Origin of the sequence: Xanthomonas sp. D-36-1 (assembly GCF_017746155.1) — a bacterium.
GTDB classification, from domain to species: domain Bacteria; phylum Pseudomonadota; class Gammaproteobacteria; order Xanthomonadales; family Xanthomonadaceae; genus Xanthomonas; species Xanthomonas cissicola.
On the sequence record NZ_JAGHWR010000042.1, the window covers coordinates 1 to 98327 of the forward strand.

The window sequence follows — 98327 nt, forward strand, 5'->3', positions numbered from 1 at the left end:
GGCGAAATTCCGAAGTTCCAAAAGCCACTCTTCGGAACGACGCCACCTTCCGCCCTGTCAGGTCTCGTTGTTCAGACCTTCCTTAGTCAACTCCGCAACTTGAAAATCGGCCGTCTTGCTTCCCCCGCCATTGCAGGGAGCGCCGTGGTCATATTGCCTGCTGGTCGCCGCGTCTACACAGGTTATTGATGCGCACGCAACATTCGCCCGCCTAGGCTGGCATCCAAGCCCACAGCGGAGAGACGCGATGCGAGCCTTGTTCGTAGGAGGAGTTGTCGACAACAGCGAGATGGATCTGGACGACACCCCGCCACCGATGCACTACCCCGAAAACACTGGCGCCGGCAGACCCCGCTACCGCCTGCACCAGATTGGCGAACGTGGCGATGGCACGGTGGCCTACGCGGTGTATGGCGCCCCGGAAATGGCCGACGAGGACATCACTCGCATTACCGAAGAGCGTGGCTACGCGCGGCGCTTCAGTGCCTCGCCGGAGGCACCCCGTTAAGGGCGAGGTACTCGATGCGGGCGCCTGGAACCTGCTCTGCCGCACGCGATGGAGCATGCGTCAGGCGCCCTCGATCAAAGCGCGCATAGGTCACTGCCGACAGGCTGCACGTGAATTGACCAGACGCTTGCTCGGTTTTGCGTCTATCGGATGGGGTCAGCCCGACCACTGATATGGGTTCGCTTGCGGGCAACCGTACTTTCCGGCAATACCCCGGTGCTGCGCTTCCGACGCTGCGTGTTTCGAGTTGCAGCCTGCAGCGCAGGGCAGCGGCGCGGTTGAGTGGTTTTCAGCACGGTGAACGCAGGCTGCGCACGGCACCCTCAGCTACTTTCGGGGTCCCCTCTACAAGACACCCAGGATAATTCGTGGGAGAGGTGTGTCTCCCATCGCAGCTGGGATTGCCTGCTCTCCTGCGCAAGCGGTCGCATGCGGGCTCAGCGCGCCTTCGGCGTCACCCGCCAGATCACATTGCCTACATCGTCGGCCACCAACAATGCGCCGCGACTGTCCGGCGCCACGCCCACCGGGCGGCCCTGTGCATTGCCTTCGGCATCCAGGAATCCGTCCAGCACCGTGATCGGCGGGCCGTTGGGCTTGCCGTCGGCGAACGGGACAAACAGCACCTTGTAGCCGCTGGGCGGGTCGCGATTCCACGAGCCGTGCTGGCCGATGAAGGCGCCCTGGCGGAAACGCTCGGGCAGCAGGCTGCCGCTGGCGAAGCTCAGGCCAAGTGATGCTGTGTGCGGGCCGAGCGCGTAATCGGGCTTGATCGCCTTGGCCACCAGTTCGGCATTCTGCGGTTTGACCCGCTCGTCCACGTGCTGGCCGTAGTAGCTGTATGGCCAGCCGTAAAAACCGCCGTCGCGCACCGAGGTCAGGTAGTCCGGCACCAGGTCGCTGCCGATTTCGTCGCGCTCGTTAACCACCCCCCACAGCGATTTGCTCTGCGGCTCCCACGCGGTGCCCACCGGGTTACGCAAGCCGCCAGCGAAGACGCGGCTGGTGCCGGTGGCCGGGTCGATCTCCAGGATCGCCGCACGATTGAGCTCGGCTTCCATGCCATTTTCGGCTACGTTGCTGTTTGAGCCGACGCCGACATAGAGCTTGCTACCGTCCGGGCTGGCCAGCAGCGACTTGGTCCAATGGTGGTTGATTCCGCCGGGCAGATTGGCAACGAAGGTCGGCTTGGCGGTGAGATGCGTGTCGCCGGCCTTGTACGGAAAACTCACCAGCGCATCGGCATTGGCGACATAAAAGCGGTCGCCGATCAGCGCCATGCCGAACGGCGAAAACAGGCCGCTGACGAACTGCGTACGCACCTCTGCCACGCCGTCGCCATCGGCATCGCGCAGCAACGTAATGCGATTGGCGCTCGCCACCGCCGCGCCGGCCTTTTTCATCATCGCGCCCTGCACTTTCTTGCGCAGCCCGCCGCCGGCTTCGGCATCTTCGGGCTTGGGCGGCTCGGCCGTTTCGGCCACCAACACATCGCCGTTGGGCAGCACGTAGATCCAGCGCGGGTGATCCAGATCGCGCGCAAACGCTGCAACCTGCAGATCGTCGGCCGCCATGGGCCTGGCATTGGCTGCCCAGCGTTTGACCGGCGCCACTTTGACGGTGGGAATCAGACGCTTCACCGGCTCGGGCAATTGCGGGTCCGGCCCGGTCCCCTGTTCGATCGCCAACGTTGCCGTATCGCCGCACGCGGCGAGCACGGCAAGCGCCATCAACGACAGCGGCCAGCGAGCGAACTTCAATCGGGATGCATTCATTGCGGGCAAATCCTGGACGGTTGCGTCAGCCAGTGATCATGCCGCCAATGCGACGGTGAGAAGTAAACACACCGTCAACACACCGCCGTCACGGCATGACTTGCGGATCGGCGCCCAGCAACAACGGATGCACCGCCACGATCCGGTCCATCCAGATCCATTGCGGCTCCTGCGATGCATCCAGCTGGTCAAGTCGCAGCTGACCGTTCACTCCTTCGTTGTCGTGGTCGTCCAGATAGGTCTGCAGGCTGGGGCGCACGGCGACCGTGCCGCTGATCATGCTGCCGTCGTCGAGCTCGATCCGTACACGCTCCTGACCATCGAGCAGGGACACCCAATGTTCGAGCGTGGCGATCTGGACCTGTTCGGAATACACGTGCGGGGCGTACTTGGGCATTGCGCGATCTCCATGGGCTGAGCGCGTCAAGCTAGGCCAGCATGCGTGAAAGAGGCAGAAAACGTACTGGGCGCCCTTGGTCGGCATTGGCGCGGCGTTGTCGCCACGCATGCGCACGCATCCGTCTTCTAGCGCGGCCATGCTGCAACGGTGGTGAAAGGCTCATCCATGAAACGACCTGTGCGTCGCATGACGATCGGTTGTTCGGGGTAGATCGGCGCCTCATGGAAAGACGCCGGGTACGCAAGCAACACGCACGCTACTGCGCATCCAACGCGTCGCCTCACCACCTTGCGGTGACCCGCTGCGCGGCTGTGCGCTACGCGCCGTCACTCCACCGCCTGGCGCGCGGCACGCACGGCCGTGACCAGTTGCGCCACGCTGTAGGGTTTGGCCAGATGTTCCTGAAACCCGGACTCCAGCGCGCGCTTGCGGTCGTCTTCGCGGGCCAGGGCGGTGACTGCCACGGCCGGCAACGCGGTGGCATCCAGCCCGAGGTTTTCGCGCACCGTGCGGATCAAGCCGTAACCGTCCATGCCCGGCATGCCGATATCGGTCAGCATCAGATCGAAGCGCGCGTGGCCACGGTGATCGATCAATGCCAGCGCATCGGTGGCGCTGCCGGCGGTGACCACTTCGGCGCCCTGCTCTTCGAGCAGACGCCGCAGATAATCGAGCATGTCCGGTTGGTCTTCGACCGCCAGCAGGCGCAGACCGTTGAGCGCGCGCGCTTCGACGATCTGTTCGGACATCAGACGCCGCCGCAATTCGCGGCGTGGGCGCTTGGCCTGATCGGGAATATGTTCCGGCAGCCGCACGGTGAAGGTCGCGCCCTTGCCACGCCCACCACTGGTGGCACCGACCTGGCCGCCGTGCATTTCCACCAGCTGCTGCACGATGGCCAGGCCCAGACCAAGGCCGCCATGCTGGCGCGTGGTGGTGCCGTCGGCCTGGCGGAAACGGCCGAACAGATGCGGCAGAAATTCCGCTGCAATGCCATCGCCGGAGTCGCAGACCGACACCCCCAGATGCCCGTCGTCGCGCTCGATTTTGACGTCGATACGGCCATGTGCCGGGGTGAACTTGATGGCGTTGGACAGCAGATTCCACAACACCTGCTGCAGGCGCGTGGCATCGCCAAGCACCAGGCATGGCGTGGGCGGCACGTGCAGCTCCAGCACCTGGTCCTTGCCTTCGGCAGCCAGCTCCTGGGTATTCAAGGCTTCGCGCACCTGCTCGACCAGATCCAGCGATTCGACTTCCAGCTGCACCTTGCCCAGCAACATGCTGCTGAGATCGAGCATGTCGGAAATCAGCCGCTTCTGCGCACGTGCGCTGCTGGCGATCACCGACAGCCCCTTGTAATACGGCTGGCCTTCTTCCACCCGCTGCAGCAGCAACTCGCTCCAGCCCAGGATGGTGGTCAGCGGGGTGCGCAGTTCGTGCGACAGCGTGGCCAGGAACTCGTCCTTCAGCCGCGCCATGCTTTCGGCCTCGTTGCGCGCGCTGCGCTCGGATTCCAGCAATTGCTCGCGCGCCAGTTCGATCTCGCGCTGCTCGGTCACGTCCGGGCTGCTGCCGGCCAGGCCGATGAAACGGCCGTCGGCCGAATAGCGCGGCGTGGCGGTCATTTCGATCCAGCGCCACTGCCCATCATGGCGGCGCGCGCGCACCAGCGCGCGCAGGCCGCGCTGTTCCTGCAGCGATGCCGCCAGCTCGAACTGGAAGGTCGGCAAGTCGTCCGGATGCAGCAGTTCGCTCCACGCCGACACCGTACCGCTGGAAATATCCAGGCCGAAAAATTCGCCATACGCGCTGTTGACGAAGCGCGCCACGCCCTGCGCGTCCAGTACCCACACCGGCATCGGCAAGCCGTCGGCCAGCGCACTGAAACGCGCCTCGCTTTCGGCCAGCTCGCGCTCGACGCGTTTGCGCTCGGTGATGTCCATGAACAGGATCGCCACCCGCGCCTGCTCCGGCTGCCCGACCCGGAACGCATCCACCGAATACCAGCGCTTGAGCGCCTTGGCCTGCATTTCGAAGTGGATGCGGTTGCCGGTGCGCGCAACGTGACCATAGCGGTCGAACCATTCCTGCTCGTGCTCGGGGAGCAGGTTGCGGATGGAGACGTTCAGTGCGTGGGGCGACAGACCTGTATAGCGCTCGAAGGCGCCATTGGTGGTGCGGATCACATAGTCCACCGCCTGCTCGCCGTCGAACACCATGTCGATGACGCAGAATCCGGCGTCGATGTTGTGGAAAATCTCGTGATACATCGCCGGGTCCAGAAACGGCTCGGCGATGGCGGCCGGCAGTGCGGCAGCCAGCGTAGGGCTGGAAGAAGGAGTGCTCAAATCGGAAACCACGGATGCTGCCGGAGCGGATGACGGGCAGATGAAACCATGCCCGATGTCGTCAGCGGGTGCACGCCAGGCTGGCAAAGTTCACGTTTTCGTTGCCAAGTCCCGGGTTTACCACAAGGTGGTGGCAGCGAAGCCGATGCAGGTTGCCAGCACCACGATGCCGGCGATCACGCCGCGAAAGACCCATTCCCCCTCGCGGCGCAGCTGTTCGTCCATCCAGCGCTGCGCTTCCTCGCGCCAGGCGGTGGACCGCGTGTAATCGGAGTCCAGCAGCAACAGGCGCACCCGCGCCACCCCCATCTGTGCGCATTCGACGCGGCAGCGCTGGCTGAAGCCGTCTTCCCCACTGGCAATCTCCGCGCCCACCGGCAGTTGCAGTTCGAGTTCATGCCTGGACATAACGGGGACGCTCCTGATCAAGCTCGTGTTCCAGCGCCATGCGCGCCAGCTGGGTGTAGTTAGCACGCGGACCCTGTCCACGGCCGGTGAGCATCCCCTGGTAGTCCAGGTGGTGCCAGACCCGGCCGGTCCACTCCACGCAATCTTCGGCAATGACCAGCATCAGCGAGTAGCGATAGTCCAGGCCATCGGCCGCGGTGTAGGTGTAGACCGGCGGGAACTGCACGGCCACATCCACCTGGCGCGCCAACGCTGCCAGATGCTCGCGGAGCGCATCACGCGGATCGGCACCCGGCTCCAACTGCAATGCGCGCGTTGCCAGGTCCAGGTCGACCTCGCTCTGCAGTGCCACGAAGGCGGCCGCACCGGAAGCGGGGTTGTGACCGTGCTGCTTGGCCCAGTCGATGAACTGCAGACGCACGTCCGACGGCATGTGTGCCGGCGCCGAAGACGCTGATTTTGTGCGGAAAGAGTGGGTGTCCATGCTGGCGATCTTCCGGGCTGTGCCGTGAAGCGCGGGCGCAGGCGCAGTGAACCCGCCGTCATGGCTTTACAGTGCAGATTAACCGCGCGGCAACGTGGTCGCGGACCCAGGTGTGCTGCGCGTTGCGGGCCCTCGGAGCCACCCCCACACTGCGGGAACAGCCGGTACACACCGTACCTTCCGCTTGGAGGCTTTCGATGAAACGTTCCACTCTTTCCGGCGCCAGCCTGCTGCTGGCTGGCTTGCTTGCGGCGACCGGCGTGCAGGCCGGGGTGCGCAACGTCACCGACCCCGATGCGCCGCGCGCGCTCAGCAGCGATGGCAAGGTGGATGTGCGCTGGACCGACCCTGCGCAGTTCTCCGAGGTGCGCTTCAGCGGCAACCGTTGGGAGGCGCAACGCGGCGATTGGGTGACCCAGCTGGCCACCCACTTCCAGCAGAGCGCAGCGCGCCAGTTGCCCGACGGCCAGCACCTGAGCGTGACCATCACCGACATCCGCCGCGCCGGCCAGTACGAGCCCTGGCACGGGCCGCGCATGCAGGACGTGCGCGTGGTCAAGGACATCTACCCGCCGCGCCTGAGCTTCACCTACACGCTCACCGGCGCCGATGGCCGCGTGATCGACCAGGGCGAACGCAAGCTGGTGGATTCGGCCTTCCTGATGAGCGGACCGCGCCTGACCGACAGCGACCCGCTGCGCTTTGAGAAGGCGATGATCGACGACTGGGTGCGCAAGCAGTTCCGCACTGATCGCAGTACGGCTGGGTTGTGATTGGTCGGTGCCGACGGCGCCGGGAAAGCAACTCGGCCTTGAAAGACAACGGCGCGTGGCAACGCGCCGTTTTTGTCTGTGGGCGCGCTAGAGCCCCCTCCCGTCGGGCGGAAAGGCACTGCTTGCGCGCCACTGGCGCGCGTGCCTTGGAGCGCCCGCGCTGCTAGCGCGGGCCGGGGCGCGGAGCGGGGGTTGGGCTGAAGGTACGAGCGAAGCCCACTTGTTGTTCGAAGTGCATGTGGCTTCGCACGTCCCCCTCATGCGCCTCTTCGGGGCACCTTCTCCCCACGAAGGAGGACAATGCCCCGGTGGGAGAAGGGACACCTCACCGCGTGACTCCCTCGCTCGCTGCAGCCTCGCCCATATACACCCGCGGCACCCGCTTGAGCCCGCACAGCAGCTGGTACGCGCTGACGTTGCATTGGGCGGCCAGCGCGCCGACCTGCGGCGCATCACCCCACAGCTGCACCGGCGTGCCGATGTCGGCCTGCGGGTGGTCGGTGAGGTCCACGGTGAGCATGTCCATCGAGACGCGACCGATCAACGGGCAGACCTGGCCGTCCACCAGCACCGGGGTGCCGTTGGGTGCGAACTGCGGGTAGCCGTCGGCATAGCCCATCGCCACCACGCCGACGCGCGTGGGTCGTTCGGCAACGAAGCGGGCGCCATAGCCCACCGGCTCGCCGGCCGGCAGATCGCGGACCGAAATGATGCGCGAGCGCAGCGTCATCACCGGACGCAGTTGCGCGGTGTGCGCGGTGTGCTCCGGGAACGGGTTGGCGCCGTACAACATCAGCCCAGGGCGCGACCAGTCGTTGCGCAGTGCCGGCCAGCCAAGCAGGCCGGGCGAATTGCGCAGGCTGGTTTCCGCGCGCATGCCGCCGGCGGTCAGCGCAAAGGCCACCGCCTGTTCGTCGGTGCGGCTGCAGTCCAGTTCGTCGGCGCGCGCCAGATGGGTCATCAGCACCAGCGAGGCGATCTGCGGCAGCCCGCGCAGGCGCAGCCAGGCGGCGCGGAAGTCTTCCGGCGACAGGCCCAGCCGATGCATGCCGCTGTCCATCTTCAACCACACCCGCAACGGCCGCGGGCTCTGGAACTCGGCCAGCGCGCGCACCTGCTGCGGCGTGGCCGCCACCGTCCACAGATCGTGCTCGGCGATCAGGCGCAGCTCGTCGTGTTCGAAGAATCCTTCCAGCAACAGGATCGGCGCACCGATACCGGCCTGGCGCAGTTCCAGCGCCTCTTCGATGCAGGCCACTGCGAAGCCATCGGCTTCCGGCTCCAGCGCCTGCGCGCAGCGCACTGCGCCATGCCCGTACGCGTCGGCCTTGACCACCGCCAGCGCCTTGCTGCCGCCCAGGCGCTTGGCCAGGCGGTAGTTGTGCCGCAACGCCTCCAGATCGATCGACGCTTGCGCAGGACGCACTACGCAGCCTCCCGCTGCGGACGCGCGCTGCGTGGCGACAGGTAGCGGAACACATCCAGGCCTTCGGTATCGATGTCGGGCGTGCGGCCCTGCATGAGGTCGGCCAGGTAGCGCCCGGAGCCGCAGGCCATGGTCCAGCCCAGCGTGCCGTGCCCGGTGTTGAGGAACAGGTTGGCATACGGGGTAGCGCCGACCACCGGGGTGCCATCCGGGGTGGCCGGGCGCAGGCCGGTCCAGAACTCGGCCTGGGCCAGATCGCCGCCACCGGGGAACAGGTCGTTGACCACCATTTCCAGGGTGGCGCGACGACGCGGATTCAAGGACATGTCGAAGCCGGCCACCTCGGCCATGCCGCCGACGCGGATACGGTCGTCGAAACGGGTGAGCGCGATCTTGTAGCTCTCGTCCAGCACCGTAGAGGTCGGCGCGCGCTGCGCATCGACGATCGGGATGGTCAACGAATAGCCCTTGAGCGGGTACACCGGCAGATGCAGGCCGAGCGAGAGCAGCAAATCGGCCGAATAGCTGCCCAGCGCCAGCACGTAGCGGTCGGCGGTCTCGATGCGGCCATCGATCTGCACGCCAGTGATTTGGCCGCCGGCATGCTCCAGCCGCTCGATCTGCTGCCCGTAGCGGAACGTGACACCTGCCTGCGCGGCCAGTTCGGCCAGGCGTTGGGTAAACAGGCGGCAGTCGCCGGTCTGGTCTTCGGGCAGGCGCAACGCGCCAGCCATCTGCGCGCCGCCGCCGGCCAGTCCAGGTTCGAACTGCGCAATCTGCTCAGGGCCCAGCAGCTCGTACGGCACGCCGTACTGGGCCAGTACTTCGATGTCCTGCGCGGCCGCATCCAGCTGCTGCTGGGTGCGGAACAACTGCGTGGTGCCCAGCTGGCGGCCTTCGAATTCGATGCCGGTCTCGGCGCGCAAGGCGTTGAGGCAATCACGGCTGTAGTCGGACATGCGCACCATGCGCGCCTTGTTCACCGCATAGCGCTCGGCGGTGCAGTTGCGCAGCATCTGGCTCAGCCAGGCCAGCTGGCGCAGGTCGCGGGTGGGGCGGATCGACAGCGGCGCGTGCTGCTCGAACAGCCACTTCACCGCCTTGCCAGGCACGCCGGGTGCGGCCCAGGGGGAGGTGTAGCCAAACGACAGCTGGCCGGCGTTGGCGTAGCTGGTCTCCAGCGCCGCCGCCGGCTGGCGGTCGACCACGGTCACTTCGCAACCGGCCTGTGCCAGGTACCACGCACTGGTCACGCCGATGACGCCGCTACCGAGAATGAGCACACGCATGTCGTTCTCCTGGAAAGGGCATTCCCCCACAACTACGCACAGAGGGGGACAGTTAGACGCAGTATATTGCGAGCCAGGCAGTGCCATTTCTGGAATCGGCACGGCTTTGCAGTGAAACTTCCTGCCAAACCTTGCCGAGACAAACCCCATGAGCACCCGCGCCCGCGAGCTGGACAAGATCGACCGCAAGATCCTGCGCATCCTGCAGCAGGAGGGGCGGATTTCGTTTACCGAACTGGGCGAGCGGGTCGGCCTGTCGACCACGCCATGCACCGAGCGCGTGCGACGGCTGGAGCGCGACGGCGCAATCACCGGCTATTACGCGCGGCTGGACCCGCACTACCTCAAGGCCAGCCTGCTGGTGTTCGTGGAGATCAGCCTGGCCTACAAATCCGGCGACATCTTCGAAGAATTCCGCCGCGCCGCGCTAAAGCTGCCCAACGTGCTGGAATGCCATCTGGTCTCCGGCGACTTCGACTACCTGCTCAAGGCGCGCATCAGCGAGATGGCGTCCTATCGCAAGTTGCTCGGCAGCACCTTGCTGACCATGCCGCATGTGCGTGAATCCAAGAGCTATATTGTGATGGAAGAGGTCAAGGAGACGCTGGCGTTGCCGATCGCCGATTGAGCCGGGATTCGGGATTGGCGGTTGGCGGTTCGCGGTTGACGGTTGGCATCGGCAGATCGCGCCGCTGCTGTCAGCGCACCACGCGCATGCCATCGCCCGCCGGTACCGCGTCATAGTAGCGGCCGGTCTTGGTATCCAGCACCCGGTTGGCGCCGGCCGGCTGCATGCCCTGCAGCAAGCGGCCATTGCGGTCGTAGACCATCGGCTTGGTCGGCGCCACCTGGCTGCCCGCAGGCGCGATCGGCGTTTGTGCCGGCCCGTGCGTGGGGATGCTCGGCGCGACCGGGCGTTGCCCCAGCTGCGAGGGCACCGGTGCGGCGGAAGGCGCCGGCTGCAGCGTGCGCGGCGGCGTCACCGTGGGCTGGACGGGCGTCGGCGTGGTAATGGGCTGCAAGGTCGTGGACGAGCGCGTGGTGGTGGCCGACTGCGCCGCCACCGCGCTGGTCATCGTCAGTAGAACGCACAGCAGAACGCGGCGGCTTGATGAGTGGATCGCCATGACAGGCACCTTGCGTGTTTGAGGGTAATGCAGTGATTGGGGCGCAAGGACGCTGCGGCAATGCATGCGACCGGCCGGGGGATGAACGCTTTCGCAAGGTGGTTGCGGTGCGAAGACTTCCACCGTAGTGGCCGGCCGTTGGCTGCGTCTCAACGGTTGAACCACCCCGACAATGCCCACATCACGGAAGCAGGCGCCGGCACCCCGCTGGCGAGCGCATGCGAGAGCCTCATGAGCCAGTTCGATCTGACCCCTCCCTCCCCCGCCCAACGCGATGCCCTGATCGCCGGGCTCAGCGACGAGGAACAGCGCGTGCTGCTGCACCATGGCACCGAGGCGCCATTCTGCGGGGTGTTCCTGGACAACAAGCTGGACGGTGTCTATACCTGCCGGCTGTGCGGCCTGCCGTTGTTCCGTTCCAGCGCCAAATTCGACTCCGGCACCGGCTGGCCGAGCTTCTTTGCGCCCTACGACCCTGCCCATGTGCGCGAGATCCGCGACACCAGCTACGGCATGATCCGCACAGAAATCGTGTGCGCGCGCTGCGACAGCCACCTGGGACATGTGTTCCCGGACGGCCCGCCCCCCACGGGCGAGCGCCACTGCCTGAACTCGGTCTCGCTGGGCTTCACCGAAAACGGCCAGGCCCTGCCGAACCCCCTGGATCGCCAAGGCGCCGAAGCGCAGACGGACTGACGGCCCGCCTACCTGCGAGGCCACGGCCATTGCAGTGTCTGGAGGCGCTCGACAAGGCCTCCCTGCGCTTTTGTGCGCCGAGGCCAGCACCGCTCGCGGGTGATTCGAGCCGGCACTAGCGCTGTGAAAATCGGTTGCGGCGCGAGAACTCCAGACACGGCTTGATTTCCGTCCGGGCGGCCACACGCAGGCTACGTCCCAGCCGTGAAGCGGCCGCGTGTTCAGTCGTGGGCAGGCCTTCCCGGCTCCGGCGCGCAAGATGCACCCGCTTGGGCGGCGCCGGAACCCAGCACTCCACGTCCAGCCGCCGCAACCCGGCGGCGATCCCAACCAGGCAGGAGTCCGCAGATGCATATGTCCTCATCCCTGCTGCTTACCGGCCTGCTGGCCGCCGCCCTCGCCGGCTGCAACGCAGGTCGCCCGCCCTCTGCAGCGCAGGACGCCAAGCCTGCACAAGCGCAGCCAGCCGGCATCCAGGCCGATGCCCGCCCGCTTGCCACAGGCACCGACGCCAGCGTGACCGGCCCGCTGCCGCGTCCGGCCAAGACGCCCGCCCCGGCCGCGGCGGCTGCCGACCCCGCGCGTCCCGCGCAGACGGTGGCCTGGCGCTGTGGCCCACGCACGATCGCGACACGCTTCGACGCGGCCACCGATACCCTGCGGCTGACCCTCGAAGGCCGCACGCTGATCCTGCTCAGTGCCCAGGCGGCATCCGGGGCGCGCTTTGCCGATGCGCAGGGCAACCAATGGTGGGAACACGCCGGCGAAGCGACGCTGTCGCTGGCAGGCGGCGAGGCGCTCAAATGCGTGCATGAGACCGCCACCACAATCGGCTAGACATTCAGCTACAGCGCACGTCTTCACGCGGTGCGCTTCAAGAATCGGCCGCGCAAGCCGAAACCACTAGCAACCCCAGTTTGCTTCCGGCTGCGCCATGCTCATCATCGTTGGCTTCATCGTCGTCATCGTCAGCGTCCTCGGCGGCTACGTGCTGTCGCACGGAAAGCTGGGCGCGCTGTGGCAGCCGTACGAGTTGATGATCATCGGTGGCGCGGCATTGGGCGCCTTCCTGGTCAGCACGCCGGGCAAGATCGTCAAGGAAACCCTCAGCGGCATCATGGGCGTGTTCAAGGGCCCGCAGTACAAGTCCGACGACTACAAGGACACCCTGAGCCTGATCTACGAGCTGTTGAACAAGGCGCGCCGCGACGGCTTCATGGCGCTGGAAGACCATGTCGAAAAGCCGCAGGACAGCACCATCTTCGGTAACTACCCCAAGGTAGTGGCCGACCATCACCTGCTGGATTTCATCACCGACTGCCTGCGCCTGATGATCGGCAGCAACATCGAGCCGCACGAGCTGGAACCGCTGCTCGAACTGGAACTGGAAAAACACCATCACGAAGCCCTGGCGCCGTCGCATGCGCTGAGCAAGGTGTCCGACGGCCTGCCCGGCTTCGGCATCGTGGCGGCGGTGCTCGGCATCGTGATCACCATGGGCTCGATCGGCGGGCCGATCGAAGAGATCGGCCACCATGTCGGCGCCGCGCTGGTGGGCACCTTCCTCGGCATCCTGCTGGCCTATGGCTTCGTCTCGCCGTTGTCGGCGGCGATGGAAGCGCGTGCCGAGCAGGACGGGCGCATCTACGAAGCGGTCAAGACCGCGCTGCTGGCCTGCCTGCGTGGCTACAACCCGAAGATTGCGCTGGAATTCGCGCGCAAGACCCTGCCCTCCAATGTGCGTCCGAGCTTCGGCGATTTCGAAACGCACCTGAAGACGATCAAGTAGGGCCACGGTCATGGCCGAGGCCAAATCCACCGTCATCATCCGACGGGTCAAGAAGGTACAGGGCGGCGGCCATCATGGCGGCGCCTGGAAGGTGGCGTTTGCCGACTTCGTGACCGCGATGATGGCCTTCTTCCTGGTGCTGTGGCTGATGGCGGCCACCACCAAGGAACAGCGCGCGGCGATCTCCGAATACTTCCGCAACCCCAGCCCGCTGTCCGGCAAATCGCCGGCGCCTTCGCCCGGCATGAACGGACCCGGCGGCGCCAGCACCTCGATGATCAAGCTCGGCGGTACCGCCGACATGGCCAAGGGGCAGAAAGACGAAATGGGCCGCAAGCGCGACAACGCGGCCGATACCGACGTGGACAGCCGCGCCAAGGACAAGAAGCGCCTGGAAGCGCTGATGCAGGATCTGAAGGAGGCCATCGACAAGAGCCAGGCGCTGGAGCCGTTCAAGGACCAGTTGCTGCTGGACCTCACGCCCGATGGCCTGCGCATCCAGATCGTGGACAAGCAGAACCGCCCCATGTTCGACATCGGCCGCGACCAACTCAAGCCGTATACGATGGCGATCCTGCGCGAGCTGTCCAGCTTCATCAATCAGGTACCCAACCACATCAGCATCACCGGTCATACCGACACCACCGCCTACAGCAGCGATGCCGGCTACACCAATTGGGAACTCAGCGCCGACCGCGCCAATGCCGCGCGCCGCGCCCTGGTGGCCGGGGGCATGTCCGATGCCAAGGTGACGCGCGTGGTGGGGCTGTCCTCGTCGGTGCTGTTCGACAAGACCGATCCGCAGAACCCGATCAACCGCCGCATCAGTATCGTGGTGATGACCCAGGACGCCGAAAACGCGGCCCTGGCCGGCGCCGGACAAGGCGTGGCCCTGGGCAAATCGCTGCACGATGCCGACACCCAGGTGCCGGATCTGAGCGGCGCCGCGGCCACCGGCACCGCCACCGTGGGGACGCCTGCCGAAGGCGCAAAACCAGCCACGGCCCCGCCCGTTGCCGCTGCCGCAGCTGCGACCCCGGCTCCGGCCCTGGCATCGGCAGGAACTGCTGCTGCGCGTCCGGCAGGACCACGCATGTCTTCCAGCGCGCAGGTGGCCTCTGCCACGGCGCTCGCCAAAGCGGCAGAAGCGGCGGTGGAGAAGCAGTAACGCGGGGCGGGGGGCCTGGAGGCGCAGGCGGCGATTGGGATTCGCCAGGAAATCGCCCCCGGGAACATGGCCTGCGGTTGTTCGGGCTTGGCGTACTGGTGGTGGCTCCTCGGTCGGTGCCTGCGAAGACGGTGCGTCCCGGCCGCCCGGCCGCATCCACGGGCCAACTCCGCTACGCATCGCATCGTGCGGCGCACGCTCTAGAATGGCCGGCCATTCCCAGCGTCGAGAACACCGTGTCCCGCAATTCCAAAGCCAAGCGCGACAAGCGTAAGAAGCAGCAGCCCAAGCGCCCTTTCGTCCGTCTGGGCCAGGCGCCCCAGGTCACCAACCATGCCGTGCTGCAGGACGCCGATGGCCGCGTGGTCGCCGCGATCGGCCTGCAGGGTGGCAGCGAGTGGATGTTGTCGATCGGCGGCCAGACCATGGGCAGCGCCGACAACCCGGTCCCGATGCTGGCCATGCTCAAGCACCTGGCCAACCTGCAGGAAGCCGAAGGCAAGACCATTTCGCTGGAATATTCGACCCAGCTGCAGCAGATGATCGACGACCTGGCCGCCGACGAAGGCCAGACCGCCGAGGAATACCTGACCAAGCTGGTGTCCGAGTTCCAGAACGCCGATGCGGATGAAGACGGCGACGCGGAAGACGCAGCAGAGGACGCCGGCACCGAGGCCGGTGCTGACGACGTGGCTGAAGACGACACTGCCAGCGCCACCGACACTGCGGCAGACGCCAGCGACGAGGCTTCCGACACTGCGGCGGACGAGCCCGACGGCGCCAGCGACGGCAAGAAGCCGAAGAAGTCCAAGAAGGCCTGACCCGGCCGGTGGCCGTCTATGTCGACGATGCGGTGCACCTGTGGCGCGATCAGCGCTGGGCGCACCTGCTCGGCGATACGCTGGACGAGCTGCATACGATGGCGGCGCGGCTGGGCATTCCCCGCCGCGCCTTCCAGAACAAACTCAGCGGTGCGCACTACGACGTGCCCGCACCGCTCCGCCTTGAGGCCATTGCCCACGGCGCCATTCCCATCTCCCGCCACACCGACCGCGCACTGCTCAAGGCCTTGATCGCCAATGCGCGTGCGCAGGCGCGGGGCGAGATGCCGTGAGGCGGGGATTGGAGAGTGGGGATGAGGGAGTCGCAACGGCGGTGGCCGCAGCCTGATTGGCGGCTCGCCGTTGTAGGAGCGCGCCCGAGCGCGAGCAGCCATCCCGTTAACGCCCGTCGCGCGCAGGCACGCTGCTACGTGGCAATCGCCGGGCCGTGGACCATGCCTGCGCGGCCGATCCTACCGGCAGCACGCGCTGGGCGTGCTGCCGAGGAGCGCGCACCACCACGGCTCGACACGCCCTACACACCCACAGACCGCTCCTGCGAATCCCGAATCCCCAATCCCAGCCTTCAAAACGCCTCATTCCCCAGCCGCACTTCCACCCCCAGCAACGAGGTCAGCGCCAGCATGGCGTCGTCGTCGCGGCTGAGCGCAATCCAGCCGGCGTAGGCATCGCCACCGGTGTTCCAGTTCCACAGCGAGTAGCCGTGCTCGCGCAGGCGATCGAATGCCACCGCCATCAGATCGGGGACCTCCAGGTTGCCAGCGAAATCTTCGTCGTCTAGGTCGCCGCCCCAGTCGATGCGCAGGTTCCAGCGCGCACTGAGCTCGTCGATGGCGGCGATGAACGCATCGGCGTCCTTCCAGTCCACATAAAAGCCAGAGCGCCAGTCGATCGCGTCCTTCAGCGCCCACAACCAGGCGTCGTCGCCTGCGTCGTGATCGGCCTCGGCCTGCGTTTCGCGCCAGGCGTCGAACTGGGCCAACGCGGTGTCCTCGTCGCCGGGGTTGATCAGCATCAGCAGGTTCCACACCCGCGCCGGATGGTCATCCACATCGTCTTCGTCGCCCTCGGGCTGCAGGCCTTCGTCGTCTTCGTAGTCGGCACTGTTGTCAGGCATTGCGGTCTCGTTTGCTGGAGTGCAGGGGCGGAAGTGTGAGGCCTGACGGCGCGCAAGCAAACCGATTGGCGCACGTCACCGCGTCGCCGGGGCTGGTCTTCCCGGCGCAGGCCCGTATCCTGTGCGGCCGAAGACGGCTATCCCGGCCGCCATGACGCCTTTCCCATGAGCGATACCCCTCCCGATCACCTGGCCATCGACGCACGCAGCCCGTTCCATAATGCCGATGCCCTCAACCGCGGCGTCGGCGTGCGCTTCAACGGTGTCGAACGCGACAACGTGGAGGAATACTCGGTCAGCGAAGGCTGGATCAAGGTGCAGGTCGGCAAGGCGCGCGACCGTCGCGGCAACCCGATGACGATGAAGATCAAGGGCGAAGTGGTGGCCTATTACCTGGACACCAAGGACGGCGCCAAGGCTGCCGAGTAAAAACAGCGGACAACACGACTTCGCACAACGCTGCTGCAGGTCGGCTGATCTGTGCCCTGGCCGCAGGGCCCTCGCAGCCCACCGTCGCCGGACACGCTGAAAGTAGGTCCTTGTAAGCTCCGTAGCGGCATCCATGCCGCCAAGTGTCCCGCGACGGTGGGCGGGCAAGGACCAGTCAAGTTGGTCGGTGCGCGATGCTTTCCATAAAGCCGCCAGGAACTGTCTGGTGCGATGTCCTTGCCGATTGCGGGACCGTTGGCGGCATGATGGATACCGCCATCGAGCCCCTACGGAACGGGGTTACGGCGTGTCCCGCGAGCGGTGAGGGCACCGCGCATTCGACCCACTCAGCGCCTTACCTGGACACCTGCCGGCGTCCACCAGGATGCGGCCAACCAAACCATTGCATCCCTCACTCACGCCTTGAGCCGGTAACCGCTGCGGAAGATCGCCGCCACGATGCCCAGGCACACCAGCAGGAACAGGAACGTCATGCCGGTGCTCACTGCGATATGCACATCGGCCTTGCCGTAAAAACTCCAGCGGAAGCCGCTGATCAGATACACCACCGGGTTGAACAGCGTGACCTTCTGCCACAACGGCGGCAGCATGTTGATCGAATAGAAACTGCCGCCCAGGAAGGTCAACGGCGTCACCACCATCAGCGGAATCACCTGCAGTTTTTCGAAACCATCGGCCCAGATGCCGATGATGAAACCGAACAGGCTGAAGGTCAGCGCGGTGAGCACCAGAAAGCCCAGCATCCACACCGGGTGCGCGATCTCATACGGCACGAACAGCCGTGCGGTCAGCAGGATCAACAACCCCAGCATCACCGACTTGGTCGCCGCCGCGCCCACGTAGCCGATCACGATCTCCCACCACGCCACCGGCGCGGACAGTACCTCGTAGATGGTGCCGGCCCAGCGCGGCATGTAGATGCCGAACGAGGCGTTGGAAATGCTCTCGTTGAGCAGCGACAGCATCACCAGGCCGGGAATGATGAAGGCGCCGTAGCTGATGCCGTCGATATCGCCCATGCGCGAACCGATCGCGGCCCCGAACACCACGAAGTACAGCGAGGTCGACAATACCGGCGAGGCGATCGACTGGGTGAGCGTGCGGAAAGCGCGCGCCATTTCGAAGCGGTAGATCGCTGCAATCGCATGCAGGTTCATGCGCGCACCTCCTGCTGACGTGCGCCATGCACCAGGTTGACGAAGATCTCTTCCAACGAACTTTCGCTGGAATGCAGGTCTTTGAAATCGATGCCCTGCTCGTTGAGCCGGCGCAGCAAGGCACCGATGCCGGTCTGCTCGGCCTGGGTGTCGAAGGTGTAGATCAGGTTATTGCCGTCGGCCGACAGCTCCAGCGGCAGATCGGCCAGCGCGGCGGGCAACGCCTGCAACGGCGCCTGCAGGCTCAGCGTGAGCTGCTTCTTGCCCAGCTTGCGCATCAGCGTGTGCTTGTCTTCCACCAGCACCAGCTCGCCGCGATTGATGACACCGACGCGGTCGGCCATGTCTTCGGCCTCTTCGATGTAGTGGGTGGTCAGGATGATGGTGGTGCCCTGCTCGCGCAGCCGCCGCACCATCTGCCACATGTCGTGACGCAGCTCCACGTCCACACCGGCCGTGGGCTCGTCCAGGAACAGAATGCGCGGCTCGTGGGCAAGCGCCTTGGCGATCAGCACACGCCGCTTCATGCCGCCGGAGAGCGTGGAAATCTTGTTGTTGCGTTTCTCCCACAGCGACAGCTCGCGCAGGATGGTTTCCAGATATCGCGGATTGGCCGGCTTGCCGAACAGCCCGCGACTGAAACGTACCGTGGCCCACACCGTCTCGAACGCATCGGTGGCCAGTTCCTGCGGTACCAGGCCGATGCTGGCACGCGCGGCGCGGTAGTCGCGCACGATGTCGTGCCCGTCGGCCAGCACACTGCCGGTGCTGGGGTTGATCAAGCCGCAGATGATGCTGATCAAGGTGGTCTTGCCAGCGCCGTTGGGGCCGAGCAGCGCGAAGATCTCGCCACGCCGGATCTCAAGATCCACCTGTTTGAGCGCCTGGAAACCGCCGGCGTAGGTCTTGCTCAAGCCCTGGATGGAAACGATCGAAGTCATGGGTCCGACGCGAATGACGATAAGCGCCACAGGGTAGGCGGTGCGCCATGAAAATGGCAGCAGTGCGGGTGGGATGGTGTCTCCCGACACGCGCGCAGGAGCGTGAACGAACCGTGCTGCGCACGCACGCTGCATCTCGGTGTTGGCGTATCTCTATGTAGGAGCGCGCCTGAGCGCGATGGGGCTTTCCCACCAACGCCCCATCGCGCCCAGGTGCGCTCCTACCCAAACACGGCAACCGCCGTGGCTCTTGCGATTCCCCAATCCCGACTCCCGATTCACGCGCACATCAGCGCGCTCAAGCGCGCTTGCGCGACTCGATCAGATCCAAGTTGCGCACCAGCCGTCGCGACAGGTCGTCGGAAATCTCGCGTCGTCGCGCAAGCTTGAACAACTCATTGCGCTCGGCCACCAATGCCGCATGGCGAAACTGGCGCAGCGCCTTTTCGTAGGCAACCGCCTCTTCCGGATCGGTCTCGGCCATGTCCACCGCGCCGAGCTTGCGCTGATAGCGCTGGCTCACCTGGTTGGCCGCCGCGTTGTAGCGCTCGGCATGCTTGCTGTCTTCCACCAGCCGCTGGCGCAGCTTTTCCACGGCATCCAGCGCTGCCTGCGAAGCGGCTTTCACGGCCAGATCTTCCTTGAGCTGCTCGTCTTCTTCTTCGGGCAGCTCCAGCCCACGCAACAGCCGCGGCAACGCGACGCTGGCCACCAGCAACGACACCAGAATGACCGCGGCCGCCAGAAAGATCGCCAACTGGCGGGCCGGGAAGGGTGAGCCATCTTCCAGCATCAACGGCAGCGTGAGCACGCCAGCCAGGGTGATCGCACCGCGCACGCCGGCCAGCGACACCGCCACCACGATGCGCCACGGCGGGCTGACATGCGCTTCGCCACGCCGCTGCGCCTTGAAGATGTTCCAGCGCAACGACAGGAACACCCACACAAAACGCAACGCCATCAAGCTGAGACTGATGGTGGCCACGTACACCGCCAGCCACCATGGATTGAGGTGGCCGGCTTCCTGCACGCTGCGCACCGCACCGTCCAGGATGCCCGGCAACTGCTCGCCCAGCAGCACGAAGATGATGCCGTTGAAGGTGAACTGCACCGTGTCCCACACCGCCGAACGCTGCAGGCGCATATTGCCCGGTGCATTGCCGGCCATTTCCACGTAGCTCATGGTGATGCCGGCGGCCACTGCGGCCAGGATGCCGGAGGCGTGGAAGGCTTCGGCCAGCAGATACGCTGCAAATGGGGTGAGCAGGTTGACCAGGATCGCCGAACCGGGCTCCTCGCCGAAATGCCGCCAGATCCAGGCCTGGATGCGGCTCAACCCAAAGGTCGTCGCCACGCCCAGGGCCAGGCCGGCCAGCGCCACCCACAGAAAGGTCAGCGAAGCGGCCGCCACCGAGAAGGTCCCGGTCAGCACCGCCGCCACCGCGAACTGGAAACACACCAGGCCCGAGGCGTCGTTGAGCAGCGACTCGCCTTCCAGGATGTGCATCAGGCGCTTGGGAATCGGCACCTTGGAGGCGATCGAGGACACCGCCACCGGATCGGTCGGCGAAATGATCGCCGCCAGCGCGAATGCCACGGCCAGCGGCATTGCCGGTATCAGCCAATGAATGAAGAAGCCGGCGCCAATCACGGTGAAGATGACCAGCCCCAACGCCAGTTCCAGAATGGCCGCCTTGTCGCGGAACAAGCCTTGCTTGGGAATGCGCCAGCCATCCAGGAACAACAGGGGCGGCAGGAACAACAGGAAGAACAGCTCCGGTTCCAGCTCGTGCCCTGCATCGAAAACGCCGGAGACTACCGCGCCCAGCGCGATCTGGACCAACGGCAACGGCAGCGAAAACGGCAGGATGCGGATGAGGTAACCGCTGGCCGCGACCGCCAGCAACATGGCGAGGACGACATCGATCGAATGCATGAAGAACCCGGAATGAAAAAAAAAGCGGCCGCACATGCGGCATCGCATATTGCGACGCACAACAACGCACCTACCGGACCATACCGTGTTGCACCCGGTGATGAAAACCGCAGCATTGCCCCGCACCTTGGCATGTGGGGCGATGCGGCAGGGTTGTTGCGGTTCGGTTCAATTGGCCGGTGCCCGATACGCTGGCAAATGGAGGCAGGCGCAATGACGATGTCCAAGCGCGTATGCTGCGGCAGACCGGTCGCGCATCGACGCGATGGAGAGCGGCTGCGGCGGAAGCAGGGAAGGACGATGCAACAACGTATGCACGGGTGTTTCGCAATCGCCGCCGACACCCTTGACACAGGTCCGTCTACGCCGGCCGGAGCGTGCGTGAACAGTCGATCCGGTCGACCCGAGAGCATGCATGGGACGTTGCGGTGTGCCGCTGTTTCCTTGGAGCGGTCCTCGCCATCGCGCTATGGCCACAGGTGATGCGCGAGCGGGACGCAGCGATCGGCGTCGTATCGCGCCGGTCCTGGCCTCACTCGTGCACCGGCGCTTGCACTCCCCTGTGACGCCACCGTCACCACGCCGAACGCGGTGATGAATGTCAAAACAGCGTGATGCATCCGGCGGTTTCGCAGGCGCGTATTGACGCTACGGTTGCCATCCAGGCGATCGCCAACCCAAAAGGATCGATGCCTCATGAAGACTTCATTCCAGTCGCTTGCCGTTGCCACCGCCATTGCCCTGACCAGCGCCCTGGCCCCCGCCTATGCTGCGTCCAATCCGACCGTTGGCGGCGCGCCGATGCTGGTGACCAAGGACATCGTCGACAACGCGGTCAACTCTAAGGACCACACGACGTTGGTGGCTGCCGTCAAAGCGGCCGGCCTGGTCGAGACGCTGAAGGGTCCGGGCCCGTTCACCGTATTCGCACCGACCAATGCGGCGTTTTCGGCACTGCCGGCCGGCACCGTCGACACCTTGCTGAAGCCCGAATCCAAGCCGACCCTGACCAAGGTGCTCACCTATCACGTGGTGCCGGGCAAGGTGGATGCGGCCTCGCTGATCGCCAAGATCAAGGCCGGTGGCGGTAGCGCCACGCTGACCACCGTGCAGGGCGAGCCGCTGACCGCCAAGCTCAATGGCAAGAAGGTCACCATCACCGACGTCAAGGGCAACACCGCCAACGTCACCATCGCCGATGTGATCCAGAGCAATGGCGTGATCCACGTGGTGGACAAGGTGCTGATGCCGTAATGGCCTGCAGTCGCACCGCGACGCGTCGTTGCTGACGCACGCACACTGCCATCGGCGGAATGCGATTTTTCCGCCGATGGCGCAGCGCTTTCATGCAGCGCGTCAAGGCATGGGAGGCGCTATTTTTGAAGACATTGGCCGTCGACGCGGCGAGCGCTTGTCAAACGCAGACATTGCTCGGCATCGACACACACGTTGCCTACCAGGAGGCAGCGCCTGACGACTGTCCGGTCGGTTCTGTTTGTCGCTAGTTGATCAGCAATGCCATGTCACGGATCTGCAGTGGATGGCCGTTGATCTGCGAGCGCACCAGCACAGGCAAGGCGTGGTTCGATCATGCTGTACGTCGCGCGAGCCAGCCTCCAGCGGTCGCAATCAAACCGCCAAACGGCGGTGAGGGAGTGACCGGCCTGCCGGTGGCTCCGCTTGGTGTCCCGATTCTCCGACACCGTGCGCGTGCCCTTGCACGCGTATTTTTTTGCCCGTGTGGCGCGCTATTTCCCTATCTCGACTGATCGCTGGACGGCGGCGGTGGATCCAGCAACCGACGGAGATCTTCGACAAATCCACGATACCCTTCTTCGCGCGCATCCGTCGATGGCTGGCGCAATACCCAGGACGGGTGCACCGTGGTCAATACCGGCGTGCCGTCGTCCAGACGCTGCCATTGCCCGCGTTGCTGCATCAATCGGAAGCGGCTTCCCAACACGGCTTGCGCCGCAGTCGCGCCCAGGCAGACGATCTGCGCCGGACGCAATTGCGCCCGCTCGGCCTGCAACCACCCGCTGCAGGCCTGCACATGGGTGCGCTCCGGATTGCGATGCAGCCGCCGTTTGCCGCGCTGCTCGAAACGAAAATGCTTGACCGCATTGGTGACATAGAACTTCTCGCGGTCCACACCCAGCTCGCCCAACGCCATGTTGAACAGGCGCCCGGCGGGTCCGACGAACGGACGACCGCTCAAGTCCTCTTCATCGCCCGGCTGCTCGCCGATCACCATCACCGACGCATCGTCGGGTCCTTCGCCGAACACCGTTTGCGTTGCCGGCTGCCACAGTTCGCAACGCCGGCAATCGCGTGCGGCAGTGCGCAACTGCGCCAGGCTTTGGGTTGCCACTTCAGGCAATGGCGCAGGTGCCGCCGGCACCCGTCGCCGTACCGGCTCGGGCGCGCGTTCGGCCATCTCGCGCACACGCACGCCGGCATCGCGGATCAGCTCCGGCAACAGCGTGGCTTCGGGCAGGTTCTTCCAGTATTTCTGCGGCATTTCCTGCCGCATCATGGTCGGGTTGAGCCGCGCCGGGTTGAAGATATGCACGTAGTACGTGCGCCAGAGCGTCTCCTGCGCATCGTCGGCGGGTACCTGGGTGCGCACCGCGCCTTCGCCGAAGGTCAACGCCTGCCCATCCCATCGCACGCTGCGGTACGGGGTCAGGATCGCCCAGCGCATGCCGGCAAACCGGCGCGCAAAAAACGGCGCCACGCGATCCACGATCCAGTGCTCGGGCTCGAACCAGGACACGAAGTCTTCTTCTTCCCCGGGCAGGCGACGAAAGCGCACGAAGGCCTTCATCTTGTGGGCATCGCGCTGCACCGCTTTTTGCCATTGCCGTAGCCGGTGCACATCCACATCGGTGGCGCGCTCCAGCAAGGCTTTTTCCCCAGAGGCAACGCGCCACAGCAAGCGATACAACACGGCGTGCCGTTGCGGGTCGCGGTGACACAGCACCGAGGCCGCCAACTGCATGAAATCTGCAGAGACCCGCGGTGGTGGCACCACGGCCGGCAATGCCAACAGTCCCTGCCCCATCAACAAGCCGCCCTGCGCCCCGCCATTCCAGGCCACATCGTCCGGCTCCACCTGCGCACACCAGCCTGCCCGCGCCAATGCACGCCATGCTTCAAAACTCCACGCGGGTTCCACCTCGGCGCTGAACATCGTCTGCCTTGCTCCTGTAGGGGTGCCGACATGCGCTTCGGAACCGTATGGCCGCGCAATGCCGTTACCAGCATGCACGGTACCTGCGCTGGCGGGGTCAGATGCGATTGAGCGGAGATTGGGATTGGGATTGGGGATTTGCGAACGCTGGCATTGGCTCGCGTCAACAGCGACGTTTATCGGTACCACCGCGCGGCGCCCGCGCGCCGTCATCCGCGCTTCTGGCCCTTCTGCTGCATGAAGAAGGACACCGTGCCAGTGGAAGAAGGACGCGGCATCGTTGCGGGCGGGAAATGCTCAGTCGAACAGACTCGCCTGCCGTGGCGCAGGCGCCAACTGCGCACGCAGCCTGACCGGATCGTCCAGGCGCTGACGCGGATGGTGATCGAGCACGCTCACGAACGGCAACAGCTTTTTCATCGGTACGCGCAGCCGCGCCAGGTCGCCAACGCGCAAGCGCGCATGCCGGCGCGACAACAACAAGCGCTCCACGTTGCGCGTGCCCAGGCCCGGTACGCGCAGCAGCATTTCGCGCGGTGCCGCATTCAAGTCCACCGGGAAGCGCTCGAGGTTGCGCAATGCCCAGGCCAGCTTGGGGTCCACGTCCAGGTCGAGCATGCCGCTGGACTGCGCCGGCGCAATTTCTTCCACGCTGAACTCGTAGAAACGCAGCAACCAGTCGGCCTGGTACAGCCGGTGCTCGCGCTGCAGGGGCGGTGCCTGCAGCGGCAGCTTGGACGAGGCATCCGGGATGGGGCTGAAGGCCGAGTAGTACACCCGACGCATGCGGTAATTGCCGTAGAGGTTGTGGCTGGTGTCCAGGATGCTGCGGTCGTTGGCATTGTCGGCGCCGACAATCATCTGCGTGCTCTGCCCGGCCGGCGCGAAGCGTGGCGGCTTGGCACGGCGCACCGTTTCAGCCTTGCGTTCGAGCTGGTTTTCTTCGATGCGCCAGCGCAGCTCGCCCATCGCCGAGCGAATGCCGCCCACGCTTTTTTCCGGCGCCAGCAACGTCAGGCCCTGTTCGGTGGGCAACTCCACATTGATGCTCAAGCGATCGGCATAGCGTCCGGCCGCCGCCAGCAACTCCGGGGCCGCATCCGGGATGGTCTTGAGATGGATGTAGCCGGCGAAATGGTGCACCTCGCGCAACTGCCGCGCCACTTCCACCAGTTGCTCCATGGTGTAGTCGGAGTTGCGGATGATGCCGCTGGACAGGAACAGGCCTTCGATGTAGTTGCGCTTGTAGAAGTCCAGCGTGAGCGTGACCACTTCTTCCGGCGTGAAGCGCGCACGGCGTACATTGCTGGACACGCGATTGACGCAGTACGCGCAGTCGAAGATGCAAAAATTGGTCAGCAGGATCTTCAACAGCGACACGCATCTGCCGTCGGGCGTGTACGAGTGGCAGATGCCCATGCCCTCGGTGCTGCCGATGCCGCCGGTGCCCAGCGAGTTGCGCTTGTTGGCGCCACTGGAAGCACAGGAGGCATCGTATTTGGCGGCGTCGGCGAGGACGGCAAGCTTGTCGAGGATTTTCACGCGGGCAGCATGCAGCGGGGGCGTCTCAGCCTATGAGACTCGCCTGCACCTGATCGTGAATGCTTCAGAGCGCTGCGGGTTGGCACGATCCGGCAGCGCGCGACTGCATGCGAACCCGCTGCTACCGAACCTGCGCCTACAACCTTCCCAATCGGCACTGCAGCTCTTGGCTGAAACATGCCGATGCGCCCACGTCCGCACCCGGCGCTATGCCGCGACCGGGTCCGCCGCCGCTGCAGGGCCGTCGAAGCGATACAGATCCATGGCCAGAAAGCCGGCATCGATACCGGCGTCGATGCGCTGCGCACCGAGCCGGTCGTCGCCGGCCGCGCCCATCGCCACGTACAGCGGCAGCCAGTGCTCGTCGCTGGGATGCGCGCGTGCGGCATGCGGCGCCTGGCGGCGGTAGTCCAGCAGCGCGGGGATGTCGTCGTGCAGCAGCTTGCGTTCGGTCCACTCGATGAAGGGCCGCACGTATGGCGCTTCGCGCTCGCTGCTGTAGCCGTGGCGGAAGTCGTGGAGGTTGTGGGTGATGCTGCCCGAGCCGATCACCAGCACGCCGTCATCGCGCAACGGCGCCAGCGCACGGCCCACCGCGAACTGGTGCGCCGGTCCCAGCTCGGGCTGGATCGACAGCGACACCACCGGGATGTCGGCATCCGGATACAGCAGGCGCAGCGGCACCCAGACACCGTGATCGAAGCCGCGCTGCGGGTCCAGCTGCGGATGCAGGCCGGCCTGCTCCAGCCGGCGCACGATCTGCTGCGCCAATGCCGGCGCGCCGGGCGCCGGATACTCCAGCGCATACAACGGCGCCGGGAAGCCGCCGAAGTCGTGAATGGTGGGCGGCCGTAGCGCACCGCTGACCAGCGGGCGACGGCCCAGCCAGTGCGCGCTCGCCACCACAATGGCGCGCGGCCGCGGCAACGCGTGCCGCAGGTCGGCCAGGCGCTCGCCGACCTGCCCCGGCTGCAGCGCAGTCATCGGCGAACCGTGCGAGATATACAGGGAGGGCAAGCGGGTCATCGACGCTCCTTGATGGATGAAGACAGGCTCAGCGCGATGGCTTCAACGCGAACGCGCCGTCGCCGAGCAGCGCCTGCACGATCAGCAGCACCGCCCATAACGCCGGGTATTCCCAGCCGCCGCCCGGATTGGAAAAACCGAACCCGTTGGCACCATGCACGCTGACAATCGTGCCCAGCAACAGCGGCACGCCCAGCAGGGCTACCCAGCGCGCATAGAGGCCCAACAGCAGCGAAACGCCAAGGCCGAGCTCCAGCGCCATGCTGACGTAGGCCAATGCGCCGGGCAGGCCGAGCGACTGGAAGTACGCCACGGTGCCGGCTGGAGTGAACACCAGCAGTTTGGTCAGGCCATGCACCAGGAACAGCACGCCCAGGCTGATGCGCAGCAAGGCGGTGCCATAGGCGGCGGTGCGTGGAGATGCGGGGGCAGTTGCCATGCGACGGGCTCCGTTGAGGACCGCTACAGCCTATTCCTTACACAAATCTGATAAATACGCGTGCTTCAGATAATTTATTTCGGCAAAAGAAACAATCGGAGCCGCCATGGATACCCTCGATGCGATGCGCGTGTTCACTGCCGTGGCCGAGCGCAGCGGCTTCAGCGCCGCCGCCGATGCATTGGACCGCTCCACTGCCAGCGTTACCCGCCAGGTTGCCGCGCTTGAACAGCGGCTCGGCACCCGCCTGCTCAACCGCACCACCCGCCGGGTCAGCCTGACCAGTGCCGGTAGCGCCTACTACCAGCGCTGCCTGCAGCTGCTGGCCGATCTGGACGACCTGGAAGCCACCATTGGCGCGCAAGCGCTGGAGCCGGCCGGCATGCTGCGGGTGAACGCCCCGGTGAGCTACGGCATCGAGCGTCTGGGCGCATTGCTGCCGGGCTTTCGCGCACGCTACCCGCAGGTGGAACTGGACCTGTCGCTGTCCGACCGTCTGGTCGACATGGTCGAAGAAGGCTTCGACGTCGCCATCCGCATCACCCGCCAGCCGGCGCCGATGTTGATCGCCCGGCAGCTGGGCAAGGTCCGCATCCTGGCATGTGCATCGCCGGCCTATCTGGCGCGTGCCGGGACACCCCAGCACCCATCCGATCTGGCTGGCCACGAATGCCTGCTCTATCACTACTCGCCCAACGGCGATGACGCGCGTTTCCAGGGGCCGGACGGCGATATCGACGTGCGCCTGCACGGCGGCCTGCGCGCCAACAACGGGCATGTGTTGAACGCTGCCGCGCTGGCCGGGCAAGGCATCGTGATGCAGCCGGATTTTCTGGCCGAACCGCACATCGCCGCAGGGCGTCTGGTACGCATTCTTCCCGAATACGCACTCGGCGAGATCGGCATCTTTGCGGTCTATACCAGCCGCAGCCATCTGGCGCCGAAGGTGCGCAGCTTTATCGATTACCTGGTCGAAAACATGCCCGCGCCGGGGGCTGGTTGAAGGTTGAGGGCGAGGCGAGGAAATACCTCGCTCCAGCTGCGCGTGCACACATTCGGGATTCGGGATTCGGGTTCAGTCTGCGCAGGCCGACACCTGTCTCCAGACACCGACATCACAACTGGATCTGGGCTACATGAGGCAGCCACGCGCGCTGACCCCCACTCAACACGTCGACAGGGGCATAAGCTCCAGCAGGCCTCAGCAACGACCGCGGCAACAGTTCGTCCCGTGCGTGGTCATTCTGCTGTCGCGACCGGTGTGCGCACAATCCGGCTCCCCGTTCAACAGGAGTGCCCATGAGCAAGATCGCCATTGTGTATTTCAGCGGCTACGGCCACACCGTCAAGCAGGCCGAAGCCGTGCATGCAGGCGCAGCCAGCGTTGGCCAAGCCACGCTGTACCGCATCGACCAGGACGGCAACCTGCCCGACGATGCCTGGGACGCCATCGGTGCCGCCGACGCCATTATCTATGGCAGCCCCACCTACATGGGCGGCCCGGCGTGGCAGTTCAAGAAATTTGCCGATGCCAGCTCAAAGCCGTGGTTTGCGCAGGCCTGGAAGGACAAGGTCGCCGCCGGTTTCACCAATTCGGCATCGGCAAACGGCGACAAGGCCGCCACCATCCAGTATCTGTGGACCCTGTCGCAACAGCATGGCCAGATCTGGGTGGGCACCGGGCTGCCGCCAGCCAACACCAAGGCGCATGGTCCGCAGGACGTGAACTGGACTGGCGGTTGGGGTGGTGCGCTGGCCATCTCGCCATCGGATGCCTCGCCGGACGAAGCGCCGCGTAGCGGCGACCTGGAAACGGCCAAGCTGTTCGGCAAGCGCGTGGCCGAAGTGGCCGCCAAGCTCAAGGGCTGATTGCACCGCACACCAGCCCGAGCAGATCGCAGCATGGCCTGCCGATCTGCGCGGGCTGTGCGTTAGCGCGTGGGCCACATCGCGCTAACGCCTTTCACGCCATTGTTCCCCGACCTTTTGCTGCACGGAGTCCCCCACCATGCAAACCCGCACGCTTGGCCGTTCCGGCCCCACCGTTTCGGCCCTGGGCCTTGGCTGCATGGGAATGAGCGCGTTCTATGGCGACCGCAGCGACGAGGCCGCCTCGATCGCGGTGATCCACCGCGCGCTCGATCGTGGCATCAGCTTGCTCGACACCGCCGACATGTACGGCCCGCACACCAATGAAGTGCTGGTCGGCAAGGCGATTGCCTCGCGCCGGCATGAAGTGTTTCTGGCCACCAAATTCGGCATCAAGCTCGACCCCAACGACCCGTCGGTGCGCGGCATCGACGGCAGTCCGGCGTATGTGCAGTCCGCATGCGAAGCCAGCCTGCGCCGGCTGGGCGTGGAGCATATCGACCTGTATTACCAACACCGCGTCGACCCCAATGTGCCCATCGAAGACACCGTGGGGGCGATGGCGCGCCTGGTCGAACAAGGCAAGGTGCGCTTCCTCGGTTTGTCGGAAGCGGCCGCAGCCACCATTCGCCGCGCGCATGCCGTGCATCCCATCACCGCGGTGCAGACCGAATATTCGCTGTGGTCGCGCGAGCCGGAAGACAACGGCGTGTTCGCCGCGGTGCGCGAACTCGGCATCGGGTTCGTGCCGTACTCGCCGCTGGGGCGCGGTTTTCTGACCGGCGCGTTTTCGTCGCCGGACGATTTCGACGCCGACGATTACCGCCGCCATTCGCCGCGTTTTCAGGGCGATAACTTCACCCGCAACCTGCAGCTGGTGGAACAGGTCAAGGCCATTGCTGCCGACAAGGGCATCACGCCCGGGCAACTGGCGCTGGCCTGGGTGCTGGCGCAGGGCCAGGACCTGGTTCCGATCCCCGGCACCAAGCGGTTGGCCTATCTGGAAGAAAACATCGCTGCGCTGGATGTGGCCCTGATGCCCGACGAGCTGGCCCGCATCGATGCCATCTTCCCGCCGCAGGCTGCGGCTGGCACGCGCTACCCGGAAGCGATGATGGGCGCGGTCAACCGCTGAGCCGTGCTGCCCGGCCTTCGGCAGCGGGCGCTGCCAGGTGAGCGCGGACGGCGCGCTCGGAACCGGAGTGTACGCACGTGGCACATGCCGATTCCGGGCACGGCCTCGTCCGCATGGCGGTGAGCGCAATCGCCTTGCGGTCTGCCGTTGGCCTTCCCAGTGCCGCAGCCAGCGTTGCGGCAATGCGTCGCCACCCGTGGAGCTTGCTACGCGCCACTGCGGCCATCCAGGTGTCATACCTGCGGTGGATCACTGCGTGTCTGTCCCGCAGTGCTCGTTCGATCGCGCAGACTGGATGCCGAGCGCCCCTGCTCACACTCCCGCTTCGCTGCCCCTTGCACACTGGCTGCAGCTCACACGCATCGTGCCCCATGCTGTCCTTCGTAATTCCCGCCCATGACGAGGCTGCCGTGATCGGCGACACGCTGCAGTGCCTGCATGCCTGCGCGCAGGCCATGCAGCTGGACTATGAAGTGATCGTGGTGGCCGATGCCTGCGAAGACGCCACGGCGGCCATCGCACGCGGCCATGGCGCGCAGGTGCTGGAGGTGCAGTTGCGCCACATCGCCGCAACGCGTAATGCCGGCGCACAGGCCGCGCAAGGCGAGCGCCTGCTGTTTCTGGATGCCGATACCTCGATCAACCCGCACGTCGTTGGCGCAGCATTGGCTGCGCTCGATGCCGGTGCGGTAGGCGGCGGTGCGCGGGTGCATCTGCAAGGCAAGCGGGTGTGGTCCGAGCGCGTGGCGCAGGCGTTTTTTGGCTGGTTTTTCCGCGTTTCCGGCATTGCGCCCGGGTGTTTCCTGTTCTGCACGCGGGCGGCCTTCGTCAGTGCAGGGGGCTTCGACACGCGTTACTACGCTGGCGAAGATGTGGCACTGAGTCGCGCACTGGCGCGCTGCGGACGCTTTGTGATCCTGCGCCAGACCGTGCACACCTCCGACCGCAAGCTGCGCAGCTTTTCCAAGCGCGAGCACCTCGGCCTGCTGTTGCGGTTTCTGTGGCGCGGGCGGCGCATGCTGCAGACCCGCGACGCGCTCGGCTTCTGGTATCAGCGCCGGCGCTGAACCGAGCGTGTCCGCACCGCCGCGATCGGTGGTGGAACCCGTCCTCGAAGCGGCACCTGACACCGCAGGCCACTACACTGTGCTGTCTGTTTAGGTATACGAGTTGCGCCGCATGGCTTCTTTGCATCGCCCCGTCCTGATCGCCGCCATGTCTGCCGCGCTGCTGACCGCCGCCGCATGCCACCGCGATGGCGCGACACCGGCCGAGAGCAGGCACCCAGCGCTGCCCCCCAGCAAGCCCAAGCTCGGCGATTTCGGCTTCGATGTGACCGGTATGGATCGCAGCGTGGCGCCGGGCGACGACTTCTTCGATTACGCCAGCGGCAACTGGGTCAAGCGCACGCAGATTCCGGAAGATCGCTCCAGCTTCAACAGTTTCGTTTCCATCGCCATCGAGACCGAGCGGCATAGCCGCGACATCATCGAAGGCGCTGCCGCCAACGACCGCGTCACCGGCGAAGACAAGCAGATCGGCGACTACTACGCCGCCTACATGGACGAAGCCAGCATCGAGGCCAAGGGCGTGCGCCCGGTGCAACCGGAACTGGAGGCGATCGCCCAGCTCGACGACAAGCAGGCCCTGGCGCGCACCTTGGGCGGCCAGTTGCGTGCCGATGTCGATCTGCTCAACGCCACCAATTTCCATACCGACCGGCTGTTCGGCCTGTGGGTATCGCAGGACCTGCATCATCCAGGCCGCTACGTGCCCTATCTGGTGCAAGGCGGTCTGGGCATGCCCGAGCGCAGTTTCTACCTGGACGGCGGGCGCATGGCGCAGCTGCGCGGGGCCTACCGCGCGCACATCGTCGCGTTGCTGGAGCTGGCCGGCATCGATGATGCGCCCGCCAGGGCCGAGCGCATCTTGGCACTGGAGGTCGCCATGGCGCGCGTGCACGCGACCCCTGAGCAAACCAACAATGTGCAGGCTGGCGCCAATGCCTGGAAGCAGTCCGATTTTGCGCGCAACGCGCCAGGCCTGGACTGGGCGGTGTTCTTCGAGGCAGCCGGGCTCAACGCACAGCAGGATTTCATCGTATGGCAGCCGCGCGCGGTGAGCGGGTTGTCGGCGTTGGTGCAGTCCGAGCCACTGCAGACCTGGAAGGATTATCTGAGCTTCCGCGCGCTGGACCGCGCCTCGCCGTATCTGTCCAAAGCCTTCGCCGACGAGCGCTTCGCGTTTTACGGCACCACGCTGGAAGGCACCCCGCAGCAGCGCCAGCGCTGGAAACGCGGCATCGACGCGACCAACGCCGCATTGGGCGAGGCGGTCGGCAAGCGCTACGTGCAGAAGTACGTCAGCGCGCAGACCAGGACGCGTGCCGAAGAGATGGTCAAGAACATCCTCACCGCGTTCGGCAAACGCATCGACGCACTGGAGTGGATGAGTGCCCAAACCAAGCAGCATGCCAAGGCGAAAATCGCCGGCTTGACGGTGGCGGTCGGCTACCCGGACACCTGGCGCGACTACAGCGGGCTGGACGTGCGCCGCGATGATGCGCTTGGCAATGTGCAGCGCGCCGAGGTATTCGAATACCGCCGCAACCTGGCCAAGCTGGGCAAGGCGGTCGATCATCGCGAGTGGTACATGCTGCCGCAGGAGGTCAACGCACTGAACGTGCCACTGGAAAACCGCCTGATCTTCCCGGCGGCGATCCTGCAACCGCCCTTCTTCGACCCCGCCGCCGACGATGCGGTGAACTATGGCGCGATCGGCGCGGTGATCGGGCACGAGATCAGCCACAGCTTCGACAACATGGGCGCGCTGTTCGACGAACACGGCGAGCTGCATAACTGGTGGACGCCGCAAGACCTGAAAAAATTCGAGAACGCCGGCAATGCCTTGGCTGCGCAGTTCAGCGCCTACCAACCGTTCGACGATTTGTCGGTCAACGGCAAGCTGACGCTGGGCGAAAACATCGCCGACGTTGCCGGCCTGGCCACTGCCTACGATGCCTACCAGTTGTCGCTGCAGGGCAAGCAGCCCCAGACCCTGGATGGTTTTAGCCCGGATCAGCGCTTTTTCCTGGGCTTTGCGCAGGCCTGGCGCGGCAAGTACCGCGACGCGGCACTGCGCAATGCTCTGCTCACCGACGTGCATGCGCCTGGCCGCTTCCGCGCGCAAACCGTGCGTAACCTGGATGCGTGGTACCCGGCCTTCGATGTGACACAGGATCAGCAGCTGTATCTGGCGCCGGAGCAGCGGGTCAAGATCTGGTAGGTGCGGGTCGTGGTCGATGCAGCGCCAGTGGAGCTGGTGTCTGCGGCGCTGTTTGTCGCGGCACGCGGTAGTGCATGCCGGGTTGTGGCGAAGTGCACCCATCTCGTGGGCGACGTTGAAGAAACGGCGCGATGAGCGATTGCCTATCGCGCGCTACCAGCGCGCACGTCAGAACACCCGCTCAACCCGGCCCACCACCATTACACGCTGTCAGGCCACTCCAGCAGCATTGCCGGCGGTAATTGCATGCGCCTGCATGCCCGCGCAGACAGTCCGTCGCGCAAGGCGGTGCGGAACAGCGGCGACAGGCTGCGCAGCAACCGTGCCGATGCGCGCGCCTGCGCGCGTTGGGCGGCGGTGCGGCCGAGCATGTCGCTGGCCCAGCCGGGCAACAAGGCCGTGCCAGCGCCGAGAAATACCCCGCGCGACAGGCCCGCGGCGGGCACTGGCAGCTGGATGCTGGTGAGGATGTCGAGCACCTCGCGCGAGCGCGCGTCCATGCGTAACTCTCCCAGGACCGATGCGAAATATGCATCCACCTGCGCCTCGCTGGCCGGCACATCGGCAGCGCCCAGCGCTTCAGCCACGCGTCGCGCTTCGTCGTAATAGCGATCGGCGATGGCAGCAGGTACCTGGCGGCAATAACGCCGGCATCCCTGCAAAAACCCGTAGGCCTCGGTGACATGCACCCAGGTGAGCAACTGCGGGTCGTTGGCCTCATAAGGCACGCCGTCGGCGGTGTGGCCGCGGATATGCGAGTGGATCTTGCGCACGCGCGCAATCAGTTGTTCGGCTTCCGCACGTGGTGCGTAGGTGGTGCCGGCGACGAAGTTGGTGGTGCGCCGCAGCCGCCCGATCAAATCGGTGCGGAAGTTGGAATGGTCGTAGACCCCGGCCAGCGCGCGCGGATGCAACAACTGCAACATCAATGCGCACAGGCCGCCGGACAACATGCCCGGAAATTCGGAATGGATGCGCCAGGTGATGCTGTCGGGCCCGAAGATGCCCGGGTCGCCCAGCGGCTGGTCGTATTCGATGGTGCTCTGGCCACGCGGAAACGCATCGAGCACCCAGCGATGGATCTGTTTGGCGGCGGGGGCGGTGAGAGTGCGCAGGACGGCTGACATGCGGCCATGATACGCAGCGCATCTGCAACGCCAGATCAGCGTCGCGCAAACCAGCATCCACTCATGAGTCGCGACGGCGACCAGATGCGGACGGGCATCGTGACCGCGGCGCCGGAAGAGGGCGACCTGGCATCTGGGTGGGTACTGACCACTCGGGCAGTCCCCCCTGATCTTTCTACAAGCGGGCCCGGCGTCGCCCCAACGCCTACCTTCCGAACGTGTCCGGCAAGCCAGCCTGCCATCCCCCGTGAACCCGGCAATTACCGCAGCGCCGAGTGTGCAGTGCAGCAAGATCGAAGGCCCAGCGCAGGCACGCGGTGGCGGCATTGCAGCAAATCCGCCTGAATTCAGCAATTTGTGCGCGTCTGCGCAGAATTGCGCGGCCGGCGCTTGGCTTGGGGCATTGCCATGCACAGCGAAAGTGCTAGAACTAAGACCGTCCGTCGACGCACTGCTTGGCCAGCACGTTGCGGACGCTCCAGGGCACCGGCCACGGCCAGTGCAGCAAGTCGTTCGTACCAGCCATCCGTCAGGAGCTTGTCATGATCGCTTTGTTCCAGGGTTTAGGCCTGCTATTGCAGGACAACGCACTCCATCGGCTCCCCTTCGACGAGCAGGTGGCTCACTGGCGCGACAAGACCGACGCGCAGCTCGACGAAGAGCTTTCGTTGCTCAAGGTGGCCAAAAAGCAGTGGGTGATCGCCTCGATCATCGGCTGGCAGGCGATTTCGCTGATATTGCTGGGCGTGATCACGCACCAGCTGTGGCAGAACGACTACCACCTGACCTTCAGCCGGGTGGTGATCATCTTCACCTCCTGGGCGTCGATCCTGTTCGTGATGTGGTACATCGCCGATCTGTTCGACCACAGCGCCGGTTTCGAGCGCTGGCTACGCGCCTTCAACAGCCGCGCACGGGTGACGCCGGATGCAGACTCGGTCGAGTGCGTTGCCGACGCGCTGGACATGACGCGCCGCTATCCGGAGGTGCTGCGCTACAAGCAGGAGGTCACCTCCAAGCGCGAGTTGCGCCACGAGGACATCGTCAACATGCGCGAAATGGGCCGCCTGCGCCGCTATACCGAACTGCTGCGCGACCTCGACCGCTTCGATGGCGCGCCACGGCTGGTGGTCAATTCCTGACCAGGGCCGCCGTGGCGATGCAGCGACGCCGTTGACGGAAACGCGTTGCCTGCAGCACTGATTCCGCTGCAAACAACAACGGCCGGTGCGCACTGCACCGGCCGTTGTTGTTGATTCCCAGCGAGCACTGCCAGCCGGTTGACGGGCGCCGGCGCCTGGCAGCGCGCCCGACACGGTGACCATTCACGCCTGCGCAACCGCCTTCTCCACCGAGGGAGTCCGCCAGCCGCTGCGCACGCCCCAGACGTAGAACACCGCGCCCACTACGGCGACCACGACCAGATCGGTGCCGTAGCTGAGGTAGCCGTGGCCACCGAAATCGGTGCTGCCGGCCCACGAGACAAGGGCGATGGTGGGCAGGTAGCAGATCATCCAGGCCGCGCCCTTGAGGTTGCGGCGCAGGTCCGGCCAGCCCTGCTTGGCCTGGTAATAGCAGTACACCGGCAGCGCCACGACCATCAGCAGGATGATCTCGCCGGTCAGCGGCCAGCGCGCCCAGTACAGCAGTTCGGTGGCCATCACGAAGGCCACGCCAGCCAGTACTGGCAGCGCAGCGATGCGCAGCGGGCGATGCAGCTCCGGTGCATGGCGACGCAGCGCCATCGCGCTGATCGGACCGGTGAGGTAGGAAATGATGGTGGCCACCGAGATCACCGCCGCCAGCGTGCCCCAGCCGCGGAAGAAGAACAGGAACACGAACGACACGGCCAGGTTGAAGAACATCGCCATGCGCGGCACGCCCCAGACCGGGTGCAGCTTGCCCAGCACGGCCGGCATGGTTCCGTTCTTTTCCATGCCGTAGACCATGCGTGCAGTGGTCGCGGTATAGGTGATACCGGTGCCGCTGGGGCTGACGAATGCATCGATGTACAGCAGCATCGCCAACCAATGCAGGTTGACGATGATGGCCAGTTCGGCGAACGGCGAGCGGAAATCGATGCCGTGCCAGCCGGCCTTGGCCAGCAGATCCGGCGGCACGGCGCCGATGTAGGCCACCTGCAGGATCACGTACACCACCGTGGCCAGCGCGATCGAACCCAAGACGGCGAACGGAATGCTGCGCCCGGGGTTACGCGCTTCGCCAGCCAGATTCACCGGGCTCTGGAAGCCGTTGAAGCTGAAGACGATGCCGGCGGTGGCCACTGCGGTGAGCACCGCGGCCAGGTCGAGCACGTGCGCATCGCCGTGGATGCCGACGCCGAAGTTCTCGCTGTGGAAGCCGCTGGCGATCAGCGCCACGCCGGTCGCCGCGGGCACCACGAGCTTGAACACCGTGATCAGCGTATTGGAGCGCGCGAACAGCTTGACGCTCCAGAAATTCAGGAAGAAATACACCAGCACCAGCACCGCCGAAATCAGCAGGCCGGGCACCGAGAGCTCACCTGCCCCTCCGGGCGCCTGCACATACAAGCCCTGCGCCCAGGCCCATGGCCAGGACGCCATGTACTGCACCGAGGCCTCGGCCTCGACCGGGATCACCGAGACGATGGCGATCCAGTTGGCCCAGCCGGCAATAAAGCCCACCAGCGATCCGTGCGAATAGTGGCTGTAGCGCACCATGCCGCCGGATTCGGGGAACATGGCGCCCAGCTCGGCATACGACAGCGCGATGGTGGTGATGATCGCTGCGCCCAGCACCCAGGCCCAGATCGCACCAGGGCCGGCCAGGCCGGCCGCGCGCCAGGCGCCGAACAACCAACCAGAGCCAATGATCGAGCCCAGGCCGGTAAGCATGAGGGCGAAGGGGCCAACGTCGCGGCGTAGCGAGTGTTCGGACATGAGAAGCCTGGCAGTGAGGACGCCGTGAACCGGCAACAAGCCGGCAATGATCGCAGAAGCGACCGCTTGCCGTCAGTGCGTATTCAGGATTGCCGGAGTTTTTGGTCAGGCGTCACTCGCCGGCGCGATGGCGCAGGGCAGGTGCGCGCATCCTAGCCGCGCCGCCCGAGGAAACGGACAAAAGGCTGCACTCACCGCCACGCGGGCACGGCCGGTGCTTGGCATTGGCACCTACCGCTCATGCACTCCGGCCCCTTGTGCCGCCTGCGCTCACCCGACGCCTGCCCGCCACGGTTTGTCGGCTGGCCTCAACCGTGGCAATCGGCACGTGGTGCGGCGGTATCCACGCAGGTATGCGTCTGCCCCGAGACGCCATGGAGTTCGCGCACCTGCCCCGGCGTCAGCGCAAACCTATCCAGGGTCTTGCGGGTGCAGGTCGGTGCGCTGGCGGTGTCGTCGGCGCCGCCGGTCGCGCACTGTTCTTCGTAGATCAGGTAGTAGCAGTGGCCGGAGTTGCTGGCCAGGCACTGCACGTTGGTGGCGGTCGCGGTGGTCAGCGTCTTGCTGAAGATCACATCGCGGCCATCGTCGGTGGCGCGGGTGATCGAGGTGGTGCCATTGCGTTCGTGGCAGCCGGCCAGGGCGAGCAGGCAGTACACCAGGGAGGCGATCAGGCGCATGGAGGAAGTCCTTTCAGTCGATGCAATCGGGGGAGTCAGCGCGTCCAGCAAACCGTGCAGGTTCGGGCGGTACGGACGGTGTTCGAAATCGGGTGTCGCACTCGCGCGCGCGCGCCAGTTCAGCGCGCGCCGCTCTGATCGGCATGACGGCTGCACGCAACGTGTTGCTCGCCGCACTTACATGCCGCGGAACAGGCTCATGAACGGCTGGCTGACGGTGAGCGTTTCGCTGCGGCCGCGTAGCGCCAGCCGGCCCTTGCCGGTGTCCTCGCGCACCACCGAGGCAACCGCTTTCATGTTGACGATGGTGGAGCGGTGGATCTGCTTGAACACCTGCGGATCCAGCACATCCAGCAGTTCGCGCAATGGCGTGCGCAACACCGCTTCGCCGGCGGCAGTCATCACCGTGGTGTACTTCTGATCGGCCTGGAAATACGCCACCTCGTCCAGCGCGATCAGGCGCGTCTCGCGTCCGCTGCTGGCGGTCAGCCAGGCGAGCGGCGGCGTGTGACGGGCAGCAGCCGGGCGTGCCGACAACCGCTGCAGCAAGGCCTCCACCAGCGCGCCGTCCGGCTGGCCGGCGGCGGCGCGCTGTTGCACCCGCTGCCAGGCGGCCTGGAGGCGCTCGCGGCCGATGGGCTTGAGCAGATAGTCCACCGCGCCGTGTTCGAACGCATCGATGGCGTACTGGTCGTAGGCGGTGACGAACACCACCTGGCTGCGCGGGCTGACCTCGCGCATCGCACGCGCCACCTCGATGCCGGTGAGGCCGGGCATGCGGATATCCAGGAACACCACGTCCGGCTGCTGCGCGGCGATGGTCTCCAGCGCGCTGGCGCCGTCCTCGCAATCGCCCACGATCTGCAGCTGCGGACACACCTCGGCCAGCAGCGTCAGCAACGACTGCCGCAGCAAGGCCTCGTCTTCGGCAACCACGGCGCGCAGCGCGCTCATGCCCGCACCCGTGAGGCGTTTGCGGCGTTTGCGGCCGCAGTGGGCAACGGTGGTGGGGATGGCGCGGCACCAAACTGCGTCGGCAGCGGCAGGCTCAAGGTGGCCGCCACACCGCTGGGGAAGTTGGACACGATGGCAAAGCTCGCCTTGCCGGCATAGATCAGCTGCAAGCGCTCGCGCAGGTTCTTCAAGCCGATGCCGGTGCCGTGGCTGTGCGTGTTGAAGCCCTGGCCGTCGTCGGCCACGGTGAGCGTGACATGGTCATCGTGGCGACGCGCCAGGATCCATACGGTGCCGCCACCGGGCTTGGCTTCCAGCCCGTGCTTGATCGCATTTTCCACCAACGTCTGCAACATCATCGACGGCAGCGGTAGCGCCCGTAGTTCGTAGGGAACTTCCACCTGCAAGGCCAGCCGCGTGCCCATGCGGATGCGCAGGATCTCCAGGTAGGCCTGGGTGCGTTCGAGTTCTTCGCCCAGGGTGGCGATGGCGCCGTCGGCGCTGGGCAGCGAGCTGCGCAGGTACTGGATCAGATGGCCGATCATGATCTCGGCGCGCGGCGGGTCGGTGCGCGCCAGCACCTGTGCGCTGGCCAGGGTGTTGTAGAGAAAGTGCGGCTCGACCTGCGCATGCAGCAGATTCAGGCGCGCCACGGCCAGTTCCTTTTCCATGACCGATTGCTCGGCGGCGGCCTGTTCGTCGCGACGCTGCTCGCCGACCCGGCGCACCACCGCGCGATTGATCGCTTCGGCGTTTTCGTAATTGCTGCCTTCGTCCACCGCGAACAGATCCACCCAGGCGCCAGCGTCGGGCTCGCACAACACGGTGACGCTGCTGGTGCCCTGCCCCGGCGCGATCGTCGCCAGGATCTGGTTGTGGGTGATGGCAAAGCGCGCGAACAGGTTCCAGCGCGACGGCTGGCGACCTGCGTACGGGTCGATGCGGCGCACCTTGGCACGAATCAGCAGGCTGCCCGGCGCGCATTCGATGTCCTGCACACGCGGTAGCGCACGCACCGCCTCTTCCATCACCGCGAAGCTGGCCTGTACATCCAGCGGCACTTCGATCTGGCGGCGCTGGCGGGTGGACAAGGTGGTGTGGTCCAGACGATCGGCGATCAGGCGCACACGCCGCACATGGGTGACCGAACTCATCAACGCCAGCGTCAGCAAGACCATACAGGCCAACGCGAAGATCGGGCCGATGGACCCGAACAACTGCGTCCACATGATCCCTGCCACCACCAACGCGGCGGCCCAGGCGAACACGATGCGTACGATCAGGAAAACACTGGCAGACACAGGCAGGCAGCTCGTTGGGATGGGACGGGAGCGAGCATAGCCGGCGCACGCCACTGCGAAAGCCCCGGGCGACGAATGGCCGTCAGCGCGGCATCAAGCGCCAGGATTGCGGTGCGAAACCATGGTGCTGGGCCACGGCCGTGGCAGATGCGCGCGCTATGCTGGACGCATGCCGGCCCTGCGCAGGCCGCGCTCGGTTGCCGCCCGGGCAGACAGCACATGTGGATGGCCGCAGCGTGCATCCGCAGGGGTGGCGAGCCGCATCATGGCGACCACATCACCCACCACACCACCTAAGGGAGTTGCATGCATCGTCGTCATTTTCTACGCAGCGCAGGCGTTGCGCTGGCGGCAGCCTCCACCGCCAGCTGGGCAGCAACCGACAAGACGCTCGCCATGCCGCCCACGACGCTGCCGGCGGCGCCACCGGACGGTCTGCCTGCGCCGTTCGCGGCGACCCCGCCATTGGCACCGATGCGCGCTTCGGTCGATCGCATCATCGCCATCAACGGCTGCACGCGGCCGTTCCGCGCGCAGGGGCCGCGGATCGAAGCCGAGCGTCTCGGGCGCAAGACGGTGGTGCACAACTACGGGCATGGCGGCAGCGGGTGGTCGCTCTCGTGGGGTGCCGCCGAACAGGCATTACGGTTGGTGCGTGCGGCCGACCCGGCTGCGCGCGAGCTGGCGGTGATCGGCTGTGGCGCAATCGGCTTGACCACCGCCCTGGTGGCGCAGCGCGCCGGCTTGCGTGTGCGCATCTACGCGCGCGAGCGCCTGCCGGATGTGCGCTCGTTCTATGCCACCGGCGTGTGGTCGCCGGATTCGCGCGTGTGCACCAGCGAGTACGCCACCGCAGACTTCAAGACGCGCTGGGAAGCGATGGCGCGCACGTCGTTTCGCCGCTATCAGACCTTGCTGGGCCTGCCCGGCGAGCCGATTGAATGGCGCGATGGCTATGTGCTCTCGGATGTGCCCTTCGATCAACCTATCGCCTCTGCCGAAGCGCATGAGCCGGACTATCCGCCGCTGGAGCGCGAACTGCTCGATGATCTGGGCCCGCGCTCGCAGCCGGTGGCGCCCGGTGGTCATCCATTTCCGGTGCCGTTCGTGCGCCGCTACAGCCAGCTCACCTTCAACCTCAGCGCCTATGCGCGGTTGTTGATGGATGACTTTCTGCAGGCAGGTGGCGAGCTCTACACGCGCGAGTTCGAGCATCCGCGCCAATTCGGCGATCTGCGCGAGAAGATCCTGATCAACGCCACTGGCTACGGTGCGCGTGCCTTGCTGGGCGACGACAGCGTGATTCCGGTGCGCGGGCAGACCGCGCGCCTGATCCCGCAACCGGAAGTCACCTATGGTCTGGTCTGGCGCGGCCACAATCTCAACGTCGTGCCGCGACGCGACGGATTGTTGGTGCAGGCGCAGGGCGCACACGACTTCAATAATGCCGACGGCACGCCCGACCGCGCCGCATCGGAAGCGGCGGTGCGCGAACTGGCGCGGCTGTTCGCCACACGCTGAGCGATGCGCGCGCGATAGTGGCCTGCGTGCCGATTGCAGAGGGCATCTGTGCTGGCAGTGGTGTGCAGTGGCCGCTACCGAAGGCCAGCACTGCAGGTGGTCGTACCGGGCCAACCATCGCACGTGTTCTGCTCGTGGGAAGATCGATCGGCGCCCAGGCAGCGTCAACAACCTATCAAGCACGCTTCAGGTCGGCGTGGACGGCGCAAGCGGACCGCAGCGTATGCGCGAGCGCACCGAGCACCAGCCGCGCCCGCCAGGCGATGCACGCACTCGTTGCATTCGCCGCTCCAGACGCTGCTCGGCATCGCCACCCTAACGATCTTCAAGCGAAGCCTGCAATGCACTGGCCAGCGCGGCGTCGCCGCTGACCAGCTCCTCCCAGCGCAAGGCCACGCCCTTGCGCTTGCCTTTCTCGACCAACTTCAAACCTTGCGGATCGATGATCAGGGTATATGCCTGCTCGCCGATCTGCAGTTGGCGACGTAAGGGTTTGTCCAGCGGCGTCATCGCACGGGCCTCGCAAAAAAAATCGATCACCGTTGTACCGCATCGACGTGAGTCGGTGCAGGAGGCGCAGCGATGCAGATGCGCCGCCACATTCGTGCACATGCAATCGCTGTAGTAGGCGCGCCAATTGAATCGCCTTTCATCGCGCACGCAGCGAGCGCGGCCTGCATCACGGCACAGGTCGCCATCGCATCGGGATCACCGTTTCCACCAATCCCGCTAACACTCGCGGGATTAGCGTAGCGACCACGCGGTACCGCCTGGAGATCGAAGCGATGGAAACGGCGCATTTTGAAAGGTCAGGTGAAGTGCTCGCAATTCCGCTCCGCGGAAGAGCAAGCCGCAGCTTGGCGTTTTCGAAGTCGTGGTACGTGATGCATCGGCACGTTTGTTCGCAGGCGTGCAACGCGAGCTCATCAAGGCATCTCCACCGACACGGCGAACCGCAGCGACCCACCCTCTGACCAACCAAAGGAGCCACACATGGCGATCAAGACTGTCGAAGACCTTTTCATCCACGAACTGTCGGACATCTACAGCGCCGAGAAGCAGCTGACCAAGTCGCTGCCGCGTCTTGCGCGTGCGGCCACCGAGCCGAAACTGAAGCAGGCCTTCGAAACTCACCTGGAAGAAACCCAAGGCCAGATCGAACGCATCGACCAGGTCGTCGAGATTCTGGGCATCAAGCTCAAGCGCATCAAATGCGCTGCGATGGAAGGCCTGGTGGAAGAAAGCCGCGAGGTCATCGATGAAATCGAGGCCGGCCCGGTGCGCGATGCGGCACTGATCGGCGGCGCGCAGAAGGTGGAGCATTACGAAATCGCCTCGTACGGCACCATTGCCGCCATCGCCAAGCAACTCGGTTATGCCGATGCATTGCCGCTGCTGCTTGCCACGCTGGAAGAAGAAAAGGCCACCGACGAAAAGCTGACCCTGCTCGCCGAGCAAGGCGGCAACCAGAAGGCATCCAAGGCCAGCAAGGCCGCCTGAGTCACTGCGCAGGACGGCACCGTTGTCCTGCGTCGCTTGCATATCCCTGCGGGCATCCCCCCGAAAGCCAAAGCCCCACGTTTCTGCCCGCTCCCTGAGTGGTCGTAGTTGCCGGGCACCAGCCATGGAGCACCACCCATGTTCATGCACAACAAGCGTTTGATGTACACCGTTCGCGTCGCCCAGCCCAATCCGGATCTGGCGACGTTGATGCTGGAACAGTTCGGCGGACCGCAGGGCGAACTCGCCGCTGCAATGCGCTATTTCACTCAGGCACTGGGCGAAGACGATCCGGGCCGCAAGGATCTGCTGTTCGACATCGCCACCGAAGAGATCAGCCATCTCGAAATCATCGGCTCGATCATCGCCATGCTCAACAAGGGGCCCAAGGCGGTGCTCTCCGAGGGCATGGAAGAAGCCATGGAGATGCGCAACATGACCCAGAACAGCACCAGCCATACCCAGCAGATTCTGTATGGCGGCGGCCCGGCATTGGTCAATTCCAGCGGCGTGCCGTGGACGGCGGCGTACGTCGACAGCATTGGCTGCCCGACGGCCGACATGCGCTCCAACATCGCGGCCGAAGCGCGTGCGAAGCTGGTGTATGAGCGCCTGATCAACGTCACAGACGATCCGGGCATCGTGGATGCGCTGCGTTTCTTGATGACGCGCGAAGTGGCGCACCAGAAATCGTTCGAAAAAGCCTTGTACTCGATCGGGCCGAACTTCCCGCCGGGCAAGTTGCCGGGCGACCCGCGCTTCACCGACAAGTACTACAACACCTCGCAGGGCGAGGGCGACACGATCGGCCCCTGGAATGCCGGCGAGCAGTGGGAGGTGGTGGCAGACCGCGAGGCGCAGGCCGCCGTCGATGGTGGCGACGGCTCTGCCACGGTTGCGCTGGATGCTACGCAGACCGCGGCATTGGATGCCATGTCCGAACGCCTGCTCTCCAATCCCGAGCTGGACCGCGTCACCGGTGCGGATCTGGGTGCAGGCCCGGGTGCCGGTTCCACTACCGGCGATATCCAGCGTTAAACCCGATGGGTGCAGTTGCACCCGTCACCAGCCCGGGGCCATCACGCTCCGGGCTTTTTCATTGCACTGCACAGGAGTTGGCATGAACGAAAAATCCAGACTCGACACGCACGATGAACGTCAATCCGCTTATCGCGGCAACGGTCCAGACGCATCGGTGGATGGCCGGGGCCGCAACGATCCATCGGCGGTCCAGACCCACGACGCACAGCCGCCGCGTGACGGCGCGCCGGAAGCGTTGCATCAACGCGGTCATGGCCGCGGCGGCAGCTTGGGCGAAGGCGAACCCGACGGTCACCCGGAACGCGATGGCAGCACCCAACCCAACTTCGGCCAGAGCGGCACTTACGGCAAGCAGCAGCACATCGACGCGCAGCAACGCGCGCTGGATGACAGCGCTGAGGACACCCAGAACAATTGAGCGATCGCGTACTTGCCGGCGGTCTATGATCTGTTCGTGGCGTGCTGGCCACCAAGCGGCAATCCCGATCCATCAGCACTACCGAAACGATGAAGGGGCCCGCTGGGCCCCTTCTTTTTGGCTGCGTGACGCGCGCGCTCACACCCGTGCGATCCGCGCCGAGGCCGCTTCGCTCGCCCACTCCGGCCGCACGCCTGCTGCAGCGGCGCAGCGTTCCAGCCGCCAGGGCATGAGATGGCGCATGGCTTCTGCGCCGCCCATGTGCAGCCACTTGCTCAGGTCGGCGTCGAGACACAGCGGCCGGTAGGTGGGCATAGCCGCCGATGAGGCAACGAGCAACGAGAACCCCATCTGCAGGCGTCCGCCGATGTCCATCACGTTGCGCAATCCGGCGGCATGCACCGCACTGCCATCCTGGCTCAACCAGGTCGCGGCAGTGGTGCCGTCTGCCGATGCAGTGCAGACGAAACCGCACAGCGGAATGGCGCAGCGTTGGGTTTCCCAGATGGCCAGATCCACGCCACCCAATCCCCCGGGCTCCTGCAAATGGATCGAGCGCTGCTGCCCCGGTGCGCGGCGACCGAAAGTCGCGCGCTCCTCGCGTTTGCCGCCACGGTCGGCGACCAGGATGTCGGCATCGGCGCCCACGCCGACCTCGACCCAGGCATTGCTCGCCACGCGGGCGGACAACTGAAGAATGCGCGTAATCATGACTACTCCACTGTGTGCATCTCGATGACCTCAGTGGTTACGCACAATGCGCGCCAACTTTTTGACTTTGGCAAAGGTCGGCGCTGCAAGAGTTTCACGCAGCTTCAGTTGCGCAACACGCACGGCGAAAGCCGAATAGGCCGCAGGATCTGCACCATCGCGCAGTATTTTCCGTGGGCTGTGCGTGTATAGCGCAACGCGAGTTTGTCAGATGCACAAGTACGTGCAGCAGAGTTTGCTGTGAGAGAACCGCACGCAATGCACACGCGTCTTGCATGCGGTACAGCGCTCTTTCACTAGCGGTCTGGATGGTTGCGCACGTCTTCATCGTCGCTCAGGCCGCATGCCCGGCACTCAGACCTGCGCATCGCAGCGTGTGTCGGGCTGTGCATGTGCACACACTGCGCTCCAACGGCCATGTCCCTGCAGCCCCAACGCCTTGCGATCCAACTCACCCGTTCTCCGGATTGAGCGGCAGCTGGATTTCGCATTCCAGGCGCGTATCGCTGAGCTCGTAGCGCGTCTGCGCGCCATGGCTGTACGGCAACGCCTTTTCGATCAGCCGGCGGCCGAAGCCGCTGACGTCATCACGGTCGTTGTGCAGCTGATTACTGCCGCCTTCTTCGATCCACAACAGCTTGAGGCGCGCAGGCGTATCGCTGCCGGAGACGACCTCCCAGCGGATCGACAAGGTGCCGGTGTCCACCGCCAGGGCGCCGTGCTTGAGTGCGTTGGTCGCCAGTTCGTGCAGCGCCAATGCCAGCGTCTGCACGGTGGATTTGCGCAGCGCCACGTTCGGGCCTTCCACCACGATGCGTTTTTGATCCGGCTCTGCCCCCAACGCATCCAGCTCCATACGCAGCAAGGCGCCGATGGTGGTGGGCATATTGTCCGATTGCGACAGCAGCCCCTGCACCCGCGACAACGCCGCGAGCCGGTCGTCGAACTTGACTGCGAACTCGGGCATGCTCTGGGTGGTCTGCACGGTCTGTCTGGCCACCGACTGCACCACCGTGATCAGGTTGCGCGTGCGGTGCTGCAATTCGGCCACCAAGACGCGCTGTTCTTCCTGCAGGCGACGCAGGTTGTCCGATTCGGTGCAGGTGCCCAGCCATTCCAGCACCTGGCCGCGTTCGTCGCGTACCGGAGCGCTGCGGGTATGAAACCAGCGATAGCCTTGTTCGGCCGCATTGAACAGGCGGTGTTCGATATCCAGCCCGCCGCTGGACGCACTCCCCAGCCAGGCATTCATGGTTAGCTCGCGATCGTCCGGGTGCACCGCCTGCAACCAGCCCAGCTCCAGGCTCTCGGCATCGCTCTGGCTGGTGTAGCTGGACCATTGCGGGCTGGACCAGGTCCAGCGGCCGCCATCGAGCGAGCGCCACACCAGCTGCGGGATGCCTTCCATCAAGGTGCGCAGGCGTTGCTCGCTACCGCGTAGCGCACGCTCGGCGCGCGTGAGCGGGGTGACGTCCATGAAGGTCAGCACCGCGCCACCGATGAAATTGTCCACGGTGCGATACGGCAGCACGCGCACCATGTAGCGCGCACGCGTGGTGGGGTTTTCGACCTCGCGATCGAGCACCGCCAGGGTGCGGATCACCCGCCGCGCATCATCCTGCAGTTCGTCGTAATCCACATGCAGCTTGATGTGGCTGATCGGGCGCTGGATGTCGCTTTCCACCAGCGGCAGGATGTCGGTGACGGCCGGGGTGAAATTGGTGACGCGCAATTCGTTGTCGAGGAAGATGGTGGCGATCTGGGTACTTTCCAGCAGGTTTTTCAGATCGCTGTTGGCATGCGCCAGCTCTTGCACGCGATGGGCCAGTTCGCCGTTGACGGTGGTCACTTCCTCGTTGACCGATTGCAGCTCTTCCTTGGAGGTTTCCAGCTCCTCGTTGGCGCTCTGCAGTTCTTCGTTGAGCGACTGGTATTCCTCGTTGGAAGACTTGAGCTCTTCGTTGGTGCTCTCCAGCTCTTCGATCATCGATTGCAGGCGCTCGCGGGTGATGCGCAGCTCGTTCTCCAGCACCTGCACATGACCATCGTCGTGCACGCTGTCGTCTGGTGCGGGTAGCTCCACCGGTTCGCGCGCTTCCACTTCCTGGAACAGCACCACGTAGCCGCGCGGCACTTCCGAGTCGGCGGTCGGTTCGACGAACAGGTTCACCGCCCAGGTCGCCGCGTCTTCGTGCACCTGGATGCCCTTGACGTGCACCGGCGAGCGGTCGCGTTCGGCGCGGCTGAGCGCGCTGCGCAAGTCCAGGCGCAAATCGCGATGGATCAGGTTGAGCAGGTTGAGACTGGGCGTGCCGCCGCCAGGGCGGATGAAGCGCCCGGCCTGCGAGGAGAAATGCAGCACCTCGAATTGCTCGTCCAGCACCGCATACGCTGGCGCGTAACGGTCGGCGATGCGCTCCCCAGCGCGTACCAGTGCGTTGCTGGGGCTACGCTGCTGTACCGGCGGGGCAGGCGCCCTGCCGGCAACTGCAATTTGCATGGTCGGAAAGGTTGCGTGCACGTTGCTGTCGGCATCGATGCGTTGGAAGACCCGAAAGCTCCGCTCCACCGGGGTAAACAATTGCGCGTGCCGCGAGACGTTTTCGGCATTGCCCAGGAACAGATAACCGCCCGGACGGATGGCGAAATGAAAGATCGGGATGACCCGATTCTGCAATTCGGCATCCAGATAGATCAGCAGATTGCGGCACGACACCATATCCAGCCGCGAAAATGGCGGATCCTTGACGATGCTGTGCTGGGAAAACACGCACAGCTCGCGCAACTCCTTGCTCACCACATAGGTGTCGCCTTCCTTGACGAACCAGCGCCGCAGCCGTTCGGGCGCAACTTCACCGACGATGCTGGAGGCATAGCGCCCCACCCGCGCAGTGGCCAGTGCGCGCCCGTCGATATCGCTGGCGAAGATCTGGATACGTGGCGCGGTGTCCAGGGTTTCGGCGTGTTCGCGCAGCAGCATCGCCAGCGAATAGGCCTCTTCGCCCGTCGAGCAGCCCAGCACCCACACCCGCAGGCTGTCCCCGGTGTGCTTGCCCTGAAATAGCCGCGGAATCACCTGTTGCTCGAGGAATTCGAACTCGCGACGGTCGCGAAAGAACTTGGTCACGCCGATCAGCAGGTCGTTGAACAGCTGCAACGGCTCGTCGAAACGATTGCGCAACACCTCCAGATACTGCTCCAGCGTTTCCACCTGCGCGACCTGCATGCGTCGTTGCACGCGGCGCAGGAAGGTGGCGCGTTTGTAGCCATGAAAATCGTGGCCGGTGGTATTGCGCAGGATGGCGGCGACCTGGCTGAGCTTGTCGCTCTCGTTGCCATTGCGCACACCCTTTGGCTCCGGGTGACCGAAGCCATGGTGGCGTTGCATGTGCGCGGCGATACGCGCAGCGACTTGTGGCAGCGGCAGGATGTCGTCGGTGATGGCGGCCGGGTTGCTGGCGCTGCGCAGGTCCAGCCCATGCAGTGCGGCATCGTCCACGGCCAGCGCCAGACCGCCGCACTCGCGGATCGCCGCGGTCCCCAGCGTGCCGTCGCCATCGAAGCGCCCCATGATCAGGCCGATCACATTGCCGTCCTGATCGTGCGCCATCGAGACGAAGAAGCTGTCGATCAGCCCGTGGTCGCTCTCGCCCCCCGGCAAGGCGCGCAGGCGGATGCGGCCTTCTTCCAGCGTGACGACCGTATCGGCCGGCGGCAGATAGAAGCGCCCCGGTTGCAGCCGGTCGCCATCACCGGGCACCGACAGCAGGGTGGCCTGCCTGCCAAGCAGTTCGCGCAGACGCGCCTGGTCCAATAACTGGCGGTCGCGCAGCAGCAGCATGATGGCCAGATTCGAAGCGCCAGCAATCGCATCGAGCAATTCTGCCAGGCGATCGGCGTCCATGCCGGCGGCGCCCACGCCGAGCACGAATAAGGGCGGCTGCGTGTTCGCATCCGTGGCGATGTCGTTGGTGGAGGTTTCGTCGTCGGTCATGGCGGCACTATCGTCGCAGCGCCGGGTTCAAGCGCAATCGGCAATGATCGCGTAAAGCACGGCGGACTGCCATGCGGCACGCACTCCCCTCACGTGCGCACATTGCAGAGACCGGTCTTGGAAGCGTCTGCTTACGCGCCGCGTTAACCTGCCTTGCGAGCACCATGCTTGCGCGCGCTGTCTGAAACGCCGCTGCTCTGGAGCCTGTCATGTACGACACTGCACTCATCGGCCGCCGCATTCTTGTTGTCGAGGACGATTACCTGCTGGCCGAATCGCTCAACGACTTGTTGGTGGAAGCCGGCGTCAGCGTCGTTGGACCGGTCGGCAATGTACCCGACGCGCTCTCGCTGGTCGCGTCGGGTCAGGCCATCGATGGCGCCTTGCTGGATGTCAACGTGCGCGGCCAGGCGGTGTTTCCGGTCGCCGATGCATTGATGGAGCGCGGCGTGCCGTTTTCGTTCTGCTCCGGCTACGACCGCTATACGCTGCCGCAGCGCTTTGCGCATTTGTCGTACTGCATGAAGCCCTATAACCCGCGCACGATCACCAGCTTGCTCAGCCACCAGAGCGAGACGGCCAGTCACTGATCGGCGCAGGCGGGCTGGGCGTTATCGCCCGGTTCCACGCCGGGCTGCTGCAGGGCGCGCTCTTGCTCGCCAAGCTGGTTGAGCAGTTCGACGGCGGACTGATGCGCCGTGCGCAGCGTTTCCAGTGGCTTGGACGTTTCGTTGCGCAACGCATACAAGGCAAAGCCCATCACGTTGAGACGGTTGCGCAATTGGTGCAGCAACTCGCGCCGCTGCCCACGCGGTGCGTCGCTCACTCCGCATCCTTGTCGCTGAGCCGGTTATGCAAGGTGCGCACGCTGATGCCCAGTTCGCGCGCGGCGGCCTTTTTGTTGAAGCGCGTACGCGCCAGTGCCGATTCGATCATCGCGTCTTCCGCCTGGCGCATGGTCCAGCCGGCAGGAATGAGCAAGCCGTCCTGATCGGCCTGCGGCACGGTCTGCTCCACCTCCGGAGCGCTCAACAGATCGCCATCGGAGCGCAGATACAGATAGTGGATAAACGAGCGCAGCTCGCGCACGTTGCCCGGCCAGGCGTGGTAGGCCAGGTAGCGCAGCAGCGATTTGGTCGGCAACTTGCGTCTGCCGTATTTGGCGTTGAGCTCGTCGATCACGCGCAAGCCAAGCAGGCGCGCATCGCCGCGGCGCTCGCGCAGCGGCGGCACCTGGATCGGGTATTCGTTGAGACGGTAGAACAGGTCTTCGCGCAGCACCGCCTGCTCGCGCTGCACGTGCTGATGGGTGGCTGCCACCACGCGCGCATCCAGTGCGATTTCCTCGTTGCCGCCCACGCGCATGAAGCTGCGCGATTCGATCGCCCGCAGCAGATACACCTGCAGCCGCTTGGGCATCTCGCCGATCTCATCCAGGAACAGCGTGCCGCCTGCGGCCTGCTCCAGGAACCCGGCATGCCGACGGTCGGCGCCGGTGAAGCTACCGCGCTCGTGGCCGAACAACTGGCTGGCCAGCAACTCTTCCGGAATGGCCCCGCAATTGACCGGTACGAAGCGGCCGCGGCGACCGGACACACGGTGGATGGCGCGCGCCACCAGATCCTTGCCGGTGCCGGTTTCGCCGGTCACCAGTACATTCAGATCGGTCGGCGCCACGCGCACGATGTCCTTGCGCAGCATCACGATGCTGTCGCTGTTGCCGACGATGCCCAGGTTGCCCTGTTGCGCTTCGCGCAGTCCCCCGAGCACCCGCTCCAGGCGTTCGGGCGCGAACGGCTTGGTCAAGAATTCGCTAACCCCGAACTGCTGCGCGCGGCCCTGGGTTTCGCGCGCGTAATCGCCCGAGACCACAACGATCTGCGGGGTGTGGTCCGGGTCGAGCCGTTCGATCAGATCGAAGCCGCTGCCGTCTGGCAGGCCAACATCCACCACCAACAGGTCGGGAAAGTTGCTGTCCAGCCAGCGGCTGGCTTCGCCAAGGGTGTGAATGCCCTTGGCATGGAAGCCGCTATCGGTGGCAAGTTCAACCACCTGATCGCAGAACTCCACGTCGTCGTCGATGATGGCGCAGGAAAGACGGTCCATGAGCGCTTCTGTCCGCAATGACTGATACATGTTCAGTTGAGAATTGTGACGGCCGCGCGAAATGCGATGACACACCACATCGGAAATTGCCTGCTGCTGTCACGCTCTGTGAATGGTGCGGCGCTCTTCCCCCAGTCGAGCCCGCCCTGATGGCTGTGGGCGAAGTACGCATGGAAGCGCTCGATTGCGCCAGTGCCAAGCGTCACGCTCTGGGTGGGTCGCCGTATCGAGAATGTCGAAACGCCAAGGAGTGCAAGGTTTGCCGCGGCAGTCGCGCCAGTCCAACGACGGGTGCCGTCTCGATCGAGCGCTGGCTGAGCTCGCTTGCGTGCCTGCATCGGGGCCAGGATATCAGCCGGGGCTGACGTAAGCCGACGCCACCATGGCGCCGCATGAACCCGTCAGGAAGCCGCACTGGGCCTGCTGAGTTACCCACAGCCTACGCACCGCCCGTGGAGAGGGCGTGCACAACGCGCTCACGCCTTCCTTCCAGGGTGCGGCGAACACTCGCCCGATCCAGCGAGTGAGGTGTCCCATGCACGCAATCTCGGCGCCCGTGCAGGCCGATGTGCAAACCGAATTGGATTACTGGCGTGGCGAGCACCGCCGAGGCCAACTTGGCTATTACGCATTCGACGGCGTTCCCGAAGGCACGATCCGGGCAGTCTGCGCGGCATACAACGCGCGCCCCAACCTGACCGATGCAGACGCGATCAAGGCCGTGCGCGATGCGCTGTGCCTCACCCCTGGCTCGATGAATGCCGTGCTCGCCGATTGGCTGGCGCCGCGTTGCCTGCGTCACCTACGCCAAAGATGATGTGCCCATAGGTTGGGCTCGCTTGATTGGTGCGGTGCACGCCTGCCGTGATCGCGGCGGGGTTCTAGGGAAAGGCAAGATGTCCCACGGTGCGCTAGGTCAATCTTTTCCGCGCGTGATGGGCGCACGCTTGTTGTTGGCAACACGTGCCGGCACGCGGTGGTCTTTCGCTGCCACGTTCCGCCGCTGGCGCGCCCTGCAGGTGCCAGCGGCGCCTGCCCGGCCGGCACCCCGTCCCGCGGCCCCTGTGTCGGCACTGCCGTGCCCGACCAGGCGTTAGGAGAGACCTGTGGAAGCGCTGCTGCTGTCCCGTATCCAGTTCGCCTTCGTCATTTCGTTCCATGTGTTGTTTCCGGCCTTCACCATTGGCCTGGCCAACCTGCTCGGTTTTCTGGAATGGCGTTGGCTGCGCACGCACGACGAGACCTGGAAGCGGCTGTACTTTTTCTGGCTGCGCATCTTTGCGGTGTCGTTCGGCATGGGTGTGGTCAGCGGCATCGTCATGGCCTTCCAGTTCGGCGCCAACTGGCCCGAGCTGAGCCGCATTGCCGGTAGTGTGATCGGCCCGCTGCTGAGCTATGAGGTGCTCACTGCGTTCTTCCTGGAAGCCAGCTTCCTGGGGGTGATGCTGTTCGGCTGGGGCCGGGTTTCCGAACGCCTGCATTTCTTCGCCACCTGCATGGTGGCGATCGGCACGCTGGTGTCCACGTTCTGGATCTTGTCGTCCAACAGCTGGCTGCACACCCCGCGTGGCTACGCGATGGTCAACGGCATCGTGCAACCGGTCAGCTGGCTGCAGATCATCTTCAACCCGTCGTTTCCGTATCGTCTGGTGCACATGGCCCTGGGCTCGTTCATCACCACCTGCTTCGTGGTTGGCGGCGTCGGCGCTTACTACCTGCGCAAAGGGCTGCATGTGGATGCCGGCGCCCGCATGTTGCGCTTGTCGGTGGCATTTGCCGCCATCGTGCTGCCGATCCAGATACTGGTGGGCGACCAGCACGGGCTCAACACACTGGAACATCAGCCACTCAAGGTCGCCGCGATGGAGGCGCACTGGCACAGCGAAGGCCATGGTGCCGGCGTGCCGCTGGTGGTGTTTGCGCTGCCCAATGCAGAAGCCGAGCGCAACGACTATGAGGTGGCCATCCCGCGCCTGGGTAGCCTGATCCTGACCCACAGCGCAGACGGCGACATTACGCCGCTGACGTCGGTGCCGCGCGATCAACGGCCGCCGGTGGCGCCGGTGTTCTTTGCCTTCCGCATCATGGTGGGTCTGGGGATGGCGATGCTGTTGCTGGCGTGGATCTCGGCCATTGCATGGTGGCGTGGGCGCCTGCATGCCAGGCCGCTGATCCTGGCATGGAACCTCATGCTGCCGGCTGGATTCATGGCGCTGGTGGCCGGCTGGTTCGTCACCGAGATCGGGCGCCAGCCGTGGGTGGTGTACGGGCGGTTGCGTACTGCCGATGCGGTGGGCCCGCAATCGACTGCGACAGTGGCGGTATCGCTGCTGGTGTATCTGCTGGGCTACGCATTCGTGTTCGGCTTCGGCATCTTTTATCTGACCAAGCTGGTACGCGCCGGGCCGCAACCCAGCCGCGACGGGCCGGATGTGGCCGGTGGCGACCACACGCCGGCACGCCCGCTGTCTGCAGCAGAGACGTCACTGGAACAGGAGAACACGCCATGGAACTGAGTTACTGGTTGCCGGTGGTGTGGTTTGGCGTGATCGGTTTCGGCGTGCTGATGTACGTGGTGCTGGACGGCTTCGTGCTCGGGCTGGGCATGCTGGCGCCGTTCGCGCGCGACGAACAGGAAGTGGACCTGATGATGAACACCGCCGCGCCCATCTGGGACGGCAACGAAACCTGGCTGGTGCTTGGCGGCGCCGGTCTGTTCGCTGCGTTTCCCACGGCGTATGCGGTGATCCTGTCCGGCCTGTACCTACCGGTGCTGTTGATGGTGATGGCGCTGGTGTTTCGTGGGGTGGCGTTCGAATTCCGTTTCAAGGCACAGCGCTCGCGGCGGCTGTGGACCGTGTCGTTCATTGCCGGCTCGATCCTGACCGCTTTCGCACAAGGCATCATCCTCGGCGCGCTGGTGGAAGGCATGCCGCTTATCAACGGGCGCTATACCGGCGGCGTGTTCGGCTGGTTCAGCCCGTTCACCATTCTCACCGGTGCTGCGCTGGTATTCGGTTACGCACTGCTTGGCAGCACCTGGCTGATCCTCAAGACCGATGGGCGCACCCACACCTTGGCGCGGCAGCTGACCAAGCCGCTGGTGGGCGTGGTGGTGACCTTCCTCGTGCTGGTCAGCGCGTGGCTGCCGTTCCTGAGCTCGCATGTGATGGCGCGCTGGTTCGAGCACGGCAATTTCTGGTGGCTGTCGCCGATTCCGCTGATGACCGCAGGCGTGGCGCTTGCGCTATGGCGCAGCAGCGACAGCTCGCGCAGCGACGCATGGCCCTTCCTGTTGACCCTGGCGATCTTCGTGTTGGGCTTCATCGGCCTGGTGTTGGGCATGTGGCCGTATCTGGTGCCGCCGAGTTACACCATCTGGCAGGCGGCCTCGCCGCCCTCCTCGCAAATCTTCCCGATGGTGGGCCTGGTGGTACTGCTGCCGCTGGTGCTCGGCTATACGGTGTGGTCGTACCGTGTGTTCCGCGGCAAGATCGCCGCCGATGTGGGCTATCACCATCACCACTAGGCGATAACGCGGCGTGCATACGACACGCCCTGCGTCGACAGATGCATTCAGACAAACGAACAGCGCCCGCGTGGCGGGCGCTCCGGCGAGACTGGTGGCTTGCTTCAGCGTTTTTCCGATCCGTCCGGCCGTTCGTAGTCGTGTTCGGGATCGGCCTTGTTGACGTCGGGATCTTCGTCGGGCATGTCGTGCACTTTCCACTCGACATCCTCGTTGCGACGCTCCTGTGGCGTAAACGGCTTTTTCTGGTCGTCTTCCGGACCCCATGGCTTTTTCGGTTCGCTGCCCATGCTCATCTCCTGCGTGATCGTCATGACCCAACGCTAGGCGTGCAGGCATTGCGGGGTGGTGAACGACGCCCGGTGTTGGCGTGAAGTACGTATCTGGGGACGCACGCCCACCGCGGAGCGCGCAGGCCCGGCTTCTCACGCCTCGCCGCTTCGCAGACGGCTCAAGCCGCTTCACCCCCCTGTCTGCGAATGCGGCGCCTCGACCGGCTTGGACTGCGGCGAATCCTTCTGCCGCAACCAGATGGTCAGGACCACCAGCGAGAACACCGCCAGGAACTCGCTCTGCCAGTTCTGCATCGATTCGAACCAGAACGATGCGCTGGTGAAATGCTCGAACACCGTGATCGGTGGCAAGCCCTTCTGCGCACGTTCCCCCACCTCCAGCCGCCAGCTACCGACCAGGTGCAGCACAAAGCTCATCAGGAACAGCGCCCCGAACGCGATTGCCAGAGAGTGGTCGTACAGCCGTCGCCATACCCCGCCGGCGCGTACCGGCCAGGGCGTGGGCCCGGATTTGATCTCAACGGTTTCTTCCGCGGGATCGAGCGGACGCGATTCGGCAGAGCCCACCTGACGCAACTTCACGGTGAGCAGCACGTACATTCCCATCTGCAGGAATTCGCTCTCCCAGTTTTCGAACAATGCAGACATGAAATGCGGGCTGTGCAGATACGCAGACAGGAGCAGCGTCGGCTGCCCCTGCTCGCGCAATTCATCGTTGTACGAGTGCAATCCAGCATAGATCTGGCAACCGATGAAGAAGATAGTCAGCGCAAGCAGACACAACGACAGCCCATTACGACGCAAGAACATGGATGACCTCCTGGCGATGCGCGCAGTATCGAGCGTCCTCGGCAAAACCGCATGAAGTTTGCGTGCAGCCGCGCTGTTCTGCATGCCACCGCATTGTCGGCGTACTGCCTGCCGCGCACAGGGCGCGATCGGCAACACACGCCACGCGCACATCGTTTAGCCCGGATGTTTACGTTTGCGTGACCACACTGGCGTGCAACCAACGACTTCCACTGCCAGGAGACCACGATGCCCGTACCCAACTATCCATGCCCGCCCTTCAAGCCACAGCAGCAGAGCTTTCCCGGCCGCACCGAGAAGATGGACCAGCGCCCGGACCATGGCGAAGACAGCTACGTGGGCCACGGCCAGTTGAAAGGCAAGCGCGCACTGATTACCGGTGGCGACAGCGGCATTGGCGCTGCGGTTGCGATTGCCTATGCACGCGAAGGCGCGGATGTGGCGATTGCCTTCCTTCCCGATGAGCAGGAAGACGCCGCGCGCATTGGCGCCTTGATCGAAAAGGCCGGCGTCAAGGCGCTGCTGGTGGGATGCGACATCAGCGACCCCAGCCAGGCAGCGGCCTTGGTCGACAAAGTCAACAGTACCCTGGGCGGTCTGGATATTCTGGTCAACAACGCCGGCTACCAGAAGTACTTCGAGACTTTCGAGGACATCACCCTGGACGAATGGCGCAAGACCTTCGACACCAACGTGCATGCGGCCTTCAATCTGGTACGCCTGTCGGTGCCGCTCATGACCGACGGCGGCTCCATCATCAACACCGCATCGGTGCAGTCGAAGAAACCTACGCCCAACATCCTGCCCTACGCCGCGACCAAGGGCGCGCTGGCCAACCTCACCATCGGTCTGGCCGGTGTGCTGGCGGAGAAGAACATCCGCGTCAACGCGGTGCTGCCGGGCCCGATCTGGACGCCCTTCATCCCCTCCGGCATGGACGAAGAATCGGTGGAAAACTTCGGCGGGCAGACCCCCATGGGGCGCCCGGGTCAGCCGGTCGAGCTGGCATCGGCGTATGTCATGCTGGCGGCCGACACGGCCAGTTACACCTCGGGCACCTTGCTGACCATCTCTGGCGGCGCGGTCACGCTGTAACGCTGTCGCATTGTTGCCAAGCCCGCGTCGCTGATCGAGCGACGCGGGCTTTTTATTGGCACTTCCTTCGTCGATTCTCGGCGATCACGGGCGCACGCCACGTCTCGCTTGCTTGCCCGTGCAGTCACTCGGGCGCGTTGCGCTGACGCGCAAAAAACGCACGGCCCAGGTGAGTGTCCGGTCAACGTTGCGCTCGCGTGGCACACACTCACTCCTGCGGTTGCTCTCACGGTCGGCCTCCTACCGTAGGCGACGTTGGTACGTGATGCACGCCCCCTCTTCGAAACAGTGCTGCCCGCCACGCCTGCGTGGCGAAGGTGCGAACCCGCTGCTGGCGCGACAACACCATCCCACACGCATCGACGCATGCGACGTGATGCATCCGCGCCATTGGCAGGCCAGCGCAGTAGCGCCCCTATAAGGCAGACAACAATGAGAATTTTGGTCACCGGTGGTACCGGCTATATCGGCTCGCACACCTGCGTGGAACTGGCGCGGCGTGGGCACGATGTGTGCATTGTCGATAATTTGAGCAACTCCTCCGAGCGCGTGCTCGACCATCTGCAGCATCTGATGGGATTCCGCCCGGAGTTTCATCGCATGGATGTGCGTGCGCCCGAGCTTGCCGATTTGCTGATCGGCAAGCGCATCGACGCCGTCCTGCATTTTGCCGCGCTCAAGGCCGTTGGTGAATCGGTGCGCGAGCCGCTGCTGTACTTCAACAACAATGTCACCGGCACGCTGGCGCTGCTGCGCGCGATGCGGGCTGCCAAGGTATGCAACCTGGTGTTCAGTTCGTCGGCCACCGTATATGGCGACGCCAACCGCAGCCCGATCGACGAAAGCGCGCCGCTGAAGGCAATCAACCCCTACGGGCGCACCAAGCTGATGATGGAAGAAATGATCGGCGACCTGGGCGCCGCGTGGCCGGACTTCAACGCGGCGTTGCTGCGCTACTTCAACCCGGTGGGCGCGCATCCGAGCGGGTATCTGGGCGAAGACCCGCGAGGAGTACCGAACAACCTGATGCCCTACATTGCACAAGTGGCAGTGGGGCATCGCGAGGCGCTGCAGGTCTTCGGCGACGACTACCCGACCGACGACGGCACCGGCGTGCGCGACTATCTGCATGTGATGGATCTGGCGCGCGCGCATGTGGACGCCATCGATTACCTGCAGCGCGAGCGCAAGGGCTTGGTGGTCAATCTGGGCACCGGGCGCGGCTACAGCGTGCGCGAGGTGGCGGCGGCGTTCGCGCGCGCCAGTGGCAGGCGCATTCCGCTGAGCGTCGCGCCACGTCGCGATGGCGATGTGGCGGTGTACTTCGCCAGCACCGCGCTGGCCAACCGGCTGCTGGGCTGGACCGCGGAATACGACCTGGACCGCATGTGTCGCGACACCTGGCGCTGGCAGTCGATGCATCCGGATGGCTATGCCGGTTCGCGCCTGCCGCGCCTGCGCACCGCGGCAGCCGTGCCAGAGCGCGAAGGTGCACGCGAGCTGCCGGCACCAGCGCCCCGGCTATCGCCCGGCCCGGACACGCGCCGTCGCAGCGAGCCGGTACGCACGCTCGTGGTCGCCAACGGCTTTTCCCGCGCGTAACGCGTAACGACCCATTTCTTTCCTACGAGGACATTCCATGAGTTGGGCTGGTCAGTTCCAAGACGCGATCGGCAAGACCCGCCGCGCGGTTCCTTCCGACAGCACGCCGCGGTTCGATCCGGCGCGACCCACGCTGTTGTGTCTGTCGCATCTGCGCTGGAGTTTTGTCTATCAGCGCCCGCAGCACCTGATGTCGCGCTTTGCACGCGATGCCAATGTGCTGTTCTGGGAAGAGCCCATCGCCTGCGATGCAGCCGAGCCCTGGTTGGAGGTGCGTGGGGAAGAGCACGGCGTGCACGTCCTGGTGCCGCGCCTGCCCGCCAGGTGTGAGGGCGAAGATGCCGTGCAGGTGCAACGCCGCTTGCTGGATGGCTACCTGGCCGAGCTTGGCGTGCGCGAGTTGTTGCTGTGGTACTACACGCCGATGAGCCAGAGCTTCAGTGCGCATCTGCCTGCGCGCATGGTCATCTACGACTGCATGGACGAGCTGTCGGCATTTCGTGGTGCGCCGCCGGAGCTGGTGCAACGCGAGCGCGAGCTGCTGCAGCGCGCCGATGTGGTGTTTACCGGCGGCTACAGCATTTGGGAGGCTAAACGTGCGTTGCACGCCAACGCGCATGCGTTTCCCAGTAGCGTGGACGTGGCGCATTTTGCCGCCGCGCGCACGCTGCAGCAGGAGCCTGACGACCAGGCCGGCATCGCACATCCACGGCTGGGCTTCTACGGTGTCATCGACGAGCGATTCGATGTCGAGCTGCTACGCGCGATCGCGACGCAGCGGCCGCGCTGGCAATGGGTGATGATTGGCCCGGTGGTCAAGATCGACCCCTCCGAGCTGCCACAGGCCGCCAACATCCACTATCTGGGCGGCAAGACCTACGACGAACTGCCTGGTTATCTCTCCGGGTGGGAGGTGGCGTTGATGCCGTTTGCGATGAATGCCTCCACGCGCTTCATCAGCCCGACCAAGACGCCCGAATACCTTGCTGGCGGCTGCCCGGTGGTGTCCACGCCCATCCACGATGTGGTGCGCACCTATGGCGACACCGGCGTGGTGCGCATTGCCGCGACCGCCGATGCGTTCGTGGCCGCCTGCGAAGCGGCACTGCAGGACAGTGCCGATCGCGCACAGTTGCTCGACCGCGCCGATGCCGTGCTGGGCGATATGTCCTGGGACCACACCTACGATTTGATGAAGGAGACACTTTCTTGGACGCAATGACCCCGCCGGCCGCGGCGCCGCTTGCCGCACCTCGCACGCGCGGCAACGTACGGCGCGGTTTCGATTACCTCATCGTCGGCGCCGGGTTTGCCGGCAGCGTGTTGGCCGAACGGTTGGCCGCCGGCCTCGGCAAGCGTGTGCTGGTGGTCGACCGTCGCCCGCATATCGGCGGCAATGCCTACGATTATCATGACGATGCCGGCGTGCTGATCCATCGTTATGGTCCGCACATCTTCCACACCAATGCGCAGCGCATCGTCGATTACCTCTCCAACTTCACCCAGTGGCGTCCGTATGCGCACCGCGTGCTTGCGCAGGTTGGCGAGCAACAGGTGCCGATCCCGATCAACATGACCACGTTGAACCGTCTGTATGGCCTGCAACTCAGCACCGAAGAACAGGCCGCAGCGTTCCTGGCCAGCCGCGCCGAGCCGGTGGCCGATATCCAGACCAGCGAAGATGTGGTGATCAATCAGGTGGGCCGCGAACTCTACGAAACCTTCTTCCGCGGTTATACGCGCAAGCAGTGGGGGCTGGATCCCTCGCAGCTGGACAAGTCGGTGACCTCGCGCGTGCCGACCCGTACCAACGACGACGACCGCTACTTCACCGACACCTTCCAGCAGATGCCGCTGCACGGCTATACGCGCATGTTCGAGCGCATGCTCGATCACCCCAACATCAAGGTGATGCTCAATACCGACTACCGCGAGATCTGCGACGAGCTGGAGTACGACCAGCTGGTGTACAGCGGGCCGGTGGACGAATATTTTGACTACTGCTACGGCAAGCTGCCGTACCGCTCGCTCAGATTCGAACACAGTACGCTGGACCAGGAGCACTTCCAGGCGGTGGCCACGGTCAATTATCCGGACGAAGCGGTGGCCTACACGCGCATTACCGAATACAAGCACCTCACCGGCCAGCAACATCCCAGCACCAGCATCACCCGCGAGTATCCTTCGGCCGAGGGCGACCCGTATTATCCGATTCCACGCGCGGAGAACGCCGAGTTGTATCGGCGTTACGAACGCCTGGCGGCCGAGACGCCCAAGGTCACCTTCCTTGGCCGGCTGGGCACCTACAAGTACTACAACATGGATCAGGTGGTCGGCCAGGCACTGGCCTTGTACAAGCGCATCGAAGACGCCGAACAGCGTCGCGCCGAGCTGGCGGTCTGACAACGCACGCCCCGCCCTGCAGCACCGTCGCTGCAGGGCAGTTATCGACGCATCGCTGCAACCCAGCGGCGCGCGCAGCAGGATGTTGGATGCATACCCCCACACTGTTCGAGAGTTTTTTCATGGCGGGGTTCGAGTGTTCGACCCACCGCCGCCGCGATGGGCGCAGGCTCGATCTGATTGCCGCCACCAGGCACGACCGCTGGGCCGCCAAGGACTATGCGGCGTTGTCGGCGCATGGCCTGCGCACCGCGCGCGATGGCCTGCGCTGGCATCTGATCGAACAACGCCCCGGGCATTACGACTGGTCCAGCTTCCTGCCGATGCTGCACGCGGCCAACAGCGCCGGCACCCAGGTGATCTGGGACCTGTGCCATTACGGCTGGCCGGACGATGTGGACATCTGGACCCCGCAGTTCGTCGACCGCTTCGCGCGCTTTGCCGCCGCCGCCGCGCAGTGCGTCAAGGACGCCTCCGACGCGGTGCCGTTCTACGCGCCGCTCAACGAGATCTCGTTCTGGGCATGGAATGGCGGCGATCACGCGCGCATGCATCCGCTAGCACGCGGGCGTGGTTTCGAGCTCAAGCATCAGCTGGTGCGCGCTACCATCGCCGCGATCGACGCGATACGCCAGGTCGATCCGCGCGCGCGCTTCTTACAGGTGGACCCTGCGATCCATGTGGTGCCATCCAACGACCGGCCAGGCCCGCGTCGCGAAGCCGAGCGCCTGCGGCTGGCGCAGTTCGAAGCCTGGGACATGATCTGCGGGAAACAGTGGCCCGGACTCGGCGGTGCGCCGGAGTATCTGGACATCATCGGCCTGAACTACTACTCGGATAATCAGTGGTATCTGGGCGGCGTGCCGATCCTGCGCAACTCGCCCGACCACCGGCCGTTCTCGACCATCATGCTGGAATTCTGGCAGCGCTACCGCCGCCCGATGATCGTCTCCGAAACCGGTGCCGAAGCAGATCAACGCGGGCCCTGGCTCGATCACGTCGGCGGCGAGGTTGCACTGGCCCTGCAGCACGGCGTGGCAATGGAAGGCATCTGTCTGTATCCGGTGCTTGACTACCCCGGTTGGGACAACAACCGGCATTGCCCCACCGGCTTGCTCGGCTATGCGGACGAGCACGGCGAACGGCCGCTGCATGCAGGCCTGGCCGATCAACTGCGCCACGAGCACGACCGTTTCGGTCTGCGCGCACCACAGTTCGCGCTGGCCGACATCGCCCCGTGAGTATGTCCGGCCACTCCACCTTGTTGCCGGACACGCCAGCGCGGTTTCTCTGGCATTACGTTGGCCAACGGCCGTGGCATTTCACTGGCTTGCTGCTCTTGATCGTGGGCGCGGCCGGCTGCGCGGTGTCGGTGCAATACGGCATGAAGATGCTGGTGGACGCAATGGCCACCGATCAACGCAGCCAGGCCAACGTGTGGCTGCCGCTGGGCTTGTTCATCAGCTTGATCGCGGTGGAAAACCTGCTGTGGCGACTGGGCGGCTGGCTGGGCTGCCGGACCGTGGTCGCCAGCGTGGTGGATATCCGGGTGGATCTGTTCCGCCACCTCACCGGCCACCCGATGCGCTACTTCACCGAACATTTTGCCGGTGCGCTGGGCAACCGCATCACCGCGCTCGGCAGTGCCGCCGGGCAGATCTTTGGTGGACTGGCGTGGAAGATCGTGCCGCCCATCGTGGATTTCGTCGGCGCCATCGTGCTGCTGTTGACGGTGGGCTGGCGCATGGCCGCCACGCTGGTCGGCTTCATTGCGATCGTGGCAGCCATCATCACCAGCTTCGGCATTCGCGGCCGCGCCAAGCATCAACGCTTTGCCGCGCAGGCCGCCCGGGTGGGTGGCGAGTTGGTGGATGCGGTTTCCAACGTGTGGACGATCAAGGCGTTCGCCGCGCGCGATCGCGAAAGCGCGCGACTGGCCGAACAGATCGGTCACGAGGCCGTAGCGCATCGGCGCAGCTGGATGTACGTGGAAAAGGCGCGGGTGATTCACGACATCTGCCTGTCGCTGATGGCCGGCGGCATGCTGATCTGGGCCATCAGCATGTGGCGTTCCGGAGCGGTGAGTGCAGGCGATGTGGTGTTGGTCAGTGCGCTGACCTTCCGCATCCTGCATGGCTCGCGCGATCTGGCGCTGACCCTGGTGGACACCACCCAGCAACTGGGTGCCATTGCCGACACCCTGCAGATCATTCTGCAACCGCACGCCATCGTCGATGCGGACGTGCCGCTGGCATTGGCCGAAGGCGATGTGCGTTTCGAAGACGTGCGTTTTGCCTATCCCGAGCGCGCTGCGGTGCTGGAGGGATTGAACCTGCATATTCCGGCCGGCCAGAAGGTGGGCATCGTGGGGCCGTCCGGTGCCGGCAAGTCCACCTTGATTGCGCTGATCCAGCGCCTGGACGATGTGGAATCCGGGCGCGTGCTGATCGACGGGCAGGACATTCGCGGGGTCAGCCAGGACAGCCTGCGCGAAAAGATTGCGGTGGTGCCGCAGGAAACTGCGTTGTTCAATCGTAGCATCGGCGACAACATCCGCTACGGACGTCCCGATGCCAGCGATGCCGAGGTGCACGAAGCGGCGCGGCATGCATTCTGCGATGGCTTCATCCGGCAATTGCCCGAGGGCTACGACACCCAGGTGGGCGAGCGCGGGGTGATGTTATCGGGCGGACAACGACAACGGCTGGGTATTGCCCGTGCCTTTCTCAAGGACGCCCCGATCCTGATTCTGGATGAGGCCACCTCGGCACTGGACACCGAATCGGAAGCCGAAATCCAGGCTGCGCTGGATCACCTGATGCGCGACCGCACCGTGTTGGCGGTCGCCCATCGCCTGTCCACGGTGATTGGTTTCGATCGCATCGTGGTGCTGCAGGACGGCCGCGTGGTCGAAGACGGCAGCCCTGCGGAACTGCGCGGCAGCGGTGGCGTGTTCGATAGTGTGTGGCAGCGGCAGGCGGCCGGGTTCGAGGCTGCAACCGAAGCACCATGAAGCGACTGCGCGCAAAAGCGCTGAGTGCCTTGCGTGATGGGTGGCGAGGCAAACAAAGCCTGCAGCTGACTGATACAACCTGGCGTGGGACGCGCTGTCGGCCCTGAAAGCAATTCACGTTTCGCAGTCGCCGGCGCGCAAAAAAAACAGGCAACGTTCGTTGCCTGTTTTACTTCCTGCAGGACGCATCAATGCGGTGGTCGATAATCGCGCAGCTTGGTCGTCACGTTGCCGACCTCCTGCACCGCGCGCTTGAGATCGTCTTCGGACATTCCCAGTTCGCGCGCCCAGTACTGCAACTCCCACTCCTCGTTGATGCTCACATTGTGCATGTCGGTGGGTTGACGATTTGCATCCTGTGGTTCGCCCATGGCGGTCTCCCATGTAGGACAACTGGTGAGTCGGCTGCGACGTCGGCGGCTCGCACGCTTGGCAGAGCTGCCGCATCGACGCGTTGCCTAGCGACCTGTGGTCAGTGGGGCTGGCCCTGCTTGGCGCGCAACGCCTTGGCATGTTCCAGATGCTCGGCGACGGTGTCGCGTGCGCGCTGCAACTCCTTGCCCAGGTCGCTGGAGCCCGGCTCGCTGCTCAGCTGTGTGTCGAGCAGGGCCAACGCCTGTTCGTGGCTGTCCACACTGGCTTGCAGATACTGGGATTCAAACTGCTGCCCATGCAGGTCCTGCAGGCGCTTGCGCACGCCTTCGGCGCCCGCTCCGGCGGCCTGGCCAAGCGTGCCATTGCGATCGGGCGCAAACCGGCTGAGGTCCGTCAACGCAGCGCTGTGGGCCTCGTCCATCTTGCGTGCGAATGCCAGCACCTCTCCTTCCACACCCTTGACCACCGCCAGCTGCGCAAGCGTGCGCTCGTTTTCGTTGAACACTGCCAACGCACCAAGCGCCTGCTTGCGGTCGCGCGCATCGCCGACGCTGTCGCGCAACGGGTCGCCATGAGGCGGCGTGCTGCCGACCACCCTGGGAGCGGTGCTCCGTGGATCCTGTGGATCGCTCGCCTGCCCCTGCCGACGCTGCCAGGCCTTGTACGCCACATAGCCTACTGCGCCTGCGGTCACCATCCTGAAAAGTCCCATTGCTGTCTCCTGTTGATCGCGCTCTTTCGTCGCGTCCGGCGGTCGTTGATTGTTGGGTTCGCATGGATTGCGCAAGCGGCATGCCTGCGTCCCAGCGCGTCCTATGAGCCTGCGAGCGTGGCGGTTATCCAGACGTGACCTGCGCATCAACGCGGCGTCGGCAAGCGCCCGTCCACACCACGCCCACGCAGTGTGCTGACAGGCTTAACACCGCTGCGCGAACACTGCAGTGCGCTGCCGCGTCCCAATGGCCACAGGAGACAAAGATGCTTGCCCTCAGCTACCACGGCTCACGCGATGTGCGGGTGGAAACCGTGCCCGATCCACTCTTGGTCGAACGCGACGACCTGATCCTGCGCGTCACCGCCACTGCCATTTGCGGCTCCGACCTGCATCTGTATCGCGGCAAGATTCCCGACCTGCACCCCGGCGACATTCTCGGCCACGAATTCATGGGCATCGTGGAAGAGGTCGGCCCCGACGTCACCGCGGTCAAGCCGGGCGACCGGGTCGTGATTCCGTTCGTGGTCGCGTGTGGGCGCTGTTTCCACTGCGTGCTGCAGGAATTTTCCGCGTGCGAAACCACCAATACCGGCAAGGGCGCGGCGCTCAATCACAAGGACATGCGCCCGCCCGCCGCGCTGTTCGGCTTCAGCCATTTGTACGGCGGATTGTCCGGCGGCCAGGCCGAATACGTGCGCGTGCCCAAGGCCAATGTCGGCCCGCTGGTGGTGCCCGATGCCTTGCACGATGAGCAGGTCTTGTTCCTGTCCGACATTCTGCCGACCGGGTATCAAGCCGTTGTCGATGCAGGCGTCAAACAGGGCTCGACCGTTGCCATCTTCGGCGCCGGCCCGGTCGGCCTGATGGCCGCCGCGAGCTGCCGCATGCTTGGGGCCGAACGCATCTTCATGGTCGACCGCCACGCCTACCGGCTCGATTTTGCCTCCAGGACCTATGGTGTGATTCCGATCAATTTCGACGAGGTCGACGATCCGGCGGATGTGATCGTCTCGCAGACCGATGGCCGGGGTGTCGATGCCAGCATCGAGGCGGTCGGCTTCGAGGCCGAAGGCAGCGCCATCGAAACCGCACTGACCAACCTGAAACTGGAAGGCAGCAGCGGCGTGGCGATCCGCCAGTGCATCGCCGCAACCCGTCGCTGCGGTGTGGTGAGCGTGCCTGGCGTGTATGCAGGCTTCATCCACGCCTTCATGTTCGGCGATGCGTTCGACAAGGGCTTGACCTTCAAGATGGGCCAGACGCATGTGCAAAAACACATGCCGCACCTGCTGGAATGCATCGGCAATGGTCAGCTCAAGCCAAGCGCGATCATTTCGCACCGGATGCCGCTGGCTGATGCAGCGCGTGGCTATGAACTGTTCGACAAGAAGCAGGACGATTGCCGCAAGGTTGTGCTCACACCGTGAGTGCATCGGTGGCGCATGCGCAGACGGTGCGGCCGCGGCCGCACCGCCTGCGTCCTGTAACCGTTGAGCACTGCGAACAGGCTCAGTCCAGTGGCTTGGCCGGCACGAACGGCGATACCGGGTCGCTGGCCGGGAAGGTTTCTTCCACCGCTTCGTCTTGCAGCGCGTCCTGTTTTTTCTTGTCGTGCTGCGCCTGGTCGTGCGTAGAGGGAATCTGGTCGGATGTGCTCATGTGTTGTCCTACGACGTGATGCGAGCCATTACGCTACGGTGCGCCGCGTTGGCACAGGTGAAAAGCGTCTTCGCACATCAACGACAAAGGCAACGTCTGTGCCGTCCTGTGCATGGCGGCGGCCACGCATTGCATTGCGTGTGCTGTCGCATTCGGGCTGATGCGGCGCAACCGGAGTCCGTCTCGATCACCTGCGGCGCTGCGTGACCTGTGCGTTCGCAGATGAGGTCACGCAGCGCCGCGGCAACCAGCGATGTCGCCGAGAAGTCAGTCATCGGACAATCCGCGCAGTTGCGTCTGCACCGTAGCAGCCATGCGGAACGCGGCGTCGGTTCACATGCGAACGCGCCCAGGGTGTATGGTGCGTGGGCGGCCGAAACCTGGTGGCGCCCTCACTCATCTGGCCCTTTCCATCGACAATCTCTGCGAACGCTGCGACGCCGTCTGCTGCCGGCTCACCGTCATGGTCGATCCATCCGACCGTATCCCACACCATCTCACCAGCGTGACGCCACAGGGCTGGCATGTGATGGCGCGCGACGAGGAAGGTTGGTGCGTGGCCATCGACGCTGCGCGCATGTGTTGCTCGATCTACGAGACGCGGCCGGCGATCTGCCGGCGTTTCGTCATGTCCGGCCCGTATTGCCGGGACGTGCGTGCGACCTACGACGATCAACGCCGTAGGGGCATTCCCTTGACGCTGTACAACGCATGAGGATTTGCGATGCAGCATTCTCGCCGCCAGTCGATGACCGTCAGTAATCAGCTGGGCAAGCCGCGGTTGTCCGAACAGCGATTGGCCGCCGATCTGCAAGCGTTTCAGCAATCCGGGGGCGTAATCGAGCGCCTGGGCGATACACCGCTACGTCGCGAAAAAAAGCGCGGCGCGGCGGAGGCTGCGCCAGCCGCTGCAGTCACACCGGCCGCCGCAGCCAAGGCCGAGTAAGGCCACAACGGCAACCGGCGTTTTGCGCCTGCCGTGTCAGAGACAGCATCTGCAGCATGCAACATGCCATTGCAGCGCGACGTCTGCGGGGCGATCACACGGCATGCATCGCATCGTCTAGCGGCCGTCTCGCCGAGTCGAATGCCTGTAATGCAAGGGCGCTGGCGATTGGCCCGCGGTCCCGCGCTTGCCGCTGCATTCACGTCGAAGTGGCGTGCGAGATATGGCGTTGCCAGATGCCTCGCGGGCACCGACGCGGCTCGGTCCGCCGTCACCGACGCAACGTAGACGGCCAAGCAGCTTCAACCACGCAAGCGCGGCAGCTGCAGCTGTGGGCGGCACTGCAGGCGCCTAAGCGAGCAGTCGTCTCACGCAGGGCGCAGTGCTCAAAACTCAGGCACCCCGCACAGGCGTCACCGCCCGCACGGACATGAGCGGTTACAGCAGTTGCGCGCGCTTGGTCGCGCCAAGCCCCTGCGCCAATGAGGCCATTTCGTTGGCCAAGGCGACCATATTGCCGCCAGCCTGCGCGGCGATGCCCATGATGCGCTGGTAGGCGTCCCAGAAGTCCGGCCCATTGCCATAGGCATCGTGGAACCCTTGCAGCTCCAAGACCAGCAGATCGGACACTTGGATGTCGGAGCGGTCCATTGTCGTTACCTCGTTGGGGGATTTCCCCGGCCCGCAGCTTATACCCGTTCACCTTACAAAACCGGGTCAGCCGGACAGCCGGAAGCCTGGACCTGAATTGGTTACAAACCCTGACGGTCGTCCGCGAATCGGGCTTGTGGTTGGGGCTGCTTGGCGCCGCCTTCCCGGCCGGTGGCGTGCAGCGCCGCACCTCAGGCCGTCGGCCACACATGGCCTGACGCGCGCACCAGGACGGCTGAATGCCAGCACGCATGGACCCGACAGCTCGCGCGCAACGCCCGCCCGACGCGCCGACCTGCGCGCGTTCCCGTGTAAAATGCCCGGTTTTTGACCGGAAGAATGGCGAAAGTTTCTCCACGGGCGCCCTTGTCGGGCCCGGCGTTCATTCGCCTGCTTGCTCGCCTCAGCAACGCGCACATCGCCCAGTCCAACCACGCGCTGGCCGACCGGCTGAGCCAGTGGATCGATTGGACGCGCGCGGTTGCCGTGTCCAAGGCGCTGGACGGCAAGCTGCCGGACGCCGAGGACCTGCCCGAACCGCGCCCGCTCGATGCGGAGGCTTGCGCACGCGTGCGCACCGCTCTTGCCACCAGCAGCGTGGCCGAGTTGGACGCGCTGGTCGCGCGCATGCGTGCCGAGGCGCACAACGCCGCGCTCGCAGGTGCGCCCGTCGCCGCGCCCGATTTCGCACCGTTTCGGCAGCATTACCTCGCCATGCAACGCGCCATGCGCACTGCCGCCGGCGATCTGCGCGGGCGGCTGCGCGACCTGCTCGCATTGGTCTCCACCGACATGGCGCGGTTGGCCGAAGTGGATGCGGTGATGGAGCTCACCCTGAGCCCGCGCGAGCAGAGCCTGTTGAACACCGTGCCGAGCCTGCTCGGCGCACATTTCGAACGCCTGCGCGATGCTGCACAGGCGCAGCACCGGCCGACCGATGACGCGGCCGCGCCACGCGCGGTGCCCGATGGCTGGCTGGATGTCTTCCGCAAAGACATGCAGAGCGTGTTGCTCGCCGAACTGGATGTTCGTTTTCACCCGATCGAAGGCCTGCTTGCAGCGCTTCGTACCCGCTAACTGGGACGTCATGTTCAGAACTCTCGTACACGTGTGTGTGTTTCTCGTCGGCCTGTTGGCGGTTTGCTGGGTCGGCATCGGTTATCTCGGCTCCAATCCACTCGGCGCCTGCGTCGCGGCGGTGATCGGCGCCTGTTATGTGGCCGGCGCGCTGGAGCTGTATCGCTACCGCCAGGCCACTGCGACGCTGGAAGCGGCAGTCGATGGGTTGACCACGGCGCCTTCTGCCCTGAGCGATTGGCTGCAGGCGGTGCACCCGAGCCTGCGCAATGCGGTGCGCCTGCGTATCAAGGGTGAGCGCGTGGCGTTGCCGGCACCGGTGCTGACGCCGTATCTGGTCGGCTTGCTGGTGTTGCTCGGCATGCTCGGCACCTTGCTCGGCATGATGGCCACGCTCAAGGGCACCGGCTTTGCATTGCAGAGCGCCACCGATCTGCAGGCCATTCGCGGCTCGCTCGCAGCACCGGTGGAAGGCCTGGCGTTTGCCTTCGGCACCTCCATCGCCGGTGTGGCGACATCTGCCATGCTGGGGTTGTTGTCGGCGCTGTGCCGGCGCGAGCGCCTGCAGGCGGTGCAACGCCTGGACCTGAAGATCGCTGCCGAACTGCACCCGCATTCGGATGCGCACCGACGTGGCGAAGCATTCAGGCTGCAGCAGCAGCAAAGCGCCTTGATGCCGGCCCTGATCGACCGGCTGCAGACGCTGATGCACACCCTCGAACAGCACAGCATGGCTGCCGAACAGCGCCTGGCCGCACAGCAGGCCGACTTCCACGCCAGAAGCGACGCGGCGTATGCGCGACTGGCTACGTCCATGGAGCAATCGCTGCAGGCCGGTGTCGCCGAAAGCGCACGCGCCGTCGGTGCGGCATTGCAGCCGGCGATGGAAGCCACCATGGCCAGCATCGCGCGCGATACCGCCGCATTGCAGGCACACCTCACACAAGCCGTGCAGCAACAGCTGGACGGCATCGCCCACGGCTTCCAGACCAGTGCCAGCACCACGGCGCAGCACTGGAGCACGGCATTGGCGGTGCAGGAACGCGCCCAGCAGACCCACAACGCGCAGTTGCAGACCACGCTGGAACAGATTGCCGCGCACAGCCTGGCCGTGCAGGACAGCGTGAGCAGCGCCGTGCATCAGCAATTGCAAGGTGTCGGTGCCGCCATCGAGCAGAACGCGCGCGCGGCGACCGAGCACTGGCAGGTGGCCTTGGCCGCGCAGGAACGCACGCAGGCCACGTTGACCGAGCAGTTGCAGGGCACCCTGGAACAGATCGAGCAGCGCAGCGCTGCCGTGCAGGACAGTGTCACCCAGGCCGTGCAGCAGCAATTGAGCGCACTCAACGATGGCTTTGCCAGCAGCACCGCGGCCAACGCCGCCACCTGGAGCGCCGTGCTTGCCGAACAGCAACGCGCGACCGAAACGCACAGCGCGCAGTTGCATGCCACCCTCGAGCAACTGGCGCAGCAGACCAGCGCCCTGCATGAAGCTGTGCAGCAGGCCGTGCAGCAGCAACTCGATGGATTGAGCAACGGTTTTGCCGACAGCACCGCCACTGCCGCAGCGACATGGACGGCCGCGGTGGCCGAGCAGCAGCGCGCCAATCACGCGCTCACCCAGGAGCTGCAAAACACGCTCACGCAATTCGCCAGCACCTTCGAGGCACGCTCCGCCGCGTTGGTGGATGCGGTTTCGCAACGCATGGCGCAATCCAGCACCGACGCTGCCAGTGCGTGGAGCGATGCACTGGCCCAGCAACAACAGGCCAGCGCCACGTTGTCCAGCCAGCACCACAGCGCACTTGCCGCAGCCACCGCCAGCTTCGACGCGCATGCCGCGGCCCTGGTCGGCACCTTGCAGCAATCGCACACCGACCTGCAGGCGGCATTGGAAGCGCGCGACACCCAGCGCCTGGCACTGTGGAGCGAGCGCTTCGGCGCGATGAGCACGGCCCTGACCACGCAATGGGAACAGACCGGCGAACGCGTCGTCCAGCAGCAGCAGGCCATCTGCGACACCCTGGCCAGCACCGCCAGCGAGCTGTCCACGCAGGCGCAGGCGCAGGCCAGCGCGACGATCAGCGAAGTGTCGCGCCTGATGCAGATCGCCTCCGAAGCGCCCAAGGCCGCGGCCAATGTCGTGGCCGAGCTGCGCCAATCGCTGTCCGAGAGCATGGTGCGCGACACCGCCATGCTGGAAGAGCGCAGCAAGCTGCTTGCCACCCTGGACACCTTGCTCAACGCAGTCAATCACGCCTCCACCGAACAACGCGAAGCGGTGGATGCCTTGGTGACGACCTCGGCCGACCTGCTGCAGCGCGTGGGCAGCCAGCTCACCGAACAGATCGGCAGCGAAACCGGCAAGCTGGGCGCAGTGGCCGCGCATGTCAGCGGCAGCGCGGTAGAGGTGGCCAGCCTGGGCGAAGCGTTCGGCATGGCGGTGCAGTTGTTCAGCGGCGCCACCAGCGATCTCAATGAGCGCCTGCAGCACGTTGCCACCGCACTCGATGCCTCGCTGGCACGCAGCGACGACCAACTTGCCTACTACGTGGCACAGGCGCGCGAGGTGGTCGACCTCAGCATGCTCTCGCAGAAGCAGATCATCGAAGAACTGCGCCAGCTCGATCGCGGGCGTGGCGAGACCGGCGAAGCAGAAACGGCATGAGCGACGAGATCGAAAGCGACGGCGAGCTGGCCACGCCCATCTGGGCGGCATTCGGCGACCTGATGTCGGTGTTGCTGGGCGCGTTCGTGCTGATCCTGGTCGGCGTGATCGGCGTGCAGTTGCAGCTGTCCGGCCGCCTGGACGCGGAGGTCAGACAACGCCAGGCCGAAGCGCAACGCCGGCAGACGCTGGAACAGGCATTGGCCGCACCGTTGGCTGCCGGCCGCGTGACCCTGGTCGATGGCCGTATCGGCATTCGCGGCAATGTGCTGTTTGCGTTCAACTCCGACGAACTGCAGCCGGAAGGACGCGAGGTATTGAAGTCGCTGGCGACGCCGTTGACGCAATACCTGCGCACGCGCGACGAGATCCTGATGGTCAGCGGATTTACCGACGACCGCCCGGTGCTGGGCGGCAATCGCCGCTACGCCGACAACTGGGAACTGTCCGCGCAACGCGCACTCACGGTGACCCGTGCCCTGATCGCCGAAGGCGTGCCGGCATCATCGGTGTTCGCGGCCGCATTCGGCTCGCAGCAACCGGTGGATTCCAACGCCGACGAAGCCCGCCGCGCGAAGAACCGCCGCGTGGAGATCGCGCCGATCGCGCGCCCGCCGTCGCGCGCAGGCGCATCGAGGCAGCCCGCAGCGACCGCCGCACCGCGATGAGCAAGCCCGCACTCTCCGCGCGCGCACCTGGAGCTCTGGCGCAGCCAGGGCGCCGATCGGCTGGATCCGGTGCGCTTCCATCTGATGGAATGCTTGGCAGCGCGCGCCGCCACGCAAGCCGATGCGGTGCGTGAGGTGCTGGAACACAAGCTTGGCGCGATGGTCGATGGGTATGCGACAGCGCTGAAGCAGACAGCGCGTCGCCGTGCCGGTCGCCGTGCGGCGTCTGCCTCGACGCCTGCGTCGCCGCAGCCCAGCGCATTGGGTGCGCTCACCGCGCAGATGGCCGGGCATGCGGCGCTGATGGAAGTGGACAGCCGCAAGACTGCCAGCGCAGATGCGATGCTGTTTCCGGAGCTGCCGGCGCTGGACGACTTTCGTCGCACCTGGACCACCGTGCGCACCGCCAGCCAGGTGCGGCAGTCGCTGCAGGATGCGCCCAAGGATGCCGGCCCGCTCAATTCCAGCGTGCTGGTGCATCGCTGCATCACGCTGATGCGCGAGCGCTCGCCGGGCTATCTGCAGCACTTTCTCGGCTATGTGGATGCGTTGTCGTGGCTGGAGCAGCTGCACACCGGCGGCGCGTTGGCCAACGAGGAGGCTGCGCCGTTGGCGCCTGGCAAGAAACGCAGCAAGAGTCCGTCGAAACGACGCAGTTAACCCCGCGATCGGTCCCGATCTACGTCGGGGCAGCCTGGCGCGGTCTCCGATCCCGGCGATGCATCCCGGCACAAGGTGTGCGGGGCCCCCACTGTAAGCATGGCGTCGCTGCACGCTTCTGGCTGCGACCTCTGTTGCATTGGTCACGCCGCAGCTGCAATTGCATGCAAGCGCGCACGACCTCCAGAAACCAGCTGCCGGCGCACGGCAGTGGCTGCAGTCAATCCTGAGCACAATGCATGCTCGACTGGACGTGGCGCCCGCCGGTCACGCTGGCATCCACCACACTGGCGCAAGCGCCGATCGCCGCTTGCGCCGTCGCGGAGCATCGCTCAAAACCGCAACTGCGCACCCACCGTCCAGCTCCGCGGCGCACCGGGATACACCCACTGCTCGCTATACGAAAATGCCGCATAGCGGCGATCGGTGAGGTTCTCGACCTTGGCATACAGGCGTAGCCGCTCGCTCAGATCGTAGTGGCCGACCGCTCGCCACACGGTGTAACCCGGCAACACGAAATCGGTGTTGCTATCCACAGATCCCAGCCGCTCGCCCGTGTGCGAGACGCCCACGCCCAGCGCCGCGCGACGTTTGCCGGTCAGCGGCTGTTCGTAGTTCAAGAACGCGTCACCGCTCAAGCGCGGCACATTTGGAAACCGCCGGCCTTCGGCCAGCCCGGTACTGGCGGCGGCAGCACTGCTGCGCGTCACCTGCGAATCGGTATAGGCCAGGCCCACCGACGCGGCCAGGCGCGCGGTCAGCCTGCCGAGCAGATCCAGCTCCAGCCCTTGGCTGCGCATCTGACCCACAGGCAGCGAAAAACTGGTGTCGGCCGGATCCAGGCTCAATACGTTTTTCTTGTCGATGCGGAATGCGGCCACCGTGGCTTCCAGGCCATCGCCAGGCTGCACGTATTTCAAGCCGGTCTCCAGCGAGCGGCTTTTCTCAGGTGCAAAGCTTTGTCCGTTGGCACCCACACCGCTGTTGGGGCGAAACCCCGCCGCGGCACTGGCATACAGCGACAGCGCATCGTCTACATGGAAGATCATGCCTGCACGCGGGCTCACCACCCCGTCGGATGCGCGCTGCGTGGTGCCGCGCAGGTGGTTGTCCAGGTCTTGCTGATAATGGTCGTAGCGCAGGCCAAGCAAGGCCTTCCAGCGCGCGCCCAGATCGATCTGGTCCTGCGCGTACACGCCCCACACCTGCTGGCGCTCGTCGGTATCGGTGATGGTGGACAGCCGGCCTGGCTGTGCCACGCCATAGCGCGGGGCCAGCACATCGATGCTGTAGGGCGTGGCCGCGGAACGGGCGCGCTGCTGAAAGCGGCTGTCGTCGAAGCGATTGGCATCGATGCCGAACAACACGTTGTGCGTGACCCTGTCGGCCTGAAAACCGCCAAGCACTTCTGCACGCGCCGCGATATCGCGGCCCTGGTAATCGCGGTAGCGGCGTTCGCGGCGCAAGCTGCGCTGATCGGCCTGCAGCGTCCAGGGTTCGGTGGAAAATCCACGCATGCCACTGTCGCGGTAAGTCGCCCCACCCTGCAACGACCAGGTCTGATCCAGACCATGCACCACGAACACCTGGTGCCCGGTGGAATGCAGGTCGATATCGCCATCGCGCGGTTCGCCCAGAAAGCGCGAGGCCGGCAGCCGGTTGGCATCGCCACCGATAGCCGTCACGCCCCGATCGAATGGCGTGTGGAGACGCACCGCCTCCAGCTCATACGACACCGTCGTATCGGGCGCCGGCATCCACAATAGCGACGGCGCCAGCAAGGTGCTGTCGCTGTCGACGGTATCGCGAAAGCTGTGTTGATCCTTGTGCATCACATTCAGACGGTACGCCACGTTCTCGCTCAGCGGGCCGGTGCTATCAATGGCCGCGCGATAGCTGTCGAAGCGGCCTGCCGATACATCCACGCTGTGCTGCGGCTGAAACAGCGGCTTTTTGGTGACGATGTTGACGGCCCCGCCCGGCTCGCCGCGTCCGTACAACGCCGACGCCGGCCCCTTGATCACCTCGATGCTTTGCGTGTTGGCCGCATCGCGCAGGCCGTTGTAACCGCGGCTGGCATTGAAGCCGTTGACCATGTAATCCGAACTGAAATTCGGGTCGCCGGTAAAGCCGCGCATCGAATAGCTGTCCCATAGTCCGCCCAGGTTGTTGGCCTTGGTGATGCCGCTGGCCAGCTCCAGCGCGCCAGCCAGATCGGTGACACCCGCATCTTCGAGCAAGGTCCGGTCGAGTACCCGCGCACTGATCGGCAGATCACGCAGCGGCGCATCGGTCTTGGTGGCACCGGTAATGCTCAGCGCGCGGTAAGGCGTGTACTGGCTGCGCACCTGCACCGCATCCAGGTCGCGCGCCTGCGACTGCGCAGCCTGCGCGCAGGCAATGCCGCAGGCGCAGGCCAGCAGGCTGAGCAAAGGCAGCGCGTGCAGCATGCGGCGGCGCGGGAACACGGGCATCGGGCAGAACTCCTGAAGCGCCCCGGTGCAGTCTGTCCGTGGCGCAAGTAAAAGACGCAAGGCAAAAGGTGAAGCGCGGAGACCGCTATGAAGCAGGGCCGGCCGTTGTTTCAAAACGTGGCGCTCGCCCGAAATCGTCGCGCGTGAACGGGCGGTCGCGGAACAGATAGCCGTAGTAGAACGTGCGCAGCGCCCGGTGATAGGCCCGAATGCGATCCTGATACGCCAGCTGTGCCTGCAGATCGGTGCCGGCCAGGCGCGTCAACGCCGCCTGCAACGCAACCGGCGGCAGCACGCTGGCCACGCGTTGCGCCAACGCTTCGCGACGCTGCAGCCCCTGGCGATACGCTGCCACCTGCGGCGCCACCTGCTGGTCGCCATTCTCATGAAATGCGAAGTACCACTTGTAGTGGAACGCCGTCGTCAGCGGCGCCGAATCGGCCCATTGCCGATTGCGCGCGTAGAACGCCTGCATGGTGTCCTGGCGCGGGATGTCCCAGGCATGGTTGACCGCCTCGCGCTGCAACCGCGCGATCTCGACACCCTGGTTGACCGGCACCGCCTGATTGATCGCCACATGCGCCAGCGCTGGCGCCACCAACGCCAGCACGACCCAGCAGGTGGCCAACGCCGTGGCATGCGCCGCAGGCCGCCACTGGATGCGCCCGACCAGCACCGACAGCAGCACCCAGAACAACAGGTACGCGCCGCCAAGCGCCAGCACCGCCAGTTGCTGCAACCACGGCACCGCATTGAACGTGGCGAACATGACGAACGGCGCGCTCAGGCACACAAGCACCGCCGCTGCGCGCACCACCACGCGGCGCACCAGCAGCGCAGCGCCCGCACCGGGCAGTGCGGCAAGCATGCGTGCACGCCCTGCTTCGCGCTCGCCCGAACGCAGATCGAACAACAGCGCAATCACGAACAGCGGCAGCAGGAACACCAGCACGAACGCGTAGTCGAAGCGGCCAGCCAACGCGAGCTCGGGGTTGTAGCTGTCGCCATCATGGATCTGCGCTTCCAGCCCCAGCGCGCGCACGCGCACGCGCAAGATATACGGCGAGACATCGCGCAGGCCGATCGCCGCAAAGGCCAGTGGCGATGGCAGGTCCCAGGTGGGGTGGAAGCTGTAATAGGCCGCGCTGCCGGCATCGTTGGAACGCGCCACGTAGTCTTCCACCGCGGCGCTGTCTTCGCGCTGCAGCGCTGCAATCTTGGCGACGTTGTCGCGCTGCGTCGCCATCACGTGTTGCCCGGACAGCAGGCTGCACACGGTGAGCAGCGCAAGCAACAGCAACCCGGCGAGCGCTGCACGTGCGCGCAGCAGCAACAGCAGTTCGTATTTCCACAGCACCATCAGCGCGCCACTCCCACACCTCGCCCGGCTGCCACCAGCATGCACAGCGCAACAAGCAGCCAGGCCCCGATCAGGCCGAACGCCGCACCTGCCGTACCGATCACCTCGGTCGCCGACGCCGGCCGGAAGGCGAACACCGGAATCTCATGCCAGTGCTCGGACGAAATCCGCTTGCGGCGATCGGCGCCTGCGTCCTGTGCGGTGTCGTCGGCCATGCTGACCGCGTCGGCCTGCAGTTGGTTGAGCTGCTGCACCAGCGTGTAGCGGTAGTGCTCAGCCTGCGCCAGGAATCGCAGATGCGCGCGCAGGTCGGTTTCCGCCAGCGTCATGGACACCTCGCGCAGCGCCACTGTCGGGCTGAGCAACGCAAATGCGCGTACCAGCAGGTTCTGTTGCTGCTGGATGGACGCATCGCGGCCTGCATATCGCTCGAACAGGCTTGCGCTCAGCCGCTCGCCTTCCAGTGCCAGCAGGCCCTTGTAGTTCACCGGCAGGTCTTCCACGCGCTGCACGCCGTAACGGGCCAGCGTCTGCTGCTTGAATTGCGCAAAGTGCGGGTCGTCCGGATTGTGGCTGTCGCCGAGCGTGCGCAGGTCGCGCTGGATCGCCACATCGGTTTCCAACCGGGTCGGTAGGCGGTACGCGGCACTGGCCGCGTCCGGCGCCACGCGCGGCACCAGCAAGGCCAGCCACACCCACACAGCCAGCGACACCAACAGCGCATCGCGGCCGCGGCGGCACAGCATCGACACCGCCAACACCAGCGCACACCACACCAACAGATACGCGCCATAGGCCAGCACCAGCAGCGCAACCAGCGGCGCTTGCCCTGGCAACAACGCAATCGGCGCCAGGCCGATCAAGGCCGGCAGCAGGCAAGCGCCGGCCACCGCCGCCAGCGCGAGATATTTGCCGCCGAGCAACTGCCGGCGCGTGGCACCCTGCAGCAACAGCGCGCGCAAGGTGCCGGTTTCCTGCTCGCGCGCCACTGCGCCATAGCCCAGGAAGACCAGCATCAGCGGCGCCAGCACCTGCAGCACGAAGGCGGGCGTCAGCTGGCCGAAACGCACCAGCAACGAACTCTGACGCACATCGCCGAAATTGGCAGTGTTCTGGCGGTGCCCTTCCAGAAACATGCTGTTGCCGGTGAACGCATCCACGCCGGAATCGAATGCAGCCAGCGCCGGCAACGGGCGATAGATGAAATGGCCGTAGTGCACCACGCGGTGCGGATGCCGGTCCGGCTGTGCTTCGAACGCCTGCTGCGCTGCCTGTTGCTGCCGCGCGCGGAAATCGGCCACTTCGCGCTGGTGGTGCGCAGCGGTCAACGCCGCCACCAGGGTGAGCAACATCAGCAACACCACGCCGATGGCCGCGGACCGGTTGCGCGCCATGTAGCGCAGTTCTTCGCGCGCGACCAACAACACCGGACTCATACGTGCAGCCTCACGCAGCGCGATCCTGCGGACGCGCGAAACGCGCATGCAGGGTGCGCACATCGAAGCCGCTGTCGCCGGCACCGATTTCTTCGGCAATCCGGCCATTTTCCAGAAACCCGATGCGGTCGGCCACATCCACCGCACCGAGCAGATCGTGGGTGACCATCAGCACCGCAGCGCCGCGTTCGCGCACGCTGCCGACCAGGCGATTGAAGTCGGCAATGGCGCGCGGGTCCAGCCCGGAGGTGGGCTCGTCCAGCAGCAGCACCGGTACCTCGCGCAATGTGGCCACGGCAATGGCCACCTTCTGCCGCATGCCTTTGGAGAACCCTGCCAGCCGTTGCGCCCAGGCTTCGCGCTGCAGGCCAGCGGCTGCAAACGCCTCGCCAATGGCGGCCTGGCTGCGGCGCTGGCCGGCCAGGGCGAGTAGATAGTCGGCATTTTCCAAGGCGCTCAGATGCTCGTAGAGCGCCACGTTTTCCGGCAGATAGGCCAAGTGCGCACGCGCCTTGCCGGGGTCGGCGACGGGGTCCACAGCGTCCACCCGCAAGCTGCCGGAGACGGGTTTGACGAAGCCCAGCAACGTGGACAGCGTGGACGACTTGCCGGCGCCATTGCCGCCCAGCAAGGCGTAAACGGTGCCGCGCGCGACGCCGAGGTTCAGCCCCTGCAGCACCGCGCGGCCGCGGTAGGCCACGTGCAGGTCGGAGATTGAGATCGCGTGGGTCATTGAAGAAATCAGGGCATGATTAGGGGATGCATTGATAAATGATACGTTATCACATTGCCTAAATCGCTAGAATCCGCCGCCGCAGGCAGAGGCTTGGGCATCACTGACTTAGTGCCGCGCCGCGCATTGCGCCTGCGGTCATCGCCTTGCGGCGCGGACATCCAACCAGGCGCCCTGCGCCGACACGGCTGGCCGGCACAAGCAGACACCGTCGCCCACCACCCGAGACCCTCACACCCCACATGACCTTCAAAATGCGCAGCGGTAATTCGCCCAATGCTTTCCCTGTCTCCGACCACCACGCTGCCGCTCATGCCAAGGCCTGCAACACCGCGCGCAGCACCCGACGCATCGCCAGAGTGCTGGCGATCGCGCTGTTCGCTGCCGCCCAGCTCGACGCGCAGACCATCGATGCCAGTGCTCCGTTGCCGCCGGTCCGGGTATGGCACGGTGCAAGCGAGGCATTGATCGTGTCGCCCGACGATCCGTGGATCACGCCGGCCGAGCGCAGCGATTTCGTCAGCACGCCCAGCTACGCGCAGACGCGTGCGTGGTTGCAGCGGCTGGTCGCCGCCTCGCCGCTGCTGTCGCTGGAGGTGTTCGGCAAGACCAGCGAAGGGCGCGATCTGCTGCTGGTACGCGCGCGCAAGGGCAAGCCCGGCAAACCGGTCGTGCTGGCACAGGCCGGCATCCACGGCGGCGAGATCGATGGCAAGGACGCCGGCCTGATGCTGCTGCGCGATATCGCACAACGCGGCAAGGACGATCTGCTGGACAAGGTAGATTTCGTGTTCGTGCCCATCCTCAACAGCGATGGGCACGAACAACGCGGCCCGCTCATCGGCGCCGCCTTGCGTGGCCCGCAGCAGATGGGCTGGAATACCACACCGCGCGGCATCAACCTCAATCGCGACTATCTCAATCTGGAAGCGCCGGAGACGCGCGCGATCGTCAAGCTGCTGCACACGCTCGACCCCGCGTTGTATATCGACCTGCATGTCAGTGGCGGGCTCGATCATCAGTACGACATCACCTTTACCTTCGCCGGCTGGGGCACCTATGCGCGCTCGCGCGCCACTGCCGGCTGGCTGCAGCAGCGCTTCACGCCGGCCGTCGACGCCGCGCTGCGCCGCCAGGGTCATGAACCTGCGATCTACCCCAGCCTGATCGACGAAGACGTACCGCGCTCGGGCTTGCGCCATTCGCCCGAAGGCCCGCGCTATTCGACCGGTTACGGCGACTTTGCCGGCATCCCCACGGTGTTGGTGGAAAACCACCGCTTGAAGTCATACCGGCAACGCGTGCTCGGCGATTACGTGCTGCTGGAAGAAGCCCTGCGCGTGGTCGGCCGCGATGCACACGCCATCGCGGCCGCCAAACATGCCGATCGCGCGGCACGCCCGCAGGAATTGATGGTGGCGTGGGAACGCCTGCCGCAGCCGATCGACCACATTCCGTTCAAGGGCGTGACCTACACCCGCGCCCTGTCGCCGGTGTCCGGCCGACCGGAATTGCGCTGGGAAGGCCGCGACGAAACCTGGTCGATGCCGGTCATCGGCTACCGGCAGACGCAGGCCGTGCAGTACCCGGTGGCCTGGTGGATTCCGCCCGGCAACGACGATGTGCTCGCCTTGCTCGATGCGCATGGCATCCACTACGAACGCCTGCAACAGCCAACCCGGCGCGCGGTGCAGCAGATACGCATCACCAAGACCGGCAGCAACCAGGTGCCGCACACCCATGACGTGGAAGAAGCCTTTCCCGCCGGCAGCGTCCGCGTGCCCACCGATCAACCGATGCGCATGTTGGCCGCCGGCTTGCTGGAACCGCGCAGCAGCGATTCGCTGCTGGCCAGCGGACGTTTCCGCCATGCCGGCAGCCCCGACAGCGGGCTGTGTGCCACCGAGCTGGTTGAGTTCAGCGAACGCGTGTTGCGCAGCGATGCCGCGTTACGCAGCGCGTTTGAACAAAAACTGGCCAACGATGCGGCGTTCCGCGCCGATGGCGATGCGCGCCTGCATTGGGTCTATGCACGTTCGCCCTACGCGGCGATCAGCGGCTGGCGGTATCCGGTGCGGCGCGAAGTGATGCAATAGCGCCGCCCATGCCTGTGGCGCTCACCGCGGTGCGGGTGCCATCACTGGGGCATGCTCGGCCATCAGCGCGATCACCCAATCGATGAACACGCGCAGCTTGGCGCTGACATGGCGGTTGGGTGGGAAAGCGATCGACAGCGGCATCGCTTCCAGCTGCCAGTCCTGGAAGATCGGCACCAGCTCGCCGCTGGCGACATGCGCGTTGGCCATATACACCGGCAGCCACAGCACACCCATGCCGGCCAGGCCGGCGGCCAGATAGGCATTGCCATCGTCGGCGGCCACTACGTGGCGGCCGTGCACGCGCACCGCTTCGTCGCCGCGTTGCATCACATACGGCACGGTTGTGCTGCTGCCCCAGCGCATGAAGCCGACACAGCGATGCCGGGTATTTTCCAGCTCCGTCGGGTGCGTCGGGGCGCCCAGCCGCTGCAGATAATCGGGCGCGGCATACACGCCGGCCTGCAGGTCGCCCACGTGACGCGCCATCAACGACTGGTCGGTGATGGCGCCGCCGCGTATCACGCAATCGACGTTTTCGCCGATCAGATCCACGCGGCGGTCGCTCACGCCCATGTCCAGCTGGATCTCCGGATAACGCGCATGGAATGCCGGCAACGCCGGCATCAGGATCAGCCGCGCCAACGGGCTGGGCACGTCCACGCGCAGGCGCCCGCGTGGCGAGGTGGCTGCAACCGACAGGCTGGTTTCGGCATCGTCCATGTCTGCCAGCAGGCGCAGCACGCGCTCGTAATAGGCCGCGCCATCGGCAGTGACCTGCACCCGGCGCGTGGTGCGATTGAGCAGCTTCACCCGCAGGCGCGCTTCCAGCTGCTGCACCAGCTGGGTCGCGCTGGCGCGGCTCATGTGCAGGTGTTCGGCCGCCTTGGTGAAACTGCCGGTCTCGACCACGCGCGCGAACGCCTGCATTGCATCGAATCGATCCACCGCTGCTCCCGCCGCCAAGATTGTTTGGATTCTACAAACAGTGTTGGTCGATGCTGCCGATTTATCGCCGCCGCGCACGCGCCTAACGTGGACCTCCGTTCTAGCACTTCGATGGAGAGTCCCATGGCCACACGCGACGTCGTTTTTCCGCAGGGCCGCCACGCCCTGTACGAGCGCCACCATTACTCGCCGGCGGTACGCGCCGGCGGCCTGCTGTTCGTCGCCGGCCAGGTCGGCAGCCGCGAAGACGGCTCGCCCGAGCCCGAGCTGGACGCGGAAATTGCCCGCGCCTTCGTCAACCTGGATGCCGTCCTTGCCGCGGCTGGCTGCACTTCCCAAGATGTGGTCGACGTCACCTTGTTCATGGTCAACCCGGAGGTGGTGTTCGAGGCGATGTGGGACAAGTGGGTCGGCTACTGGGGCCCGGCCCCGTACCCCACCGTCACCGCGGTCGGTGTGACCTGGCTGGCCGGCTTCCAGTTCGAGATCAAGGTGGTGGTCAAGCTGCCAGCGGCTGCCTGACCGCTTCCGTAGGAGTGCACCGCATCGCCTGGGCTGTTCAACCGGAGGTGGGGGCAGACCTGCTGCCTAGCGAAAAGTAACTAGCTCGCCCAGTGCGATGCACCGTGTTTCGATAGGCCACGCCTGGCTTGCCAGTGCGTGGCGTTCACGTTTTCGCGCGACCGCCAATCGGCCGACGTGCGCCGCATCCGTGCGCTGGGGCGCAATGCCGGCTCTTGCCAGTCGGTGACTTACGTCAAATCTGCCTGCCGGTCACGACGGACGGAAATGTCCGGGGCGTGCCGTCGACCACCAGCGTCCAGGCTTCCTTGAATGAACACCATAGCGCGCATCTATCACGGGAATTAGCGGCGCGCTGGTTCCTTAATCCCCACTATTTCGGTTGTAACAATCTCGCTAAAGCGACGCAACAGGCGGCCGCTACCAGGAATCTGGGCATACCAGCGCTCACCGTTCTGCCCATGCGTCCCCGATGACGCTGCGTCCACCACTCTCAGCCGAGATTCCAATGAAATTGACCGTCAAGCTTCTCAGCGGCGCCATCGCCCTGGCCTTCTCGACCTGCGCCTTTGCGCAGGAAGACTCGATGTTTACCTTCAGCGGCTTCGGCACGCTGGGGGTGGTGCATTCCACCGAAAACCAGGCCGACTTCACCCCGGACATCTAGACCGACGAAGGCGCCGGTGCCAGCCACTCCACCTCGGCGCGCCCGGACTCGCGCATCGCCGGTCAGGTCAATGCCAAGTTCACCGACAAGTTCACCGGCGTGCTGCAGGTGACCAGCGAATACGCCGAGCGTGCCGACTACACGCCCAAGGTGACCCTGGCACACGTGAAGTACCAGTTCGGCCCGCAATTCGCCGCCCGCCTGGGCCGCATCACTGCGCCGCTGTACATGCTCTCCGAGTACCAGCGCGTGGGCTACGCCACCCCGTGGGTGCGTCCGCCGTATGAGGTCTACAACTATCTCCTTCCGATGGATGGCGTGGAAGGCGTGTACACCATCAACGCCGGCCAGAGCGTGCTCAGCCTGCAGGGCTTCTACGGCCGCATCGACTCCAAGAAGGCCGATGTGGACGCACTGCGCGGCCTGGCGCTCGGCCTGGAATCGGGCGCGTCGACCTTCCGCGTCGGCTACATCGTGGGTACCAGTACCTTCGATACCCCGTCGCTGCAGCGCCTGTTCTCGGTCTACCAGCGCATCAACCCGGCACTCGCCGATCGCCTGACCACCTACGACGTGCCCGGCAGCTTCGCCAGCGTGGGCTACGCCTACGATCCGGGGAAGTGGTTCCTGCGCAGCGAAGTGATCCGGGCCGATTATTCGCCCTCGCTCAACGGCAAGACCACTTCCGGCTATGTCAGCGTGGGCGGTCGCTTCGGCACGCTGACCCCGTCATTCACCTACGGCAGCGTCGATAGCAAGGGCCCGACCATCGCACGCGGCCAGGACCCGGTAGGCGTGATGACTGGCGCAGTAGCGCAGGCCGAAAGCGGCCGGCACAGCTTCACTGCCTCGCTGCGCTGGGACGCACGGGAGAGCATGGCGTTCAAGCTGCAGGCCAGCCATATCGACAACAACGCGGGTTCGTTCGGTTCGTTGAACAACATCCAGCCGGGCTTCCGCCCGGGCGGCAGCTACAACCTGCTGTCAGCTTCCGTCGACTTCGTGTTCTAAGAGAGCCCCCCAATGAAATTTTCCACGTGTTCCGCAGGCTGCGTGCTTGCCGTGTTGTCGATGGTTGCGTTCTCGGCCAGTGCCGATGTCGTTGTGGTCGTGTCGGCCAAGGGCGGCCCGGACAGCCTGAGCGCTGCGCAGGTCTCGCAGATCTTTCTGGCCAAATCCAACAGCCTGCCCGGCGGCGGCGCCGCGGTGCCGATCGACCAGGAAGAAGGCGTCGCCACCCGCGATGAGTTCTACAAGAAAGTCGCCCAGCGCGATGCGGCGCAGCTGAAATCGTACTGGTCGCAGCTGATGTTCACCGGCAAGGCGCAGCGTCCCAAGCGGGTCAGCGGCGACGACGCGGTCAAGAAGGCGGTGGCATCCACGCCGGGCGCCATCGGCTACATCAGTGCCAGCGCCGTCGACCCCAGCGTCAAGGTCGTCCTGAAGCCGTGATCGCCCACCTGCTCGAGAGCCATGTCATGAGACGCATCCTGTCGCTACCGTTGTTCTGGAAAATCCTGATGCCGGCAGCGGTGGCAATCGTTTGCCTGTCGGGCTATGTGGCTTTCAGCACGCTGGTGTTCCATCGCAACAACGATCGCCTGGAAGCGGTGCGCGACGTGCATTTCCCGATGCTCGACGCGATGACGCGCAACGTGGCCGCGCTGGACAAGCTCATCAACGGGCTCAATGGCGCGGCCGCAGCAGGCGATGCCGATATGCTGGCGGCCACCAAGCCGGTGGCCGACGAGATCCACGGCTCTTACGTGAAACTGCAAAAATCCGATCCGGCCAATGCGCAGGAACTGGCCCGTCTGGGCAAGCAGTTCGACCAGTACTACAGCCTGGCGCAGGGCGTGGCGGCGGCATTCGTGGAGCAACGCGAACCCGATGCCACGCAGATGAGTGCCATGGCACCGGCGCTGGAGACGTACCGCACCAATCTCACCGCCATGCAGAAGCGCGCCGATGCACGCTTCCGCGGCACCGTGCAGGAAGCGGTGGACAGCTCGGTCACCGCCAGCGTCACCGGTCTGATCCTGGGCCTGGTCGGTGCGGTGGTATGCATCGGATTCGGCTGGCTCGTGGCGCGCGCCATCACCCAACCGCTCAACCGTGCCGTGGGCATCGCGCATGCGGTGTCGTCGGGCAAGCTGGACAACACCATCTCGATCGACCGCAACGATGAGGTCGGACAGCTGTTGCAGGCAATGGACAGCATGCAGCGTCAACTGCGCCGCGTGATCCAGGCGCAGACCGAAATGGGCGAAAAACACGAAGCCGGCGTGGTCAGCCACCGTATCGCCGAACAGGAGTTCCCCGGCGAATTCGGCAGCATGGTACGCGCCAGCAACGCATTGGTGGCCGGGCATATCGCAGTGACCATGCAAATCGTCGCATTGACCGAGCGCTATGCGGCCGGCGACTTGTCGCAGCAGCTGGAGCCGTTGCCGGGCGAGAAGGCGGTGATCAGCCAATCGCTCAACGACGTGCGCGCCAGCCTGTTGTCGATCAACGGCGAGATCAAGCGCCTGGCCTCGGCCGCAGCGGCAGGCGACTTCACCGCGCGTGGCGACGAGACCGCCTTCGAGCACGACTTCCGCCAGATCGTGGTGGACCTCAACCAGCTGATGAGTACCTCGGACCAGAGCCTGGGTGCGTTGTCGCAGGTGTTGCAGGCCATCGCCAGCGGCGATTTGACCAGGCGCATGCACGGCAACTTCGCCGGCGTGTTCGCCCGGATGCGCGACGATGCCAACACCACGGTGGAACGTCTGACCGATATCGTCGGGCGCATCCAACATTCTTCGTCGGAAATCGATACTGCGGCCGGCGAGATTGCGGCCGGTAATCAGGATCTGTCGCGGCGCACCGAACAACAGGCCGCCAACCTGGAAGAAACCGCTGCATCGATGGAAGAACTCACCGCCACGGTCAAGCAAAACGCCGAGCACGCACGGCAAGCAAACGAACTGGCACGCAGCGCCGCCGGGGTTGCGTCCAAGGGGGGTGAGGTGGTCAGCGAGGTGGTCGGCACCATGTCAGGGATCGAAGCCTCGTCGAAGAAGATTGCCGAGATCATCAGCGTCATCGACGGCATCGCCTTCCAGACCAATATCCTGGCGCTCAATGCCGCGGTGGAAGCCGCGCGTGCTGGCGAACAAGGCCGCGGGTTTGCCGTGGTGGCAAGCGAAGTGCGCTCGCTGGCACAGCGCTCCTCCGGCGCGGCGAAGGAGATCAAGGATCTGATCGACGCCTCGGTAGGCAAGGTGGCCGAAGGCTCGGCGTTGGTGCACAAGGCCGGCACCACCATGACCGAGATCGTAGCCAGCGTGAACCGTGTCACCGACATCATGGGGCAGATCACCGCGGCCTCCATCGAACAGTCGAGCGGCATCGAGCAGGTCAACCAGACCGTGATCCAGATGGACGAAACCACCCAGCAAAACGCCGCCCTGGTGGAAGAAGCGATGGCCGCCGCGCGGGCAATGGAAAAGCAATCCAGCACCCTCACCCAGCTGGTGTCGCTGTTTCAACTGGAGCCTGCGATCGCCCAGCACCTGGAAAAACACGTCGCCTGATGCGGCGATCCGCCGGGCGGATCGGCATGCTGCAAGCTTGAGGACCCTCTTCTGCATGGAATGCAGAAGAGGGTTTTCTATTTGCACCGAGGCGCGCGTTGGCGTCGCGCGCCGCATGGGTGAAAGAGGTGGGTCACGCCGTACGCGCAGTGGCCTACCTTCGCCGCATCGATTGCTGCTGCAGCATGGTGGGCGTTTGGGGATTCGGCGCAGAAGCAGCGAAGTATTCAGCGGAGCCGGCCGCCTGGCATCGATCGCAGCACCTGTCGCTCACCAGCGCCTCCTTCGAACCACGCAGCGGCTGGCAGCTGCAGGCGTCAACCATAAGCTTGCACTTATTGCAGGCGCGCCGTATGCGCAAAATATCGAGCAGCACATCACACCTTCTGGCAAGAATCCGTTGCCAGTGCACATTCCTTGGGCATACGTCACCAACAAGCAACATTTGCATGCGATAGCTGTAGCGCTCGCCAGGCAGCGGGCCCCTGTTCTCCCCTTAGCGCGCGTTGTCGCACGTCGATGTGCTGATGCATCGCGACGGCGGCTTCGTGCGTCCGATGATTTCAAGGAGATTCACTCCCATGCGCTTCCGGACCTTTTTCGTCGTTCTGCTTCTCACCACCTTCAGTGCCGCTGCACAGGCGCAGGTGGTGACCCTCAACAAGGGCGGCTATACGCTGACCTACGACTGCACCAACCGCACCGCACTGCGTTACGAATACGTGCTGCAGGCCGACACAGGCTCGGCTGCACGCCCTTCCAGCTTCAATCTGGATACCGAATTGCCCAGCGGCTGTGCCGGGCAGACCTCCACGGCCTCGTATGCCAGCGTGCGTTCCGGCTATGACCGCGGACATCTGGTGACGTCCAACCACATGGACTACAACACGACCTACATCCGCCGCGCCAACCTCATGAGCAACATCGTGCCGCAGGTGGCTACCTTCAATCAGGGCATCTGGGTGCAGGCAGAGAACGTGGCCGAGTGCTACCGGGACATCGCCAGCGTGCAGGTTTACGGCGGAGTGATCTACAGCGACACCAGCAACGATTACTTCCTCAGCAGCCACGGCATCCGCACGCCGGATTTCTTCTGGAAGACCATCATCACCGCCAACCCGAGCGGCGGCTCGCGCGCCATCAGCTGGCTGATTCCCAATAGCGCCAACCTAGGCTCGCTGGACAGCTATATCGTCAGCATCGACGAACTCGAAGACCTCTACGGCGCCAGCACCATCGGCATCAGCGCACCGGCGGCTGTCAAAGCCATGCTGCCGTCCACCACATGGCCGCAGCCGAGCAATTGCGACCTGGGCTGAGCCGTCCTGCATCCACGGCATGACGCCCAGCCCGGCCTGTGCCGGGTTGGGTCACGGCGTGGCGAGCAATGCGTGCGTGGCGCCATGCCGCCTGCGTGGTTGCTTGCGCGCACCTCGACGCGTCCATCGCAGAGCCGGCATGCCGTGGAATGGATTGCGGGCGCGGGCACCGGACATATGTCAGATGTGTCAGCACTGCCACAGTGTCGGCAAGGTCTGCGCTGTTTTGATGACCAATAGCCGACATATGCTTGATCGCACTCTCGCTACCACGCTTGCGATCACGGTCATGCCATCGTCCTTATCTTCCAACGCCGGCCTCGCCTTGCTGAGTGCCCTGTCGATCTTCGCGGCCAGCCCGGCAACTGCCGCACCCGTGCAGGGCATGCCCACCATCGTGCTGGTGCATGGCGCATTTGCCGATGGCTCCAGCTGATCGGGCGTGATCGACGCGTTGCAGCGCCAGGGCTATCGCGTCACCGCGGTACAGAATCCGCTCACCTCGCTGGCGGACGACGTCGCTGCGACCCGCCGCGTGCTGGAGCGACAACGCGGCGACGTCCTGCTGGTCGGGCACTCCTGGGGCGGCGCGGTGGTGACCGAGTCGGGCAACGCCGATAACGTCAAAGGCATCGTCTATCTGTCGGCCCTGGTACCCGATACCGGCGAGTCGGTCGGCACGCTGCTGGCACGCCTGAAAGCGCCGATGGAAGGTCTGCAGCCGGATGCGCATGGCCTGGTCTGGCTCGACGATGCGGCGGCCTACCAGCATGTGATGGCCGCCGATGTGCCGCTGGCCAAGGTCAGGCAGCTTGCCGCCGTCCAGCAACCGATGACCGCCGCCGCATTCGACGATACGGTCACGCAGGCTGCGTGGCATCGCAAACCGGCGTGGTACCTGATCACCGACAACGACAATGCGTTGCGTCCGGATGTGCAGCGCGCCATCGCCAAACAGATCGGCGCCACCAGTACCAGCATCGCATCCAGCCATCTTTCGCTGGTGGCGCAGCCCGCCAAGGTGGCCGAGTTCATTGCAGGTGCCGCGCGCTCCATCGGTGCTCCATCGCAGTGAACACACGGACCCAGCGTGTCGCGGCGGGCCCTGCTGCGCTATCCCGGCACGCCGTGTTCGGCGCTCTCCAGCACCGCAGGCAGGGCGTCGACCAGGAACTCGATCAAGGCGCGCACGCCCGGCGCCAGTCCGCGACGCGAGGGATACACCGCGTGTAGTTGATGCACCGGCAACGTGTGGTCGACCAACAGCACCACCAGTTCGCCACGGGCGATGCTGCCCCTGCACAGGGCCAGCGGCAACTGCGCCACGCCCATGCCGGCCAACGCAGCGTGGTGCAGCAGCTCGACGTCCTCGGTGAACAGGCGCGAGCGGTAGTCCACCAGTTCGCTGGTGCCTTGCGGGCTGGTGAGCCGCCACCGGGGCGGCTCGCCATTGACGCCACGCGGGCCCATTCCCAGTACCTCGTGCAATGCCGCGGCAGAGGCGAACGGCCCATGCGCGTGCACGAAGGCTGGGCTTGCCACCAAGAGCTGCCGGCTGGCGCCGAACGAACGCAGGATCAAGCCCGAATCGTCCAGGCTCGAACGCACCCGTATCGCCACGTCGATGCTTTCGGCAATCAGTTCCACCCGGCGACTGGTCAGCTCCAGATCCACCTGCACGTCCGGATGCGCCAACAAGAAGCGCGGCAAGAGCTCGGCCAAAAACAGATGCGCCACGCCGGTCGGGCAGCTCACCCGGATCCGGCCGGAGGGATGCTGCGTGGCGCGCTCGGCCACGTCCAGCGCCCATTGCGCCGAGCGGGTGATGGATTTGCAGTGCGTATAGAACTCGGCACCGACTTCGGTGAGGCTGACCGCACGGGTTGAACGCTGCAACAGCCGCACGCCCAGGCGTTGCTCCAGATCTGCCTCCCGCCGGCTGACCTTGGAGCGAGGAAATCCCAATGCGCGACCAGCCGCCGAGAAGCTGCCGTGGTCGACCACCGCCACCAGCAGCGCGAAGTCGTTGAGGTCTTCCATCTGAATCGAACCCCACGCAGGGAGGCCGTCATTGTCCTGCCAGGCAGGACAGTTTGTCATCCGCCAGCGGCCTACCTGCGTACGAGGCCACTTCGTAGAGTGCCGCCACCGACCACAGCACACGAGCCCACCATGCGCTTGCTCCATCTCGATTCCAGCATCCTGACCGACACATCGGTCTCCCGTCAGCTCACCGCCCAGGTGGTGCAGGACCTGCACGCGGCGATTGACGATCTCCATGCCACCTATCGCGACCTTGCCGCGGCTCCCATCGCGCACCTTTCCGGCGCGATTGCTGCCGGCTTCCGCCCACTGCCGCAACCAGCCAGCGACGCGGCGTTGGTGGCCGAACATGCGTTGTCCGAGCAGCTGGTGGAAGAATTCCTCGCCAGCGACATCGTGGTGATCGGCGCACCGATGTACAACTTTTCGGTGCCGACCCAACTCAAGGCCTGGATCGATCGCATCGCCCAGCCCGGCCGCACGTTTCGCTATACCGCCAACGGGCCCGAAGGCCTGGCCGGCGGCAAGCAGCTGATCGTGGCGTCATCGCGCGGGGGCATGTACACGCAAGGGCCGATGGCTTCACTGGATTTTCAGGAGGCGTACCTGACCGCCACATTCGGCTTTCTAGGCGTGCGCGACGTGCACTTTGTGCGCGCGGAAAATCAGTCGCGCGGTCCGAAGCCGGCTACGGAGGCTTTGACCAGTGCGCAGGCATCCATCGCCGATGTCGTGCGCGGTGTCGTGCATACACGCGTGGAGGCCTGACCCATGTTGCATATCATCACCCTCCCCTATCGCGTCGCCCCGCCGGCATTGGCCGCACATCTGGACGCCCACAAGCAATGGCTACGGAAGCATATCGACACGGGGCTGTTCCTCGCGGCCGGCCCATTGGCCGATGGTCTTGGCGGCATAGTGCTGGCAAACAGCACCGATGCGTCGGCACTGGATCGGGTCGTGGCGCAAGACCCGTTCGTGCTGCATCAGCTGGTGGATGTCGGCGTACGCCGTTTCGAGCCGGCGCTGCGTGCCAACGGGTTTTTGCCTGGTTGAACAAGGCGATGCCGATGGGATGCGACGCCACGGGCAGGGCCTGCGTCGTAGCGACACAGGCGCCGTTGTCAGACGCGACCTGCGGGCATGTCGACGCGTGCAGTGCAGGCTAGGGCGCGGCGCCACTTGCCGCAAACCACGCAGCGTACGGGGTGTTCTTGACCAGATACCGATTGAAATCCTTGGCACCATCGGTCCACCACACCGTGCCAAGCTCACCCAAGGCGACCTTGGCTGCATCGACCGCGCGGCGCGCGGCCAGCAGGCGCTGTGCATCGTCGTCGCGCTTGGCGGCCTTGACCGCGCGTCGCGCATCCATCAATGCCCTCACCAACGCGGCGCGCACCGCTTCGCTCAGGTGCGGGTTGCTGGTGCGCCACAGGCGCGCTCGCACGATGAGGTAGCGGCCATCGGGCGTCGTGAGGGGCGTGGTCGCGGCAGTCATCGCACGCTCGAGGCGAAGCAAGGTTGCCGCATCGCGGCGGTGCGCGCGGCGCTCACTCCACGCGTTCGAAGCGGGCGCGGGCAACACCGTCCACCTCGACCTGCTCGACGAACATCGCATACGGGCGCACCCACAACCCGATATCGCTCTCCAGTGGCCGATACAGCACTAGCGGCTCCAGGGTTTCGCTGCTGCGCACCACCCCCAGCACCTCATAGCGGCCGCCTTTGAAATGACGGTAATCGCCCAGTGCGATGGAGGGTAACGGCGGCAGAGTGTCCATGGCGGTAGCAACGCGATCGAGAGGCACCGGAGTTTAGGACCGCAGGCAGTGTGTGGCGAGCCGTCTTGCGCTGAAGCTGGCCGCCGGCGGTAACGGCCGACGTCCACAGGCATCGCACTGTCGGACGGCCGGGTCCGCCGTGTCGCTGGGCGCCGGCTTTGGAAGAGGCGGACCGGCAGCCAATCCAGCGGCGCCCGTGGCACCCCGTGCCGTCGACGGCATCGGATGCCTGGCCTGCGCCATCAGGTCGCGCAGAAATCGCGTGCCAACCGTAGAACCAACCTCAGGCGTCTTCGTCGTCCTCATCGTCATCCAGCTCGTCCTCGATGCTGTCGTCGTCGTCGATTTCGCTGTCCTGCGCAGGTCCGTCCTGCAGCAGGTCTTCGTTCCTGCCCGGTGCCTTGACGCCGTTGGGTGGCGTCGGGTCGTCGATACCCCGGTTGGCGCTCTGGTTGTTGCTCATGGTCAGCTCCCGCGGCAGAAGACCGCCTGCCCACCCTCCTCCCGGCTGTGTGATGCGCACGTGTGCCGCATGCAAAAAACGCGGCGGCCATCGCAGTATCTGAACCATTCGGGCTTGGGGCCGGATGACGCCGCGCCGGCCTGCATCTGCCGATCGCCTCTCCCCGTAGACAGCAGGACGCCTACCGAGGAAACACCATGCCGAGCTTGATCTGCGATCTGGAAGACCTGCTCGCCTCCTGGAAGGCCGAGGCACGCACCTTCGACGCCTGCGACATGCCGGCCTCCGCACTGGCCTTCCGCGATTGCCATCGTCGCCTGTCCGCCTTGCTGGACGCGCATGCACGCCAATCGGCCTCGCCGACGGCCGCGTTGGCTGGGCGCGAACACACAGCTCAGTGACCGAGCTGCAGCCGCGCGCCATCGCGCCGATGGGTTCCTAGGGTATCGATCAGCGTGTCGCTGACCTGATTCACGCCAGCCACCTCGACCTCGGCGCCGTGCGCGCGCAGTTTGAGCACCACCCGATCCAGCGCTGCCACTGCACTGATGTCCCAGAAGTGCGCGTGGCTCAGATCGATCAGCACCTTCGGCGGCGTGTCGACGAAATCGAAACTGGCGACGAATTGCCCGGCCGATGCGAAGAACACCTGGCCGCGCACCGCATACACGCGTACCCCATCGTCACCATCGCTGGCCTGCACCTGCAGCATGCGCCCGACCTTGCGCGCGAAGAACAGTGCCGACAGCAGGACGCCGGCCAACACGCCGCGAGCCAGATCGTGCGTCCAGACCGTGACCACGACGGTGCCGAGCATCACTACCGACGAACTTGCCGGGTGCCTGCGCAAATCGCGCAGCGACCCCCAGTTGAAGGTGCCGATGCTGACCATGATCATCACCGCCACCAAGGCCGCCATCGGAATCTGACGCACCCAGGCCGCGCCATAAACCACCATCAGCAGCAGCGCGATGCCAGCCACCAGGCACGACAAGCGCCCGCGTCCGCCCGAGCGCACATTGATGACCGACTGCCCGATCATCGCGCAGCCAGCCATGCCACCGAAGCAGCCCGCCACCATGTTCGCCAGTCCTTGACCTGCGCATTCGCGATTGCGCTGCGATGGAGTATCGGTCAGGTCTTCGACAATCTGCGCCGTCATCAACGACTCCAGCAAGCCGACCACCGCCAGCGTCGTCGCTACCGGCAGCAGAATGCGCACGCTGTCCCACGTCAGTGGCACGTCCGGCAGCAAAAACATCGGCGGGCTGTCGGGCAGGTGGCCCATATCGCCCACGTGTCGGATATCGAGGTGCCAGTACGCACATACCGCCGTCAGCACCACAATCGCGACCAGCGGCGAAGGAATCGCCGTGGTGACGCGCGGCAGCAGATAGATGATGGCCAATGCCGCTGCACACACCGCATACACCGGCCAGGGCATGCCGACCAACTCCGGCAGCTGTGCCAGGAAGATCAGGATCGCCAATGCATTGACGAAGCCGGTGATCACCGAGCGCGAGACAAAACGCATCAATGCGCCCAGACGCAATGCCGCAGCAATCAGCTGCAGCACGCCCGCCAGCACCGTCGCCGCCAGCAGGTACTGCACCCCATGGTCCTTGACCAAATCCACCATCAACAACGCCATGGCACCGGTGGCGGCAGAAATCATGCCTGGTCGGCCACCGGCAATCGAGGTCACCACTGCAAGACAGAACGCCGCGTAGAGCCCAACCTTGGGATCGACGCCGGCAATGATCGAAAAAGCGATGGCTTCGGGAATCAGCGCAAGCGCGACCACGATGCCGGCGAGCACGTCGCCACGCACGTTGCCGAGCCATTGCTGGCGCAACGGGAAACCTCTGGACATTGAACTCCTCCGTGCGCCGGCAACCACACGGCGCATTACATGCACGTCAAACACCTGGACCTTCGCAGCAACTGCGAGCGCGTGAGGTCTTAGGTCAGGGTGGCGTCATGTGTTCAAGGAGATCGTTCTTGACGAGTGGCGATACTAACGCGCTCAGGCCAGCCCGAACAACCCGAGGGCGCGCTTGTGTATCCGCATCGAACATCAGACAAAGGTCAACGATGCGCACGCGTGTGCGCAGCCATTGCTGACAGCGAGCGGCTCAGTCGTCGCTGACCGCGCGTTCGCCCATCAGTTCGCGCCCGCGTTTTTTCAGCTCTTCGGCGTAGCGCTTGCGTACCAATCCCTCCCACAGCACGCTCAGCACCTTGCCGTCGCTGTCGATCACGGCCAACTCATCTGCCTGGGGCGTATCGAAGACCTCCATGATCGCCACGATGTCGGTGTTGGCCAGCAGCGCCGCAGCGCGGTGCGTGGAATAGTCGCCGAGCGGCGCGTCCAGCTGCACGTTGTCGGCATGCAGCACGGCCAGCGGCACCACGCCGGCATAGTGTCCGTGTGCATCTTCCGGCACCATGCGTTGCGTGGAACCCAATGGGAACCGCCGCCGGAAATTCGGCCACGCTGGTGTCGTGCGCGGTGTGGTTGGCATCCTTACGCCTCATCTTGCCAGCCGACAGATTGCGCACCCAGCCCACATCGCGCGCACTGCGGATGTTTTCGCCGCACAGACGCAGCCGCCGGGTGGAGAACGACTAACCCAATACCTGCCGCACGACGGTATTGGCCACCACCACCGCCACCATTACCGCACCGGCGGCACTTCGCCGGGCCGCAAGGTCAACACACGTACGCCAGTGCGCGTCACCGCCACGGTATGTTCGAACTGCGCCGACAACTTGCCATCGCGCGTATGCACCGGCCACTGATCCGGTTGCGAGCGGATCGCCGCACGGCCCTGGTTAATCATCGGCTCGATGGTGAACACCATGCCTTCCTGCAATGCCAACCCGGTGCCCGCATGGCCGTAGTGCAGAATCTGCGGGTCTTCATGCATCTCACGGCCGATACCGTGCCCACAGTATTCCTTGACCACGCTGTAGCCGTACGCATGCGCGTGCCGCGCGATGGCATGACCGATATCGCCCAAGCGTGCGCCGGGGCGCACCGCGGCAATCCCTTTCCACATCGCCTGATACGTGGCCTGCACCAGCCGACGCGCCGGGTAAGCGACCTCGCCCACCAGGTACGTCGTACTGGAATCGGCGATATAGCCATTCTTTTCCAGCGTAATGTCCAGGTTGACGATCTGCCCGCTCCGCAACACGTCATCGGCCGATGGCACGCCATGGCACACCACATCGTCGATGGATGCGTTGAGTACGAACTCGAAACCGTACTGCCCCTTGCTCGCAGGCCGTGCGTCGAGCTCGTCGACAATCATGCGCTCGACAAATCCGTTGAGTTCCAGCGTGCTGCGACCTTCCAGCGGCAAGCGATCCAGCGCATCGAATACCTGCGCCAGGAGCTGGCCAGACACCGCCATCAGCGCGATCTCGTCTGGCGACTTGATCACGCCCGGCCTGGTTTCAAGGCGTGCGGCCGCACGCCCGCCGCGCGCAATTGTTCGGCCACGATCTGCTGAAACGTCGTATCCGGATGCATTTCGCACAGCATGCCGACCTTGATCCAGAAATTGGCCTGCGCATTGATCGAGCGGCTACTCACCGTGCACGCACGGCGCAGTTGATCGTGCAGGTCGTCGTCGATATTGACGATGCCCATGGTGGCTCCTGTTTGAGTCGATATACGAATCGTATATGAAACGTATATCCGCGCGCAATCGCTTCGGATCGACGCGCGCCGTCAAGGGCAATGCCTGTCCGGCGCGTGCTGCGTGCCTCGTCGGACAGGCCCAGCAACGTCGCGGACAAGTGCGCACGCTACAAAAGCGAATCGAGCCAAATAGCCGGGCCCATGCGATGACCCAACCCCGGAAGCCCACGCCGCACATCACGTGAAAGGCCACAGGCTGCGTTCGTCAGCGCTTGACCACCACATGTGTCCGCTCGATCCGGGCGTAGATCTCGCTCGCCCACTCGATAAACACACGCACCTTGGTGCTTGACTGTCGGCTGTGCGCAGGAAACGCCGGGCTTTTCAGCTGTTTCGTGTAGGTCGGGACACCGTAGCGTGCGCGATAGTCAGGATCGTCAATCAGTCGATGCAGGGCAACGCCGCCTCACGGCAGCACCCCTCACTTCTGCTGTCGCCTAAAAGGCTCTACGGCTTCTTCAACTGCGTCTGTCGGATTGCGCGGAATGCTATTTACAGGGATGACCACTTCGCAGTCGATGGGCTCCCGGCCCTCCACTAAAAACTCGATGACCGCGTTTCCTATCACCCGATGAAACACGGTATAGAACGCCCGAACGTCTTGCTCATTCGGTTGTTGCCCTTCGTCCTGGATAAGACCGCTGTTTTCAGTTGCGTATGGATCCGCCCGTTCCTATGGTGCAGGACAAACGCAAGACCCATCGTCATTCTATCGTTGAATAGCAGCACCCTAGCCGCTCCCTCATGGACTGCATCCACACGCATTGTCATCCTGTCGAGGCTGCGTCGGGATTCACCACCGAAGGGGCCAGATTCACTTCCAGCAACTGCTCATCATCAAGATGCGCACAACATCCTGTTCCTGTAAGCATAATTTGGCCGCGAGTCTAATGCATAAATTGTCCGCTCGCGGACGTCAATTGGCTCTCAGCCCAGCACAGGGCACCTGGTGCACCTCCCCGGCGGCTCGGATGACATGGCGCGTGCGTTCCCTCAACGCTGCCACCTGATTAGCCGAAGGCTATGGGTCCCAATAGACGCCTCATCACGCTGCGGTGCGTACGCTTTCTAGAAAGCCTGCAAATCCGGCAGGCGGCTCAGCGCGTGACGCCAACAAGCTGATTCCTATCTCTGCGACTTTAACATTGGCAGTGAGGTCCATTCCTTCAAAGAACCGCTTCGGCTCCTTGGATCTACTAGCCGCCAGCCTAGCCAGCCAGCAAACCAAAAATAGGATGGCAAATTTACCTCGATAGTGCTTCCTAGGATCTAAGCCCGCCAGAATCGTATCGACGGCCTCTCGCTCGTCCCCAGACATTTCTCTATCAAGAGGCACAAGCTGTTCAGGATCAAAGCTTCCACTTGTCACGCTATCAACCTCAACGGTTGCGAGCTGCCCAATCCGCGCTGCCACGTAGCCTGAAAGTTGTATTCTATGGACGTGACTTGCCAGTAGGCGCAGGTTTGCCTCGCGCGTGAGCGCTAGGGAAGGTCTGAACAACGAGACCTGACAGGGCGGAAGGTGGCGTCGTTCCGAAGAGTGGCTTTTGGAACTTCGGAATTTCGCCATTTCTGGCGCTTTCCGCGGGAATTTCCCGGTTCACAGACGCACGCTCCCCATCGCCGGC

91 protein-coding genes and 5 pseudogenes are annotated in these 98327 nt (G+C 65.0%); 50 read left to right on the plus strand and 46 right to left on the minus strand.

Features of this window, described 5'->3' with window-relative positions; genetic code table 11:
• The coding region (locus J7367_RS13115; RefSeq protein WP_209028937.1) for a hypothetical protein at positions 1-189 on the plus strand (189 nt) is incomplete at its 5' end.
• A gap of 58 nt (positions 190-247) precedes the next feature.
• Positions 248-508, plus strand: a complete 261-nt coding sequence (locus J7367_RS13120) for a hypothetical protein (protein WP_074053337.1) — start codon at positions 248-250, stop codon at positions 506-508.
• 437 nt (positions 509-945) lie between these two features.
• On the opposite strand, the gene J7367_RS13125 is transcribed toward J7367_RS13120, so the two are convergent.
• The 5 genes from J7367_RS13125 to J7367_RS13145 form a co-directional block, all read right to left on the minus strand.
• Positions 946-2283, minus strand: a complete 1338-nt coding sequence (locus J7367_RS13125) for a sorbosone dehydrogenase family protein (RefSeq protein WP_057659184.1) — start codon at positions 2281-2283, stop codon at positions 946-948.
• Between the two features lie 88 nt (positions 2284-2371).
• A complete protein-coding gene (locus tag J7367_RS13130; RefSeq protein ID WP_022560040.1) occupies positions 2372-2680 on the minus strand; it encodes a DUF3247 family protein in 309 nt (102 codons plus the stop codon).
• A 329-nt stretch (positions 2681-3009) separates the two neighbouring features.
• Positions 3010-5046, minus strand: a complete 2037-nt coding sequence (locus J7367_RS13135; protein WP_057659182.1) for a PAS domain-containing sensor histidine kinase — start codon at positions 5044-5046, stop codon at positions 3010-3012.
• 105 nt (positions 5047-5151) lie between these two features.
• Positions 5152-5442, minus strand: a complete 291-nt coding sequence (locus J7367_RS13140; RefSeq protein WP_057659180.1) for a hypothetical protein — start codon at positions 5440-5442, stop codon at positions 5152-5154.
• Positions 5429-5875, minus strand: a complete 447-nt coding sequence (locus J7367_RS13145) for a hypothetical protein (protein WP_057659178.1) — start codon at positions 5873-5875, stop codon at positions 5429-5431. The genes J7367_RS13140 and J7367_RS13145 overlap by 14 nt, the downstream gene beginning before the upstream one ends.
• 248 nt (positions 5876-6123) lie before the next feature.
• Here J7367_RS13145 and J7367_RS13150 point away from each other — a divergent pair, with 248 nt between their 5' ends.
• Positions 6124-6699: a DUF3016 domain-containing protein gene (locus J7367_RS13150; protein ID WP_057659176.1), complete on the plus strand. Its 576-nt coding sequence runs from the start codon at positions 6124-6126 to the stop codon at positions 6697-6699.
• 325 nt (positions 6700-7024) lie between these two features.
• Here J7367_RS13150 and alr read toward each other — a convergent pair whose 3' ends face one another.
• Positions 7025-8125 carry an alanine racemase gene (gene alr / locus J7367_RS13155; protein ID WP_057659174.1) on the minus strand — a complete coding sequence of 367 codons (1101 nt, stop codon included), beginning with the start codon at positions 8123-8125 and terminating at the stop codon, positions 7025-7027.
• Positions 8125-9414 carry a D-amino acid dehydrogenase gene (locus tag J7367_RS13160; RefSeq protein ID WP_057659171.1) on the minus strand — a complete coding sequence of 430 codons (1290 nt, stop codon included), beginning with the start codon at positions 9412-9414 and terminating at the stop codon, positions 8125-8127. The genes alr and J7367_RS13160 overlap by 1 nt, the downstream gene beginning before the upstream one ends.
• A gap of 148 nt (positions 9415-9562) precedes the next feature.
• Between J7367_RS13160 and J7367_RS13165 the strand changes: the two genes are divergently transcribed.
• Positions 9563-10042: an Lrp/AsnC ligand binding domain-containing protein gene (locus tag J7367_RS13165; protein WP_007963043.1), complete on the plus strand. Its 480-nt coding sequence runs from the start codon at positions 9563-9565 to the stop codon at positions 10040-10042.
• A gap of 70 nt (positions 10043-10112) precedes the next feature.
• Here the strand turns inward: J7367_RS13165 and J7367_RS13170 are convergent, their stop codons facing one another.
• Positions 10113-10541: a hypothetical protein gene (locus tag J7367_RS13170; protein WP_057659170.1), complete on the minus strand. Its 429-nt coding sequence runs from the start codon at positions 10539-10541 to the stop codon at positions 10113-10115.
• A 231-nt stretch (positions 10542-10772) separates the two neighbouring features.
• Between J7367_RS13170 and msrB the strand changes: the two genes are divergently transcribed.
• The 6 genes from msrB (at position 10773) to J7367_RS13200 (ending at position 15308) form a co-directional block, all read left to right on the plus strand.
• The gene (gene msrB, locus J7367_RS13175) at positions 10773-11237 is read left to right on the plus strand and encodes a peptide-methionine (R)-S-oxide reductase MsrB (protein WP_057659193.1); all 465 of its coding nucleotides are present in this window, start codon (positions 10773-10775) and stop codon (positions 11235-11237) included.
• 348 nt (positions 11238-11585) lie between these two features.
• The gene (locus tag J7367_RS13180; RefSeq protein ID WP_022560050.1) at positions 11586-12074 is read left to right on the plus strand and encodes an MliC family protein; all 489 of its coding nucleotides are present in this window, start codon (positions 11586-11588) and stop codon (positions 12072-12074) included.
• A 97-nt stretch (positions 12075-12171) separates the two neighbouring features.
• On the plus strand, positions 12172-13026 hold the full coding sequence (gene motA, locus J7367_RS13185) for a flagellar motor stator protein MotA (RefSeq protein WP_003489127.1): 855 nt from the start codon (positions 12172-12174) through the stop codon (positions 13024-13026).
• 10 nt (positions 13027-13036) lie between these two features.
• A complete protein-coding gene (motB, locus tag J7367_RS13190; protein ID WP_057659168.1) occupies positions 13037-14194 on the plus strand; it encodes a flagellar motor protein MotB in 1158 nt (385 codons plus the stop codon).
• Between the two features lie 236 nt (positions 14195-14430).
• Entirely contained in the window at positions 14431-15015 is a 585-nt protein-coding gene (locus J7367_RS13195) for a hypothetical protein (RefSeq protein ID WP_057659191.1), read from the plus strand.
• A gap of 8 nt (positions 15016-15023) precedes the next feature.
• On the plus strand, positions 15024-15308 hold the full coding sequence (locus J7367_RS13200) for a DUF4031 domain-containing protein (RefSeq protein WP_057659166.1): 285 nt from the start codon (positions 15024-15026) through the stop codon (positions 15306-15308).
• A gap of 293 nt (positions 15309-15601) precedes the next feature.
• Here the strand turns inward: J7367_RS13200 and J7367_RS13205 are convergent, their stop codons facing one another.
• On the minus strand, positions 15602-16153 hold the full coding sequence (locus tag J7367_RS13205) for a hypothetical protein (RefSeq protein ID WP_007963056.1): 552 nt from the start codon (positions 16151-16153) through the stop codon (positions 15602-15604).
• Between the two features lie 165 nt (positions 16154-16318).
• On the opposite strand from J7367_RS13205, the gene J7367_RS13210 reads away from it, so the two are divergent.
• Entirely contained in the window at positions 16319-16582 is a 264-nt protein-coding gene (locus J7367_RS13210; RefSeq protein WP_022560054.1) for a DUF3297 family protein, read from the plus strand.
• Between the two features lie 416 nt (positions 16583-16998).
• Here J7367_RS13210 and J7367_RS13215 read toward each other — a convergent pair whose 3' ends face one another.
• The 3 genes from J7367_RS13215 to J7367_RS13225 form a co-directional block, all read right to left on the minus strand.
• On the minus strand, positions 16999-17760 hold the full coding sequence (locus J7367_RS13215) for an ABC transporter permease (protein WP_007963059.1): 762 nt from the start codon (positions 17758-17760) through the stop codon (positions 16999-17001).
• Complete coding sequence (locus tag J7367_RS13220; RefSeq protein WP_046832524.1) at positions 17757-18701, minus strand: ABC transporter ATP-binding protein; 945 nt, start codon at positions 18699-18701, stop codon at positions 17757-17759. Before J7367_RS13220 ends, J7367_RS13215 begins: the two co-directional genes overlap by 4 nt.
• A gap of 298 nt (positions 18702-18999) precedes the next feature.
• Complete coding sequence (locus tag J7367_RS13225) at positions 19000-20637, minus strand: Na+/H+ antiporter (protein ID WP_057659189.1); 1638 nt, start codon at positions 20635-20637, stop codon at positions 19000-19002.
• Between the two features lie 696 nt (positions 20638-21333).
• Between J7367_RS13225 and J7367_RS13230 the strand changes: the two genes are divergently transcribed.
• Complete coding sequence (locus J7367_RS13230) at positions 21334-21891, plus strand: fasciclin domain-containing protein (protein ID WP_005922001.1); 558 nt, start codon at positions 21334-21336, stop codon at positions 21889-21891.
• A gap of 502 nt (positions 21892-22393) precedes the next feature.
• Here the strand turns inward: J7367_RS13230 and J7367_RS13235 are convergent.
• The 4 genes from J7367_RS13235 to J7367_RS13250 form a co-directional block, all read right to left on the minus strand.
• Complete coding sequence (locus J7367_RS13235; RefSeq protein ID WP_057659165.1) at positions 22394-23830, minus strand: UdgX family uracil-DNA binding protein; 1437 nt, start codon at positions 23828-23830, stop codon at positions 22394-22396.
• 297 nt (positions 23831-24127) lie between these two features.
• A complete protein-coding gene (locus J7367_RS13240) occupies positions 24128-25372 on the minus strand; it encodes a putative DNA modification/repair radical SAM protein (RefSeq protein WP_057659163.1) in 1245 nt (414 codons plus the stop codon).
• A 207-nt stretch (positions 25373-25579) separates the two neighbouring features.
• Positions 25580-26398, minus strand: coding sequence for a class III extradiol ring-cleavage dioxygenase (locus J7367_RS13245; RefSeq protein ID WP_057659162.1), 819 nt, complete (start codon positions 26396-26398; stop codon positions 25580-25582).
• A gap of 28 nt (positions 26399-26426) precedes the next feature.
• A complete protein-coding gene (locus J7367_RS13250; protein WP_022560059.1) occupies positions 26427-26837 on the minus strand; it encodes a DoxX family protein in 411 nt (136 codons plus the stop codon).
• Between the two features lie 106 nt (positions 26838-26943).
• On the opposite strand from J7367_RS13250, the gene J7367_RS13255 reads away from it, so the two are divergent.
• The 5 genes from J7367_RS13255 (at position 26944) to J7367_RS13275 (ending at position 33126) form a co-directional block, all read left to right on the plus strand.
• Positions 26944-27840, plus strand: a complete 897-nt coding sequence (locus J7367_RS13255; RefSeq protein ID WP_007965151.1) for a LysR family transcriptional regulator — start codon at positions 26944-26946, stop codon at positions 27838-27840.
• Between the two features lie 296 nt (positions 27841-28136).
• Positions 28137-28706, plus strand: coding sequence for a flavodoxin family protein (locus J7367_RS13260; RefSeq protein WP_007972966.1), 570 nt, complete (start codon positions 28137-28139; stop codon positions 28704-28706).
• Between the two features lie 139 nt (positions 28707-28845).
• A complete protein-coding gene (locus tag J7367_RS13265) occupies positions 28846-29841 on the plus strand; it encodes an aldo/keto reductase (RefSeq protein WP_022560061.1) in 996 nt (331 codons plus the stop codon).
• A 371-nt stretch (positions 29842-30212) separates the two neighbouring features.
• A complete protein-coding gene (locus J7367_RS13270) occupies positions 30213-30908 on the plus strand; it encodes a glycosyltransferase (RefSeq protein WP_057659161.1) in 696 nt (231 codons plus the stop codon).
• Between the two features lie 148 nt (positions 30909-31056).
• Entirely contained in the window at positions 31057-33126 is a 2070-nt protein-coding gene (locus J7367_RS13275) for a M13 family metallopeptidase (RefSeq protein ID WP_057659158.1), read from the plus strand.
• Between the two features lie 200 nt (positions 33127-33326).
• Here J7367_RS13275 and J7367_RS13280 read toward each other — a convergent pair whose 3' ends face one another.
• The gene (locus tag J7367_RS13280; RefSeq protein ID WP_176215055.1) at positions 33327-34310 is read right to left on the minus strand and encodes an oxygenase MpaB family protein; all 984 of its coding nucleotides are present in this window, start codon (positions 34308-34310) and stop codon (positions 33327-33329) included.
• A gap of 410 nt (positions 34311-34720) precedes the next feature.
• Between J7367_RS13280 and J7367_RS13285 the strand changes: the two genes are divergently transcribed.
• Complete coding sequence (locus tag J7367_RS13285; protein ID WP_081022732.1) at positions 34721-35395, plus strand: hypothetical protein; 675 nt, start codon at positions 34721-34723, stop codon at positions 35393-35395.
• A 183-nt stretch (positions 35396-35578) separates the two neighbouring features.
• Here the strand turns inward: J7367_RS13285 and J7367_RS13290 are convergent, their stop codons facing one another.
• The 4 genes from J7367_RS13290 to J7367_RS13305 all read right to left on the minus strand — a co-directional run bounded on the left by J7367_RS13290 (position 35579) and on the right by J7367_RS13305 (position 40109).
• Positions 35579-37174 carry an APC family permease gene (locus tag J7367_RS13290; RefSeq protein WP_057659154.1) on the minus strand — a complete coding sequence of 532 codons (1596 nt, stop codon included), beginning with the start codon at positions 37172-37174 and terminating at the stop codon, positions 35579-35581.
• 308 nt (positions 37175-37482) lie between these two features.
• On the minus strand, positions 37483-37854 hold the full coding sequence (locus tag J7367_RS13295) for a hypothetical protein (protein WP_005926727.1): 372 nt from the start codon (positions 37852-37854) through the stop codon (positions 37483-37485).
• Between the two features lie 177 nt (positions 37855-38031).
• Positions 38032-38808, minus strand: coding sequence for a LytTR family DNA-binding domain-containing protein (locus tag J7367_RS13300; RefSeq protein ID WP_057659151.1), 777 nt, complete (start codon positions 38806-38808; stop codon positions 38032-38034).
• Positions 38805-40109 carry a histidine kinase gene (locus tag J7367_RS13305; protein WP_057659149.1) on the minus strand — a complete coding sequence of 435 codons (1305 nt, stop codon included), beginning with the start codon at positions 40107-40109 and terminating at the stop codon, positions 38805-38807. Before J7367_RS13305 ends, J7367_RS13300 begins: the two co-directional genes overlap by 4 nt.
• Positions 40110-40415: 306 nt before the next feature.
• Here J7367_RS13305 and J7367_RS13310 point away from each other — a divergent pair, with 306 nt between their 5' ends.
• Complete coding sequence (locus tag J7367_RS13310) at positions 40416-41630, plus strand: FAD-dependent oxidoreductase (RefSeq protein ID WP_057659147.1); 1215 nt, start codon at positions 40416-40418, stop codon at positions 41628-41630.
• Between the two features lie 315 nt (positions 41631-41945).
• Here the strand turns inward: J7367_RS13310 and J7367_RS13315 are convergent, their stop codons facing one another.
• Positions 41946-42140: a hypothetical protein gene (locus tag J7367_RS13315; protein ID WP_022560070.1), complete on the minus strand. Its 195-nt coding sequence runs from the start codon at positions 42138-42140 to the stop codon at positions 41946-41948.
• Positions 42141-42623: 483 nt separating this feature from the next.
• Here J7367_RS13315 and J7367_RS13320 point away from each other — a divergent pair, with 483 nt between their 5' ends.
• The 3 genes from J7367_RS13320 (at position 42624) to J7367_RS13330 (ending at position 44589) form a co-directional block, all read left to right on the plus strand.
• A complete protein-coding gene (locus tag J7367_RS13320) occupies positions 42624-43130 on the plus strand; it encodes a ferritin-like domain-containing protein (protein WP_007972952.1) in 507 nt (168 codons plus the stop codon).
• Positions 43131-43268: 138 nt separating this feature from the next.
• Complete coding sequence (locus J7367_RS13325; RefSeq protein ID WP_042805823.1) at positions 43269-44168, plus strand: manganese catalase family protein; 900 nt, start codon at positions 43269-43271, stop codon at positions 44166-44168.
• A gap of 82 nt (positions 44169-44250) precedes the next feature.
• The gene (locus J7367_RS13330) at positions 44251-44589 is read left to right on the plus strand and encodes a hypothetical protein (protein ID WP_057659144.1); all 339 of its coding nucleotides are present in this window, start codon (positions 44251-44253) and stop codon (positions 44587-44589) included.
• A 138-nt stretch (positions 44590-44727) separates the two neighbouring features.
• On the opposite strand, the gene J7367_RS13335 is transcribed toward J7367_RS13330, so the two are convergent.
• The 3 genes and pseudogenes from J7367_RS13335 to J7367_RS13345 form a co-directional block, all read right to left on the minus strand.
• On the minus strand, positions 44728-45300 hold the full coding sequence (locus J7367_RS13335; RefSeq protein ID WP_057659142.1) for a hypothetical protein: 573 nt from the start codon (positions 45298-45300) through the stop codon (positions 44728-44730).
• 30 nt (positions 45301-45330) lie between these two features.
• Positions 45331-45529: pseudogene (locus tag J7367_RS13340) on the minus strand (hypothetical protein).
• Positions 45530-45751: 222 nt separating this feature from the next.
• Entirely contained in the window at positions 45752-49294 is a 3543-nt protein-coding gene (locus J7367_RS13345) for a CheR family methyltransferase (protein ID WP_057659140.1), read from the minus strand.
• A gap of 209 nt (positions 49295-49503) precedes the next feature.
• On the opposite strand from J7367_RS13345, the gene J7367_RS13350 reads away from it, so the two are divergent.
• Entirely contained in the window at positions 49504-49884 is a 381-nt protein-coding gene (locus tag J7367_RS13350) for a response regulator (RefSeq protein WP_007965127.1), read from the plus strand.
• Here J7367_RS13350 and J7367_RS13355 read toward each other — a convergent pair.
• Together J7367_RS13355 and J7367_RS13360 are read right to left on the minus strand one after the other, a co-directional pair.
• Positions 49878-50120 carry a hypothetical protein gene (locus J7367_RS13355; RefSeq protein ID WP_042805821.1) on the minus strand — a complete coding sequence of 81 codons (243 nt, stop codon included), beginning with the start codon at positions 50118-50120 and terminating at the stop codon, positions 49878-49880. The genes J7367_RS13350 and J7367_RS13355 overlap by 7 nt on opposite strands.
• The gene (locus J7367_RS13360; protein ID WP_033481013.1) at positions 50117-51400 is read right to left on the minus strand and encodes a sigma-54 dependent transcriptional regulator; all 1284 of its coding nucleotides are present in this window, start codon (positions 51398-51400) and stop codon (positions 50117-50119) included. Before J7367_RS13360 ends, J7367_RS13355 begins: the two co-directional genes overlap by 4 nt.
• 535 nt (positions 51401-51935) lie before the next feature.
• Here J7367_RS13360 and J7367_RS13365 point away from each other — a divergent pair.
• From J7367_RS13365 to cydB, 3 genes are all read left to right on the plus strand, one after another.
• Positions 51936-52217 (plus strand): hypothetical protein, encoded by a 282-nt coding sequence (locus tag J7367_RS13365; protein ID WP_057659139.1) that lies wholly within the window; start codon positions 51936-51938, stop codon positions 52215-52217.
• Positions 52218-52506: 289 nt separating this feature from the next.
• Positions 52507-53916: a cytochrome ubiquinol oxidase subunit I gene (locus tag J7367_RS13370; RefSeq protein WP_057659137.1), complete on the plus strand. Its 1410-nt coding sequence runs from the start codon at positions 52507-52509 to the stop codon at positions 53914-53916.
• On the plus strand, positions 53907-54929 hold the full coding sequence (gene cydB, locus J7367_RS13375; protein WP_007969742.1) for a cytochrome d ubiquinol oxidase subunit II: 1023 nt from the start codon (positions 53907-53909) through the stop codon (positions 54927-54929). Before J7367_RS13370 ends, cydB begins: the two co-directional genes overlap by 10 nt.
• Before the next feature lie 104 nt (positions 54930-55033).
• Here cydB and J7367_RS13380 read toward each other — a convergent pair whose 3' ends face one another.
• On the minus strand, positions 55034-55243 hold the full coding sequence (locus J7367_RS13380; RefSeq protein WP_172955872.1) for a hypothetical protein: 210 nt from the start codon (positions 55241-55243) through the stop codon (positions 55034-55036).
• Positions 55244-55390: 147 nt separating this feature from the next.
• Positions 55391-56032 carry a DUF6766 family protein gene (locus J7367_RS13385; protein WP_057659135.1) on the minus strand — a complete coding sequence of 214 codons (642 nt, stop codon included), beginning with the start codon at positions 56030-56032 and terminating at the stop codon, positions 55391-55393.
• 228 nt (positions 56033-56260) lie between these two features.
• Between J7367_RS13385 and J7367_RS13390 the strand changes: the two genes are divergently transcribed.
• The 6 genes from J7367_RS13390 to J7367_RS13415 all read left to right on the plus strand — a co-directional run bounded on the left by J7367_RS13390 (position 56261) and on the right by J7367_RS13415 (position 64145).
• Entirely contained in the window at positions 56261-57127 is an 867-nt protein-coding gene (locus J7367_RS13390; protein WP_057659133.1) for an SDR family oxidoreductase, read from the plus strand.
• A 432-nt stretch (positions 57128-57559) separates the two neighbouring features.
• On the plus strand, positions 57560-58729 hold the full coding sequence (gene galE, locus J7367_RS13395; protein ID WP_081027474.1) for a UDP-glucose 4-epimerase GalE: 1170 nt from the start codon (positions 57560-57562) through the stop codon (positions 58727-58729).
• A 37-nt stretch (positions 58730-58766) separates the two neighbouring features.
• A complete protein-coding gene (locus J7367_RS13400) occupies positions 58767-59951 on the plus strand; it encodes a glycosyltransferase family 1 protein (protein ID WP_057659132.1) in 1185 nt (394 codons plus the stop codon).
• Positions 59948-61132, plus strand: a complete 1185-nt coding sequence (gene glf, locus J7367_RS13405; RefSeq protein ID WP_057659130.1) for a UDP-galactopyranose mutase — start codon at positions 59948-59950, stop codon at positions 61130-61132. Before J7367_RS13400 ends, glf begins: the two co-directional genes overlap by 4 nt.
• Positions 61133-61221: 89 nt before the next feature.
• Complete coding sequence (locus J7367_RS13410) at positions 61222-62373, plus strand: hypothetical protein (RefSeq protein ID WP_057659127.1); 1152 nt, start codon at positions 61222-61224, stop codon at positions 62371-62373.
• Positions 62370-64145 carry an ABC transporter ATP-binding protein gene (locus tag J7367_RS13415; RefSeq protein ID WP_057659125.1) on the plus strand — a complete coding sequence of 592 codons (1776 nt, stop codon included), beginning with the start codon at positions 62370-62372 and terminating at the stop codon, positions 64143-64145. Before J7367_RS13410 ends, J7367_RS13415 begins: the two co-directional genes overlap by 4 nt.
• A 188-nt stretch (positions 64146-64333) precedes the next feature.
• On the opposite strand, the gene J7367_RS13420 is transcribed toward J7367_RS13415, so the two are convergent.
• The gene (locus J7367_RS13420; RefSeq protein WP_003490054.1) at positions 64334-64516 is read right to left on the minus strand and encodes a DUF3606 domain-containing protein; all 183 of its coding nucleotides are present in this window, start codon (positions 64514-64516) and stop codon (positions 64334-64336) included.
• Positions 64517-64617: 101 nt separating this feature from the next.
• Positions 64618-65232 carry a DUF4142 domain-containing protein gene (locus J7367_RS13425; RefSeq protein WP_057659124.1) on the minus strand — a complete coding sequence of 205 codons (615 nt, stop codon included), beginning with the start codon at positions 65230-65232 and terminating at the stop codon, positions 64618-64620.
• 266 nt (positions 65233-65498) lie between these two features.
• Between J7367_RS13425 and J7367_RS13430 the strand changes: the two genes are divergently transcribed.
• A complete protein-coding gene (locus tag J7367_RS13430; RefSeq protein ID WP_057659122.1) occupies positions 65499-66662 on the plus strand; it encodes a zinc-dependent alcohol dehydrogenase in 1164 nt (387 codons plus the stop codon).
• Between the two features lie 82 nt (positions 66663-66744).
• Here J7367_RS13430 and J7367_RS13435 read toward each other — a convergent pair whose 3' ends face one another.
• On the minus strand, positions 66745-66894 hold the full coding sequence (locus J7367_RS13435; RefSeq protein ID WP_057659120.1) for a hypothetical protein: 150 nt from the start codon (positions 66892-66894) through the stop codon (positions 66745-66747).
• Between the two features lie 463 nt (positions 66895-67357).
• Between J7367_RS13435 and J7367_RS13440 the strand changes: the two genes are divergently transcribed.
• Positions 67358-67609: a YkgJ family cysteine cluster protein gene (locus J7367_RS13440; protein ID WP_003489252.1), complete on the plus strand. Its 252-nt coding sequence runs from the start codon at positions 67358-67360 to the stop codon at positions 67607-67609.
• Between the two features lie 9 nt (positions 67610-67618).
• The gene (locus tag J7367_RS13445; protein ID WP_042674850.1) at positions 67619-67840 is read left to right on the plus strand and encodes a hypothetical protein; all 222 of its coding nucleotides are present in this window, start codon (positions 67619-67621) and stop codon (positions 67838-67840) included.
• A 438-nt stretch (positions 67841-68278) separates the two neighbouring features.
• Here J7367_RS13445 and J7367_RS13450 read toward each other — a convergent pair whose 3' ends face one another.
• A complete protein-coding gene (locus tag J7367_RS13450) occupies positions 68279-68491 on the minus strand; it encodes a hypothetical protein (RefSeq protein ID WP_005911311.1) in 213 nt (70 codons plus the stop codon).
• 327 nt (positions 68492-68818) lie between these two features.
• Between J7367_RS13450 and J7367_RS13455 the strand changes: the two genes are divergently transcribed.
• From J7367_RS13455 to J7367_RS13470, 4 genes and pseudogenes are all read left to right on the plus strand, one after another.
• The gene (locus J7367_RS13455; protein ID WP_139792817.1) at positions 68819-69568 is read left to right on the plus strand and encodes a DUF3348 domain-containing protein; all 750 of its coding nucleotides are present in this window, start codon (positions 68819-68821) and stop codon (positions 69566-69568) included.
• Between the two features lie 10 nt (positions 69569-69578).
• Complete coding sequence (locus tag J7367_RS13460; RefSeq protein WP_057659115.1) at positions 69579-72236, plus strand: DUF802 domain-containing protein; 2658 nt, start codon at positions 69579-69581, stop codon at positions 72234-72236.
• Positions 72233-72904, plus strand: coding sequence for an OmpA family protein (locus tag J7367_RS13465; protein ID WP_057659113.1), 672 nt, complete (start codon positions 72233-72235; stop codon positions 72902-72904). Before J7367_RS13460 ends, J7367_RS13465 begins: the two co-directional genes overlap by 4 nt.
• Positions 72901-73564: pseudogene (locus J7367_RS13470) on the plus strand (DUF2894 domain-containing protein). The gene J7367_RS13465 and the pseudogene J7367_RS13470 overlap by 4 nt, the downstream one beginning before the upstream one ends.
• A 332-nt stretch (positions 73565-73896) precedes the next feature.
• Here the strand turns inward: J7367_RS13470 and J7367_RS13475 are convergent.
• The 4 genes from J7367_RS13475 to J7367_RS13490 all read right to left on the minus strand — a co-directional run bounded on the left by J7367_RS13475 (position 73897) and on the right by J7367_RS13490 (position 79567).
• On the minus strand, positions 73897-76038 hold the full coding sequence (locus J7367_RS13475; RefSeq protein ID WP_057659112.1) for a TonB-dependent siderophore receptor: 2142 nt from the start codon (positions 76036-76038) through the stop codon (positions 73897-73899).
• 85 nt (positions 76039-76123) lie between these two features.
• Entirely contained in the window at positions 76124-77398 is a 1275-nt protein-coding gene (locus tag J7367_RS13480) for a DUF3526 domain-containing protein (protein ID WP_057659109.1), read from the minus strand.
• A complete protein-coding gene (locus J7367_RS13485) occupies positions 77398-78834 on the minus strand; it encodes a DUF3526 domain-containing protein (RefSeq protein WP_057659185.1) in 1437 nt (478 codons plus the stop codon). Before J7367_RS13485 ends, J7367_RS13480 begins: the two co-directional genes overlap by 1 nt.
• 10 nt (positions 78835-78844) lie before the next feature.
• Positions 78845-79567 (minus strand): ATP-binding cassette domain-containing protein, encoded by a 723-nt coding sequence (locus J7367_RS13490; protein WP_007962992.1) that lies wholly within the window; start codon positions 79565-79567, stop codon positions 78845-78847.
• 242 nt (positions 79568-79809) lie between these two features.
• Here J7367_RS13490 and J7367_RS13495 point away from each other — a divergent pair, with 242 nt between their 5' ends.
• Complete coding sequence (locus J7367_RS13495) at positions 79810-81663, plus strand: M14 family metallopeptidase (RefSeq protein WP_057659107.1); 1854 nt, start codon at positions 79810-79812, stop codon at positions 81661-81663.
• 21 nt (positions 81664-81684) lie between these two features.
• Here J7367_RS13495 and J7367_RS13500 read toward each other — a convergent pair whose 3' ends face one another.
• Positions 81685-82629 (minus strand): LysR family transcriptional regulator, encoded by a 945-nt coding sequence (locus tag J7367_RS13500; RefSeq protein ID WP_033481000.1) that lies wholly within the window; start codon positions 82627-82629, stop codon positions 81685-81687.
• A gap of 105 nt (positions 82630-82734) precedes the next feature.
• On the opposite strand from J7367_RS13500, the gene J7367_RS13505 reads away from it, so the two are divergent.
• The 7 genes and pseudogenes from J7367_RS13505 to J7367_RS13535 all read left to right on the plus strand — a co-directional run bounded on the left by J7367_RS13505 (position 82735) and on the right by J7367_RS13535 (position 89775).
• A complete protein-coding gene (locus J7367_RS13505; protein WP_022560096.1) occupies positions 82735-83133 on the plus strand; it encodes a Rid family hydrolase in 399 nt (132 codons plus the stop codon).
• A gap of 508 nt (positions 83134-83641) precedes the next feature.
• Positions 83642-84811 (plus strand): annotated as a pseudogene (locus tag J7367_RS22300) (hypothetical protein).
• A gap of 12 nt (positions 84812-84823) precedes the next feature.
• On the plus strand, positions 84824-85252 hold the full coding sequence (locus J7367_RS13520; protein WP_007961971.1) for a substrate-binding domain-containing protein: 429 nt from the start codon (positions 84824-84826) through the stop codon (positions 85250-85252).
• Complete coding sequence (locus J7367_RS13525; RefSeq protein ID WP_057659104.1) at positions 85249-87381, plus strand: methyl-accepting chemotaxis protein; 2133 nt, start codon at positions 85249-85251, stop codon at positions 87379-87381. The genes J7367_RS13520 and J7367_RS13525 overlap by 4 nt, the downstream gene beginning before the upstream one ends.
• A 581-nt stretch (positions 87382-87962) precedes the next feature.
• On the plus strand, positions 87963-88700 hold the full coding sequence (locus tag J7367_RS13530) for a DNA/RNA non-specific endonuclease (protein ID WP_057659103.1): 738 nt from the start codon (positions 87963-87965) through the stop codon (positions 88698-88700).
• A 289-nt stretch (positions 88701-88989) separates the two neighbouring features.
• Positions 88990-89136, plus strand: a complete 147-nt coding sequence (locus J7367_RS22545; RefSeq protein WP_254894406.1) for a hypothetical protein — start codon at positions 88990-88992, stop codon at positions 89134-89136.
• A 6-nt stretch (positions 89137-89142) separates the two neighbouring features.
• Positions 89143-89775, plus strand: coding sequence for an alpha/beta hydrolase (locus tag J7367_RS13535; protein ID WP_254894405.1), 633 nt, complete (start codon positions 89143-89145; stop codon positions 89773-89775).
• Between the two features lie 38 nt (positions 89776-89813).
• On the opposite strand, the gene J7367_RS13540 is transcribed toward J7367_RS13535, so the two are convergent.
• Positions 89814-90740 carry a LysR family transcriptional regulator gene (locus tag J7367_RS13540; RefSeq protein WP_057659101.1) on the minus strand — a complete coding sequence of 309 codons (927 nt, stop codon included), beginning with the start codon at positions 90738-90740 and terminating at the stop codon, positions 89814-89816.
• Between the two features lie 132 nt (positions 90741-90872).
• On the opposite strand from J7367_RS13540, the gene J7367_RS13545 reads away from it, so the two are divergent.
• Together J7367_RS13545 and J7367_RS13550 are read left to right on the plus strand one after the other, a co-directional pair.
• Positions 90873-91511, plus strand: a complete 639-nt coding sequence (locus tag J7367_RS13545; protein WP_057659099.1) for an NAD(P)H-dependent oxidoreductase — start codon at positions 90873-90875, stop codon at positions 91509-91511.
• Positions 91512-91514: 3 nt separating this feature from the next.
• Positions 91515-91799 (plus strand): YciI family protein, encoded by a 285-nt coding sequence (locus tag J7367_RS13550; RefSeq protein WP_057659097.1) that lies wholly within the window; start codon positions 91515-91517, stop codon positions 91797-91799.
• Positions 91800-91908: 109 nt separating this feature from the next.
• On the opposite strand, the gene J7367_RS13555 is transcribed toward J7367_RS13550, so the two are convergent.
• From J7367_RS13555 to J7367_RS13565, 3 genes are all read right to left on the minus strand, one after another.
• The gene (locus J7367_RS13555; protein ID WP_057659095.1) at positions 91909-92244 is read right to left on the minus strand and encodes a hypothetical protein; all 336 of its coding nucleotides are present in this window, start codon (positions 92242-92244) and stop codon (positions 91909-91911) included.
• Positions 92245-92296: 52 nt separating this feature from the next.
• Entirely contained in the window at positions 92297-92527 is a 231-nt protein-coding gene (locus tag J7367_RS13560) for a DUF1653 domain-containing protein (RefSeq protein WP_016849868.1), read from the minus strand.
• Between the two features lie 283 nt (positions 92528-92810).
• On the minus strand, positions 92811-92990 hold the full coding sequence (locus J7367_RS13565) for a hypothetical protein (RefSeq protein WP_057659093.1): 180 nt from the start codon (positions 92988-92990) through the stop codon (positions 92811-92813).
• Positions 92991-93187: 197 nt separating this feature from the next.
• Between J7367_RS13565 and J7367_RS13570 the strand changes: the two are divergent.
• Positions 93188-93432, plus strand: a pseudogene (locus J7367_RS13570) (hypothetical protein).
• Here the strand turns inward: J7367_RS13570 and J7367_RS13575 are convergent.
• From J7367_RS13575 to J7367_RS13590, 4 genes and pseudogenes are all read right to left on the minus strand, one after another.
• Positions 93385-94863 carry a SulP family inorganic anion transporter gene (locus tag J7367_RS13575; RefSeq protein ID WP_057659090.1) on the minus strand — a complete coding sequence of 493 codons (1479 nt, stop codon included), beginning with the start codon at positions 94861-94863 and terminating at the stop codon, positions 93385-93387. The pseudogene J7367_RS13570 and the gene J7367_RS13575 sit on opposite strands and share 48 nt — an antisense overlap.
• A 262-nt stretch (positions 94864-95125) precedes the next feature.
• Positions 95126-95675: pseudogene (locus J7367_RS22305) on the minus strand (chloride channel protein); the annotation flags it as partial.
• Positions 95669-96439 (minus strand): type I methionyl aminopeptidase, encoded by a 771-nt coding sequence (gene map, locus J7367_RS13585; protein ID WP_057659086.1) that lies wholly within the window; start codon positions 96437-96439, stop codon positions 95669-95671. The gene map and the pseudogene J7367_RS22305, both read right to left, overlap by 7 nt.
• A complete protein-coding gene (locus J7367_RS13590; protein WP_022560107.1) occupies positions 96436-96648 on the minus strand; it encodes a ParD-like family protein in 213 nt (70 codons plus the stop codon). The genes map and J7367_RS13590 overlap by 4 nt, the downstream gene beginning before the upstream one ends.
• Positions 96649-98327 lie beyond the last annotated feature (1679 nt).

Bases quoted from the DNA above. Each gene is read 5' to 3' on its own strand.
- motB (WP_057659168.1), top strand. From the start codon at position 13,037: ATGGCCGAGGCCAAATCCACCGTCATCATCCGACGGGTCAAGAAGGTA.
- J7367_RS13450 (WP_005911311.1), bottom strand. From the start codon at position 68,491: ATGGACCGCTCCGACATCCAAGTGTCCGATCTGCTGGTCTTGGAGCTG.
- J7367_RS13150 (WP_057659176.1), top strand. From the start codon at position 6,124: ATGAAACGTTCCACTCTTTCCGGCGCCAGCCTGCTGCTGGCTGGCTTG.
- J7367_RS13330 (WP_057659144.1), top strand. From the start codon at position 44,251: ATGAACGAAAAATCCAGACTCGACACGCACGATGAACGTCAATCCGCT.
- J7367_RS13130 (WP_022560040.1), bottom strand. From the start codon at position 2,680: ATGCCCAAGTACGCCCCGCACGTGTATTCCGAACAGGTCCAGATCGCC.
- J7367_RS13420 (WP_003490054.1), bottom strand. From the start codon at position 64,516: ATGGGCGAACCACAGGATGCAAATCGTCAACCCACCGACATGCACAAT.
- J7367_RS13270 (WP_057659161.1), top strand. From the start codon at position 30,213: ATGCTGTCCTTCGTAATTCCCGCCCATGACGAGGCTGCCGTGATCGGC.
- J7367_RS13290 (WP_057659154.1), bottom strand. From the start codon at position 37,174: ATGTCCGAACACTCGCTACGCCGCGACGTTGGCCCCTTCGCCCTCATG.
- J7367_RS13230 (WP_005922001.1), top strand. From the start codon at position 21,334: ATGAAGACTTCATTCCAGTCGCTTGCCGTTGCCACCGCCATTGCCCTG.
- J7367_RS13140 (WP_057659180.1), bottom strand. From the start codon at position 5,442: ATGTCCAGGCATGAACTCGAACTGCAACTGCCGGTGGGCGCGGAGATT.
- msrB (WP_057659193.1), top strand. From the start codon at position 10,773: ATGAGCCAGTTCGATCTGACCCCTCCCTCCCCCGCCCAACGCGATGCC.
- J7367_RS13170 (WP_057659170.1), bottom strand. From the start codon at position 10,541: ATGGCGATCCACTCATCAAGCCGCCGCGTTCTGCTGTGCGTTCTACTG.
- galE (WP_081027474.1), top strand. From the start codon at position 57,560: ATGAGAATTTTGGTCACCGGTGGTACCGGCTATATCGGCTCGCACACC.
- J7367_RS13180 (WP_022560050.1), top strand. From the start codon at position 11,586: ATGCATATGTCCTCATCCCTGCTGCTTACCGGCCTGCTGGCCGCCGCC.
- J7367_RS13320 (WP_007972952.1), top strand. From the start codon at position 42,624: ATGGCGATCAAGACTGTCGAAGACCTTTTCATCCACGAACTGTCGGAC.
- J7367_RS22545 (WP_254894406.1), top strand. From the start codon at position 88,990: ATGCCATCGTCCTTATCTTCCAACGCCGGCCTCGCCTTGCTGAGTGCC.
- J7367_RS13265 (WP_022560061.1), top strand. From the start codon at position 28,846: ATGCAAACCCGCACGCTTGGCCGTTCCGGCCCCACCGTTTCGGCCCTG.
- J7367_RS13430 (WP_057659122.1), top strand. From the start codon at position 65,499: ATGCTTGCCCTCAGCTACCACGGCTCACGCGATGTGCGGGTGGAAACC.
- J7367_RS13505 (WP_022560096.1), top strand. From the start codon at position 82,735: ATGGCCACACGCGACGTCGTTTTTCCGCAGGGCCGCCACGCCCTGTAC.
- J7367_RS13325 (WP_042805823.1), top strand. From the start codon at position 43,269: ATGTTCATGCACAACAAGCGTTTGATGTACACCGTTCGCGTCGCCCAG.
- J7367_RS13250 (WP_022560059.1), bottom strand. From the start codon at position 26,837: ATGGCAACTGCCCCCGCATCTCCACGCACCGCCGCCTATGGCACCGCC.
- J7367_RS13255 (WP_007965151.1), top strand. From the start codon at position 26,944: ATGGATACCCTCGATGCGATGCGCGTGTTCACTGCCGTGGCCGAGCGC.
- J7367_RS13315 (WP_022560070.1), bottom strand. From the start codon at position 42,140: ATGACGCCGCTGGACAAACCCTTACGTCGCCAACTGCAGATCGGCGAG.
- J7367_RS13575 (WP_057659090.1), bottom strand. From the start codon at position 94,863: ATGTCCAGAGGTTTCCCGTTGCGCCAGCAATGGCTCGGCAACGTGCGT.
- J7367_RS13410 (WP_057659127.1), top strand. From the start codon at position 61,222: ATGCATACCCCCACACTGTTCGAGAGTTTTTTCATGGCGGGGTTCGAG.
- J7367_RS13520 (WP_007961971.1), top strand. From the start codon at position 84,824: ATGAAATTTTCCACGTGTTCCGCAGGCTGCGTGCTTGCCGTGTTGTCG.
- J7367_RS13225 (WP_057659189.1), bottom strand. From the start codon at position 20,637: ATGCATTCGATCGATGTCGTCCTCGCCATGTTGCTGGCGGTCGCGGCC.
- J7367_RS13555 (WP_057659095.1), bottom strand. From the start codon at position 92,244: ATGACTGCCGCGACCACGCCCCTCACGACGCCCGATGGCCGCTACCTC.
- J7367_RS13545 (WP_057659099.1), top strand. From the start codon at position 90,873: ATGCGCTTGCTCCATCTCGATTCCAGCATCCTGACCGACACATCGGTC.
- J7367_RS13435 (WP_057659120.1), bottom strand. From the start codon at position 66,894: ATGAGCACATCCGACCAGATTCCCTCTACGCACGACCAGGCGCAGCAC.
- J7367_RS13165 (WP_007963043.1), top strand. From the start codon at position 9,563: ATGAGCACCCGCGCCCGCGAGCTGGACAAGATCGACCGCAAGATCCTG.
- J7367_RS13485 (WP_057659185.1), bottom strand. From the start codon at position 78,834: ATGAGTCCGGTGTTGTTGGTCGCGCGCGAAGAACTGCGCTACATGGCG.
- J7367_RS13215 (WP_007963059.1), bottom strand. From the start codon at position 17,760: ATGAACCTGCATGCGATTGCAGCGATCTACCGCTTCGAAATGGCGCGC.
- J7367_RS13145 (WP_057659178.1), bottom strand. From the start codon at position 5,875: ATGCCGTCGGACGTGCGTCTGCAGTTCATCGACTGGGCCAAGCAGCAC.
- J7367_RS13495 (WP_057659107.1), top strand. From the start codon at position 79,810: ATGACCTTCAAAATGCGCAGCGGTAATTCGCCCAATGCTTTCCCTGTC.
- J7367_RS13335 (WP_057659142.1), bottom strand. From the start codon at position 45,300: ATGATTACGCGCATTCTTCAGTTGTCCGCCCGCGTGGCGAGCAATGCC.
- J7367_RS13280 (WP_176215055.1), bottom strand. From the start codon at position 34,310: ATGCTGGTTTGCGCGACGCTGATCTGGCGTTGCAGATGCGCTGCGTAT.
- J7367_RS13390 (WP_057659133.1), top strand. From the start codon at position 56,261: ATGCCCGTACCCAACTATCCATGCCCGCCCTTCAAGCCACAGCAGCAG.
- J7367_RS13310 (WP_057659147.1), top strand. From the start codon at position 40,416: ATGCATCGTCGTCATTTTCTACGCAGCGCAGGCGTTGCGCTGGCGGCA.
- J7367_RS13385 (WP_057659135.1), bottom strand. From the start codon at position 56,032: ATGTTCTTGCGTCGTAATGGGCTGTCGTTGTGTCTGCTTGCGCTGACT.
- J7367_RS13480 (WP_057659109.1), bottom strand. From the start codon at position 77,398: ATGGTGCTGTGGAAATACGAACTGCTGTTGCTGCTGCGCGCACGTGCA.
- J7367_RS13220 (WP_046832524.1), bottom strand. From the start codon at position 18,701: ATGACTTCGATCGTTTCCATCCAGGGCTTGAGCAAGACCTACGCCGGC.
- J7367_RS13235 (WP_057659165.1), bottom strand. From the start codon at position 23,830: ATGTTCAGCGCCGAGGTGGAACCCGCGTGGAGTTTTGAAGCATGGCGT.
- J7367_RS13245 (WP_057659162.1), bottom strand. From the start codon at position 26,398: ATGACCCGCTTGCCCTCCCTGTATATCTCGCACGGTTCGCCGATGACT.
- J7367_RS13260 (WP_007972966.1), top strand. From the start codon at position 28,137: ATGAGCAAGATCGCCATTGTGTATTTCAGCGGCTACGGCCACACCGTC.
- J7367_RS13425 (WP_057659124.1), bottom strand. From the start codon at position 65,232: ATGGGACTTTTCAGGATGGTGACCGCAGGCGCAGTAGGCTATGTGGCG.
- J7367_RS13345 (WP_057659140.1), bottom strand. From the start codon at position 49,294: ATGACCGACGACGAAACCTCCACCAACGACATCGCCACGGATGCGAAC.
- J7367_RS13530 (WP_057659103.1), top strand. From the start codon at position 87,963: ATGCGCTTCCGGACCTTTTTCGTCGTTCTGCTTCTCACCACCTTCAGT.
- J7367_RS13560 (WP_016849868.1), bottom strand. From the start codon at position 92,527: ATGGACACTCTGCCGCCGTTACCCTCCATCGCACTGGGCGATTACCGT.
- J7367_RS13460 (WP_057659115.1), top strand. From the start codon at position 69,579: ATGTTCAGAACTCTCGTACACGTGTGTGTGTTTCTCGTCGGCCTGTTG.
- J7367_RS13360 (WP_033481013.1), bottom strand. From the start codon at position 51,400: ATGGACCGTCTTTCCTGCGCCATCATCGACGACGACGTGGAGTTCTGC.
- J7367_RS13465 (WP_057659113.1), top strand. From the start codon at position 72,233: ATGAGCGACGAGATCGAAAGCGACGGCGAGCTGGCCACGCCCATCTGG.
- J7367_RS13475 (WP_057659112.1), bottom strand. From the start codon at position 76,038: ATGCCCGTGTTCCCGCGCCGCCGCATGCTGCACGCGCTGCCTTTGCTC.
- J7367_RS13565 (WP_057659093.1), bottom strand. From the start codon at position 92,990: ATGAGCAACAACCAGAGCGCCAACCGGGGTATCGACGACCCGACGCCA.
- J7367_RS13205 (WP_007963056.1), bottom strand. From the start codon at position 16,153: ATGCCTGACAACAGTGCCGACTACGAAGACGACGAAGGCCTGCAGCCC.
- J7367_RS13350 (WP_007965127.1), top strand. From the start codon at position 49,504: ATGTACGACACTGCACTCATCGGCCGCCGCATTCTTGTTGTCGAGGAC.
- J7367_RS13295 (WP_005926727.1), bottom strand. From the start codon at position 37,854: ATGCGCCTGATCGCCTCCCTGGTGTACTGCCTGCTCGCCCTGGCCGGC.
- J7367_RS13540 (WP_057659101.1), bottom strand. From the start codon at position 90,740: ATGGAAGACCTCAACGACTTCGCGCTGCTGGTGGCGGTGGTCGACCAC.
- J7367_RS13210 (WP_022560054.1), top strand. From the start codon at position 16,319: ATGAGCGATACCCCTCCCGATCACCTGGCCATCGACGCACGCAGCCCG.
- J7367_RS13440 (WP_003489252.1), top strand. From the start codon at position 67,358: ATGGTCGATCCATCCGACCGTATCCCACACCATCTCACCAGCGTGACG.
- J7367_RS13550 (WP_057659097.1), top strand. From the start codon at position 91,515: ATGTTGCATATCATCACCCTCCCCTATCGCGTCGCCCCGCCGGCATTG.
- J7367_RS13400 (WP_057659132.1), top strand. From the start codon at position 58,767: ATGAGTTGGGCTGGTCAGTTCCAAGACGCGATCGGCAAGACCCGCCGC.
- motA (WP_003489127.1), top strand. From the start codon at position 12,172: ATGCTCATCATCGTTGGCTTCATCGTCGTCATCGTCAGCGTCCTCGGC.
- J7367_RS13365 (WP_057659139.1), top strand. From the start codon at position 51,936: ATGCACGCAATCTCGGCGCCCGTGCAGGCCGATGTGCAAACCGAATTG.
- J7367_RS13445 (WP_042674850.1), top strand. From the start codon at position 67,619: ATGCAGCATTCTCGCCGCCAGTCGATGACCGTCAGTAATCAGCTGGGC.
- glf (WP_057659130.1), top strand. From the start codon at position 59,948: ATGACCCCGCCGGCCGCGGCGCCGCTTGCCGCACCTCGCACGCGCGGC.
- J7367_RS13160 (WP_057659171.1), bottom strand. From the start codon at position 9,414: ATGCGTGTGCTCATTCTCGGTAGCGGCGTCATCGGCGTGACCAGTGCG.
- J7367_RS13275 (WP_057659158.1), top strand. From the start codon at position 31,057: ATGTCTGCCGCGCTGCTGACCGCCGCCGCATGCCACCGCGATGGCGCG.
- J7367_RS13300 (WP_057659151.1), bottom strand. From the start codon at position 38,808: ATGAGCGCGCTGCGCGCCGTGGTTGCCGAAGACGAGGCCTTGCTGCGG.
- J7367_RS13380 (WP_172955872.1), bottom strand. From the start codon at position 55,243: ATGACGATCACGCAGGAGATGAGCATGGGCAGCGAACCGAAAAAGCCA.
- J7367_RS13590 (WP_022560107.1), bottom strand. From the start codon at position 96,648: ATGGGCATCGTCAATATCGACGACGACCTGCACGATCAACTGCGCCGT.
- J7367_RS13125 (WP_057659184.1), bottom strand. From the start codon at position 2,283: ATGAATGCATCCCGATTGAAGTTCGCTCGCTGGCCGCTGTCGTTGATG.
- cydB (WP_007969742.1), top strand. From the start codon at position 53,907: ATGGAACTGAGTTACTGGTTGCCGGTGGTGTGGTTTGGCGTGATCGGT.
- J7367_RS13120 (WP_074053337.1), top strand. From the start codon at position 248: ATGCGAGCCTTGTTCGTAGGAGGAGTTGTCGACAACAGCGAGATGGAT.
- J7367_RS13490 (WP_007962992.1), bottom strand. From the start codon at position 79,567: ATGACCCACGCGATCTCAATCTCCGACCTGCACGTGGCCTACCGCGGC.